The organism is Bacteroides oleiciplenus YIT 12058 (assembly GCF_000315485.1).
Lineage (GTDB): Bacteria > Bacteroidota > Bacteroidia > Bacteroidales > Bacteroidaceae > Bacteroides > Bacteroides oleiciplenus.
The window spans coordinates 461,371-576,713 of record NZ_JH992941.1; the positions used below are offsets into that span (position 1 = coordinate 461,371).

72 protein-coding genes, 1 tRNA gene and 1 pseudogene (2 of these 74 only partly in view) are annotated in these 115,343 nt (G+C 44.4%); 34 read left to right on the forward strand and 40 right to left on the reverse strand.

Going from position 1 to position 115,343, the window contains the following annotated elements; all coding sequences use genetic code 11:
- The 8 genes from HMPREF9447_RS09945 to HMPREF9447_RS28785 form a co-directional block, all read right to left on the reverse strand.
- On the reverse strand, positions 1-227 hold the 5' end (the start) of the coding sequence (locus HMPREF9447_RS09945; protein ID WP_009129591.1) for a DUF6029 family protein. The gene continues 1,354 nt to the left of window position 1, outside the view; 227 of the gene's 1,581 nt are visible here — the first part of the coding sequence; its start codon is at positions 225-227; the stop codon falls past the left edge of the window.
- Complete coding sequence (locus HMPREF9447_RS09950) at positions 224-718, reverse strand: TlpA family protein disulfide reductase (protein WP_009129592.1); 495 nt, start codon at positions 716-718, stop codon at positions 224-226. The genes HMPREF9447_RS09945 and HMPREF9447_RS09950 overlap by 4 nt, the downstream gene beginning before the upstream one ends.
- Before the next feature lie 83 nt (positions 719-801).
- The gene (locus HMPREF9447_RS09955) at positions 802-3,387 is read right to left on the reverse strand and encodes a hypothetical protein (protein WP_009129593.1); all 2,586 of its coding nucleotides are present in this window, start codon (positions 3,385-3,387) and stop codon (positions 802-804) included.
- A 1,336-nt stretch (positions 3,388-4,723) separates the two neighbouring features.
- On the reverse strand, positions 4,724-6,298 hold the full coding sequence (locus tag HMPREF9447_RS09960) for an MAC/perforin domain-containing protein (RefSeq protein ID WP_009129595.1): 1,575 nt from the start codon (positions 6,296-6,298) through the stop codon (positions 4,724-4,726).
- Between the two features lie 240 nt (positions 6,299-6,538).
- Positions 6,539-9,061, reverse strand: a complete 2,523-nt coding sequence (locus HMPREF9447_RS09965; RefSeq protein WP_009129596.1) for a TonB-dependent receptor domain-containing protein — start codon at positions 9,059-9,061, stop codon at positions 6,539-6,541.
- Positions 9,062-9,246: 185 nt separating this feature from the next.
- Positions 9,247-10,539, reverse strand: coding sequence for an MgtC/SapB family protein (locus HMPREF9447_RS09970; protein WP_044138117.1), 1,293 nt, complete (start codon positions 10,537-10,539; stop codon positions 9,247-9,249).
- Positions 10,540-10,592: 53 nt separating this feature from the next.
- The gene (locus HMPREF9447_RS09975) at positions 10,593-11,060 is read right to left on the reverse strand and encodes a CYTH domain-containing protein (RefSeq protein WP_009129598.1); all 468 of its coding nucleotides are present in this window, start codon (positions 11,058-11,060) and stop codon (positions 10,593-10,595) included.
- Positions 11,061-11,067: 7 nt separating this feature from the next.
- Positions 11,068-11,205: a hypothetical protein gene (locus HMPREF9447_RS28785; protein ID WP_007660676.1), complete on the reverse strand. Its 138-nt coding sequence runs from the start codon at positions 11,203-11,205 to the stop codon at positions 11,068-11,070.
- Positions 11,206-11,246: 41 nt separating this feature from the next.
- Between HMPREF9447_RS28785 and HMPREF9447_RS28910 the strand changes: the two genes are divergently transcribed.
- Positions 11,247-11,441: a hypothetical protein gene (locus HMPREF9447_RS28910; RefSeq protein WP_208860735.1), complete on the forward strand. Its 195-nt coding sequence runs from the start codon at positions 11,247-11,249 to the stop codon at positions 11,439-11,441.
- A 73-nt stretch (positions 11,442-11,514) separates the two neighbouring features.
- Here HMPREF9447_RS28910 and prfB read toward each other — a convergent pair whose 3' ends face one another.
- A complete protein-coding gene (prfB, locus tag HMPREF9447_RS09980) occupies positions 11,515-12,630 on the reverse strand; it encodes a peptide chain release factor 2 (RefSeq protein WP_009129599.1) in 1,116 nt (371 codons plus the stop codon).
- 113 nt (positions 12,631-12,743) lie between these two features.
- Here prfB and HMPREF9447_RS09985 point away from each other — a divergent pair, with 113 nt between their 5' ends.
- Positions 12,744-15,662 (forward strand): M16 family metallopeptidase, encoded by a 2,919-nt coding sequence (locus HMPREF9447_RS09985; RefSeq protein ID WP_009129600.1) that lies wholly within the window; start codon positions 12,744-12,746, stop codon positions 15,660-15,662.
- 214 nt (positions 15,663-15,876) lie between these two features.
- On the opposite strand, the gene xyl3A is transcribed toward HMPREF9447_RS09985, so the two are convergent.
- Both xyl3A and HMPREF9447_RS09995 read right to left on the reverse strand, forming a co-directional pair.
- Entirely contained in the window at positions 15,877-18,465 is a 2,589-nt protein-coding gene (xyl3A, locus tag HMPREF9447_RS09990) for a xylan 1,4-beta-xylosidase (protein ID WP_009129601.1), read from the reverse strand.
- A gap of 88 nt (positions 18,466-18,553) precedes the next feature.
- On the reverse strand, positions 18,554-20,359 hold the full coding sequence (locus tag HMPREF9447_RS09995) for an AMP-dependent synthetase/ligase (protein ID WP_044138118.1): 1,806 nt from the start codon (positions 20,357-20,359) through the stop codon (positions 18,554-18,556).
- Positions 20,360-20,586: 227 nt separating this feature from the next.
- On the opposite strand from HMPREF9447_RS09995, the gene HMPREF9447_RS10000 reads away from it, so the two are divergent.
- The 5 genes and pseudogenes from HMPREF9447_RS10000 to HMPREF9447_RS10020 all read left to right on the forward strand — a co-directional run.
- Positions 20,587-21,249, forward strand: a complete 663-nt coding sequence (locus HMPREF9447_RS10000) for a porin family protein (protein ID WP_009129603.1) — start codon at positions 20,587-20,589, stop codon at positions 21,247-21,249.
- A gap of 101 nt (positions 21,250-21,350) precedes the next feature.
- A complete protein-coding gene (locus HMPREF9447_RS10005; protein WP_009129604.1) occupies positions 21,351-21,953 on the forward strand; it encodes a porin family protein in 603 nt (200 codons plus the stop codon).
- A gap of 189 nt (positions 21,954-22,142) precedes the next feature.
- Complete coding sequence (locus HMPREF9447_RS10010; RefSeq protein ID WP_009129605.1) at positions 22,143-23,213, forward strand: M20 family metallo-hydrolase; 1,071 nt, start codon at positions 22,143-22,145, stop codon at positions 23,211-23,213.
- A 511-nt stretch (positions 23,214-23,724) separates the two neighbouring features.
- Positions 23,725-24,732: a TraB/GumN family protein gene (locus tag HMPREF9447_RS10015; protein ID WP_009129606.1), complete on the forward strand. Its 1,008-nt coding sequence runs from the start codon at positions 23,725-23,727 to the stop codon at positions 24,730-24,732.
- A 150-nt stretch (positions 24,733-24,882) separates the two neighbouring features.
- Positions 24,883-25,374: pseudogene (locus HMPREF9447_RS10020) on the forward strand (DUF1016 N-terminal domain-containing protein); the annotation flags it as partial.
- 209 nt (positions 25,375-25,583) lie between these two features.
- On the opposite strand, the gene HMPREF9447_RS10025 reads toward HMPREF9447_RS10020, so the two are convergent.
- The 4 genes from HMPREF9447_RS10025 to dut form a co-directional block, all read right to left on the reverse strand.
- Positions 25,584-26,897, reverse strand: coding sequence for a murein hydrolase activator EnvC family protein (locus HMPREF9447_RS10025; protein WP_009129608.1), 1,314 nt, complete (start codon positions 26,895-26,897; stop codon positions 25,584-25,586).
- Positions 26,894-27,484, reverse strand: a complete 591-nt coding sequence (locus HMPREF9447_RS10030) for a DUF4292 domain-containing protein (RefSeq protein ID WP_009129609.1) — start codon at positions 27,482-27,484, stop codon at positions 26,894-26,896. Before HMPREF9447_RS10030 ends, HMPREF9447_RS10025 begins: the two co-directional genes overlap by 4 nt.
- Positions 27,481-29,232: a tetratricopeptide repeat protein gene (locus HMPREF9447_RS10035; protein WP_009129610.1), complete on the reverse strand. Its 1,752-nt coding sequence runs from the start codon at positions 29,230-29,232 to the stop codon at positions 27,481-27,483. The genes HMPREF9447_RS10030 and HMPREF9447_RS10035 overlap by 4 nt, the downstream gene beginning before the upstream one ends.
- Before the next feature lie 113 nt (positions 29,233-29,345).
- The gene (dut, locus tag HMPREF9447_RS10040) at positions 29,346-29,777 is read right to left on the reverse strand and encodes a dUTP diphosphatase (RefSeq protein ID WP_009129611.1); all 432 of its coding nucleotides are present in this window, start codon (positions 29,775-29,777) and stop codon (positions 29,346-29,348) included.
- Positions 29,778-29,867: 90 nt separating this feature from the next.
- Here dut and HMPREF9447_RS10045 point away from each other — a divergent pair, with 90 nt between their 5' ends.
- A complete protein-coding gene (locus tag HMPREF9447_RS10045; protein WP_009129612.1) occupies positions 29,868-31,196 on the forward strand; it encodes a deoxyguanosinetriphosphate triphosphohydrolase in 1,329 nt (442 codons plus the stop codon).
- 23 nt (positions 31,197-31,219) lie between these two features.
- On the opposite strand, the gene HMPREF9447_RS10050 is transcribed toward HMPREF9447_RS10045, so the two are convergent.
- Together HMPREF9447_RS10050 and HMPREF9447_RS10055 are read right to left on the reverse strand one after the other, a co-directional pair.
- On the reverse strand, positions 31,220-32,206 hold the full coding sequence (locus HMPREF9447_RS10050; protein ID WP_009129613.1) for a GNAT family N-acetyltransferase: 987 nt from the start codon (positions 32,204-32,206) through the stop codon (positions 31,220-31,222).
- A 54-nt stretch (positions 32,207-32,260) separates the two neighbouring features.
- The gene (locus HMPREF9447_RS10055) at positions 32,261-33,079 is read right to left on the reverse strand and encodes a 1-acyl-sn-glycerol-3-phosphate acyltransferase (protein ID WP_044137975.1); all 819 of its coding nucleotides are present in this window, start codon (positions 33,077-33,079) and stop codon (positions 32,261-32,263) included.
- A 233-nt stretch (positions 33,080-33,312) separates the two neighbouring features.
- On the opposite strand from HMPREF9447_RS10055, the gene HMPREF9447_RS10060 reads away from it, so the two are divergent.
- Both HMPREF9447_RS10060 and HMPREF9447_RS10065 read left to right on the forward strand, forming a co-directional pair.
- Positions 33,313-33,816, forward strand: coding sequence for an RNA polymerase sigma factor (locus HMPREF9447_RS10060; protein WP_009129615.1), 504 nt, complete (start codon positions 33,313-33,315; stop codon positions 33,814-33,816).
- Positions 33,817-34,095: 279 nt separating this feature from the next.
- Positions 34,096-34,605: an RNA polymerase sigma factor gene (locus HMPREF9447_RS10065; protein WP_009129616.1), complete on the forward strand. Its 510-nt coding sequence runs from the start codon at positions 34,096-34,098 to the stop codon at positions 34,603-34,605.
- Between the two features lie 128 nt (positions 34,606-34,733).
- On the opposite strand, the gene HMPREF9447_RS10070 is transcribed toward HMPREF9447_RS10065, so the two are convergent.
- The 7 genes from HMPREF9447_RS10070 to HMPREF9447_RS10100 all read right to left on the reverse strand — a co-directional run bounded on the left by HMPREF9447_RS10070 (position 34,734) and on the right by HMPREF9447_RS10100 (position 51,355).
- Positions 34,734-37,154, reverse strand: coding sequence for a sulfatase-like hydrolase/transferase (locus tag HMPREF9447_RS10070; RefSeq protein ID WP_044138121.1), 2,421 nt, complete (start codon positions 37,152-37,154; stop codon positions 34,734-34,736).
- Positions 37,155-37,199: 45 nt separating this feature from the next.
- Entirely contained in the window at positions 37,200-39,071 is a 1,872-nt protein-coding gene (locus HMPREF9447_RS10075) for an alpha-L-fucosidase (RefSeq protein ID WP_009129618.1), read from the reverse strand.
- 22 nt (positions 39,072-39,093) lie between these two features.
- A complete protein-coding gene (locus HMPREF9447_RS10080; protein ID WP_009129619.1) occupies positions 39,094-42,153 on the reverse strand; it encodes a glycoside hydrolase family 2 TIM barrel-domain containing protein in 3,060 nt (1,019 codons plus the stop codon).
- Between the two features lie 85 nt (positions 42,154-42,238).
- Complete coding sequence (locus HMPREF9447_RS10085; protein WP_009129620.1) at positions 42,239-44,554, reverse strand: glycoside hydrolase family 20 protein; 2,316 nt, start codon at positions 44,552-44,554, stop codon at positions 42,239-42,241.
- A gap of 26 nt (positions 44,555-44,580) precedes the next feature.
- Positions 44,581-46,164 (reverse strand): sulfatase family protein, encoded by a 1,584-nt coding sequence (locus HMPREF9447_RS10090; RefSeq protein WP_009129621.1) that lies wholly within the window; start codon positions 46,162-46,164, stop codon positions 44,581-44,583.
- Between the two features lie 141 nt (positions 46,165-46,305).
- A complete protein-coding gene (locus tag HMPREF9447_RS10095) occupies positions 46,306-48,123 on the reverse strand; it encodes a RagB/SusD family nutrient uptake outer membrane protein (protein WP_009129622.1) in 1,818 nt (605 codons plus the stop codon).
- A 19-nt stretch (positions 48,124-48,142) separates the two neighbouring features.
- Positions 48,143-51,355 (reverse strand): SusC/RagA family TonB-linked outer membrane protein, encoded by a 3,213-nt coding sequence (locus HMPREF9447_RS10100; RefSeq protein WP_009129623.1) that lies wholly within the window; start codon positions 51,353-51,355, stop codon positions 48,143-48,145.
- 258 nt (positions 51,356-51,613) lie between these two features.
- Here HMPREF9447_RS10100 and HMPREF9447_RS10105 point away from each other — a divergent pair, with 258 nt between their 5' ends.
- A complete protein-coding gene (locus tag HMPREF9447_RS10105) occupies positions 51,614-55,522 on the forward strand; it encodes a hybrid sensor histidine kinase/response regulator transcription factor (RefSeq protein ID WP_081589767.1) in 3,909 nt (1,302 codons plus the stop codon).
- 206 nt (positions 55,523-55,728) lie between these two features.
- Here HMPREF9447_RS10105 and HMPREF9447_RS10110 read toward each other — a convergent pair whose 3' ends face one another.
- The 11 genes from HMPREF9447_RS10110 to HMPREF9447_RS10165 form a co-directional block, all read right to left on the reverse strand.
- Positions 55,729-57,267, reverse strand: coding sequence for an arylsulfatase (locus HMPREF9447_RS10110; RefSeq protein WP_009129625.1), 1,539 nt, complete (start codon positions 57,265-57,267; stop codon positions 55,729-55,731).
- A 31-nt stretch (positions 57,268-57,298) separates the two neighbouring features.
- Positions 57,299-59,977, reverse strand: a complete 2,679-nt coding sequence (locus HMPREF9447_RS10115; protein WP_009129626.1) for a glycoside hydrolase family 2 protein — start codon at positions 59,975-59,977, stop codon at positions 57,299-57,301.
- 215 nt (positions 59,978-60,192) lie between these two features.
- Positions 60,193-63,636, reverse strand: coding sequence for a beta-L-arabinofuranosidase domain-containing protein (locus tag HMPREF9447_RS27775; RefSeq protein ID WP_081589768.1), 3,444 nt, complete (start codon positions 63,634-63,636; stop codon positions 60,193-60,195).
- Positions 63,637-63,638: 2 nt separating this feature from the next.
- Complete coding sequence (locus tag HMPREF9447_RS10130; protein WP_009129628.1) at positions 63,639-65,972, reverse strand: glycoside hydrolase family 127 protein; 2,334 nt, start codon at positions 65,970-65,972, stop codon at positions 63,639-63,641.
- A gap of 22 nt (positions 65,973-65,994) precedes the next feature.
- Complete coding sequence (locus HMPREF9447_RS10135) at positions 65,995-67,998, reverse strand: hypothetical protein (RefSeq protein WP_009129629.1); 2,004 nt, start codon at positions 67,996-67,998, stop codon at positions 65,995-65,997.
- 32 nt (positions 67,999-68,030) lie between these two features.
- Positions 68,031-69,095, reverse strand: a complete 1,065-nt coding sequence (locus tag HMPREF9447_RS10140) for a glycoside hydrolase family protein (RefSeq protein ID WP_044138124.1) — start codon at positions 69,093-69,095, stop codon at positions 68,031-68,033.
- Between the two features lie 20 nt (positions 69,096-69,115).
- Positions 69,116-71,047 (reverse strand): sialate O-acetylesterase, encoded by a 1,932-nt coding sequence (locus HMPREF9447_RS10145; RefSeq protein ID WP_009129631.1) that lies wholly within the window; start codon positions 71,045-71,047, stop codon positions 69,116-69,118.
- A gap of 180 nt (positions 71,048-71,227) precedes the next feature.
- Positions 71,228-72,892 carry a RagB/SusD family nutrient uptake outer membrane protein gene (locus HMPREF9447_RS10150; RefSeq protein WP_009129632.1) on the reverse strand — a complete coding sequence of 555 codons (1,665 nt, stop codon included), beginning with the start codon at positions 72,890-72,892 and terminating at the stop codon, positions 71,228-71,230.
- Positions 72,893-72,915: 23 nt separating this feature from the next.
- Complete coding sequence (locus HMPREF9447_RS10155) at positions 72,916-75,681, reverse strand: SusC/RagA family TonB-linked outer membrane protein (RefSeq protein WP_244267600.1); 2,766 nt, start codon at positions 75,679-75,681, stop codon at positions 72,916-72,918.
- Positions 75,682-75,720: 39 nt separating this feature from the next.
- Entirely contained in the window at positions 75,721-77,541 is a 1,821-nt protein-coding gene (locus HMPREF9447_RS10160; RefSeq protein WP_009129634.1) for a RagB/SusD family nutrient uptake outer membrane protein, read from the reverse strand.
- A gap of 13 nt (positions 77,542-77,554) precedes the next feature.
- Positions 77,555-80,674 (reverse strand): SusC/RagA family TonB-linked outer membrane protein, encoded by a 3,120-nt coding sequence (locus tag HMPREF9447_RS10165; RefSeq protein WP_009129635.1) that lies wholly within the window; start codon positions 80,672-80,674, stop codon positions 77,555-77,557.
- Between the two features lie 295 nt (positions 80,675-80,969).
- Between HMPREF9447_RS10165 and HMPREF9447_RS10170 the strand changes: the two genes are divergently transcribed.
- The 16 genes from HMPREF9447_RS10170 (at position 80,970) to HMPREF9447_RS10245 (ending at position 103,205) form a co-directional block, all read left to right on the forward strand.
- Positions 80,970-85,043 (forward strand): hybrid sensor histidine kinase/response regulator, encoded by a 4,074-nt coding sequence (locus HMPREF9447_RS10170; protein WP_009129636.1) that lies wholly within the window; start codon positions 80,970-80,972, stop codon positions 85,041-85,043.
- 484 nt (positions 85,044-85,527) lie between these two features.
- Positions 85,528-86,004, forward strand: a complete 477-nt coding sequence (mraZ, locus tag HMPREF9447_RS10175) for a division/cell wall cluster transcriptional repressor MraZ (RefSeq protein ID WP_009129637.1) — start codon at positions 85,528-85,530, stop codon at positions 86,002-86,004.
- 24 nt (positions 86,005-86,028) lie between these two features.
- Positions 86,029-86,943, forward strand: a complete 915-nt coding sequence (gene rsmH, locus HMPREF9447_RS10180; protein WP_009129638.1) for a 16S rRNA (cytosine(1402)-N(4))-methyltransferase RsmH — start codon at positions 86,029-86,031, stop codon at positions 86,941-86,943.
- Between the two features lie 54 nt (positions 86,944-86,997).
- Positions 86,998-87,366 (forward strand): FtsL-like putative cell division protein, encoded by a 369-nt coding sequence (locus HMPREF9447_RS10185; RefSeq protein WP_085938325.1) that lies wholly within the window; start codon positions 86,998-87,000, stop codon positions 87,364-87,366.
- Positions 87,367-87,395: 29 nt separating this feature from the next.
- Complete coding sequence (locus tag HMPREF9447_RS10190) at positions 87,396-89,522, forward strand: penicillin-binding protein (RefSeq protein ID WP_244267601.1); 2,127 nt, start codon at positions 87,396-87,398, stop codon at positions 89,520-89,522.
- A 38-nt stretch (positions 89,523-89,560) separates the two neighbouring features.
- Positions 89,561-91,012 (forward strand): UDP-N-acetylmuramoyl-L-alanyl-D-glutamate--2,6-diaminopimelate ligase, encoded by a 1,452-nt coding sequence (locus HMPREF9447_RS10195; protein ID WP_009129641.1) that lies wholly within the window; start codon positions 89,561-89,563, stop codon positions 91,010-91,012.
- A 77-nt stretch (positions 91,013-91,089) separates the two neighbouring features.
- Positions 91,090-92,358 (forward strand): phospho-N-acetylmuramoyl-pentapeptide-transferase, encoded by a 1,269-nt coding sequence (locus HMPREF9447_RS10200; RefSeq protein WP_009129642.1) that lies wholly within the window; start codon positions 91,090-91,092, stop codon positions 92,356-92,358.
- Positions 92,359-92,491: 133 nt separating this feature from the next.
- Entirely contained in the window at positions 92,492-93,826 is a 1,335-nt protein-coding gene (gene murD, locus HMPREF9447_RS10205) for a UDP-N-acetylmuramoyl-L-alanine--D-glutamate ligase (RefSeq protein ID WP_009129643.1), read from the forward strand.
- A 33-nt stretch (positions 93,827-93,859) separates the two neighbouring features.
- Entirely contained in the window at positions 93,860-95,137 is a 1,278-nt protein-coding gene (locus HMPREF9447_RS10210; RefSeq protein ID WP_009129644.1) for an FtsW/RodA/SpoVE family cell cycle protein, read from the forward strand.
- Positions 95,138-95,147: 10 nt separating this feature from the next.
- Positions 95,148-96,305, forward strand: coding sequence for an undecaprenyldiphospho-muramoylpentapeptide beta-N-acetylglucosaminyltransferase (gene murG / locus HMPREF9447_RS10215; protein WP_009129645.1), 1,158 nt, complete (start codon positions 95,148-95,150; stop codon positions 96,303-96,305).
- Between the two features lie 69 nt (positions 96,306-96,374).
- Positions 96,375-97,754 (forward strand): UDP-N-acetylmuramate--L-alanine ligase, encoded by a 1,380-nt coding sequence (gene murC / locus HMPREF9447_RS10220; protein ID WP_009129646.1) that lies wholly within the window; start codon positions 96,375-96,377, stop codon positions 97,752-97,754.
- 25 nt (positions 97,755-97,779) lie between these two features.
- Positions 97,780-98,520 (forward strand): cell division protein FtsQ/DivIB, encoded by a 741-nt coding sequence (locus tag HMPREF9447_RS10225; RefSeq protein ID WP_009129647.1) that lies wholly within the window; start codon positions 97,780-97,782, stop codon positions 98,518-98,520.
- A gap of 18 nt (positions 98,521-98,538) precedes the next feature.
- Positions 98,539-99,963, forward strand: a complete 1,425-nt coding sequence (gene ftsA, locus HMPREF9447_RS10230; protein WP_009129648.1) for a cell division protein FtsA — start codon at positions 98,539-98,541, stop codon at positions 99,961-99,963.
- Between the two features lie 20 nt (positions 99,964-99,983).
- Positions 99,984-101,303, forward strand: coding sequence for a cell division protein FtsZ (ftsZ, locus tag HMPREF9447_RS10235; protein ID WP_009129649.1), 1,320 nt, complete (start codon positions 99,984-99,986; stop codon positions 101,301-101,303).
- A 17-nt stretch (positions 101,304-101,320) separates the two neighbouring features.
- Positions 101,321-101,770 (forward strand): GatB/YqeY domain-containing protein, encoded by a 450-nt coding sequence (locus HMPREF9447_RS10240; protein ID WP_009129650.1) that lies wholly within the window; start codon positions 101,321-101,323, stop codon positions 101,768-101,770.
- 187 nt (positions 101,771-101,957) lie between these two features.
- A complete protein-coding gene (locus tag HMPREF9447_RS10245) occupies positions 101,958-103,205 on the forward strand; it encodes an acyloxyacyl hydrolase (RefSeq protein ID WP_044137978.1) in 1,248 nt (415 codons plus the stop codon).
- Between the two features lie 286 nt (positions 103,206-103,491).
- On the opposite strand, the gene recO is transcribed toward HMPREF9447_RS10245, so the two are convergent.
- Complete coding sequence (gene recO / locus HMPREF9447_RS10250) at positions 103,492-104,226, reverse strand: DNA repair protein RecO (RefSeq protein WP_009129653.1); 735 nt, start codon at positions 104,224-104,226, stop codon at positions 103,492-103,494.
- A gap of 284 nt (positions 104,227-104,510) precedes the next feature.
- Between recO and HMPREF9447_RS10255 the strand changes: the two genes are divergently transcribed.
- Together HMPREF9447_RS10255 and rpsT are read left to right on the forward strand one after the other, a co-directional pair.
- Positions 104,511-104,582, forward strand: a tRNA-Glu gene (locus tag HMPREF9447_RS10255).
- A 40-nt stretch (positions 104,583-104,622) separates the two neighbouring features.
- Positions 104,623-104,877, forward strand: coding sequence for a 30S ribosomal protein S20 (rpsT, locus tag HMPREF9447_RS10260; protein WP_009129655.1), 255 nt, complete (start codon positions 104,623-104,625; stop codon positions 104,875-104,877).
- Between the two features lie 11 nt (positions 104,878-104,888).
- Here rpsT and HMPREF9447_RS28430 read toward each other — a convergent pair whose 3' ends face one another.
- Positions 104,889-105,035 (reverse strand): hypothetical protein, encoded by a 147-nt coding sequence (locus HMPREF9447_RS28430; RefSeq protein ID WP_009129656.1) that lies wholly within the window; start codon positions 105,033-105,035, stop codon positions 104,889-104,891.
- A gap of 54 nt (positions 105,036-105,089) precedes the next feature.
- Here HMPREF9447_RS28430 and gyrB point away from each other — a divergent pair, with 54 nt between their 5' ends.
- The gene (gene gyrB, locus HMPREF9447_RS10265) at positions 105,090-107,051 is read left to right on the forward strand and encodes a DNA topoisomerase (ATP-hydrolyzing) subunit B (RefSeq protein ID WP_009129657.1); all 1,962 of its coding nucleotides are present in this window, start codon (positions 105,090-105,092) and stop codon (positions 107,049-107,051) included.
- Positions 107,052-107,295: 244 nt separating this feature from the next.
- Here gyrB and HMPREF9447_RS10270 read toward each other — a convergent pair whose 3' ends face one another.
- Entirely contained in the window at positions 107,296-107,877 is a 582-nt protein-coding gene (locus tag HMPREF9447_RS10270) for a DUF3109 family protein (RefSeq protein WP_009129658.1), read from the reverse strand.
- 70 nt (positions 107,878-107,947) lie between these two features.
- Positions 107,948-109,462, reverse strand: a complete 1,515-nt coding sequence (gene gpmI / locus HMPREF9447_RS10275) for a 2,3-bisphosphoglycerate-independent phosphoglycerate mutase (protein ID WP_009129659.1) — start codon at positions 109,460-109,462, stop codon at positions 107,948-107,950.
- Positions 109,463-109,733: 271 nt separating this feature from the next.
- Between gpmI and HMPREF9447_RS10280 the strand changes: the two genes are divergently transcribed.
- Together HMPREF9447_RS10280 and HMPREF9447_RS10285 are read left to right on the forward strand one after the other, a co-directional pair.
- Positions 109,734-110,660: a magnesium transporter CorA family protein gene (locus HMPREF9447_RS10280; RefSeq protein ID WP_044137981.1), complete on the forward strand. Its 927-nt coding sequence runs from the start codon at positions 109,734-109,736 to the stop codon at positions 110,658-110,660.
- A 79-nt stretch (positions 110,661-110,739) separates the two neighbouring features.
- Positions 110,740-112,293: an outer membrane protein assembly factor BamB family protein gene (locus tag HMPREF9447_RS10285; protein ID WP_009129661.1), complete on the forward strand. Its 1,554-nt coding sequence runs from the start codon at positions 110,740-110,742 to the stop codon at positions 112,291-112,293.
- Here HMPREF9447_RS10285 and HMPREF9447_RS10290 read toward each other — a convergent pair whose 3' ends face one another.
- On the reverse strand, positions 112,294-112,899 hold the full coding sequence (locus HMPREF9447_RS10290; RefSeq protein WP_009129662.1) for a ribonuclease HII: 606 nt from the start codon (positions 112,897-112,899) through the stop codon (positions 112,294-112,296).
- Between the two features lie 96 nt (positions 112,900-112,995).
- Between HMPREF9447_RS10290 and HMPREF9447_RS10295 the strand changes: the two genes are divergently transcribed.
- Positions 112,996-114,618, forward strand: a complete 1,623-nt coding sequence (locus tag HMPREF9447_RS10295) for a tetratricopeptide repeat protein (protein ID WP_009129663.1) — start codon at positions 112,996-112,998, stop codon at positions 114,616-114,618.
- A gap of 218 nt (positions 114,619-114,836) precedes the next feature.
- A protein-coding gene (locus HMPREF9447_RS10300; RefSeq protein ID WP_009129664.1) for a SusC/RagA family TonB-linked outer membrane protein crosses the window boundary here: on the forward strand, positions 114,837-115,343 show its 5' portion. Its footprint extends 2,631 nt past the window's final position; 507 of the gene's 3,138 nt are visible here — the first part of the coding sequence; it begins with the start codon at positions 114,837-114,839; the stop codon falls past the right edge of the window.

Below are 115,343 nucleotides of genomic sequence, written 5' to 3' on the forward strand. Positions count from 1 at the left end.
ATACCGGCAGAGAATTTACCATAGCTATAGTCCAGTTTCAAATAGTTGTTTGAACCAAAATGATCATCAGGGTTTACGGAAGAACCGGCATCCAGACCTGTATCTTCCACATAATAGATACTGTTGCTCTCCAGGCTTCCCGTCAACTGGCCTTTATTAGATTCCTGGGCATTGAGTTGAGCCACAGAAAGACAGGCCAACATCCACATTGCATATAGTTTTCTCATTTTTTTTGCAGTTCTTTAAGCTTCTCCAGTAATTCCAGTTCGCTACCGGGAGTATAGCCTGAATGTGAATATACAATTTTACCATTCCCATCCACAATATAAGTCTGCGGAGTAAGAGATACGTTCATAGCTCGCTTCAGATTTTGGTTCTTATCGAACAAACAGATAAAATCCCACCCAAATCCCTTGGCCATAGACCGGGCACGAGCCGTAAAACGGCTATCATCAATAGATACGGCAACAATATTAAAATCTACTTCTTCACGCCATTCTTCCAATAGTTCATTCAGCGTATTGAGTTCAGTGATACAAGGCTTGCAAGTCACTCCCCAGAAAGAAAGGATGAAAGGCTTTCCGTCCACTAATATTTTTGTAGAAATTATTTCATTTCGAGTGTTTTCGACTTTTACATCAGGCAATACCTGAGCATAGGTCACAAGGGTAGAAAAAACGAAGAATACCCCTATTAAGAAACTGATTTTCTTCATCATATCAAGTATTTCTTAATTAATAACAGAAAAGGTACACCGGAATAATTCCGGTGCATCCTTTAAATAGTTTTCACAGTTTGCCGCTATTTCTTAGACATCTTGGCATGTACCTCAGCCGCTTTCTTTTGGATTTTTTCTTTTAAAGAAGCAGACTTTATAGTAGTCTCCGGCATCAACGGTAATACACCATCCTTAGTCCAAGGCAAACTGGTACGCATGAAACGGTTACCCTTACGGTTTGTATTGCCTTTTTTGCTACTGTCGGCAGCCAAATTAGTAGCCTTCACAGCAGAAGTTCCGTTCTCTTTTACACCTGTCCAACCTCTTGTCAGAGTAATTGGAGAAGTAATTTGTGAAACAAAAGTATAGTAATTAGCCATCACATAGTAAGCAGGAGAAGGATAACACAACACACCGTCAGCTTCAAGCCCACCAATAGTAATTGTGTTTTTATCCTCAGATATAGTTACCGGGAAACGACCTAGAGGAGCATTATTGAAATTAGCAGAATTATAACCTAAGAAGTTAATTTCATAAGCCTGCCATGCCGAAAGTGGAGCAACCCTGCTCTGATCAGCATTCAACTCAATCTTGTCTTTACCATTCTCATCCTTGCTCACTTCCAAAAAGAATTTCGGACCATAATCATAGAACAATTCTTCCGTATCATAGGCCGAATAATCCAGATCACAGAATAGGTCCCAGGAATTCTTATATTCATGAGCCGCATCGAAGCCTAATCCTACTAAACGATTCTGGCCTCTATACTTATCTGCATAGCGCACAGCTTCCGACTTATATTCATCAAACAACTCGGAAACTTTTGTCTTCGCGTATGCCGTAGCCTCAGTCTCTGTCTGTCCGTTATTCATAGCACTATTCTTAAAGTAATCAAAAAGAGCATTGTAATCTTCCGGTGCCATAGCACTAACAGAAGAAGGCCCCTGTTCCGGCTTACCATCAAGAGTAATCTTAAATGATATTTTCTGATCGTAATCTCCGGCATAATCCTGCCATTGAGCTTGACATGTAGCAGTCCAGTCTCCCTTCAGATCATTAAAGAGTGAGGATTCCACCCGTTCTTTATTTTTTTCTGCCAAAGATGTTGAATTACCTTCATATACTGACATCTTTTCATCTTCATTGAAAGCAGCCACCATTATCATTGACTCCATATGTTCCCAGGAAGTGAAACCTATATCATACCCCTCATTACTATTGATAGCATCAATGATTTCCGCTTCAGTAACATAGTTACCATAAGACTTCATCAATTGTTCTTTATCAGTACCGGAGTTCAGCATAGGATACCATTCTTTCATATAGTTCATCAAATACTTAATATAGGAACAGTTCTTATCCGAAGCTTTGATATTAAACCATACCATCCACGGGCTTCCGTCCGGATCTTCTTTAGGAGTAATCTCCAGTTTTGCTGCTGGCTTCGTAGATTCAAACGGAGTGAAATCTATAGTTTGCATACTTTGTATGCTATAATCTTCACTATATGTACCTATAACTATCAATTTGTATTTTCCACCCTTTTCGAAAGGAAGGGCATCAGGATTTGTAGACATAATCTGAGAACCCGTATACATTTCACTACCAGTCAACATAAATGTAGGCATACCTCTCTCACCACATAAAGTAACGTAGTATTCATACTCTTCCAACGGCATTGCATTAACAACATAAGTGACAACGTCCTCATCTGGTACAATAGTAAAAGTAGCCGTACGTTCCGTTATTTTTGTCGTTTCAATAGCAATTTTACTTTCAATCAAAGTAGAACCACCATAAAGATATTGCTTAGCATATTTTCCATTGAAAGTTGCCCCTTCATCAGAACATTTATCAGTATACCCATCTGTAAGAGGAGCAGTGGCCGACCGGGTCGTTTTCATCAAATCCCAATCATCTCCGCCACCACCATAATCATACTCACACAACACATTGCCATCCGCATCACATTCAGCTACTAATATAACATAAGGATAACCCGGCAACACTTGAATAGGCATATCTACATTCGGTTCCGGATTTTCCTCCAGATACTCACCATCAACTAAAGATATTGTTTTAGAGCCCTTATATAACTCTCCATATGACACATAGTCCCCATCAGTCATTCCAAATTGATCTTTCTGTGCCTGATACATATCACGACGCCCGAAAGTAAATTTATAATAAGTACTTTCCGGAACTTCGATATGCACTTTTATACTATAAGGTTTTGTGTCTATAATCGTTATAAGGCGTGTATAAGCAGGCGTAGTAATCGTCTGCGACTTTACAATATACTCTGCGCCCTTTTTCAATGCAAAAAATACAGTATAAGTTTTATTCCCCTCCAAGCCATATACTGTAACCTCGTTATCACCATCTTCCGCAGAAATAATCGTATTATTTTCCTGTGCTTCAGCATAAATCACTTCTCCTGCGGGTGCAGTGGCATCAGCACCTTCCACTACCTGGTAGGCAAAAGATTCCACCCCCATAGTAGCCAGTTTAAACGTAGCAGAAGTCGCATACACTTCGCTCGCTTCATCCGTACTTGTTTGTGTTATAACAACACTTTCTGTTTCGTCATCGTCGTCAGAACAACTCCACATTCCCCCAGCCAAGACAAGTGCGCTCAGCAGGAATAGACATCGATACAATTTTCTCATAATTCAAACAAATTTAATTAATAAATATACAAATCAGCAATCCATAATATTCTACAATTCGCTAAAAGAAATCCCTATATGCAATCAATAAATTCTACAATACATATAAATAAATGAAACCTATAATAAATCCATACGAAAAAGTAGTTGAATGATAAGTTCCCATTTCAAGCTGCTATAATTCCCCAAAAGATTATAAATATGCAAATCCCGAGTCGAGACATAATAGGTACTTCCAGACAAATAATTCCTATATGCCTAAATTTACAACTTGTCATTTTATCCTTTAAATAGAAGAGTAGGGAAGATTATCCTCTCTCCTTTCGAACACCTTCAAAAGGGAGGAACAGGTGATAGCATGAAATTATCATTAAAAACGGCATCATTATAGAGGATTGATACTCTGATAGTACCCTCCGACTTTGAATTATTGCAAAAGTAGCATACAAGAAATACAATGCAATAATTCACCAATGAAAGCGTTTTTTTTGCATTTGGCATATTCGTTATTTTATAATGTGAATAAGCTATTAAACATATCCTTCCAACCAGTCACATCAAAACATTTTATACAACTTCTCACTTACATTAATTTTGTAAATAAAAGCAGCATCCCAGTCTTAGAAATAGCTAGTTCAAGAAGAACATTTTTAAATGCTTTTTATCTTGTCGTTATGCTCTATAGAGACGATATTTTGATAAGTTATAAAAGGGGGTAGAAAGAAAGTGTGTCAATATAACATATAAAAGATAATTTCATTTAATAATAGCAATTTGTATGCTCTTGAATAAGATTAGACTCAAAACTAAGAATAGATAGGTAGAAAACCAGATATGGGAATAAATGAATTATATAATGAAGTCACTTTACTATAAGTATTGTCTACATTGCAAGTAATACTCTCTATTCGATAGCATTAATAGTACTAAACTGATTTATTTGATTACATTCTTCCAAAGTTCATTTTTACTACGTTAAAAAGAACATAAATGTATTGTTTTTACAAAAAAACGTATATCTTTGTAACCGTAACCTAAATGAGATTTTAAAAAGTTCATTTATCAGTTACAAGCGATAAGACGGCTTATTTCCTTTGTATATATGCACATACATATACATTTAATATAAAAAAGAAAGCCCCAAGCGCCAAGTTCTTCTTGAACTTGGTAAGTATATTTTCCTTTCAAAAACTATCTAGTATTTCCACAAATCCCTGTAGTCTTTTTAGAAACTCTTCTATATTTATATAGAAGACAAAGTTTCTTTTCAAGAAGACAGCTGACAAATATATAGCCAGTTGCCTTCAGTAAACAACATATTAATATGTAAATTATATCAGAGAGCAATAAGAGTATATTCACTCAGTTCATCAAAGGAAATATCGACAGATGGAAGAGCGTAAACTGCATTCCTGATAGCATAAGTATCCAAAAGATAATCACTATGCACAGAATAACCAACTTTATTTTCTCGATCTAAGATGTAGAGTACTCCATCTGTATCCCTATAGCAGACACTACGTTCCATGAGCGGGGCATCATAATCAAACACCTTCATATATCGCTCAACCATGTCTGAAGAACCTTTATTAGATACAATTTTCAAACGATAAAACCGACTAAGCTGTTGCGATTTAGTATTAATCCACACATCCACATCAGGAACAACCTCATGGGATAACGTAATAAACTCATGATTTCTAGTATACAAATATGCATAGCATCCTACCACCTTATCCCACCAACTATTCTTACCACATTGAAGTATGATTTGTGGCTCTTCATAATAAGGTTTTAACCCATTGCCTCCCTTCATATACAGTCCTATTCTATCCTTCATATTCTTCTCCAAAATAAATTCAGAAATAGGCACCAATCCCTCATCAGCAATATCTACAAGACTATGCGTCATTGTATCCGTAAGAGAAGCCATCCATTGAGACAAGTCAATATTCACATCTTCCAACTTCTGCGGAATAGTAAAAACAGGAAATGCCGGCGAACCTCCAACAGTTTCTATAGCCATAGATATATTTGTCACTCCACTATCTGTACTTGATCCTGACCCCGAAGAATTCTTACCAAAGCTTAAGTCTGCTGAAGCTCCCACATTTTTAAAGCTGAAACTTCCACTAATCTCATTATCCAACGCTTTTTCTTTAACAGTAGTAGTCGCCTCCTGCTTATAAAGACCTGCATATAAAGCGGTAGCCCGCCCACCGGTTATGAACTTTTTTAGAACAAAAGCACCATAATTATTATAGAACTCACTCATCGGCGTATTATACAATTCATCCTTAAAAGTCGCAGTCAGATAGTTCTCCATTATTTTCGATCTGATATTACTGCTGTACTGCATTTCATAGACGTTTTGATCTATCGCAACATTTAGTTCTCCAAATATATTTTGCGTATTATTGATTACTGTTGAACCAAAAACTTCAGTCATTTTTCTTTTATGCCCAATCTTAAATAAGCCAAGATTTATAGAGAACCCACTATTCACCTTCTTGGAAACTTGTGATTTTTCCGTATATCTATCAAAAGAGGCAAAGGAAAAGGAATTAATGACACTATGCCCTATTCTATTCACCGTACAGTAATCATTATAATCAGCCTCAAGCTTCTTAATATCAATCACCGCATGGCCCAAGTTCTCTGCATCAGCATAAGGATAGGCTGTTGCCCTGAATGAACGTCCCAAATAATCGCTAAAAGTCAGCCTCGTGGCTCTCGTTGTTGGCTCTGCAGAAGTGCATTGTCTCTGAAACAAAATGAGAGGAGAATTTGGATCCCGCTCTTTTAACACAACAACATCTTCGTTAGAATCAGAAGGAAAGTCCTCATTTTCATCAGTACATGCACCCAATGCTATCGCAACAAGTGCCAAAAACAGCAGTTTTGTTTTCATAATACCTGAATTTAAGTTTAACAATATGTGAACTTTAAAAGAATGATTTCTTTCAGCTTGCTTCAGTATACTAAGATATGTACAGAAACTGCATGTTAGCATAGACAATAGCAGCTTGTGAGTTTTATTTGTGGCTACAATTGCAAATATATACATTTTTTTTGCAAAAGCAAGAAAAACTATTAAAAAAAGGAGCTATTAAGCTCCCTTTTTTAATCTGTTGAATATGTCAGTAATGGATTATTCTCCACCGCCACCGCCTTCGCCGCCGCCACTTTTCACATCATCATTACTGATGGTACGTGCAGCTTTCTTCACGCTGGCTTTCAATTCACCGATACGATAGCTAACGCTTACACCAAAGCGCTGGCGAGTATACCGATTCCAGCTATCCTGGGTAAATCCTACACCTTCTATACTTGAAGTAGGACTCGTATATTTCTTAAAGAAGTTGCTGGCAAATGCTGACAATGTCAAACGCTTATTCAGGAATGACTTGTTCACACTCAACCCATAATCAAAGAAACTGCTACCCTTTCCTTGCAGCATAATCCAAGGTGTCTGACCATAGATATTCAAACTGATACGCCAATCATGGGGCAAAGATTGCTGCGCACCACCATAGGCAAACAGATTCCAACCGTCATTCTTCAATCCATTGGCACCTTCCATATAAGTATAGTTTCCGTAAAGGTTAGCATAAATACGAGTATTGGAAGTAGCATTCCAGTTTACATAACCACTCAGACTGGCATTTCTGCTCTTACCGATGTTCTGGTAAGTAGAATAAAGTACCTCTTTACCAGTAGGATTCTGCAAACCTTCGATTTCCGTATCCTTCACCTGCTCGGTTACTTGTTCAATACTATTGTTAGTAAAGCTGTAACGCGCCGAAAGATTGATATTGAACTTCTGAGTAAAGTTACTGTAACTCAGATTGAATGAATGGCTCTTTTCACTGTCGAGGTGAGAATTTCCCTGACTGATATTAGTAGGATTGCTATCATTCAAATAAGGATTCAGATACCAGATACCCGGACGGTAAATACGCATATTATAACCGAAACGCAGGTTAGACATATCCGTCAGCTTATAGCCGATACTTGCAGAAGGTACCACATCGTCAAAGTTCTTGTTGAAGTCATCGCCTCTGCCCAACAAGTATTTCACTTCCTGCTTGGTATGTTCATAGCGCACACCCAATCTTCCGGAGATCTTCTTCACCCTCAGCCCATAACCCATATATGCAGCCAGAATGTCGTTCTGATGCTTGTAATGTGAACTATGCTCTTCATCCAGTACATAATCTCCCGTAGTTCCTATTTGACGTTCATAACGGTCGTCTTCCGAAGAGTTGTCACGGAGAATATATTTAGCTCCGGCTTCCAGTGTATGTATCTTGCCGATAGGCGTTGTATAGTCAGCCTGGAAAGTATGCTCCGTAGTATTCTGAGAACCATCGTTATTCAAATCATACAGACGCTTCAGGAAGTCTTCCCAATCAGTAGCTGCATGCATGTCATTATAAGTGGAGTATGAATCCGAGGTCTGCGGACTGGTATTGATCTTATAAGATAAGGTAAACATACGGTCTTTCACATGGAACATACGTTGATAGTCAACGCCACCGTCGATAGAATACCATGAGCTCTTACTTCTGCCGTCTGACACATAGCGATATAACTCATTACTTGTGCCGGGTACAGTAGCCAGAGTATTGTTGATGCTGGTACTATTATTTCCACCACCCCAGAGTCCGAATGACATAGAAACCAGACGCAAGGTATCAATTTCATAACTGGCTTCCATGCTACCTGACTGGAAACTACCATGTCCCTTGCTACTACCGTCGTAGTCCAGGTCTGAAGAGCCTTCAGTAATATCACCTACCGTACGGCGATTTCCACCGGAATAACTACGTGGACGGTCATTATAATTATAATTGTAGCGTGCACTCACCGTCAGTTTACCACTCTTCACAGTACCGAACAAACCACCTCCGGCTCCCATGTTACTAACATTTCCGCTGAATGTAGCTGTATAACCTTCCAATCCGCTACCTATAGTAACGATATTCAGGATACCACCCACACCTTCAGCATCATATTTAGGTCCGGGATTAGTAATTACCTCAATATGTTTGATGGAATTAGCAGGCATACTCTTCAATACTTCCGTAGGGTTATTGCTCATCATATTGTTAGGCTTACCGTTCACATACACCTTAAAACTACTGCTACCGTTCACTTTAATATTATCTTCGCCATCTACGGTCACCAAAGGTACTTTGCGAAGCATTTCCAGTACAGAATTGGATTTAGAATCAGGATCATCCTGCACATTATACTCTATCTTGTCGATATCTGCCTTCACCAGTGGTTTTTGGGCTACCACTTCTACTTGTCCCAGTTCATTGGAGGCATCTGTAATATACAGCGTCCCAAAATCAACGACTTTTTCTCCTGCTTTCACTGTGAAATCCTTCACAATGGTATTTCTACCGATAGAAGAGATAGTCATTACAAAATTACCCGTTCCGGGAATCTTCTCCTGGAACTTACCTTTCATGTCTGTCACCAGCATCTTCAATGCATGGGCAGGTGCTTCTTTTTTTACGATTTTGATTGTGGCGTAAGGTTCTCCCTCCTGAGTCAGCGAGTCTAGCAGAACTCCCTTAATCTGGAATAGAGGTGCCGCATTCTGTGCCGCTACTAATGAGGATATTACCAACATGATGAGCAGCAAAGGGCATTTAATTTTCATTCCTGTTTTTGTTTGTTTGATGAATATTAGTTGACTGTTTTTGTATTAGACGTTACTTGTACCTATTTTGTCACAATGAATGTGGCAAAAATAGGCTGTTTTTCTTTAGCTACGAGAATTTCGGAGTTAAAAAAGCACAAAGAAAGGGGGACAATAGAGAATATTTGTAAGTATCCCGCAGAAATCTATAACAAATAGAAGAAAAGTAGCAAGCAAACGTTAACCGCAATTACACAGCCAAAACCGCGAAGCACCCACCGGCGCAACGGGCTCCGCCCACCCGCAAAGAACAGTGCATAACACATATTCACAACAATATTGCTCACAATAGCCTGCATGCAACAGGCCGTAACCACCAGCACAGCAACACCCGAACCTTGCAACAGGTTTAAGATAAATGGAGTGATGTCACTCAGCCCGGCAATGAAAGACAAGACATTCAAACCGCCTGTACCGGTATAAACCAGCGTATAATGCGTCACAATTGTAAATATCACAAACAGGACGGCAAAAATCAGTGCTACTTTAAATTCCAACGGGTTACTGCTATCTTCTTCTTCCGTCTCCTCCCCCGCTGCCGGAACCGGTTTACGCTTCCGGTGCAGATACCAGGCCACCCCTGCCGTAACCACGGACATAATGAGTAGATAAGGATAAATTGCAGCAAGAATTGCACTGCTGAATATACCTATCAATATAAGAAAACGGAGGAACATCATACTGACAGCCAACAACATTGCCGCTGCATACTCCGGTGCTTCCTGTGCAGGTGCCTTACGACTCTTACGGGCCAATACGGAAATAGTAGCCGTACTGCTATATAACCCGCCGATAATGCCGGATACCAGAATACCGGATTCTTGGAATACATACCGCCTCAGCAGGTAAGAAAGGTAGGAAATGCCGGATACCACTACCGTCGCCAGCCAAACGGTATAAGGCGTCAGATTAATATCGGGAATCAGGTTTTCATTCGGCAACATCGGAAGGATGATACCACTGATAGCCAAGAACTTGGCAAGAGTAATCATCTCATCATTCTTCATGCGCTGCGCCAGTTCCGTAAAGGTGTGCTTCAACTCCGTAAAGAGCAGAACAGTAACCACTACCATGACATAAAACCAAGATGGTTGTGTGTCTACAATAGGCGCAATACAATAAGTGATGAGTGCAATGATAATGGTAGTAACTCCGAATACATGAAACTGAGCTTGCTTGACGTAATAGTTCAGCCCAAGCAACAAACCCAGTATGGCACCACCGCCCATAAACAGACGGTATTCCACCGGATCGAGAATATAAAGCAGATACCCCAGAATACCTATGAAAGTGAACGTGCGGTCCGTACCGAACAACGTCGTTTCCCCTTCACGCTTCAAACTGATTTTCCGCTGTGAAAGACCTATTAATAAAGAAAACAGCGTCACCAATACAAAGGTAACCAGTTCTCTTGGCAGATATTCATAAAGTTGCTCCATACCTTCTTCCAAACCTATCTGATTAGCAGCCATTTGCAAGGAGAGTCAATGTCTCACCAAGCCGTATATGGACGCTTCATCAGTTGTGAATTATAATAACGGACATCGCCTGTCACTTCCTGGCCGATGAAGTCGGGTTTCTCGAAAGCCTCGTCTTCCGAAGCCAGTTCCACTTCGGCAACGACCAGTCCTTCGTTTTCACCGTAGAACTCATCGACTTCAAACGTATGTTTTCCGCTGTGCACCAGATAACGGGTTTTATCAATAACACCCGGCTCGCAGAGTTTCATCAACTCTTCGGCCTCAACAAGTGGAAGTTCTTTTTCCCACTCATAACGACTGGTGCCCGAAGCATTAGAGGCACCTTTTATCGTCAGGTATCCTTTCCCGTCACGGATACGTACCCGCACAGTCCGCCCTCTTGCACTACTGATATAACCTTGCACAATGCGGCTTTGTTCATACGCTTTTGATTTGTACTCCCCCGTCACGAGGAATTTCCGTTCTATTTCTTGCGACATCTATTCGTTATTTTCCTAAGAACGAGTATCCTATCAGCATAACCAGCACCAATATCAATGCGGATACACCGATAATCAATAACACTTTCTTAGCTTGTTCTTCTTCTTTACGGCTATGCATAACCTTTTTCTTATTCTTTCCCATGGTGTCTTTTAGTATTAAAGTTCAACTGATAACAAAGTAACATGAAATTTGGGAAGTTTCCAAAAGAAAAGAAGGAAATTTATTTGTGTTCGCTCAACATCCTCTTCGTACCCGAACCGTATCTGAGACGTACTTGCTCCGTACATTCTTCGGTCAGAAGTACCTCTGAGTGGAGAAAGTACGGAGTTGGTACGGAGCAAGTGCATCCCAGGTACGACGGAGACAGGATTGGCTAAAAAAAATAATGGGTGCCACCTTTCATTAACCAGGTGACACCCATTATACTCTATTTCAAAACAGAGATACGGTTTATCCTTCTTGTCCCGCAAACTCCATCAGATACGCCTTGATGAAACCATCCAGTTTTCCGTCCATCACTCCGTTTACGTCCGAAGTCTGGAAGTTGGTTCTGTGGTCCTTCACACGGCGGTCGTCGAATACGTAACTTCGTATCTGCGAGCCCCACTCGATTTTTTTCTTGCCTGCTTCCACTTTGGCCTGTTCCGCCATGCGGTGCTGTAATTCCTTATCGTATAAGATAGAACGCAACTGACGCATTGCATTCTCACGATTCTTGGGCTGGTCGCGCGTTTCGGTATTTTCAATCAGAATTTCTTCTTCCTCGCCGGTATATGGGTCCTTGAACTGATAGCGCAGACGAACACCAGACTCCACCTTGTTCACATTCTGACCACCAGCACCACTGGAGCGGAAAGTATCCCAAGAGATATTGGCAACATTGATGTTCACTTCAATCGTATCATCCACCAATGGGGTTACGAAAACGGAAGCAAAAGAAGTCATACGCTTGCCTTGTGCATTGTAGGGAGACACACGCACCAGACGATGCACACCGTTTTCTCCTTTCAGGTAACCATAGGCATAATCACCCGAAATCTCAATAGTACAGGTTTTGATGCCTGCCTCATCACCTTCCTGCAAGTTAGAGATAACGGCTTTATATCCGTTGGTTTCGGCATAACGCAGATACATACGCATCAACATGCTTGCCCAGTCCTGACTCTCCGTGCCGCCTGCACCGGAATTGATTTTCAATACGCAGTCCATCTGGTCAGCCTCGTCACGAAGCATGTTCTTTAGTTCAAACGCTTCAACTGCAGCAGAGGCTTTTGCAAAAGCCTCGTCTACTTCTTCTTCGGTTACAAGCTCGTCCTTGTAGAAATCGAAGGATAACTGCAGCTCTTCCGACAATGTCTTTATCTCATTATAGCCGGATATCCACTGTTGCAGACCTTTCACCTTTTTCATCTGTGCTTCAGCAGCTTTCTGGTCGTCCCAGAAGCCCGGAGCCTGGGTGCGCAACTGTTCTTCTTCCACCTGGATTTTCTTCCCTTCTATATCCAAATAGCGATAGAGTGCTTCGGTGCGCTCTTTGACGTCTTTCAGTTGTTCTATGGTAATCATAATTCCTATTTACGATTGAAATTAGCCGTTAGTTTTGAAAAAATTTACTTTTTGAGTGCAAAGGTATGAAAAAAACGCATATTTTTGCAGTTATCAATCTAATAAGTCAGCTTATGAACAAACTATTCCGACAAATTGGTTTAACGTTTATCCTACTGGTAGCGATAAGCTTAGGAAGTTGTACTTCGAAGTACAATTACGAAACAGTGCCCAATGATCCGCTAAAAGCGCGCATCTACACTCTGGACAACGGTTTAAAAGTTTACATGACCGTTAATAAGGAAACCCCGCGCATACAAACGTACATCGCCGTACGCGTAGGTGGCAAGAATGACCCTGCTGAAACCACCGGATTAGCCCACTACTTTGAACACCTGATGTTCAAAGGTACCACAAACTTCGGCACTCAGAATTATGAAATTGAAAGGCCTTTGCTCGACCAGATCGAAGAACAATTCGAAATCTATCGTAAGACTACCGACAGCCTTGAGCGCAAAGCCATTTACGCAAGAATAGACAGCATCTCTTACGAAGCTTCCAAGTATGCCATTCCCAACGAGTATGACAAGCTGATGGCTGCCATCGGTGCCAACGGTACGAATGCCTACACCAGTTTCGACGTGACCTGCTATACGGAAGATATCCCCAGCAATCAGATTGACAACTGGGCAAAGATTCAGGCAGAACGTTTTGAAAACTGCGTGATTCGCGGTTTCCATACCGAATTGGAGACGGTTTATGAAGAAAAGAACATGTCACTGACCCGCGACCCGCGTAAGGTATATGAAGCAGTACTTTCTTCCCTCTTCCCCCACCATCCCTATGGTACACAAACTGTGCTCGGCACACAAGAAGACCTAAAGAATCCTTCCATCAAGAATATCAAGGAATATTATAAGAAATGGTATGTGCCCAACAACATGGCTATCTGTCTTTCTGGTGATTTCGATCCCGACCAGATGATTGCCACTATCGACAAATACTTTGGTGGTCTGAAACCGAATCCGGACCTGCCTAAGCTGAATTTGCCGAAAGAAACGGATATCACTACACCGGTTGTGCGCGAGGTGTTCGGCCCGGACGCAGAAAGCGTAGCCTTGGCATGGCGTTTCCCCGGAGCTGCCAGCAAAGATGTAGAAACATTGCAAGTAGTTTCCCAGATACTTTATAACGGACAAGCCGGCTTGTTCGACCTTGACCTGACACAGCAGCAAAAGACTTTAAGTTCTTATTGCTATCCTATGCCTATGAGCGATTACAGCGCACTGATGATGCAGGGACGCCCCAAACAAGGACAGACTCTGGATGAAGTGAAAGACCTGATGTTGGGTGAATTGAAGAAACTCCGTGACGGCGACTTTGACGAAAAGATGCTGGAAGCCAATATCAACAACTTCAAGTTGTATCAGATGCAGCAGTTGGAAAACAATGACGCACGTGCCGATATGTTCGTTGAATCATTCGTAAACGGTAGTGACTGGGCAGATGAAGTAACTGCCCTCGACCGCATGTCCAAACTCACGAAGAATGACATTGTAGCCTTTGCCAACAAATATCTGAAAGATGACAACTATGCCATCATTTACAAGAAACAAGGTAAAGACCCGAACGAAAAGAAAATGTCGAAACCGGAAATTACTCCGATTGTGATGAATCGTGACACTGTCAGCAGCTTCCTGAAAGAGATACAGGCAAGTGTAGTGCAGCCCATCGAACCGGTATTCTTGGATTACTCCAAAGATCTTTCTCAACTGAAAGCCAAATCAGACCTCCCCGTGCTCTACAAACAGAACACCACGAATGACATCTTCCAGTTGATCTATCTCTTTGACATGGGTAGCAACAATGATAAAGCACTCGGAACCGCCGCCCAATACCTCGAATATCTCGGCACCGCCGACATGACTCCCGAAGAAGTGAAGAGCGAATTCTATCGCCTTGCTTGTTCATTCTTCGTATCACCGGGCAGCAAGCGCACTTATGTGGTACTTTCAGGTCTCAATGAGAACATGCCTGCCGCTATGGAGCTCTTCGAGAAACTGATGGCAAACGCCCAAGTGAACAAAGAGGCTTATGACAACATGGCTAAAGACGTATTGAAAGCTCGTAAAGATGCTAAACTGAACCAGATGCAGAATTTCTCACGCTTGGTAAGTTATGCTACTTACGGTCCGAAGTCTCCTGCCACCAACTTGCTGAGCGAATCAGAACTGACTTACATGAATCCGCAAGAACTCATTGACCGCATCAAAGAGTTGAACAGCTTCAAGCATCGCATTCTTTACTACGGCCCGAGCAGCCAGGATGATTTACTCGCTATCATCAATAAAGAACATCAAGTACCCGAAACTTTGAAAGAGATTCCTGCAGGAAATAATTTTGAACCGTTACTCACGCCGGAAACAAAGGTTTTCATCGCTCCTTATGATGCCAAGCAAATCTATATGTCACAGATTTCCAATAAAGGAGAGAAATTTGATCCTGCCGCCGAATCGGGACGCCAACTGTATAACGAGTACTTCGGTGGTGGCATGAATTCCATTGTATTCCAGGAAATGCGCGAAAGTCGCGGTTTGGCTTACTCTGCATGGGCAGGTATGCTGAAACCAACTTATCTGACAGATCCTTATACACTGCGTACTCAGATTGCCACGCAGAATGACAAGATGGTAGATGCCATCAATACATTCAATGACATCATCAACAACATGCCGGAATCGGAAGCTGCTTTCAAGCTGGCTAAAGATGGCATGATTGCCCGTATGCGCACTGACCGTACCATCAAGATGGATGTTATCTGGGATTACATCAGCGCTCAATATCTGGGACAGAATGTAGACAGCCGCATCCAACTGTATAACGATGTACAGAACATGACACTGAAAGATGTCATCGATTTCCAGAATAAGTGGATTAAGGGACGTACTTATACATACGCCATCCTCGGTGATAAGAAAGAGCTGGATATGGATGCTTTAAAGAAAGTAGGTCCGGTGATTGAACTGAAACAGGAAGATATATTCGGATATTAGAATCCGGAAAACAAAAAAAGTAAGGGATGGATCAGGTGGTCTATCCCTTACTTTTTTGTCAAGAAACAAATTAACCTCCCATTATAATGAAGCGGTCTTTCATTTTTTTGTAAACAGAACACAAATATGCGGATTTTACAGTTCTATGCCCTTTACTTGCATAATAATATAGAATCTGTGTAATCCGCATATTCTGTGCCTAAGAAATGTTTTCCTACCTTACTATTATTGATATCTGTTGCAGATCTCCATCTCTAGAGCTTCCACCCACCATGATATCATAGTTACCAGGGCACACCCTTACCGTATTGGACTGTTCGTCCCACCATTCCAGCTCTTTATCTTTCAGTTCAAACTCTACATTAACAGTTTGTCCGGACGGGATGGATATACGTTTAAAAGCACGCAGTGTTTTGACGGGTCCTTTTGTATCGCCCTGCTTTTTGAGATAAACCTGTACCACTTCTTCACCACCACGTTCTCCTGTATTCGTTACAGAAACAGTTAGTTTCACAGTTTGTCCGTCAGTAATCTCCCCTTTATTGAGCGACACCTTCCCATAATTGAAAGTTGTGTAACTAAGGCCATACCCAAAGGGAAACAAAGGTATATCTTGCATATATCTGTAGGTTCTCCCAGTCATATTATAATCTTCAAAATCGGGAAGTTGATATATATTGCGGTAGAAAGTAACCGGTAATCTTCCGGCCGGATTGTAAGTACCGAACAAAACTTCAGCAACCGCTGTCCCACCTTGCTGACCGGGATACCATGCCTGCAAAAGTGCTTCGCACTTCTTTGTTTCCGGTTCTAATCCGATGGGAGATCCTGAACAGTTAACCAGAATAATCTTCTTACCTGCACGATGCAGAGCATCAATCAGTTCGCGCTGAACAGCAGGAAGTTCAATATCCGTACGGTCACCTTTCTTGAAACCGGGAAGATTCACCCCCATCTCCTCCCCTTCAAGGCTGGGAGATATGCCACTTGCGAAAATAACGACATCCGCATCCTTCACCCGTTCAACAGACTTCCTGATATCCACATCTTTTTTGAATCCCAGATCGAAGTTCAGTTGCGCATCACTTCTCAGATATTCAAAATCCAGTTCTATATTATAAGATTTACCGGCTTGAACCTTCATCGTATGAGTAGTCTTTCTCGCACCATGCTTATTAGAGAAGCTTTTCACCTCTTCCCCATCTACACGAAGTTTTCCACTGCCATAGCAATAAACCTCAAGGACGATTTCACCAGATTCTTTAGGAGTAAACACACTATTATAGGTTGCAGAAAAATCCGTCAGATTGACCCCGGGAGCAAACACCGTGGCACCCGAAGTACAAAATCGGAAAGGCGTGGTGACCTGGGCAGTAGTAACCGGATCACCTTCATGTGTCAGATTATTCCAGTAACGAGCCGTAAAGCCGAGACCTTCGTCTGACTTACATTGGCTGAATGCGCTTTGAATCAAAGTTCTTTCCACCCATGGACAGCCTTGTTCATAAATCAGTTTGTCCTCAGCACCAAGTATATTCCGCACTCCGTCCAGAATGGTAACGGTATGCGGCGGCATTCCATTGTAATTTCCCCATTGCATTACCGAATCATTGGCATTCGGCCCCATTACAGCCACTGTCAGTCCGCCACGTTTCAGAGGAAGGAAATTATCTTTGTTCATCAGTAATGTCATGGATTTGCGGGCTATCTCCAGTGCCAGAGAGTCGTGAGCAGCCGAAGCCACTACCGAAAAAGGTATCTTCGTCCAGGATACTTTTTCCGGTTCATCCATTTCACCCAATTCAAAGCGGGCTTTCAGTAGGCGTTTCACGGATACATCCACAGTTTCCTCAGCAATCAATCCTTTTTTGACGCTCTCCACCAATGCCTTGTAACTGGAACCACAATCCAGATCTGTTCCACTTACCACTGCGGCGGCAGAAGCCGATTCGGCATTAGGATGAGTATGATGTCCCCGGTCATTATAGAAGTCGGCTATGGCACCGCAATCGGCTACAACAATACCATCGAAGCCCCATTCGCCACGTAATATCTGCATCAACAGACGGTCACTACCACAACAAGGTTCACCTTCAAAACGGTTGTAAGCGCACATCACTTCTTTCACTTCACCCTCTTTCACCAAAGCCTCGAAAGGAGGAAGATAGGTTTCATACAAATCACGTGGATTGATATTCTCCGCATTGAAAGAATGGCGGTTCCATTCTGGCCCCGAATGGACGGCAAAATGTTTGGCACAAGCATGCAGCTTGTCATACTTTCCATCGGCAGGTCCCTGTAAACCTTTTACCACCATTACTCCCATCCGGCTCGTCAGGTAAGGGTCTTCACCGTAGGTTTCAATACCTCTTCCCCAACGCGGATCACGGTAGATATTCACCGTAGGAGTCCACATGGTCAAGCCCTGATAGCGTTCACGGCTGTCCCGGGATGTGTAATAGGTATTCTTCGCACGTACCTCGTCCGACACTGCATTGAACACTTCATACACCATTTCAGGGTCGAACGATGCCGCCATACCTATCGGCTGGGGAAAGACCGTAGCCAGTCCGGCGCGGGCAACGCCATGCAATGCCTCATTCCACCAGTTATATGGTTTTATACCCAATCGTTCCACCGACTGGGAAGCATCCATCATGAGTCGGGCTTTCTCTTCCAAAGTGAGTTCTTTCACTAAAAGTTCCGCACGCTCTTCAGGGGATAAAGATGTGTTTTTGTACGATGCCTGCCCGCAACCGGCCAATAGCAGAAATGGTAATAGATAAAAAAGTTTTCGTTTCATACTTAAAAGCTCAATTAATAGAACTTTGCAAAAGTATGAAACGAAAACTTCAGAAAGGGGTAAATATCAATTATATTTGTGTACTTTTTTATTCTTCGTACATCTTATCTATCAATTCCTTGTAGTTCTTGGCAACCACAGGGCGTTTTAACTTCAACGTATTAGTCAGCTCTCCACGCTCCATGCTGAACGGTTCCGGCAAGAGGGTGAAACGTTTCACCTGTTCGTAGTGGGCGAATTGTTGCTGCAAGGTGTCTATGCGGGCACGGAACAAACCGAGAATTTTAGGATGCTGCAAAAGTTCCTCCATATCCTTATATTCAATGCCTTTCTCTTTGGCATATTCCTTAACGTAACCATAGACCGGGACAATAAGGGCAGACACAAACTTACGCTGGTCGGCAATAATGGCAATCTGGTCAATGTAGCGGTCGATAGCCAGCTTGGTTTCCAATGCTTGCGGACTGACGTACTTCCCGTTGGAAGTCTTGAAGAGGTCTTTGATACGTTCAGTCAGATAAAGTTGGTCGCCTTTCAGGTAACCGGCATCACCGGTATGAAACCAACCATCCTTATCAATGGCGGCAGCAGTAGCTTCAGCTTTCTTATAATAACCTTTCGTTATGGTCTTTCCACGCAGAAGAATCTCATTCTCCTCACCGATTTTCACTTCTACATCGGGCATTATTGTACCTACCGAACCTATCTCGTAGCCTGAGTTGAGGAAGCAGGAAACGGTAGCTGTTGATTCGGTCAAGCCATAGCCAACCAGCATATTGATACCTACCGAATGAACAAATTCACAGATTTCATCGGGCACGGCAGCTCCGGCAGTGGGGAAGAAATTACCGTTTTCAATACCGATAGTCTTTTTCAACAAGGCATAGACGGTCTTTTCATAGAATTTATACTTCAGATGAAGCATCAACGGCGGAGTCTTGCCTTTACGCAGATAGTCGATGTTGTGTATCTTACCGACTTTGATTGCATCCAGCATCATAGCCTTCTTCAAACCAGTTTCCTGAGCTATCTTTTCTTGTACTCCGGCATATACCTTTTCCCAGAAGCGGGGGACACTGCACATCAATGTCGGGCGTATTTCCTTAATTGTTGTTTGAATGTCTACCGGACGAAGATTGATACAAATCTGCACACCTTTGTAAATACAGAGGTATGTCCACGCTTTCTCGAATACGTGTGTCAATGGAAGAAAATTCATGGAAATATCCTGGTCGGTCATATCTACTAGACGAATATCATGAATGCGGAAAGCTTCTATATAGTTGGAATGGTGCAGCATGACGCCCTTCGGTTCGCCTGTTGTGCCCGATGTATAAAGTATATTGGCAAGGTCATCATCGGATGCACGGGAAGTGCGTTCCTCCACAATATCGTTGTTCGGCAAACCTTTACCGGTTTCCAAAAACTCATCGAAATAGATGGAAGTCATATCGCGTGGGTCGCGCACTACGGCACGGTCGAAGATAATGAGTTGCTGCAATGACTGGCAGAAACCGAATACGCTGAATGCGGCATCATATTGAAACTGCTCACCTACAAAGATATAACGTATCTGAGCATCATTAATGATATATTGCGCCTGTGCAGGTGAACTGGTAGCATACAGGGGTATGGTCACCGCACGGTTAGCAAATGCACCGAAGTCCGCATACAGACATTCGGGCTTATTCTGGGAGAATATTCCTATATTTTCTTCTTCTTGCACTCCTAACTCTACGAGTGCATTCGCAACTTGTCGTACCGTTTGTGAGAATTGATTCCAAGTGATGGGTATCCATTGCGACGTTTCGTAATCTCTATATTTCAGAGCCACTTTGTCGCCATACTTCTCTGCCCGGCGATGCACAAGGACAGATAAATGGTTATTAATCATATTATTCATTAATTGGTAAATACGGTACAAAGGTAGTGGTTTCATTTGAAACTATTTCTATATTGAGAATTAAATATTTAGTATATACTTCTGTAATATTAGTACTATCTTACTATAAAAAGAGATAGTTACTCCATATTTCCGTTCGTTTTTCTAAAGGAACTGAAATATATGTATATATTTGCAACCGATAATTTATTTAATATCAACGCAATTACTCAACTAACATGAAAAAGATTCTAGCATTAGTCGCCATATTGGCGATAGGTTTAGGGAGTGTCAACGCACAAGAGAACCTCAGATGGGGTGTTACGGCAGGTATGAACAACAGCAAGTATTCCAATGATTTTTTGAATAGCAAAACAGGCTTCCACGCAGGAGTAAAGGCAGAGTTGGCATTGCCACAAGTAGCCGAGGGAGTTTACCTTGAGTTCGGCGGATTATTGACCTTGAAAGGTGCCAAATGGGGTTACGGCTCATTGGTAGACATCAAGTTCAATCCCTATTATCTGGAAATCCCTGTACACATCGGATACAAATATGCCATCAATGAAAACTTTGCCATCTTTGGAAATGTAGGTCCTTATGCCGCTATCGGTCTATTTGGTAAAGTGAAAGCCAAAGTTGATTTATCTGGTGCCGGTGGAAATATAGATTGGGGAGAATGGGGAGAGATAGATCCCAGCAAAATAAAAGGAGAAGAATCTGAAAATATATTCGGAAGCGATGGCCTGAAACGTTTCGATTTAGGCTTAGGGCTCAAAGCAGGCATTGAGTTCAATAAGAAATACCAGGTTACCATCGGCTACGACTGGGGATTTATTGAAACGGCTGACAACAGTGACTTGAAGAACCGCAATCTGATGCTTTCTTTAGTCTATATGTTCTAAACATCCACTTAAGCTACTGATTACATCTTTTGTTTTCAATATCTTGAGCAATTTAAATATCTCTGTATTTACACTATACAAACCAATAAAAACTTAATGACATGAAAAAAGTATTAGTAATGTTCGCAGTATTGGCGATAAGCTTCGCCAGTATGAATGCACAAGAAAATCTCAAATGGGGTGCTACGCTCGGTATGAACTCCAGTAACTTTTCCAGTGATGGCTTCAGTAGTAAAATAGGTTTCCACGCTGGAGTCAAGGCCGAACTGGGATTACCACAAATTGCCGAAGGAGTATATCTTGATTTTGGGGCACTGTTGTCACTGAAAGGTGCAAAAGTAAACTATGGTTCTTACGATATCAAGTATAATCCTTGTTATTTAGAAGTTCCCGTACACATGGGTTACAAGTATGCAGTGAATGAAAATTTTGCTGTTTTCGGTAATGCGGGTCCTTATTTAGCCATTGGCCTTTTCGGTAAAGCCAAGAGTGATGGCAGCGGAAAAAATATATCTGAAAATGTTTTCGATGAAGACGGGGGCGGAATGAAGCGCTTTGACCTCGGCCTTGGCTTGAAATTCGGTGTTGAATTCTGCAAAAAATATCAGGTTGCCTTCGGGTACGATTGGGGATTAATAGACAATGCCGATCATATAGACAACAAGAATCGCAATCTAATGCTTTCTTTTAGCTATATGTTCTAAGAATATAAAATGATTTGAAAAAGAGTGCCTATCACGCCCTTTTTCTTTTCCACACTTCCCCCTTCCACACCTCCGGGCTCCTTTATTCATCGGTAGCAACGGGTGGAAGGGGTATTTTTATCCTGTCGATTTAGCAGATTTCAGTATTTATCCGTAAGTTTGCATCCCAATAATTTAACTGATTGAGATATGACTTACGATATACCCACCATGGTTTCTGAGGCAACCGGAGTTCTTAAGTCTCTGGTTGCTATCCCTTCCCTTAGTCGCGATGAAGAAAAAGCGGCGGATTATCTACAGAACTATATTGAGTTGCAAGGCATGGCAACCGGACGAAAAGGTAATAATGTATGGTGCCTTAGCCCGATGTTCGACCTGAATAAACCGACTTTATTATTGAACTCGCACATCGACACAGTGAAAGCCGTAAATGGCTGGCGAAAAGACCCGTTTACCCCGACAATGGAAAGTAACGGAAAGCTATACGGACTGGGTAGCAACGATGCAGGTGCAAGTGTAGTCAGCTTGTTGCAGGTTTTTCTGCAACTCTGCCGCACGTCACAGAAGTACAATCTCATTTATCTGGCTTCCTGCGAAGAAGAAGTTTCCGGGAAAGGTGGCATTGAGTGTGTATTGCCCGAACTACCTCCTATCAGCTTTGCCATTGTCGGCGAACCGACCGAGATGCAACCCGCCATCGCAGAAAAAGGATTAATGGTGCTGGATGTAACCGCTTATGGCAAAGCAGGACATGCCGCACGAAACGAAGGAGATAATGCTATATATAAGGTATTGGAAGACATCGCCTGGTTTCGCGACTACCAATTCGAGAAAGTTTCCCCACTGCTGGGCCCTGTAAAGATGAGCGTGACACAAATCAATGCAGGTACACAGCATAATGTCATTCCCGACCGCTGCACCTTCGTTGTAGATATTCGTAGTAACGAGTGTTATAGCAATCAGGAACTATTTGCAGAAATACAAAAACACATTTCCTGTGAAGCCAAAGCGCGTTCTTTCCGTTTAAGTTCTTCTCACGTAGAAGAGCAGCACCCGATAGTGCAACGTGCCGTTGCCATGGGACGTGTTCCTTTCGGCTCCCCCACCCTTTCGGACCAGGCTTTGATGTCATTTCCTTCTTTGAAAATGGGACCGGGAAAGAGTAGCCGCTCCCATACGGCAGATGAGTTCATCTTCATAAAGGAGATAGAAGAGGCAATCGGACTGTATCTTGAGCTGTTGGACGGAGCTACCTTATAACACTTAATCAATTATACAGAAGCCGCTTACAGTTTCCCCATACCAAGGAACGACAGTTTCTAAGGCTGGGAACGCGCGTTTCCTCTAATGGAAACGACAGTTTCCAAGCGTAGGGAACAGCAGTTTCCACGATAGGAAACGAGCGTTCCTATTAGGAGAAACCGTCGTTCCCATTAGAGGAAACGCGCGTTCCTATTAAGGGGAACCAACATGAAGTGACTTATACAGAAAACGGTTGTTGCTTTCTGTAGCTACTTACTAAATAAGTTGTCACAAATAATCATTACAGACTAAAAAGGTGGCCATACAATAAAGACAAACCGCCCTTCCACCCGCTAACTCCTATGCATAAAGGAGTGCGGGAGCGTGGAAGGGGGAGGAATTGGTAAATAAGGTACTTATCACTTGTAGCTACTCCCAAACTATTCCGTAATACTTTCCATGCGATTTTCCTGAATAATCACCTATTTTCATTACTTTTGTAAAAATCACCCCATGAACTACTACTATTATGAAAAACCAAACTTTTCTTTTATTATACATCATCCTCTCTTACTGCACAGCAGCATCAGCCCAACAGGAGAAAATATTTCATAGTTATGATTCTTCCGTAAAAACACAATCAGAAGGCGGCTGGTTATGGAAAATATCAGGCAATGGCCTCACTCACCCTGCTTATCTATTCGGAACATATCATGGCTCACCTCACATTCTTTATGGATATGTGGATAGTATTCCGGGATTTCGTCAAGCCTTCGACGCTTGCAGCCAATATGTAGGAGAAGTAGCCTATAGCAACGATTCCACCTCTTTCTTTTCCAATGCCAAGTTGCCCGTAGACACAACTTACTACGATTTACTAAATGAAGAAGATTATCAGCTCGTAGACTCAACATTACGCCACAAAATGAATGTACCGCTACATCAGATGTACCTAAAGCCAGGGCATCTGACTATGCTTTTTGGACAAATAGATGACATCATGAAGTTAAAGAAAGCAGGATATTCAGAATCACAGATAGACAGCATCCACTCTCAGCTAATGGATGCCGTATTAGAGAAGAAAGCCAAAGAAAGAGGATATACAATCAACGGGTTGGAAACGGTCTCAGAACAACTTGAAATGATAATGCCCGGAGATTTAAAAGAAAATGCAACTGCATTGGCAGAATACTGCCGGAAAGAAAAAGAGAAAGACAAAGAATATACACAATTTCAGGCTTTAACCGATACTCTTGTAGAGGTATACCGTTCACAAAGCATGAAGCGCCTAATCGAATATGAGATTCAGATGGATGCTTTCTATCTTAGCACTTCTCCCTATATACAGGAAATAGCCATACATCAACGACAAGTATTACTGAAAGCCCGGAACATGAACTGGATAGCCAAACTCACCGGACTCATAAAAGATAAGCCTACCTTTATTGCCGTCGGCGTGCGACATCTACCGGGAGAAAACGGACTAATCACTCTCTTGCAAAAGGAAGGATACAAAGTGGAGCCTGTTGATATGTGAACAGGAGTTCAAGGAGAGTATGTTAGGTTATCATCTCATACAGAGAAATACACCCGTGCAGTAGATAAGCTGAAAGAAGAAGCTATTAATAGTCTACCCGAATTAAAACTTTGATAATAAAAGTAGTAACTTTGCACAAAACGCCAAAATATGAACTTTGAATCATTAGTCAGTCATATCAGTACCATTCAGGACACACTGCAAGCGCAAGCTGCACACTCTGTCAATCTTGCATTAACCTCACGTAATTGGTTAATGGGGTGTTATATTGTTGAGTTTGAGCAGCATGGTGAAGATCGTGCCGCCTATGGCGAACAACTTTTGAAGAAGTTAGAAAAACGATTGAATATCAAAGGACTAAACGAACGCAGGTTCCGGGAGTTCAGACGCTTGTATCTTGTTTATCCACAGCTAAAAGAAGAGGTTTTAGGCTATGTCATATCGGGTTCGGAGATTCGGCACTCGTTGACTGCCGAATTCACTGCACCAATTCGGCAGATAGCATCCGCCGAATTGATAAATATGCAGAAATGGATGATACCTGCTGATAAACTATTCAACAAACTCACTTACTCTAATTTAACCTTAATCTCAGCAATTGATAATCCAGTCAAGCGTGCTTTCTATGAAATGGAAACTTTAGTAAAGTACGCTACAGCAGGATTAGACCCTAATATTTTTGTACAGAAATATATGGTTCAATTACCTAGCGAGGAAAAAATTAAGAAATTCATTTCAAAGGAGATTGAATATTAGAACAAAAGTTTAACACTTCTTCCTCCTTCAAAAAGAAGGATACAACGTGGAACCTGTTGAAGTAAAGCAATAATCTTTCAAGAGGGAATTTACAATTAGCGATTCAGCCACGGCTCCGGATTCAGTTTTTCCTTCTCCTTCCTCAACTGGAAGTGCAGCACCGTTCGTCCATTGTCCGCTCCATCCGAAAATATCTGGCCAAGGGACTGCCGAGTAGTCACCGTGTCACCCGTCTTGACAGATGCAGAAGCCAGATTACAGTAAACGGAAATATAATTTCCGTGACGGATAAGGATATTGAAAAGACCATTCAATTGGAAGACGGCAGCCACCTTTCCGTCGAATATGGCACGCGCCTGTGCACCAGGCTTACCCTGGATATCGATACCCTTATTATCCAATTTCACATTGCGAAGCCCTTCTACAGAGTATTGTCCGTAACGGCTCGTAATGATATATGGTCCAGTGATAGGCATTGGCAATTTACCACGATTGCTGACAAAGCTACCGGATAGTTCCCGGTCTGCCTTATCCATAGTATATGCTTCAAGAGGAGCTGCCTTTTGGGTAGCAGTTCCGGAAGATGCGGTGGTCGGTTTACTCTTAGTTTCTTTTGAGGCGGCTTTCTTGCGGGCAGCAGCTTCTTTACGGGCTTCTTCTGCTGCACGTTTGCGGGCTTTTTCTATTTCTTCGGCTATCAGGCGGTCGATACGGGCGTTCAGTTGGTTGGCTTCCTTACGTTTTTTGTTCAGTTCGTTCTGCAAACCGCGCTGCTTCTTCTGTAAGTTGGCAACCAATGTCTTCTTTTCCTTTTCCTGGGCTTCCAACTTTTCCTTTTCAACTTCACGCTCTTTCAGCAAACCGGCTTTAGCCTTCTTTACCTGTTGAAGTTCCGTTTTCTTTTGGTTGACTTGTTCCTGCTTTTTCAGAATATCTTCTCCTTGAAGACGTTGATAGTCGGCATATTCGCGCACATAACGCAGACGACGATAAGTTTGAGAGAGAGTCTTTGCGGAAAGAATAAACAGAAGCTTGTCCTGAACGGAACGATTCTTATATAGGTATTGGACGGAAGCTTCATACTTCCTTTTCTTATCTTTCAGGTCATTTTCGAGGCGGACCAACTGGCGCTCCAGTTTGGATAGCTCACGGTCGATGGTCTCCATGTCATTATTGATGGCAAGGATGTATCGTTTCCGCTCTTCTATCTGTCCGGTGAGAGCGGCAAGTCCGTTCAACTGACTGCCTACATCTTTCTTTGTAGTGTTCAAAAGGGTTTCCGACTCGGCTATTTGCTTTTGCAAAGCGCCCCGCTTACTTTCCAAATCCTTAATCATCTTGTTGGATTGGGCACAAAGCGGCATAGCCAGACAGAAACAACCTATGAAGATACAAAGAAACTGTTTCATAACTTCGCCAGCATCTCTAAAAGTTCAGTCCATTCTACCTTTGCATAGCGGGAAGACACTTGGGTAGGTGTCAGGGATAGCTCTTTATTCGAGAAATCCGAAAGAACGATTTTCCCTTTCTCCAATGAAGGAATACCCAGTTCTTTACCCGTCAAAGAGGTTTTCCCTCCGGGTTTGGAAGCATCAAAAAGCATCTTTTCCAAATGAGCGAAGTCCGCCTTCTTAGGCAGGATGTCTTTCAGTTCCTTGCGTGAAGCCTGCACGTAACGCTTTCCCATACGGTCTATCACCAACACATCATCAGGGGTGATTTCCAGACGGGCTATCTCGCTACGGATAATCGGCATAAGGAAAGAAAGCTGCATCCGCTCACCGCTAATAAGTTTCATGGTGCCACTCACCGTAATTGAACCATCCTTAGTAGGAATGGTCAACTGCACTTTAGACGACAAGTAACGGGATTCTCCCAGTGATGAGGTTGCTTTCCGGGACGTTTTACAACCGGAAAGCCCTACCACCAAACTCAGGAGAAGTAGGAGGGGCAGGATACGCCCCACAGTTTTGTAGTTGCAGTATAATGCTTTCATTCTGGTATATATTTCTTTTTCTCAATCTTCTTCTTCAGCATTTTGGACTTGCTACCCATTTCCAGGGCTTGCTTCCAGTACTTCAATGCACCATCCACATCACCGGTCATATAATAGATGTCACCGCAATGCTCTACAATGGTGTCGCTCTCATCGCCCTTATTCTTCATGGCATCGTCTATGTAGAGGCGGGCTTCGGCATAATTGCCTTTCTCAAACAAGATCCAGGCATAGGTATCCAGATAAGTGGAATTGCTCGGCTCGGCTTTCACCGTCTTATAGCTCATTTCCTCCGCTTTGTCCAGATCGCGACGCTCCAAAGAGAGATAGTAGGCATAATTGTTCATGGCTCCGATGTTTGCTGAATTGTAAACCAATGCAGAGTCATAGGCGGCATAGGCTTCAGCATTCATCTTTTTCGTGTGGTAAACATCACCCATAATGGCATAGAAGTCCGAGACAACCTCTTTCTTGCTGTTCTCTGTGATATTCTCCAGTGCTTTCTTGCAAACGGCAAGTGCATCGTCGGTCCGTTCTGCCTGATTATAAGCTATGGCAAGATAGAAATAGAATTCCAGCATCTCGGGATTAGACTCAACACCAGCTTCGCACAAGCGAATAACTTCTTTATAGTCTTCTTTGCTGACAGCTTCACCAAGAAGCATCATGCGGGCAGCAGTATTGGTAGGGTCAATATCCAGAACCTGTTCCAATACCGGAAGCGTTTCTTTATTCATCTTCTTAGAAAGAAGGTATTGGGCATAGAGCATTGGCATCTGCGCATCGTCCTGATCTTGTTCCAAAATACGGTCGAACAGAGTAATGACGCGGGTACTGTCTTTGCCTGCCCGTTCACTCTCTATCACAAACTGTCGCATGACGTTCAGCTTCGTGTCCGAAGGAACTTTTTTGTTCAGCAAGAGAGTGTCCAGTTGCTGTTCATAGAGTTCTTTCTGTCCGGTCTGCTCATAATAGGAAGCCAACGAATACATAGCCATGGCATTATCCGGCTCGGCTGCAAGCACTTTCTTATACAGATTATAGGCTTCTTCCTTTTTGCCGTTCTGCATATAGACATCACCCAATACCACCTGATAACGCACATCCATCGGATACTCTTCTACCAGACTCTCTATCTCACGAAAAGCGCTCTGGTTATCTTTCATCTGCAAATAGATACGGAATTTCTCCATACTGAGTTGCTCGTTCTTTCCCATCTTCTCTTCCAGACGGTTCAGAGTAGAAATCACCTTTGCATAGTCTTCCAGACTGTTGTAAATCTCAAGCAAGCTGTACAGCGGGTCCATCTTATCCGAGAAACGGGTTGCCATGCTTTCCAGCAAATCGGTAGCCTTCTGCATTTCATTCTGTTGCTGATAAAGAGTTGCCAAGCCTTGGCTATACCAGTAATTACCAGGGTCATTCTCCACAGCCTTTTCCAAAGCTGCCTGTCCCTGGGGAACCTGTTTGAGGAACATGTAGTATTGCGAGATTTCATACAGAGCCGACGAAGCGTTCGGATTAATAGTCAGGCAATGCTTCAACAAGTCGAAAGCTGCACCATAATCCTTTTGCATCTTTAAGCGGGAAGCTTCCAGAAAGAAATAATCGTATTTACGCTGTTCTTCAGGCGTAAGTACAACCTGCGCCTTGGCTCCTTTTCGCAGCTTCTTCCCTCCTTGGCGGGAAGTACCGCACGATATGAGTACCGCGCACAATACGAAAAGCGATAATATCTTAAATTTCATTTTCATTCTCATTTAATTCAGAACACAGAGACACTGAGACACAGAGCTTATTGTTCTAATTATTACTCTTCACAAAGACTCCGTGCCTTTGTGTCTCTGTGTTCAATCATTTTTTATACGCCCGTATGACCGAAACCACCGGCACCACGCACTGTTTCATCCAGCACCTCCACTTCCTGCCATGCAGCCTGTTCGTGGCGTGCTATCACCATCTGTGCAATGCGCTCCCCGTCTTCTATCACGAAAGTTTCCGACGAAAGATTTACAAGAATGATGCAAACTTCACCACGGTAATCGGCATCGATGGTTCCCGGAGAGTTCAGCACCGTGACACCTTTCTTGATAGCCAGACCACTACGCGGACGAACCTGTGCCTCGAACCCCGGAGGCAGGGCAATATATAGTCCCGTAGGTACCAGGCAACGCTGCATCGGAGCTAACGAAATAGGTTCTGAAAGATTAGCACGGATGTCCATTCCTGCGGACAGTTCGGTAGCATAAGCCGGAAGCGGATGTTTCGATTTATTAATGATTTGTACGTTCATATTCAAGTCGTTTACTATATTAACGGGCGAAAATACGGAATTTGAAGCAAAATAATGATACATTTGCAGTTAAATAATAACAAAGCAACCATGATGAATTGGAATACCCTCATATCTGCCAAACGTTTCGGACTGGAAGAGTTTCACCAGGAACGTCACGAAAACCGTTCTGAATTTCAACGTGACTATGACCGTCTTGTTTTTTCAGCCCCTTTCCGCCGTTTGCAGAACAAAACACAAGTTTTCCCCCTGCCGGGTAGCATTTTCGTACACAATCGCCTGACGCATAGCCTGGAAGTTTCCTGCGTGGGGCGCTCTTTAGGGAATGACGTAGCGAAAGCCATACTTGCCCGCCAACCCGAATTACAAAACTCATATTTGCCGGAAATAGGTTCCATCGTATCGGCAGCCTGCCTGGCGCACGATTTAGGAAATCCTCCTTTCGGACACTCTGGCGAGCGCGCTATCTCCACTTTTTTTTCTGAAGGCAAGGGCATGACACTGGAAAATCAATTGCCTGCTATGCAATGGGAGGACTTGACACACTTTGAAGGAAATGCCAATGCATTCAGATTGCTCACCCACCAGTTTGAAGGAAGGCGCAAAGGGGGCTTCGTTTTGACTTACTCCACCCTTGCCAGCATCGTAAAATACCCCTTTTCATCGAGTTTAGCAGGTAAAAAGTCAAAGTTCGGCTTCTTCACGACCGAAGAAGAAAGCTTCCGCCGGATAGCAGAGGAGCTGGGTATGAAGAAGCTGAATGATAATCCCTTGAAATATGCCCGTCACCCGCTCGTCTATTTGGTAGAAGCAGCAGACGATATCTGCTATCAGATGATGGATATTGAAGACGCTCATAAGCTAAAGATACTTACCACCCGGGAGACACAGGATTTACTTCTCTCCTATTTCCCCGAAGAGCGCAAAGCGCACATGCTCAAAACTCTGGACTTCGTAAGTGACGTCAATGAACAGATTGCCTATCTGCGTTCCTGTGTCATTGGCCTGCTGATTCAGGAATGCACCCAAGCCTTTCTAAACAATGAAGAACAGATATTGGAAGGGGAGTTTGAAGGAAGCCTCATCAAGCACATCTCCGAACTACCCGCCAACGCTTATAAGCACTGCGCAGCCATCTCTCTGGAGAAGATCTACCGTTCACGGGATGTGCTGGACATTGAACTCGCCGGTTTCCGCATCATCAGCACCTTGCTCGATCTAATGATTGATGCCGTCCGTTCACCGGAAAAGACTTACTCGCAGTTACTCATCAACCGGGTATCCAACCAATATAACATAAAAGCGCCCGTACTCTACGAAAGAATACAGGCGGTATTGGATTACATTTCCGGTATGACGGATGTCTACGCACTCGATCTTTACAGGAAGATAAATGGGAATAGTCTACCGGCGGTATAAGTAGCGCCGAAGACAGCACTTCTTTATCTACTCGGAAAGAAAACCTTATTTGCTCCGGAGGTAAGTTTGCAAGCCTCCGGTTCATTTTCTATAAACGACTGGATGTGGCGGATACGCTTTTCTGCCAGAATTTCGTCTACAGCAATCAGGATACCGGTTTCTTCCACATCACCAAAACCATAGTTAATGGCGGTGCCGAACATACGCATCGTAGGGCTCAGGCTCATATAAGCATTCACCAACGGAGGAATGTTATAACCTAACTTGCGTATCTCGCAATTCAGTATCTTATAGTCTTCCTTAAAGGTATCCTTACAGAATAAAGCAGCCAAATCTTCCTCATTAGCTTCCATTTCCAGCGGTTTCATCGGAGTAATCAGGCAATCCTTATCCTCAAAATGCTTCTTCAGAAAATAAAGAATCATGTCCCGTCCCTGACGATGATAGCTCGGATACATAGTCACCTTACCGAAATAGTACTTTACATTGGGCATCACTACCGTCAACGCACCTAAACCATCCCATAGATTATCCAACGCAAACAGTCCTTTACTACCAGCACGGGTAGACTGATATTCTACCGTAACAAACGAACGCCCTAACTCAATAGTGGTAGGAAGATACTCTTTCAGGAACTTTTCAGAGAAGTTGAACATATGGGCTGTAGCCAGTATAGGGGCACCATGTTCGTCGTACTGAACATCCGTACCAAGGATATAACGGTAACCACCTAATATTTCCTCCGCTTCCGGATTCCAGACGATCAGCTGTTTATAAGGATTCTCCATGATATCATATTCATCGATATCCAGTGGTTTCCCAGTACCGCCGCCTGCCGCACGAAAAGCAACCTCACGCAAACGTCCGATTTCTTTCATAATATTCGGAGAGTCCTGAGCTGTAATGATATAAATCTGATTATGACTCTTATTCGTCATACGCAGACGCTTTTCCTCAGTCAATTCCGCCTTCAGAAGTTCCTTGCTTATAGGTTCAATAATCTCTTCCATATTTTTTTGTTAGTAGTTCTTTAATTCACTTAATCACCTTGTCACTTTACCGCCCTATAACTTATATACGATGTCTTTTACATAAGCCGCCCATTCGGCAGCAGTCTTCGATTTATCGAAAGTCTGCCAGGGTATGGGTTTCCCTATGGTGACAGTAAACGTTTTATGGCGGTTCTTCAGCATCTCATCCGCAAGATAGAGCATGGCTATGTTAAATTTGATGCCCAGGAATTTGCAAACGTTAGCCAAATTATAAAAAAAGTTGGAATTACGACCTTCGAAATGGATGGGCACTACATCACGTTGGGCCTGCACGCTCTTTACAATGAAAGTCTTTTTCCAGTCCAAGTCGCGGATCACTCCATTCTGGCGACGGGAGCACAATCCGGCAGGGAACATAATTAACTGGTCGTTTGATGCAAAGCCGGCTTCCACCATTCTCGGAAAGTCTTTTGCCTGTTTGCCCGTCTTATTAATAGGTATACAAAGCGGAGCCAGTCCTTGCAGGTTCATCAGCAGGTCATTGACCATATACTTCACCTTACCATTGTAGAAAGACCCCAGCACATAACCCAGAGCCACACCGTCTTGGCCTCCCAACGGATGATTGGAGACAAAAGTGTATAGCCCTTCTTTCGGCAGGTTTTCTTCTCCCTTTACCACTATGTTGGCATCAAGAAATTCCAGACAAGCTTTCAAGAAATCCACGCCCATCTTATCTCTCGACTCGTACAGGAAAACATTCAGCTCTTCCTGATGAACGATTCTTTTCAGATAAGAAACTACGAACTTGGGGATATACTTATAGTACTTCGGAGCCTTTTCCCGGAGCACTTTATCAATATCAATCAAAAATAAAGAGTCGTCAGCCATTCTTTTTAAGATGAAATGATTGCGCAAAATTAACTCATCTTTTTAATTATACGCAATAAAATAGTCGAAAACTGCACCCGAAAACAAACAAAAGACGCCCAAAAACTATCAATTGATAGTTTTTGCCCTAAAGATTGCTTGAAATACGTCCGTCGGAGTGAGCTAACTTTCGTAAAATTGCAACATCAAAAGTAAAACGAATGAATAACTATAATAAAAAGGAGAGAACGATTATGAACAGTATTACATTTCAAAAAGATTTGCTCGGAGTACAAAACGACTTATTACGCTTTGCATACAAATTGACCTCCGACCGTGAAGAAGCAAACGACTTGCTCCAGGAAACCTCTATAAAGGCGTTAGATAACGAAGATAAATATGCACCCGATACTAATTTTAAAGGATGGATGTATACCATCATGCGCAATATATTCATCAACAACTACCGCAAAGTAGTTCGCGACCAGACCTTCATTGACAAGACGGATAATCTCTATCACCTGAACCTGCCACAGGACTCAGGCTTCGAAAGCACAGAAAGCGCTTATGACCTGAAAGAGATGCACCGTGTAGTAAATGCACTACCACGTGAATATAAGATTCCATTCTCCATGCACGTATCCGGATTCAAGTACCGCGAAATTGCAGAGAAGTTGGGACTGCCACTGGGAACAGTAAAGAGCCGCATCTTCTTCACACGCCAGAAGTTGCAGCAAGAGCTGAAAGATTTTAGATAACCTATTCCTTAACTATATAAATGATGTCTCTTAATTAAGACTCCAAAAGACCAGTAATTGAAATGGGGCGGGAAGCTTGAAGAAAGTTTTCCGCCTCATCTTTTATGAGTAAATAGGGTTCAGCCACCACCCGAAAACTATCAAAACACCACCCGAAAACTATCAATTGATAGTTTTCCCCCTAAAGATTACCTGAAATCCGTCTGCCAGAGTGATACAACTTTCGTAAAATTGCAAAACCAAAACAATACGAACGAATAATTAGAAAAGGAGATTGATATGAACAATAACAGTATTACATTCCAGAAAGACTTGCTCGGAGTACAAGACGATTTATTACGCTTTGCATACAAACTTACCTCCGACCGTGAAGAAGCCAATGATCTGCTCCAGGAAACCTCGTTAAAGATATTAGATAACGAAGATAAATATGCACCCGATACCAACTTTAAAGGATGGACATACACCATCATGCGCAATATCTTTATTAACAATTACCGCAAGGTGATACGTGACCAAACTTTTGTAGACCAGACGGATAATCTCTATCATCTGAATCTGCCGCAAGAATCAGGCTTCGAATGCACGGAAAGCGCTTACGACCTGAAAGAGATGCATCGCATAGTTAACGCACTTCCCCGCGAATATAAAATTCCGTTCTCCATGCACGTTTCCGGTTTCAAATACCGCGAAATCGCCGAGAAGTTAGGATTGCCGCTGGGAACAGTGAAAAGCCGCATCTTCTTCACCCGTCAGAAGCTACAACAAGAGTTGAAGGATTTTGTTTAAACAAATAAGAAATAATCTACTATTTTGTAGATTTAGCTTAGATTTTAGTTGTGTCAGAAAGGAAATGGGCAGATTGGAGTAATATCCAATCTGCCCAAATCTGTTTTTATGAAGCGAACTTTTATAAATCAATAGTATTTCACTGCCGGAGCTTTCTCTCCTTTATACTCATCATTTACGTAGACACGTATCCAATCAATATACATGGCAGGCATCGTTTCTTTCTTCCATTCGGAAGGTATGATAGCGCCGGGCCAGGCATTCGGATTCGTAGAGATACCGGTACTGAAAATCAGGAAGAAGCCCAGCGGATCACTCCAAGGCCAGTCGGTATTGCCATCAGCACCTTTACGATGTTCAAAATAGGCTTGTCCGTTGACACCTCCTACAATACGGTCGGGATACCATTCCAGCCAATAGATATTCCATTGAGACATATCGGCTAGATTGATGGAGGAAGTGACACTACCGCCACCGCCTACGACACCAGCATAGTGGTTAGCGGAATGAAGCGTGAAATGAGCACAATCATTCAATGTCTTCTTGGGATTCTCCAGAAGATCAATTTCACCATTTTTCGGCCAGGGACGGTTATTGTTCCCCATAAACCAGAGGGCATCATTGAAACCGACATAAGGAGTACGTTTAAAACGTATCTCAATACGCATATTTTCAGTAAAGTTACACCAGAACTCCTTACTACCGGGAAGTGAAGTGCGATAACAACCGTGGGAATACTTCACTTTCTTACCGAAGCGGTTGTCTATCGAGTCTTTCTCCTCTACACTCCAGATGCGCAAAACTCCATCCTCTACTTTTGAACATTTCCGGTTATCGACCTTTGCCGTTCGTGACATGTGCAAACCTCTATGCTCAATAAAGCCAAGCGGTAGTCCCTTTTTCGTATCTTTATCATTAAACTCATGTGCTGTATAAAAAGACCATCCTTTCATTTTAGGATGCATATCTCCCTTCTTCAAGTACAGTGCATCCCCCGGATTGTCATACACCAATGTTTCATCATCTTTCGGCAATTTTCTCTCTACTTCCCCTCCATCAGGGTAGGGAACAAACTTACCGGTAGTCTTCAAAACAGGCATAGTGGCGTGTTGAATTCGCAGATAATCGCTCAAAACCTTTGCCAACTCTTTCACTTTATCCGGATAGCGTGCAGACAAATCCTGCTTTTCGGAAATATCATCGTTCAAGTTGTACAGGCAACTGCTGCCGGTTTCGTAATAATGAATTAATTTCCAGTCACCTTCCACGACGGCACTTTGCGGAGCACCAATCGTCTGTACTCTTTCACCCCAATTATTCGGATAATGGAAAAATAAAGCACGTTCTTTTTCTCCTGTCTGTCCCTTCACCTGCGCCATAAAGCTATGTCCGTCAATTTGCTGTGGGGTTTGATAATCACGTACTCCAGCTATTTCCAACAAAGTCGGAAAGAAATCTTCGATAATAACCGGTGTATCATTTATAGTTGAGGAAGCCGTTACATTCGGATAATAGACGATCATCGGTTCGCGGATACCCCCTTCTTTCAAGGAACCTTTTCCTTCACTCAATGGGACATTCTTATCCGCGCGGCCTATTGTATAGCCACCATTATCCGACATGAAAATAATAACTGTATGATCTGCAATGCCTTTCCGGTCTACATAGTCCATCAAATCTCCCAAGCTCTTGTCCATGCCTTCCACCAAGGCAGCATATTGTGCCTCTTTATGCGAAAGACCCTTATCCGTATACTTCTGATAGAAACGCTTGTCTGTCCCGAAAGGCGCATGCACGGCATAATGACTCATATACAGAAAAAAAGGTTTGGACTGGTCAAGAGCTTTATCCATAAGTCCTTTTGCCTCCAACGTCAAAGCCTCAGTAAGGAAAGTATCTGTTCCATGATACTTTTCCAAATCCGGCACAGCCCATATCTCTGCCCATTCCGGTTTACCGGAAGCACCGTAACCTTCTTCCCCCAGATAGCTTCCCATAGCACCGGCGGCATGACCGGCAATATTATAATCAAAACCTATTGTCAGAGGATCGGCAGCAGGCGTGTCCATTGAGCCGAAGTGAGCTTTCCCTACCATCATAGTAGTATATCCGTTTTCACGAAGCAATTGCGGCAGGCACTTCGCATAAAAAGAATGTTCCAACCCGGGTTCAGGACACAGACCATTATAATTCCACGCCTCAAAATCCAGCGTTTCATTTTTTCGGTCGGTTGGTGTATCTTTCTTCAACGTCCAGTTCGTTACTTTGTGCTGGGTGGCGTTTGCTCCCGTAAATAAACTGACGCGCGAAGGGGAGCTGATAGAGCATGCATAAGCGTGCGTGAACCTGACACCTTTCTTTGCCAGACGCTCCATATTGGGTGTCTCATAGGTACAATTCAGTTCGGTGGTGTCTTTCCAAAACGGCAGGGATGTATCCTGCCACCCCATATCATCAACCAGAAAGAGAATGATATTAGGCTTTTGTTGGGCTGCGACATTGCCAGAAAGCAATGCCGCAGCAGCTATAGAGACAAGGGGATATTTCATCATTAGCAATAAAAAAAAGTTTTATAAATGATAATCCAGTACTTGCTATTTTGTCAGAATACCGACTTCACCGATAGTTACAACATTTTTATTATTAATCTCCGACACTGGTTCCAGTTTGAAGTAACGGGCGGGATACGTCTTGCCAAACCGTACAAAGTAAGGTACAGGGTTGTGCATGATGTTACTAAACTCACCGCTTGCCTCACATTTAGTCCACGACCGACCGTCGAGACTGACATAAAAGGCATATTTATAGATAGTTCCCGTTAAATCCTCCTCCAGAGAGGGAGCATAACTGAAGCCATTCACTTTAACTTCATGTCCCATGTCTATTACCAGAGGGGTAAGAGCAGAAGCACGCCAAACAGTTTTCCGGTCTCCGTCAATGGCCTGACGGGAATCTTCGCTGCCACCAACCACCTGCCATTCGTCCACAGGAATATCAGTGAGCTGTACTTCCTCACTCTTATCAGCAAGAGGTTCGGCATAAAACAGACCTACGGCAGAAACATTAGCCATGCCACGAGCGGAACGGATTGTCACACGGATACGCTCCGGACAAGTATCGGAGAAACGGACAAGACGTTTATACCCTACTGTAGTACCTTCGGCAACATGAATCCAGGAGCCATCTTTGTAAGCTTCGACGAGGAAGCTCTCAATACGTTGGCCTTTGGAAATATCTTCCTGAATCATGAAAGTATTCACCAATGCATCTTTCTGCACATCATACTGACGGACTGTACCGGAAGTTCCATGCCACGCTTCGTTTCCCTTTACTACATAGTTGCGGGCAAAAGTCTTCTTCAAATAAGCGGAAAACTCTTTCAACCGCTGCACATCGCTCTCATTAATCAGCCCACGAAGGTCAGGCGGAATATTCAATAAAAGGACGGAATTATAGCCTACTGATTTGAAATAAATATCCGTCAGATGATTTAAAGACTTCACCTGCTTATCCTGATCAGCATGATAAAACCAGCCCGGACGGATAGAAACATCCACTTCCGAAGGATACCAGAACAGTTCGGTAGCACGAGCCACGATATCACGTCCTCCCAAGTCCTTAGCCTTTCCGTAGATGCCTAGTTTTTTGTTCTGTTCACCGGAACGGGGATAGATGCCCGGAGTCAGAGCCGTGGCGCTCCACTCGGTTTCACGACCAATGCCTTTTTCATTACCTACCCAGCGGACATCGTCACCCATAATGGCAGTGACGGCTTTGGGTTGCAGACGGCGGATGGTTTTCAGTATAGCGTCCCAATCGTAGATTTGCTTCTTCCCATTGGGACCTTCGCCATTGGCACCATCAAACCAGACTTCGTGCACTTCACCGTAATTGGTCAGTAACTCGGTGAGTTGTTCAATAAAGAACTGGTTGTAGGCGGGCGAGTCACCGTAACAGTCGGCATTGCGATCCCAGGGGGAAAGGTAGACACCGAACTTGACACCATACTTCTTGCAGGCATCACGCAGTTCGCGAACAACGTCGCCTTTTCCGTTCTTCCAAGGAGAAGAGACTACGGAGTGACGGGTGGTCTTCGTAGGCCAAAGGCAGAAGCCATCGTGATGCTTCGCCGTGATGAGAGCCATCTTGAAACCGGCTTCTTTGAGTGTGCGCACCCATTGCTCGCAATCCAATGCCGTAGGATTAAAAATGGCGGGATCTTCTGTTCCATCACCCCATTCACGACCGGTGAAAGTATTCACGCCGAAGTGCAGGAAAGCAGTCAGTTCCATTTGTTGCCACTCCAACTGCTGGGGAGTGGGAACCAAACGGGAGGCTATATCCAGCTTTTCTCCGGCAGTGGCATTGGCGGGAAAAGCGACATGCTTTTCATAATAAGTTTCCTGCGCGTGCAATCCAGTGAGGGATGCAAGGGCGAATAAAAAGGGTAGTGCAAGCTGTTTCATAGTCGTTATTATTATTTTGGTATTACTTCAATGGGCGGATTGCAAACCGGAATGCGTATTCCTGCACAGGCACCCGATACTGAGGCAGTACGCCGGGACCGCAAGTAGCCGTACCCACACCTGCCTGCATAGCATCCAGATGCACGGTCACAACTCCTTCACGCCGCAACTGATTGATATGTGTCGCCGCATCCAGACATTCATCCGTGAAAGGAATGACACTGAACTGGAATGGAGTGTCGGAATGGAAAGCCAGCCCCTCGCCCGCTTCATCGGCAAGTTGCATCCAGCGAACATCCGTACGGTTTCCCGTGGCCTGTGGACGGACATAATAATGGAACATGCGCTCTACATCCGTATGATAAATGCCGATGCGCCCCGATTCATTACGGTCGATATACGTTTCATGCTCCCCGCGTCCCAGATAGGTAACCCGGCTATAGGTATCAGGCATCTCAAAAGCAAGCCCAACGCGTGCCAACGAGGTAATAACATCAGTATCAGGAACAAAATGTGTCTGCACCTCCAGCATGCCGTCTTTCTTCATTGTATAAATGAAGGAGGCAATACCTACTTTCTCACCACGGGCATTCAGCAATTCTACTTCACTGCGTCCACCACGGACGGAAGTCTTGACGGAAAGGGCGTGTTGTGTCAGTTTATCCAGTCCGGCTTTCTTCCAAGCTTTGGCACCACCCACCTTTTCACGATTGTCATTATCCGTCACCGGACGGTAAAGGCTCAGCACAACGGGGGAAGCCAGCATTTCTTCACCTTTATAGATATAGGAGCGTAACGCTCCCGTTTCCGGATCAATATCCATCTCCACTTTACCGGAGAGTTTTGCCTCGGGGGCACGGTAGTTCCGGTTTCCAGTAAGAACGAACTGGTCATAAGCCACTTCATAATCCGTGCCAATGAACGGAGCAGCCTCAGCGGGTGTCCAACTCAGATTGAGCCAGGCTTCGCGGACATCGGAAGGGAGATGCACGGCACCCAGTGTCACTTCCACCGTAGCATGCGGGGCAGCCTCTACCTGACGCGTGCCGTCGGCAATCACTTTACCATTGTCGCCAACCACCTGCCAATGCAGCGTGTAAACGTTGAGGTTGGTGAAGTCGTACCAGTTCTTGATACTTAGGGTTAGTTTTTTACTATCTACCAAGTTCGCTTTAATATATTGATAGGCTTTCTTCACTTCAAGCAAATGCGGATGCGGTTCACGAACAGCATTCACCAATCCATTGCAGCAGAAGTTGCCGAAGCTGGGGATGTTCTTGGGACCGTAATCGCCGCCATAGGTCCAGTACCAGCGACCATCGGCATCTATTTCGCGGAAAGACTGATCTACCCAATCCCAGATGCAACCGCCCTGAACGATGGGTTCCGTTTCGAAGACTTCCATGTATTCGCGCAAGCCGCCACAACTATTGCCCATAGCGTGCAGGTACTCAGTCATGATGAAAGGGCGATATACTTTCGGTTCTGTCTGGCGGACATAAGCAAGGAGTTCTTCTACGCTGCGGTACATACGGCAGTAGATATCAGTGTTGTAGTTCTGCTCGGCACGCTCGTACTGGATGGGGCGAGTGGTTTCGATGGATTTCATATAGTCATACGTCCGTTCGAAGTTGATTCCGTTGCCCGCTTCGTTGCCCAATGACCAAATGACGATGGCGGGATGATTCTTGGCACGCTCGTACATGCGCCTGGTGCGGTCCATGTGGGCAGGCAGCCAAGTGCTGTCCTTTGCCAATGATGCAGGGCCATATCCCATACCGTGCGATTCGATGTTTGCTTCATCTATCACATAAAGTCCGTAGCGGTCGCAAAGCTGATACCAATACGGGTGGGTGGGATAATGCGAATTGCGCACTGTATTCAGGTTATGTTGTTTCATCAGACGGATATCTTCTTCCATCAATTCTTTACTGACTGTACGTCCCAACTGGGAGTGTTCGTGGCGGTTGGCACCTTTCACCAACACGGGCACACCGTTGATACAGAAGCGTCCGTCCTTAATTTCGGAAGTGCGGAAGCCGACGTTACACCCTGTCAGATGCGTCACTTGCCCGGCGTCGTTCTTCAAGGCTAATGTCAGTGAGTAAAGGTCGGGATGCTCTGCACTCCAACGTTTCACGTCCGGAAGAGTCTGTTCGTCAAAAGTAATAAAATTACTCAAACCACGGTTCTTTATCGGCGTTTCTTTTTTCAATATAGTTTTTCCGGAAGCATCTTCCAGCGTATATTCCAAAGTGGATGCACCGTTTGCCGCCCCCTCAATAGTGGCTTCAAGAGCAAAAATTCCTTCTTTATACGTCTGTTTATCCAGAGAAGAAATCACTTTATAATCGGAGATGAACTGGCGGGGAGTACTGTAAAGATAGACATCGCGCTCAATACCGCTCAACCGCCACATATCCTGACATTCCAGATAGGAACCGGCACTCCAGCGATACACTTCGAGCGCCACAGTGTTCTCACCCTCTTTGACATAGTCGGTGATGTCCCACTCGGCAGGAGTCTTTGAGCCCTGGTTGTAACCTAACTGATGACCGTTCACCCAGATGTAGTAGAAAGAGATAACACCTTCGCAGCAAATCACTATGCGACGGTCTTTCCAGTCGGCAGGCAGGGTGAAGGTGCGACGATAGGAGCCTACTTCATTCGCTTCGTAAGGAACCAACGGCGGATTCTTCTTGAAGTTGAATAGGGGATCGTCGAATTCATAGGTTTCGTTCACGTAGATAGCCGTACCATATCCCTGACGTTCCCAGTTTCCGGGCACTTCGATGTCCGCCCAACCACCGGTATAGAAGGAGGGTTTATAGAAGTCTTTCGGTCGGCGGTCGGGATTCTTCACCCAATTGAATTTCCACTTGCCGTTCAGGCTCATATAAAAAGGTGATTGTTCATAGTTGCCACTACGCAGGGCATCCGTCGTTTCGTAGGGCCATACGTAGGCGTGCGGTGCCAGTTTATTCTTTCCGATGGCGTACTGACTCTGCCACTCCGGCTGCGCCATCATGGCAACAGAAAAGGAACAGATGGCTATCAAACTCAAAAGTATATTCTTTATCATATCTGCGTTTCTATTAAGATACTACTGCTTTATTGAACTGCGTTTCTATTAGTAATGCGTTCTATTCTTATAGCTTTGCCGGTCCTTATTCCACTATGACTTCGTCGAAATAGATACGGGCTTCCTGCCCCGGACGTACATGGGTGAAAGGACAATCACCTGCCCCGTACGCCACGATGCGGATGTAGCGTGCCTTCTCTCCTATCTCAAACGGAATATCCTCGCGGAAAGTACCTTCGCGGAAGATTGCATTCTTCGTATAGGTTTGTTCCCCTACCTTGTGGTAGTCTTTATTATCTACCGAAATCAGCACTTCTATCTTTGCAGGTTTATGTGCCGCCATACCGTAATTGGTGATGGAACCCAACGTCAGTCGGTTCACAGCTTCGGGCTTCTTCAGGTCGAGGGTGAAGGAAACGGTATCGTTCTTCATCCACGAGCACCATTCGGAGTCGGTATATTTCAGACTTCCACGCACGCCGTTTACCAGCAAACCGATGTTGTCGGCGCCTACACTCTTTATCGTTTTTGCCGTTGCCGGATTCCACACAACAGGCAGTTCCAGCGTCTGCCCCATTTGCTTTCCGGCGGCAAAAGTGGCGGCTTTAATTGTTTTCGTAGCTGTGAGCATCAATGGCTTGGTATAGAGGGTAGATTGTGCCGTCGGCAGACTGCCATCCATCGTGTAGCGCACTTCCACATCCGGACGGATGCAATCCAACTTCACTTCAAGACGCCCGTTCTTCGGTGTCACCGTCTGCTGGATGTTGTACATGGAACGGGCATAAACAATGCCTTTCGCAGCCAGATGTTCGTTGAAACGATCCATAGCTGTCAGATAAGACTTCCAATTTTTACGCTCCGGCTTCGTCCAAGCCACTTCGGCCAATGCGGACAAGCGGGGGAAGAGCAGATAATCCACATCCTCAGGAGCGTTGCAAAACTCCGTCCACATGCAGGCCTGCACGCCCATCAGCAGGGAAACAGTATGCTGCGACCAGTCTTTTTGTACCGGTTCGTAGTCGTACACGTCTTTCAAAGTATTGTTTCCGAAATACGTCAACGGCTCAAACCATTGAGGCCCTTGGTAGCGGATAAGATACATGATCCGCGCAGGTGTCATGATGAAACGATGGCCCAGTTCGGCAGCCTTCACCGCAGCCTCGCCATACTTCTGCCAACCCAAGATGATGAAATCATCGGGAATAGTAGCGTTGGTCAGTTCGTCCCAACCTATCACCTCACGGCCTTTGCTCTGCACATAGCGAGCCACGCGGCCCATGAAGTAGCCTTGCAGTTCTTCTTCATTTGCCAGTTTCTCCTGCTCCATCCGCGCCTGACACAACGGACACACTTCCCAGTGTGTCTTCCGCGCCTCATCGCCACCCAAATGGATATACTTTGAAGGGAAAAGTTCGAGCACTTCATCCAGTACATCTTGTAGGAAAGTGAACACACTGTCATTTCCGGCACAGAAGATGACATCAGCATTCTCTCCGCCCAGACCGGGCAGCACGCCGATATACTTATTCACCACCGGGCATGCCAGTAAGGGATAGGCAGCCAGTGCGGCATTGCTGTGTGCGGGCATTTCTATTTCAGGAATCACTTCGATGTGGCGTTCCTGCGCATAGGCCACTATCTCACGAATCTCATCCTGTGTATAGTATCCCTTTTCTACCGTAGGTTCACCCTGACGAGGATTGCGACGGTCGGGGAAACTCTTTCCGGGACGGTCCACACGGCGGGAACCTATCTCCGTAAGTTCGGGATATTTCTTGATTTCAATACGCCAGCCGTTATCATCCGTCAGATGGAAATGCAGCTTATTCAGTTTCAGCATTGCCATGCAGTCGATGATACGCAACAGGTTTTCCTTAGGGGAGAAGAACCGTGCCACATCCACCAACAATCCACGATAACCGAAACGGGGCTGGTCGGTGATGGTGACTGCCGGAACTATCCAGTCGATGTCTGCCACCACTTGTCCGCCTTCGATGGCGGCGGGCAGCAATTGACGGATGCTTTGCAAAGCATAGAAGAAGCCTTGCACGTCGGCAGCATGGATTGTGATTCTTTTGGATGTAATCTCCAGTTTATAGGATTCATTCTTCAAAGTGGTATCCGTCACCAGGCAGATATCTCCTTTCTTATTCCCCACCTTTATTCGGGGAGTAAATCCTGCCGCACGGGCGAAAAGTGCTGTAAGCTGACGCACTTCTGCCGCCTGTGCTTCATTCTCCACAGCAAAGGTTGTCTTTGCAGAAAAATGAAAGTTACCCGTGCCCGGCACTATACTGACCGGGCAGGGAACTAAAGAAACGGGTTGTGTCAAGTTATCAGCCTGAATGCCGGTCACTGCCAAAAGCAGGCAACATACCAGTGTATAAATATATCTCATAAGATCTTTTCATTAACTATTAAAATTCACTCTTTGTCTCTCTCGGGCGAAAAGCGTACAGGGTCATTGTATTGCTCTTGCAATGCACTCAGTTGTACTTTCAGTTCTTTGGTTATATCTTCCGTTCCCGGTTGTCCGTAAATGTTGCGCATCTCGGTGGGGTCGGCTTGCAAGTCATACAGTTCCCATACATCAATATCATTATAAAAATGAATCAGTTTATAACGGTCGGTGCGCACTCCGTAATGTCGTTTCACCATATGCTCGGCAGGATATTCATAGAAGTGATAGTACAAAGCCTTCCGCCAGTCGGCTGGTTTTTCGCCTTTCAGCAGTGGCACTAGGGAAACGCCCTGAATATCTTCCGGCACTTCCACTCCGGCAAGTTCCAGGAAGGTGGGTGCGTAGTCAATGTTCTGTACCATTTCATCAATATCTCCCTTGCGCTGGAAATCTTTCGGCAGGCGCATAATCAACGGGGTACGCATGGACTCTTCGTACATGAAGCGCTTGTCGAACCAGCCATGTTCGCCCATATAGAAGCCCTGATCGGAGGTGTAAACCACGAGCGTATTGTCTTCCAGTCCTTTTTCTTTCAGATAATCCAGCACACGGCCTACGTTGTCGTCCAAAGATTTCACGGTTTTCATATAGTCGCGTATATAGCGCTGGAACTTCCAGTTGGCAAGTTCTTTGCCTTGCGGATTCTTCTTATAGAAATCATCAATGATAGGCCCATAGAATTTATCCCATGCGGCACGCTGTCCTTCGTCCATGCGGCCGATGTATTTCTCGTACATGGACTTCAACCGGCTTTGCTTGTCCGGGCGCAGCATCTTGAGGTCGTAAATCATATCCATATCTTTCACGATGCTCATCTCCTGTGCCGCAGCAGCAGGACGTCCTTCATAATCGTCAAAGAAGTTGTCCGGCAACGGGAAAGTTTTATCCTCATAAAGTGCCAGATTGCAGGTATCTGCCAACCAGTTGCGATGGATGGCCTTGTGATGAATCAGGATACAGAATGGTTTGTCCTTATCCCGCTGATTTTCCATCCAGTTGATGGCATCATCGGTGATGAGGTTCGTTACATAACCATGTTTCTGTATCGTATCATTATTCTGGGTAATGAAGTCCGGGTTGTAGTAGTCGCCCTGCCCGGGGACAATCTCCCAATAGTTGAAACCAGTAGGTAGGCTTTCGAGATGCCATTTGCCAATGAGGGCTGTTTCGTAACCGGCTTTCTGCAACAGTTTGGGGAATGTTTGCTGTGAAGCGTCGAACACGCAAGTGGTATTGTCATAGAATTTATTGGCACAACTGTGCTTGCCGGTAATCATGCAGGCACGGCTGGGTCCGCTCAGTGAGTTGGCAACAAAACTGTTTGTAAAGCGCACTCCATCGGCAGCAATGCGATCCAGGTTCGGTGTTTCCATATAACGGTGATCATAACAGCTCATCATCTGGGCTGTGTGGTCATCCGTCATGATGTATACGATGTTATATTGTTTCTGTTCTTCAGCCTTCTTCTGGGAAGAACAGGATGACAGGGATGCCACAGCAGCGGCACCGGTCAGGGAATAAAGCAATCCTGATTGTAAGTTCTTCATGGTCGGAAATCTTTAGTAGTTTATTTACCCGATTAAAAACAGCAAAGACAAAGCCGGAAGCAGAACAGACAATATGTACCGTCTGCTTCCGGAATGTCAGCTTATATCAGCCTATTGAAAAAGGTCGTAAGCCTACAGCTATTAATAGCCGAAGTTATTATCGCTATTGGAAAGTCCTGGATTCGCATCGATTTCACTGGTAGGAATCGGCAGTAGTAGATTCTTTCTCAGGAAATCATCTGTCAGGTTGCCACCGTTCAGCAGACGATCGGCAAAGTTATTCACGCTGGTAGTATAGTTCTGCTCTCCCTGTATGGTCAGTTCATGCGTAGTGTTCAGTTCCAAGAATTTTTTAAAGTATTCCGTACCACGGATGCGCACCATATCATAGATGTTAGGTTCACCGCAAAGTTCAATGATACGTTCAAAATACAACTTCTCCGTAACCTGCTCTTTAGTGAGAGACGATGACCAGTCTGCCGGCTGTGTAGAAGACATGACTCCGGACTTACGTGCACGGGCAAGCACTTCATTGGCCAGACTGATAGCTTTTGGAGTATCACCCAATTCATTATAAACATCCGCCATCAACAGTAGCATTTCAGCGTAGCGATATACCATCAAGTTCTTGTGAGCCATTGTTCCTGTCTGTCCCTGATCGTACAATTTGCCAAAGTAGGGCCATTTCTCACCGTTACCCACCTTCGTAAAGTCACTGGCTGCCTTAGCAACTGTTGAATTATATGGAGATGCCCCATGTGTGGCCTCATAGTTTTCAAGAACGCTGATACTTGGGTTTTTCGGATTGGTAAAGTCTGCATAAGGCAACTTTGCCATAATCTCCAAATTGACATTATTCGATCCAGGTACCGTCACATCCGTAAATTTAATCTTCCAGTAAGGATATGTATACATAGAGTCGTTGGCACACAGTGCGGAACCTACCTGTGGTTTCGGGTTTGTCTGATTGTTACCATTGCGGGCTCTCCATTTCGTCAAGAAGTTAACATCAATACGGGGATCTCCCGGATAAGTGCCTTCGTGCATGTCATAAGCAAACTTAGCCACACGATACGTACTCCAGTTGATACCACTGGTAGAAGCCTGCGGGGCAAAGCGGTTACTGCCACGGTTGTAACATCCACTTGCATTCCCCGTTGAATAGTTCATCTGGAAGATGGACTCCTTAGAGTTGGACACATACTCACCGAATAAGTTCGCAAACTTAGGTTCCAATTCATAAACATGGCTTCCATACACTGCATCAAACATACCTTTAGCATTCTGCCAATTGGCAGCAGCATCCATACCCAAAGCAGCCATTTTATAATATACCTTACCCAGGAAAGCCTTTACAGCCCAGGAATTGGCACGTCCCACTGACGATTTTTCGGAGATAGATAAGGCATCCTTCAAATCTTGTACGATTTGTGCAAATACCTCTTCACGGGGTGAACGGGCAATAGAAATACCTTCAGATGAGGAAGCAACCGTTTTCAAAGGTACATCGCCAAACGTGGAAACCAGATTATAATAAGCCAGTGCTCTCAGAAATTTGGCTTCACCACCCTTTTGGATTTTAACGCCTTCGTTCAAACCACTCTTATCAATACTTTCCAGAAAAGCATTGATTTCGGCTATCACCTTATACATACCTCCCCAAGCAGAGGAAATCAAACCATTGGCAGCCAACGTATTCAGTGAGTTCAAGTCCTCAGGACGTTGTGCCCAGGCAAGTCCCGAAGCTACAATGGGAACTTCCTGCCACATCTGCCCATAAGCGTTTCCAGATGACATATAACCGTAACATCCCAGCAAAGCCAATTCTGCATTATCCTCGGTTTGAAAAACAATATTACTATTTTGAGAGTATAAAGGATCTTCGTCAAGCAAAGCATCGCAGGCAGAGAAGCTGCATAGTGCAACCAAAGACAATATATAGTATTTATATCTTTTCATATTCTTCATGTTTTAAATATTAGAAAGTCAAGTTTAAGCCGAATATAAACGAACGCGGCGTCGGATAAGAACTCATATCTACACCTGGACGAAGTCCGTCGAAAGCAAAGAAGTTCACATCAGGGTCATAACCGCTGTAGTTGGTTATAGTGAATGCATTTTTAACGGAAGCATAGACAGAAGCATTCTGGAAGCCAATCTTCTTCATCCACACCTTTGGTAATATATAGCTTAAAGTAATGTCGGCACAACGCAGATAACTAGCATCTTCTACATAGCGATCCATCACGAAGTTCTGCACAACATATGTAGAACTCGGATACAAATTGGAATGGTTGGCTTCAGTCCACATATTCTGGTAGGCTTTCCGGGTCAGGTTATTGGATCTGGTTCCCGGAGTATTGATGTAACGGTTATTCGTATTCAAAATATCCCTGCCCTGTACACCAGTAAATGCAGCCGACAAGCTGAGGTCTTTCCAGGAAATGCTCGTAGAGAAACCATATGTAAAGTCTGGATTCGGGTCACCGATAATATCGCGGTCATTTACATTCACATCACCATCACCGTCGCTATCTACAAATTTAATATCACCAGCTACCGGAGCAACCTTATTAAAGGTTTTATAGTATCCCACCGTACCATCTTTTTTGGTATATTTCACACCTTGGTCCGTGATGTCTTCCGGCTGTACAATGCCCTGTGTCACATATCCGAAGAACAATCCCGGTGCTTTACCTTCCAGAAAGATGTGTCCCACACCAAAGTGGTCACCTAACGAGTTACCATAGTATCCTACATTTTCTCCCAAGAAACCAAAGTCAGATGGCAAAAGTCCCAATTCGGCAATCTTGCTTTTATTGAAGCCGATGTTACCACTCAAACTCCACTTCCAGTCTTTCTTATCCACAATCTGTGCGTTCAGAGAGAGTTCGACACCATTATTCTTCATTGATCCCTGATTGTAATAAGTAGAACCAAAGCCTGCTGAACCCGGCAGAGTTCTGGAAATCAATAAATCAGTAGTCTTCTTCTGATATACATCAAGAGTACCGCTCAGGCGTGAATTAAACAAGCCAAAGTCCAAACCACCATTCCAGGAAGCCGTCTTTTCCCACTTCAAGCTGTTGTTTGACAGGTTAGTTACTGTAAAAGCTGTCTGGGCATTGCCCGAGCCATCAGCATAATAAAGGTTGGAGTTAGAACCATACATAGAGAAAGTGGAATACGGGTCGATACTTTGGTTACCGGTAACACCATAGCTCACACGAATCTTCAACTGACTCAACCAAGAGATATTTTTCATAAATTCTTCCTGTTCCATACGCCATGCCAGTGATGCAGAAGGGAAGTATCCCCAACGGCTACCCTCAGCAAATTTACTGGAACCGTCGGCACGAAGAGAAGCGGTAATCAGATACTTATCGAGAATGGAAAGATTGGCGCGCCCCAGATAGGAAACCAACTGATAGTCTTTCTGGATAGGTTGAGCATTATTTACGTTACCTGCCATATGAAGACCGTTTTCGCGCATTTCAAAGAAAGTGAAGTTGTTGCCGGTAGTGTTTTTACTCAAAAAGTTATAATCTTCATAAGTAACACCGACCGTAGCATCCAAAGTAGCGAAGGACTTGAGCTTTGTACTGTAATTCAATATATTCTCAACGGAAACATTATTTTTGTTTAAGTCGGTCAATGCTAACAAACCTTGGTTATTCATTCCTTGATAAAGTTGCATACCATACCAGCGTTTGCGCTCATTGATGTTCAGATTACCACCGGTACGAAGATTATAACGGAAGAATTTGTTAATCTTCCATGTCAGATCCAGACTGGCTTTAAAAGTTTTGTCATCTGTTACGTCCACATAGTCATTCAACCAACTGAAGACGGTCGTCTTATTCTCATTATTGAAGTTCGGGTCACCTTCCGGCATTTCAAACGGAGCATAATCCAGTGCCGTACGTGAGATAGCCCCGGTAGAGCCACCCAATGTGTTACCTCCTGCCATCATGTCGTTTTGACGAAGCGCACCACTCAAAGACAAGTCTATCTTTACAGCCTTTGATATTTCAGCGCTCAGATTAGCACGCAGATCACCCTGCTTCATAGAAGTTTGTTTTACCGTACCGTTAATGTCCTTGAAATTGGCAGATATATAATAGGTAACCTTATCCGAACCACCATTCAGAGACAAAGAATAGTTTTGTGAGAATGCCGAAGTATAAATTTCCTTCTGCCAATTACGGTAGTTCACAATGTTATAAGTTTCGGGATTATTAGGGTCGTACTTATCATATGAACCATTAAATACATATCTCACTTGGTCGCCCACAATATGGAATGGCACTGCATCATCCTGAATTCTGCTGTTTGCATAGTTGGCATACTCTTCCAAGTTGATCATATTCATCAGGTTTGTAGTATTAGCGATAGTAAACGTAGCCGAAGCATTGACTTTGGCTTTTCCTGACTTACCTTTCTTGGTAGTAATCAAGATAACACCATTGGCACCACGCGAACCGTAGATAGCAGTTGAAGAAGCATCCTTCAGAATAGTAATATCCTCAATATCGGCAGGATTCAAAGATGATAGTGGATCCTGATTAATCTGAAAATCACCGCTGATACCAGAAGAGGAGAACTCACCGGTGGAAGCCTGCGGCACATTATCTATCACATACAGCGGTTGGTTGTCTCCACGAAGTGAACTGGCACCACGAATAGTAACCGAAGAAGCGGAACCAACAGCCGAAGAAGTTGAATTAACCACCAGACCCGCTACTTTACCTGATAATAAATTATCAAGAGAATTAGCCTTAGCCGCATCATTCGGGTCGGGACGTAAGCTGGTTAATGCCCCGGTAACGTCACCTTTACGAGCCGAACCATAGCCCACAACCACCACTTCATCCAACAACTGCGTGTCATCCTTCATCGTCACATTTATCACCGTCTTGTTACCGACCGCAACCTCTTGCTTCTCATAACCGATGAAAGAAAAAACTAATACTGATTTAGAGTTGGGGACATCTATCTTATAATTACCGTCAATATCGGTAATCGTCCCAAGCGATCCTCCTTTTACTTGTACATTGACACCGGGTACACCTTCATTGGTGTTGTCAATCACTTTACCTGTTACTTTGACAGTTTGCTGTGCAAGAGCGGCAGCAGTAGTTGTCAAGCAGAGCAGACATGTTAGAAATACATTAAATAGCTTCTGTCTCATAGAATTAAATTTAAATTAGTAAAGACTATTGTTAACATTGATTTCGATGCAAATGTAAAGCGAAACAGAAGGAGCACCGGTACAATAATCACTATTACTAAATCCAAATTTGACTAACCACAGCCTCCCTGTAAGGGTATAGTCAATTTTGGAGCTAAAAATAGACAAAATTGGAGTCTTTTCCCATCAGATTCCTGCCTTTTGTTTTGTGTGGCTCGATACAAAAGCCTATTTTTGTTCCAATCTTTGCACAGCACCATGAGAAAAACCATGTTAACCACACTGATATTGTTCCTATTGTTACTCTTTCCGGATAAAGCAGTCGGCAATAAACAATACGCTTTTCAGCAGATAAGTACGCAAAACGGTCTGTCTTCTTCAGTCCGTTGTCTGGTTGTGAGCCAAAAGAAAGGGTACGTATGGATGGGCACGAGGTTGGGGATCGGACGCTTTGACGGCTACGAACTGAGAAAATATCTACTCGGAAACATCACACACATCTTTGAAGATAAGGAACATACTATCTGGGCTATCAGCCCCAAAGGGCTTTTCCGTTACGATTATCAGGAAGATGAATTCCTGCAGGCACGTGACGAAGACAATAATCCCGTAACGGCCTCCTCCATCTGCCAGTGGAACGACGGTGTGCTGTTCGGTGGCAACGGCAGAATATATAAATATGATTATGCCAGCCACAAAATCAAATTCTTATATCCGCTGACACCTAATAATAAATACAATATTACCAACTTACAGAAATGGGATGAACGAACCCTGATATGCAGCAACCGTTGGAACCACGCATTACTCATTGATGTACCTACCGGTCAGACGCGGCCTGTACCTTTTGAGAGTAACGAACTAATCTCTATTCTTATAGACAAGGATGGAAATATATGGATAGCTCCTTATCATCAAGGGGTGAAGTGCTACGACCGGAATGGCAAACTTCTGCACTCCTACCACAGCGGGAACTCCCCTTTGCAAACCAACGTCGTGCTCTCACTGGCCGAGAATGACGGGAAAATCTGGATTGGAACAGATGGTGCAGGTATTTATATCTTAAATCCGGAAGACGACACAATGTCCGTCCTGTCCCATACCCCCGGCGATCCTTACTCCTTTCCGGTCAATTCCATTCTTTATCTGTACGCTGACGCTAACAATAGTATGTGGGCAGGCAGCGTGCGCGGAGGATTGATTAGCATTAAGGAAGTAGGGATGAAGATTTACTCGGACGCCTTGCCCGGTACGGAATACGGATTAAGTGAGAAATCAACCTTATGCATCTATCAAGACAAAGACGATGAAATCTGGATTGGAACAGATGGCGGTGGAATCAATCGCTTACATCCCGCAACCAAGAAATTCCATCATATCATGTCTACGTGGGGAGATAAAGTATCTTCTATCGCAGGAGTGGATAAAGAACGTTTATTAGTATCCTTATTCAGCAAAGGCATCTTCTTCTTCGACAGGAAAAAAGGAAACTATCAACCGCTTATTATCGTGAACGATAGCATCAACGAACTTATGTGCAAACGTGGAAAAACCGTAAATGTATTCCAAAATACACCGGAAACCATATTACTGCTATCCGAATCGCCTTACAGTTATCACATAAGCAAGAAGGAATTCACTCCTATCCCACTGGATAAACATACTAAAGAAATAGTCGGCACCATGTTGCCGATAGAAAGCAAAGGTCCCATTTCCTACCTGCACGACTTTAAACATATCTACCGGATAGATTCACGGAAAAATGAATTGGAAACCATATTCGAGTGTAAAGGAGATACGATATTCAACTCCATATCCATCGATGAAAGCGGCATTTTCTGGATAGGAAGCAATTACGGGCTCAGCCGCTACTCCATCGAAAAGCACGAGCATACTGACATTCCCAACAATCTGATTAATGAAATCAACTCGCTGATTTGCGATAAGCGGGGACGCGTATGGCTGGGAGCCGACGGAAAGCTGTTTGCCCACCTTATTCATGAAGGAGAGTTTATCCTCTATGGAGAATCAGACGGAGTGGTTCTGAATGAGTATCTGGAAAAGCCACGACTATTGTCCGCTCAAGGTGATATTTATATGGGTGGTGTCAATGGCTTACTTTGCATCAACAAGCAACTCCCCGATGAACCAACAACTCCGCCAACTCTGGAACTGGCCGACGTATCGGTGGGCGGCGAACGCATGAACGCCCTGATTAACACCAGACAGAGTCTGAGAGTACAGGAACAAAGCAAACCTATATCCATAAAGATTATTGCCCACGATAAGGACATCTTCCGCAAGCCCATGTACCGCTACACCCTGCAAGGGATGGAAGGGCAAGTCATCTACTCTTATCAGCCGGAACTGACACTCAGCGGTTTGTCGGCAAGGACGTACCAAGTGCTGGCAGCGTGCAGCACCCGCGGTGGCGGATGGACAGAAGATTACCAGATTCTGGAACTGATAGTGCTTCCGCCCTGGTATAAATCCGGATGGTTCACAACCGGTTGCATTCTGTTGGTATTCTCTGGCATTGTATTGGGGTTCTTCTCACTGCTACGCCGCAAAGAAAACAAGCTGAAATGGGCAATGAAAGAGCACGAACAACAGGTATACGAAGAAAAAGTACGCTTTCTTATCAATATCAATCATGAGTTGCGCACTCCGTTGACCCTGATACATGCTCCACTAAAGCAACTCTTGGCAACCTTATCGCCGGAAGATGAGAAATATCCCATCATACAAAGTATCAGCAAGCAGTCAGGACGCATGAAAGCACTTCTGAACATGGTGCTGAATGTGCGGAAAATGGAAGTGGGACAAAGCACACTGAATGTGGAGAACGTAGAATTGAACCCGTGGGTTGAACAACTCATTGATGACTTCCGGCCGGAAGCAACAATGAAAGGGATTTCCATTGTTTACTGTCCGGACAAGGAAGTAAACACCCTTTGCTTTGATAAAGAGAAATGCACCACCATCCTGACGAATTTGCTTATCAACGCACTGAAATACAGTCCGGAGAATGGACAAATCAGTGTATCTGTAAGCTTGTCGGAGGACGGGAACGGTGTACGCATCTCTGTTGCCGATGAGGGTCCCGGCTTAAAAGACATAGATATAAACAATCTCTTCACCCGGTTCTATCAAGGCAACAACAGTCGCCCAGGCACAGGTATCGGTCTTTCTTATTCCAAGATTCTTGCCGAACAACACGGCGGAAGCATCGGTGCTTATGACCACGGAAGTGTGTCCGGAGCTACCTTCTGGTTCGAGTTACCCCGCAACGTACAGCCCGGAAAAGTAACCCTGCAACCCCAGCCTTACCTGAATGAACTGTTAGCTCCCACCCAGGAAGTAGAAAGTATTCCGGAAGAAACATCTACCAAAGAAGAAACCATGAACGACACCCTACTCATAGTAGATGACAATAAGGACTTGACAGATTACCTGTCCGAAGCCCTTAAAACCAAGTTCAAGAAGATATGGGTGGCTTACGATGGCGAAGAAGCACTGCGCATCTGCCGGGAATCATATCCGGATATAGTTGTCAGCGACATACAGATGCCCCGCATGAATGGATATGAGCTATGCAAGCATATCAAAGAAGACTTGGAAATCAGCCATATCCCTATCATCCTGCTCACTGCCCGCAATGATGAAGAAAGTCAGATTTTCGGTTACAAGAATGGAGCCGATGCCTATCTGACAAAGCCTTTCGAGGTCAGCATACTTTACACCATCATTCAAAGCCAGCTGAAGAATCGCGAACGGATGCGGACACGCTATGCGGAAGCTGGACCATTGCCTCAGCCACAAGAAAGCACGTTCAGTCCGGCAGACGAAAAGTTCCTGAAACGACTGAATAAATCAATCTCCGAGAATCTGGACAATCCACAGATGGGAGTTCCTTTCCTGTGTACGGAACTGGGCATCAGCCGCGCTTCGCTCTACAATAAGTTGAAAGCAGTGACAGGCATGGGAGCCAACGATTACATAACCAAACTCCGGGTGGAACGAGCAGCGTGGCTACTTACGCATAGCGCCCTCAGCATAAATGAAATAGCGGACCAGACAGGCTTTTCTACATCGCGCTATTTCAGTACGGTGTTCAAACAATATATGGGATGCTCGCCGACGCAATACAAAGAGGAACATTCTTGAAAGGCTTTGGGACAATTATGATATCACCATATCCTTATCCTTGCCATTGCAGTGGCAAGACTTTGCCATAGGCTTGGCAAAACTTTGCCACTGCGATGGCAAAAGTTTGCCAACACGGTGGCAAAATATTGGCAAAGTAATAGCAGTAATTACATCACTCATTAATCAGGTTTTCAGATAGTTATAAAGGCACTACAATTTCCGTGTTAATATGAGGCATACTCCGGCAATGTAACTGGAAACATATCATTGGGTCTGTGTTCCTGCCGGATAACATTGAGCATCTGTTTCACAATATCCGGATGTTGCGTCGCTATATCGTTATCTTCGTGAATATCCTTTGCAAGGTCGTACAGATGAGGCTTACCTTTCTTAACTACCAATTTCCAGTCCCCCATACGAACAGCCATCTGGTCGGTTTCGTGGAATTCCCAATATAGGAAATCATGTTTCTGCTGTTTGCCGGCATTGCCTAATAAGGTAGGGGCAAAAGAGAGGCCATCGAAACAATCCCCCTCTAATTTCTTATTGATATACTTCTTCGGGAATCCCTTGTCACCCATTAATTCGCAGAATGTAGGCATGACATCATAGAATGCTAACTGGTGGTCGTTTACCGAACCAGCGGAGATACGTTCCGGCCAGCGCACAATGAAAGGAATCCGGATGCCACCTTCATAACACTGTCGTTTCAGACCACGCAGTTTTCCATCCCGTCCGAAGAATTCCGGGTCTGCTCCGCCCTCTTCGTGAGGTCCGTTGTCGCTGCTGAAAATGACGATGGTGTTCTTGTCCAGTCCTTTTTCTTTTAATTTTTCCATAACTTCGCCCACGTAATAATCCAAACGGGTAATCATACCGGCAAACTGTGCATGGGTATGTTCTGTGGCATTATAGCGACCACCTTCAACCCCTCCCCAGGTTTTATCTCTAAAGAACTTTTTCTTATAACCTTTCAAGATGGAATCATTCGGCTGTACAAGTTCTGCATGCGGCAAGGTATAGGTGAAGAAGCCATAGAAAGGTTGGTTGCCATCCTGTTCGTCCAGCCACTCCAGCGCTTTACGGTGAATCAGGTCGGCCGAATATTGTGTACGTTTCCTGTAATCATCGCCAAACATCGGATAGTTGATATTATCCTCCAACAGAATACGTACAACTCCTGTATCTCCTTCCTGCGTACTGTATCTGTTCAGAAAGTTAGGGTAATATAAATGAGCTTGAAACTGGCATATATAGCCATAGAATTCATCAATCCCCCGATTATCCGGCGTGGAACAAGAGCCTTCATAGCCACCTGCCCATTTGCCGAATACTCCCGTTGTATAACCGTTCTTTTTCATAATCTCAGGAAGAATGATATGATTTGCATCGTATGGTTCCTGACCGACAACGGTAAATTCATCATTAATTCCATACTTTACAGTAGGAACTCCCTTCCAATACTCTTTGTTTCCACGCACATGAGTGTGCCCTGTATGTTGCCCCGTCATCAGCGAAGCACGGGAGGGAGCACTCACCGGACTACCGGCATAAGCCTGAGTAAACAGCATGCCTTCGGCTGCCATACGGTCTATATTAGGTGTTTGGATATATTTCTGTCCGTAACATCCTAAATCCCCGTATCCCATGTCATCGCAGAGAATGAAGATTATGTTAGGTTTGGAATTCTCGTTTGCCGCATTACCACACAAAGAAACAGCAGCCAACAGGCCTGTTCCTAATGTCATACCTATATATTTCATGTTTAATATGTTTTCTAAATTAATTATTCAGTCACTTACTCTTCTCACCGAAATCCTCTTGTTGCTGCTCCACCTCCTTCAGTCTTTGAGCATTCTGCTCTTTCAGAAGCTGTTCCTGTTCCAACTCCGCAGCCGATTTTGCAGATATTCCGGTAGATTGCAAAGAAGATGAACCGGCGATCAGCGCTGCATCTTTCTCCGAATAAACCAACGGATGGGCGGCAGAATAGCTTTCCAACTCCAAAACAGCACTTACAGGCATTTGCGAACCTTCGAACAACACGCTCGCCGTTATCTTTATCTTCCCCGGCTTCAAAGTGGACTGTATCAGCACCGGAGCCGTCCCCCACCTTACCGGAGCGGGATTTGCCAATATTCCGGCATCACCCAGAATACGCCCTTCACCTTCCACATGGAACTTCACATAGTAGTTGTTCAGGCGTTTGATATTTCCGTTCTTATCGGCTATGGCAGCTACTACAGTGACAAAATCGGAGCCATCAGCTTTCAGGTTCACATTCTCATTGTCAACCCAAAGCAATACTTTTTCCGGACGACGGGCGGGATGCACTTCGTGCGTAGCAACCACTTTACCGTCTATCAAGCCTTCTGCCCGCAGGAATACTTCATCCTGCTTTTTCTTACGTGACATTGCTTTATCAGTCATGAAATCGTAGACATCGGGGAAAGTGATAACAGGCGAAGGCATACCTTCTTTAACTACCGGTTTATTATAAGTATAAGTCTTTCCATCCTTCAGGAAAGTGAGGCGCACTTCGTCACAATTAAAGTAAACAGTCACATCCTTACTGGAGAATGGTGTCATCTCATGAGCAATATAAACCATCGGGCCGGTTTCAAAAAGCCGTTCCTCTTTCTGGGGCGAACGCTGGGCCTTGAACATATAGTAAGAATACTTGGGCTGGCGAAATACATCCATCAGCCCGCCATAAAATGGATCGGGATGATAGCCACGCTGATGGTCGAACGAATGCCACAGACAGCCGCCCACATGTTGGCGGGGAGTACGATAAAGAGCATCGTAACAGGTGAATGTATAAGTAGGGTTTGCATAATGTTGTGCCTGGATAAGCATAGGTTGTTCGCCCCAATTGCGGGCTACGCGGCTGGGAGAGTTATGCGAACTCCAGTCGTCTACATTATCACCCCATTCACGGGTGAAATAGGTTATCTTTGGGTCAGCATCCTTATCCCCCCACGACTTGCCATCGTAAGAGGGATGAGTGAAAAGTATAGGAAAATGTTCGCGCCCGCGTGCACCGCTATCGCAACCGGAATAGCAATATGGGTAAGGATATTCCTGGTCTACAATATCACGGGTGTTCTTGGCGAAGTCTTCCGGATACCAGGTTTCATTGAGGATAGGTTCCCACATCCACACACAAGCATGGTTACGGTCGCGCCGCACAAGATTACGGATATCGCTATATACACGTTGCGCAAATTCGGGAGCGTCATTCCAAAACTGCCAGCCCGGCGTATTGACAATTACAAACAGCCCAAGCTCGTCGCATGCATCCATAAATGCCGGGTCTTGCGGACAATGGGCGTTACGGATTACTTTCATTCCGGCATCACGCAGTTTCTTCGCATCACGCCAATGAATACTGTTAGCAACGGCATTGCCTACCACCGCAAAATCCTGATGGCGGTTAGCACCGATCAACGGGCTTTCATAAGGTTTGCCATTCAGCCAGAAACCATCCTTGCCCTTAAACTCTACGCTACGGATACCGATACGGCGGCGATAACCGTCCACCACATTGCCTTCGCGGTCGCGGATGCGTACTATCAGATTATATAAGGTGGGAGTTTCCGGACTCCACAGCATCGGGTTCTTCACCGTGATTTTATCTTTCGAGGTAAAGGCTTTCCCCGGACGTACCTGTATCTTATCATTCAGAAACGCAACCTGTGTACCATCCGGCTGCTGCAACTCATATTCCACAACGCCCGTAAAGGCTTTGCGGCTGTCATTGCGCACATGCGCTTTCAGTAACACTTCGGCTGAGGCATCCGACACCTTATCATAGGCCACAAACAAGCCACCGCCTGCTACTTCGTTCTCAAAGTTCGGGTCAGTGATAAAGACCGGATTATGTGCTATCAACCAGCAATCACGATAGATACCGCCGAAATAGGTAAAGTCGAGCACATCCTGCGCCTTTCCGGGGGGATAGGTCTTATCATCGCTGTTATCCGCCCACACGGCTATCACATTGTCCTCTCCCCAGTTCAATACGTCAGAGATATCGACCACCACAGGCAGATAACCGCCAAAGTGTTCGGTCAGCAACTTCCCGTTGACAAATACCTTACTCTTTCCCATGATGGCTTCGAAGTGCAGGAAGAGTTTCTTCCCTTTCAAAGCATCTGCGGGGGTGAAGTGCTTGCGATACCAGACTTCTCCCTGATAGTTGATGCAGCCACTGGCTTCCGTAGGCAGATATTCAATGCCATTGGGAAGGGAGACTACCGTCCATTCCGCATCATCAAAGTTCGTGGCCTCAGCACCCTCAACCGCTCCTTTGTAAAAGCGCCAAGCAGGATTCATGGAAAACACTTCACGCCCGGAATTGGGCAGTTGGAAGAAACCGGCAGTAGAAAACTCGGGTTGATGAGATGCCTGCACAACACAGCTGGGAATTAGCAATAAGGAGATTAGGATAAAATGAATGATTCTCTTCATAAGGATAGTATTATTTTTAGGTTTACATAACTCGATGCAATGACAACAGCCCTCGACATCCGATGCAAAAATAGGGCAAAACAGAAAAACACGATTACAATAATCGCTATTTTTAATCCAATTTTATCCAATTATCATTTAGAAATACAATAAATGCTACCCAAACAGTTATATCAGACAGATCACATTCCACCTGATATAACTCTAACGACAAATTATTCTGTTTTTACAATTCGGACACCAAAGATTCTTCCTATCATCTTTTCCTTATGAGATTGAAAAGAAACACTGACCTTGTCTTTTTCCGAAGTATATTCAAGAGGAATATCTATTTTCATATCATAAAGCTCTTCCGAACGCTGAGCTTTCAAAGTGATTGTTTTCAGAAGCCTGCCGTCCACATAAATGTCAAAAGAGCAAGATTCCCCATCACTTCCGCAATAGGTTGAGACCAATTGCAAAGGAGTATTATCTATGACCTTCATATCGAAAGCAAACCAACCGTTATTCCAGCTGAGCCGGAATTTACGTCCTATAAGCTCACCCACAGCCGTATCTTTTCCCCGCAGGTTATGTTCCCTTTCCGGTTCCATTTCACCTAACTGTATGAAGTCAACCGTTCTCTTCTTCAACTCTTCCTGTTCCCGAAGATAGTTCCGGTATGCCTGTTTCCTTTTCTCCCAACCTGCTGTATCAAAAACATCGAAATATACGATATATCGTTCGTTATACAAAGTATAAAAAGGAGCTAAAGTAATATCAGACAATTCTCCTATATTCTGAGTTCTGAACAAGACACTGTCCTGAGAGATTCTGCTTACCCACTCGTTCACCGGCTTATCATCAACAATCAAAACCGGTATATCTTTCACCGGATCTATCTTTTTGTTTCCCAATTTACCAGCCAGTACCAAAGGACCATACTTTATTGCCAACCTATTCGGGTTATCGGGAGTAGGTTCAGTGTATACAGGCATATCAAAATGGATTTCAATGATGTCGTTTTTCTTCCATTCTCCGGTAATCTCAAGATACATTCCCGGAATGACCGGATTATCAATCTTTCTTCCATTTACTTTCACTTCCGTTTTCGCGGTTGTCCAGTAAGGCATTCTAAAAAACAAAGATGCCTTCTTAGGCTTGGATGAGTTTATTGTAAACTTTACCTTCCCGTTTTTCTCATAAGCTCCCTCCTGCCTGATGGTTATCCCAGTTTCTTCCCATGTCAAGGCTGACGGTATATAGAGATTCACCAGCAAATTGTTTTTCCGTCCCTTAAAGTAAATAGCTTCTCCATAGCGGGCATGGTTCTCAAAACCCGTTCCCACGCAACAGGTAAATGTTTCGAATGCACTGCTATACCCCTTCTTACCACCTGCCACCAGCGGAACATAGTAAGTAGTCATTCCGGTTTCCGGGTTTTGCGATGCCAGAATGTGATTATACAAAGCTTTCTCATAATAATCCCCGTATTTCGTATCGCCCGTTTCAGCGAGAAGCATCTTGGTCAGCTTCAGCATATTATAAGTGTTACATGTTTCCGCAGTCCTGTCACTCAACCGATTGGACAGTATTCCTTTAGGCCCGAAGTGTTCACCATCTCCATTTCCACCTATGCAGTAAGTATGATTCTTCACTACAGTCTCCCAAAAGAAGTGGGATTTGACTTTGTCTTCTTCACTATGAGTAAGCTGATGTCTCCTTTCCAACCCTACGACCTTCGGAATCTGAGTATTGGCATGTAAACCAGCCAAAGAATCCACTTGATGAGAAAGGGGAGAGAAAAATTGCTTATGGTCGAACCAATGGCTCATATCAAGATACTTCTTATCACCAACAATAGAATAAACATTAGCCAATACCTCCAGCATCCCGCCATGTTCGCAAGCCAGCATTTTCTGCCATTGCTCATCGTTCAGATTTCCGAACTGGCGATATGCCCAGTCGCACAAATTCACAAGAACGGTCTTTGCCTTCTCATTTCCCGTATAGATATAGATGTCATAAAGTCCCGCAAATAACTTATGGAGAATAAACCAAGGCACTATTCCCCCGTTCAGGTCAAATCCGGTAGAACGGATATCTCCCCTGCCGACTTGTGTCCAAATGCTATCCTCAACACTGCCAATATAACCGGTTCCTCTTGCTTTCTGACATCTTTCCAGCTCGTTGATAACATAGTCTGTCCGTTGTTTGAACTCTGGTTCCCCCGTCGATGCCCACATCATGGCGCATGCAGACATATAATGCCCTAAGCCTCTTCCACCTCCCCTATGTTCTTCCCAGCCGCCATAATTTTCTCCTTTAGGCGGTAACCCCGCATTCTTATGAAACCTATGCAACAAACGGTCAGGGTCAAGGCTTAACAGCCATTTGGCATCTAATTGCTGAGCATGTTTAAAAGGGCTTGGAAGCAGTCTGACCTGACTCAACCGAAAAGGTTCCAATTGATCCGGGATATGACTCTTATACGAACTATGAATTGCCGGTTTCCTCTTCAAAGCACGAAAATCATGAATACGATGGAAAGTCAGGTAATTGGCATCATGTTGTCTCGGTGGATTTCCCGTTTTATCCCTCCACGCCGTGCGGGAGACGAAAATGATATCCTCTCCATCAAATTGCCAGTCAACATATTGAAAGCCATACAGCTCCGGATGTCCGCACGTCAGTAAAGTATCTTTAATGCACCATTCCTTCAGGTCGTTTGAGTACATCAGCACCTGTGTATTACGTATCCCTCCATTGTCTGCCCCGGAACGATCTTTCTGTAATACAAAGTTAGATAACGTCCAGTACTTCCTGCTTTTCTTATCGTAACGAATGGTGAACTTCTTTGAAGCACCCGGCAATCTTATAAAGTCTGTTAGAGGATCAAATGTCATCGTCCTCCCGTCTGCTGAAACCGAAACCATCGCAGCCAAATCATCCGGGTTATAAGCTACCCGCAGAATATCCTTCACTTCCCCTTTGGGAGTGACTACGGCATTGCCTTCCAGCCATGCCGTAGCCCCTTCTTTCCAGGAAGAATCATACTTGATTTCATTACTAAAAACCCACTGTGCCGCATCCAGCAAGTCAGCCTTGCAGGAGATAGAAGTCATCAACGCAGAAAAAGGTCCCCACCCCCAGGCCTGTCCCATATTCTCCATCGCACGCCAGTACTTCCCTTTATGACGAACCACCGGAACGGGTGCGCAATGATAAAAGCCACGGCGAATAAGACCGGACTTTTCGTCTTTGGGGTCTGTCCATGTACGCCCGTAATCCAATGACTTACGGACTACAAAGTCACCGTATCCGATCGTTTCCCTGGGCTTGATACCTATCAGATATAATTCTTCGCCACGGTTAAACAACGTAGCCCAGGTCAGGAGTTTTAGCTCCGCTATCCGTTCCCAGGTGTTTCCATGGTCTTTGGATATATAGACATACGTATCTGACAGTTTTTTACCAAAGTAATCATGCGAAGCTATATAAGTGCCGTCCGGCATAATAACGATACTCGGTGAGCCGACATATTCATGGGTGATTGCCGGTGCATTGTGTATCACCACTCCGGGCGGGTTTATATCATATTCCTGAGCCATACCCGCAGAGCATCTCCACACAAGCAACAAGCTGATTATGATAACTTCCTTCAATCCTTTCATTCTCATAATTACTCACATTTCGCAACACGTGCATTATAAACCGCCCCTGTCCAGTTACCGGGTACACCTTTAAAACGAATGGTTATCTTCTCCTTATCTTTCCAGAAATCTTCGGGTAACGGATATACCGCTTCAAAGAATTGACCGGGTTTGTTCCGATAAAGATGTTGCCTTGCCAGAACCTTACCATCTACATAGATATCAAACTCTAAATGTGCCGTTTCATCCCCCCAATAAGTGACACGTAAGTCCTGAGGAACATCCGGCAAAACTTTCATGTCGAACTCAAACCAACCGCCAATCCAGGCAGCCCGCCACTTCTTGCGATGTGAGATTCCGGTACCTATGTCCTTTCCACGCAGGTTATGATCCCTTTCTGGCTGCATTTCACCCAATACGACATAATCAACCGTTAGCTTATCCAAATCCTGTAACCGCTTCAATTCATTCTTGTAAGCCTCCTGCATATCTTTCCACTCTTCTGTGGTAAACAAATCCCAATAAACCACATAGTGCTGATGATGCATCGCATAGAAAGGAATCAATGACACATCTTTCGGTTCTCCTACACCTTTTGTCTCGAAGCGCAGAGGAGAATCGGACACTTTCTTCAGCCATTCACTGACCGGTTTATTATTATTCACCAACACGGGAATATCTTTCTCCATATCAGGCTCTTCCTGTCCTAACTCGCCTGCCAGTAAAACAGGTCCGTAGAAAAGCCCCACCCGCTTCTCATTATCGGGCATTGCAACCGTATAGAACTTAATCCCGAAAGTTATTTCCAGCTTGTCGTTATCTTTCCACTCCCGCTCTATAGAAACATAATTATTGCCGGAAGCCTTCAACGAAACAGATTTCCCGTTGACTTTAAGGGACATTGATTCCGCCCATTCGGGATAGCGCAAGCGGAATACGACGGACTGTGGCATTTCTGTCTTTACCGTCAGAACTGTTTTATTGGAAGAAGGTATATCCGTATCCTGCGTAACAATCAGATCACGGGCAGTCCAGGTCAGCCGGGAAGGGATGAACAGATTCACAAAAAGACTGGAATCACTTCCTTCGGAATAGATAAAGTCACCATACTTCACATGGTTTTCCATACCGGAACCACTGCAACAACAGAATGACTGGAAAGGAGACAAATAACCTTTCTTACCTCCGGATATTAAGGGAGTATAATAGGTACACATTCCATCATCAGGATTCTGGGAAGCCAGAATGTGATTGAACACAGCTCTCTCATAATAGGCACTATATTCGGGCAGTGACTGCCAGGAAAACAAATGCCGGGTCAGTTTCAGCATATTATAGGTATTACAGGTTTCCGTATTGGAGGTACTCAACCGTTCATTCAGCTTCCGGGGAGTTCCAAAGTGTTCACCATCACTGTTTCCACCATTCACATAAGAATGGTTATCCACTACAGTATGCCAGAAAAAAGAAGCTATCGAAGAATCGCGTTTACTTCCGGTCAGTTCATACAGGCGTGCCGCTCCAATCATTTTAGGAACCTGGGTATTGGCATGTTTTCCTTCCAGGTCGTCAACTCCTATCGCCAAAGAGTCCATAATGGCTTTATGATTGTCAAAACGCTGTGCCAGGAGCAGGAACTTATCATTCTTTGTGTATGCATATAAGTTAGCCAATGCCTCATTCATCCCCCCGAATTCACAAGCCAGCACTTTCTGCATTTGATCTTCGGTAAGATGGTAGAATGTGCCATACATCCAGTCAGCCAACTTCTCAGCTATGCGTAATGCCTGTTCACTCCGGGCATACTGATAAGCGTCAATCAACCCGGCCAGCACTTTATGCATCACATACAGAGGCACCCATCCACCATTCAGGTCGAAACCTTGCGAGTAGATATTTCCGGCTGAAACTTCCGCAAAGATTTTCTTTCCACCCGGTGTCGCTGCAAGGTAGCCATTACCGTTCGCCTGTTGACAACTATCCAGTTCATTAATAATATATTCCAATTTCTGCAAAAAACGCTCGTCTCCCGAAGTGGCATAGTACATGGCACAGGCTGACATATAATGTCCCAGCGTCTGTCCGGCTACTCCCAGACTTTCCCATCCCTCATATTTGGGAGCTTTAGGAACCAGCCCGGCTTCCGACCGGAAACCACTAAGAAAGCGGTCCGGTTCCAGTTCCAGCAAATATGTAGCTTCCTTTTCTTCTGCGTGTTTAAAAGGCCCCTTAGTTATGACGACCTCATTCATTTTAAATGGCTTTGTCGACAAAACCGGAGTATCTACCTGTCTTGCCACTTGCTGACAAGACAGAAACAGGCATAAAACAAGTCCGCCACAAAAGTATTTCTTGATATTCATGATATTACATTAGTTAGTTGGTTTATTTACTGCGAAGCTCATACATTGTTTCTCCTACCGAACGTGCCGCACGTACCAATTCCCAGTTGGGGGCATCATATACATTGATAAAGCCTATCTGATAATTCTCCCCATCTCCGCGTCCGGTCACAGCCTGGTCATTATACTGGAACCAGTGTGTTCCTACCAGATAAGGATTGGTCACGGCATCCTGCACATAGTGTTTATACAAGTCTGCCCTGTTCTCCTGATTTCCCCCATAACGCAAGCCGCCATGCAGCAGTCCACGGTCCAGTCCGCCAAAGTGGAACTCTCCGATTATCATCGGGAAATCGAGATTCCTGGAGGGGTGAAGGGAATAGGCTGAATAGGTATATCTGTTGAAGCTCACGATATCACAGTATTTGGAGGCGATATCCACAATCCATTGCTGCACCGGATTACCGGCAAAATCTCCATAGTTGAAACGACATCCCAAATACAATTTGTCGGGTGCTTTAGCCTTCAATGCATTCTTGATACAACGGAAATAAGCATTGGCAACATGAGCGGTGAAATCCACCAGGTCTTCTTTGGCTCCTGCATAGCAAGAGTCACTCTTCATCCAGTCATCCCAAGTAGCAAAGTCACTTCCCCAAGTACGGTTCAGTTCCGCCAACGACGCATATTTCTCAACCAGCCGGTTTTTAAATTCTTCTTTTGCATAAGGATATCTGCCTTGTAATGTCAAAGTAGCCAGATACGTATTATCTCCCCAACCAAGTTCATTATCCACAAAATACCCTATACACCATTCATCTTTGGCAGCGGATGAGTGGCCCAAAGTCTTTTCAACCCCTTTCTGGAATTCCGGTGAGAAGGGATCCTGAATGAAATGTCCGTACTGCGTATGGATTACTGCCGTGTAGGGAGTTTTTTGGGTACGGATAACGTCCTCATTCGACCAGTTGGCAATGGTATTGATATTCCAACTTCTCAAACGGCGGTTTGCCTTATCAATCATCTTTGTCTTATAGTCAGCTCCCCATTTCCGGTACATATTCAGTTTCCAATAAGAAAGTTCTTTCCTGCCATCCCGTTCGGAGACAAAAAGGGAGGAATCAACATCGGCAGGAAGATTTAAAGAACGATAAAACTTCTCACGTCCCCTGATATTCGTTTCATCACCACCGGCCACACAGGTGATGCCATGAGACCAGAACAAATGCCCCAGCGGATCAACCAGCCACCATTTGCCCTGATACTTTTCTATGCGGAAATGTCCGGTGGCTGTCAGTTTGGGACCGTCGGCCCAACCACCATATATATCCCAATTTTTATTACCCGGATGTTTCTTCATATCCAGTTCTTCTTTCTTATCCGCTTTTATGATATCGTTCACACCGGATATCTTTCCCGGATAACGGGCCGGAATATATTGACCGAATTCGTCTACGAACGGAAGCAAGGCTTCATACTCTTTGCCCGAATATTCTTTGTAAGGCATAGCCAGCGTGATGTTTCGGATTATCACCTGATCACCCGGCTGTATGCGCGGAAAGTCCAATGAGAACTTATAAATAGACTCAGGACGGTAACCGCACCACAATCTTGCGGCTCCACCGGGTAAGCCATTCATCTTGGGAAACAGTTCTAACTGCTGTTTGGAATATTCCTTGCGTAAAATCAGGGTTTCAACTTTCCGTGTACTTTTAGCCGGAACGTACGCTGCTCCCGTACTCCAATAATCACCATCCAGATGGCATTCCACAAACAACTCGTGGTCTGCCAGATTCTGAACTTCACAAACCAGATGCACAAAAGGAGAAAAGTCCCAGGTTTCCTTTCCCGAAAGGAAAACCACACCCGCACCTTTCTGCGTAGCCGTCCAGTGCAACGCCTTTCCCAGAGATGACTTTTCAAGTCCATAAGTTTCCACAGTGCCTTTATTCAGTATCTCTGTAAGTAATTTCCCGTCGCTCCGTTCGCCTGCCCATATTATTGAACAGGTCAGAAGAATAGCTATCGATAAAAAGAATGTTTTCATATTTATTATTTAAATAGTTGCTTCAGATTAGTTTAGTTTGACGCATTGGGCAGATAGAAATCAAAAGGAGTATCTCTATCACAAGTCATCACTCCCGCCCCGTTCACCTTCAACTCGGCTACTTGTATGGAAGAGCGGCGATAGATATAAGGCAATACCCCGGCCTCGTCCAGTTTACCCGTTTCATCACCCCATCCACCTTCTTTCTCCCAGCCCGGATGGGTGAAGTAGAATACATAAGCTTTATCTCCGGCGACTACGACTCCCGGATGACTGGCCCGGACATTATCATCCTTACGTTCCCCTTTCTTACCCAAAATGACGCTTTGCTTTTCCCACTTCTCCGCATCTGCAGAACGGTATACCCCGAAGCCATTCCATTGGTCAATCAACATCCAGTAATATTGTTTGTAATAGAAAACAAACGGAGCTTCATGCGGAACGTCACCGATAGTAATGCCGGAGACATTCTTCCAATGATACAAGTCATCGCTCACAGCCTCTACCGTATAGCCTATACGGGAGTTTTTATACCACATTCCCCACTTTCCGTCAGGTTTCTTATAAACCGTGGCATCCAGCAACGCATCATTATTCGCCAGAGGAATCAGTCCGCAAAGTTTCCAGTCCCATAGGTTTTTACTTGTATAATGGGCTATCTTGCCAATGCCCGACCAAGACTCGTGTATGCCTCTGATATAAGTGACAAACAAATGGTATACTCCTTTATCGTACACTACATGGGGAGCCCAGAACGTATTTTTCCCACGTTCAAACTCCAGATCCAATGCACCAACATATTCCCAGTTCTTCCCGTTGTCCGTACTGGCCGCCACACCGATACTGGTACCATAACACCAATTTGTTCCTTGCGTAGAAACGTTGGCACGACGATTGGTATAAAACATATACCATGCTTTCTCCTGTTCATTATATATCACCATCGGATCTGCCGCTCCGTCATGAATCGGATCTCTGAACAGAGGGGCTTTAGGTATTCTCAATACTTCCTTTGCGGCCGATTGGGCTTCTGCATCTGCTATGATACCCAAAGTCAGTCCGCATCCTATCATGAGCATCAACAATAATCGTTTCATCTTCATATCGTATATCTTAGTTATTCCTTATGAGTTCTAAAAGAGGTTGCCGGCAATCCTTCCTTATTATACAAGTTCACGGCAGGATTAGAATCCCATGCATGCCTTGCCGACAATGGCTTCAAGACAGTATCACTCCATACAAGGACATCATCGCCATCAATAATTGCTTTTGCAGGAACATACTTATGGTCTTCACCGGCTACTTCAAACGTACGCAGTTCCTTGCCATCCTTACTCATCAAGCCACTTCCCGTACTTCTGAATTTCAAGCGTATCTTATTCCCTTCTATTTGATAAGAGTCATAGACCGGTCCCTGGAAGACGCCGACACTATCTTTATAAACCAGCTCTTTGGCACGCAGATACAAACGTTCGCCCACCGGCTTCTTATTGTTCGGATGAATATCATAAGGATCACCCACATCTATCGAAACAGCCATCCCGACATTAGGCAATTCGAGAGACTCGGCCTGAGCTTCACGGAAATATTGGCAACTGCCGCCACTGATATTAGGCAACTGCACAAACAGGAACGGGAGATAACCTTGCTCAAAACGTATGCGCCAGTCGGTAATCATTGTCGGCTGCAACTGCTTATACAACTCCGGCTGACCGGAATTTCCTTCTCCCTGATACCAAAGGAAACCACGAATGCCGTATGGCAAAAGAGGTGAAATCTTGGTATTGTACATACAGGTTACATTATTGGAATATCCTCTTCCCACAGGCAACTTCGGTTCGATTTCACCATTGTACTTCCACTGACCTTTCAGGGAAATACGCACCCGGTTATCAGCCGAATGCAAATAGGGATCACTCGCCTCATCACCCAAACGCCCATTACCCCATTCCGACAACAGCCTTACAGCAATCACATTCTTACCTTTACGAAGCAATCGGGCAGGAACACGGTAACTTCGCACCCCGTCCCATCTCTCACGTCCCACTTCTACTCCATTGAAGTAAGTGACATCACCGGTCATAACCTTTCCCAAATGCAGAATCAAATCCTCGCCCGTCGCTTCCTTGGGAAGCGTGATTTCTTTTCGCAACCAAAGTAACTGGTATCCTCCCAAACCTACCCGGGGCGGATATACAGGATATGCTTCTTCCTTCCAACTTTTATCGTTGAAAGAGAGTTTATGAGCACCCTGTTTCAAGCCTGCTTGCGTAGTCTGAACTATATTTTCACGCTCCTTATCTTTCTCAACCCCCAACTGATGGAGAGCAGCCCAGTCTTCATCACTCTTATAAACCTCTTCAATCACCCTGTTCTTAAAAGCCGGAATCGTATAGAGCATCTCGGCACTAATCCACGCCTCGCAGATCGTACCACTCCAGGAAGTATGTATGATGCCTACAGGTACTTTCTTATCTAAATGTAAAGCACGTGCAAAGAAATAAGCCACGGCTGAGAAGCCTTTTACTGTTTCCGGCGTGCAAACCTTCCATTCACCTCCGGTCAAGTCGTCATGCGGAGTCCTGCTTACAACCTCAGGAGTGCAAAATTCACGGATATCAGGATAGTTGGCATCCTTAATCACCTCTCCGGCAGACAGGACGGCACCTACTCTGTAATTCATATTCGATTGTCCGGAAGCCAACCATACTTCACCCACCATCACATTGCCGTATTCCTTTTTATGTCCGTCGCAACTCACGCTCAATGTATAAGGGCCGCCCACCTGCATCGGCTCCATCCTGACCAACCATTTACCTGTTTTATCTGCCACAGTAGTATACTCTTTCCCACCAATCCCGATCCTGACCTGCACACCGGGAGGTGCCCATCCCCAAACAGGAGCATAGATGCCCTGTTGAAGCACCATATTGTCTGAGAATATACGGGCTACTCTCATCGAAGACTCTTGTCCGCTTGCATGCTGGCAAAGCATCGACAACAACATCATCGAAAAGAATAAAACCGAACTAATACGTTTGTATGTCATAATCCTATATTTTACTTATTATACCTATCTTGCTTCCTAAAAAAGAATCCGAAGAGGCCCTCTTTTTACCTCGTATCTACTGAGTTCCTGAATCCTTTGGATTATAAATCCGGCAGAAGTGTTCCTTTTTGTAACTCTTATCCCGTACTTATCCTGCATTAGAGGCCTCTCCGGAGACTATTACTTCCAACCGGGATTCTGAACCAGTTTAGAGTTTTTGTATATCTCAGCTTGTGGAATCGGGTAGAAATACATACTATCATCCCAAGTACGGTCCGCAGTCACGCTGTACTCAAAAGAGAGTCCTTCACCGGCCTTGCTGATAGAGACGCGTTTAATCTTCGTTGTCTCCTGACCTATTTTCCATCTGCGGATATCCCAGAACCGATGATCTTCGAAAGCCAGCTCGGCCATTCGTTCCTTCCGCAAAGCCAGACGGAACGCTGTCTTCGACGGAACATCTTCTACGGTCAGCGCAGCAATTTCCAAACCGGTTCTGCCACGTACCATATTGATGGCAGTCCGGGCTGAAATATTCAGTTCTTCCGTAACTCCTTCCGGACCATAGGCTTCATTCATAGCCTCAGCATAAATCAACAATACCTCGGCGTATCTGAACAATGGCATAGAATGGCGGGCAGTAGTCGTATTATTGGCCGTCAGGCTCACATTGATATTGACAAACTTACTCAGATAATAACCGGTCTTTGTTGCTCCCTCCTGCGGCAAGCCGTTGAGACCATTCGGCAACACATCCACTTGTTTGCCATAAGCTGTATTTCCACCATGATAAAGTACGGTATAGGCCAGCCGCGGGTCTCTGTTGGCGTATGGATTCGCCTCGTCCATTTCCTGTCCTTCTTTCATATCATACGCGTCTACCAGGTTCTGTGTAGGACAGTTACCACTCTTTCCGCCTTCCAAGCCAATGGGGAAGTTCAGTTTCTCCAGTTCGTTGGTATCACCTATTCTTTTAACCAGAATCATCTCTGCGGACTTGAAGTTGTCGGTGCCCAACAATTGGTTGAATGGAACCAAAGATAAGTTCCAACTGCCGGAAGCATCCATAATCTTCTTGGCGGCTTTTGCAGCCTCTATCCATTTATCCGGGCTGGTTTCAGCATTCGGATTGTTCAATGGGCTTGCAGCATACAATAATGCCCTTGCTTTCAGCGCCAATGCAAAGATTTTGGACACACGGCCGGTTTCATTATCATAGTCAGCATTATAGATGGCAGGCAGTCTTCCATCTTCGGCTACTTCGTCACACTCTCTGACTATAAAATCGATGACAGTCTGGTAATCAACCGGCTCCTGATTGTTCACTTCCTCTTCCGTCAGGACTTTAGTTATCAGCGGGATTCTGTTATAGCGCTTCACCAGTTCGAAATAGTAATAAGCACGCAGGGCTTTCACTTCCCATTCCAGGTTCCTGTATTTGCGCATCATTTTGGCATAGTCCTTTTTAAATTCAAACTCTTTCCAGTCCTTACCTGTCCCATGCTCCAGGTAATCATTACAGGCACGGATAGCTTTGTAATAATGTCCCCATTTATCATCTACAGCACGCAGGGCACTCCAACTTCCGTCATAATAGCGGTGAATGGCCGAAGTGGGCCACACGTATTCCGCTTCATCACATCCTGCCGAACGCAAGGCTCCGTCTACATCGTTTAAAGCCCCCGGAAGATAGGCATAGATGCCCGTTACGAAGTCTGTATTGGACCAGGTTGTATTGAATAGTTTATTCTGGTCATAGTCCGAATTCTCATTATAATCCAGAAAGTCACCGCATGAGGAGAACAACAACATCAGAACTCCTGCAAGAAATATATGCTTTTTCATAATCTATCTATCTTTTAATTACATTAAAAACCTACCGAGAAGCCAACCTGAATAGATGCCGGAATAGGATGGGAGGTTCCCATTGCCTCAGGATCACACACATCTACGTGGTCAAACAAGATAAAATCGGAAGCCCTGACGTAGAGTTTCGCTGATTGCAAAGGCGTAGAAGCCAGTAACTTTTTAGAGAACTTATAATATAACTCGGCATGACGCAACTTCAGGAAAGATTTATTGGTCAACCACACCGTATTGTCATTGAAGTTATTGGCATTTGTTCCCTGTGATAATCTTGGGAATTTAGCATTCGGCGTTTCGGGCGTCCAACGGTTGTTGTAATAATACTCTGAGATAGAAGTATTACCCGTCAGAGGGCGGAACAAGCTCGACGTAGAAGCTATGGCAGAATAGTTGCCTGTTCCCTGCACCAATGCGTCGATACCGATTCCCTTATATTCTATCCCAAGATTGATGGAGTAATAAATTTCAGGAACCTGACTACTATAACCGATAGCTTTCTTATCAAATTCATCAATAATCTTATCACCATTCAGATCCCTGAACTTAATATCACCCGGCTTCACAGTCGACATGTTCTGCTTAGGACTGTCGGCAATGTCCTGTTCATCCTTAAAGAAACCGATTGCTTCGTAACCGAAGATTTGTCCGACCGGCCGTCCTGTAGCTTTCATCCATTCATAAGGAGCATACTCCTCACCCATTTCAATAATCTTATTGCGATTAAAAGTGAAATTGCCACCTACATTAAACCGGAAATCCTTTATCTCTTTATGATAGTTCGCCGCAATTTCAACACCCTTATTCTCTACTTTTCCTATATTCTGAAAAGCGTTGGTGGCACCCAACACAGCCGAAACATCACCGGGAGTAACCAGCATATCCGTTCTCTTCTCTTTGAACAGTTCAACGGTCAGGTCGAAAGACTTGAGAAAAGACATATCCAATCCCAGATTAGCCTTGGCAACCTTCTCATACAACATGTTCGTAGTCGGCAGACGTCCTTCTCCCAATCCGCTGGCACCATTGTATTCACCCCCCAGAATGTATCCGTTAGCCCAACCATACTTGCGATTCCACATCAAAGACTCCGGCATGATATCCGTACCGGTCAGTCCCCAGGAAGCACGGACTTTCAGAAGATCCAGAAAAGCGACGTCTTTCAGGAAATCCTCATTAGAGGCTACCCATGCAGCCGAAACAGCCGGGAAATTCCCAAAGCGATGGGCAGGAGCCAACAAGTTGGAGCCGTTACGCGAAAAGGCAACGTCTGCAATGTATTTATCAGCATACACATAATGTACATGTCCCAACAGGTTGATACGGTTACGGGTGTTATGCTGCCCGTTCAGAATGGTCTGCTCGCGCGAAGCGGCAAGTGTCACATCCAGTTTATGATTATTCCAGGCATTGGCATAGTTCACCCTCCCCCATAGATTGAAGCGACTCCACTGATTACCGAGGGAAGAGCTGAACGAAGCAGCCGTACTTTCACCCTTCAAAGTGTAGTCTTCCGAAGAAGACGGATTGGAAACATTAGGTACGGAATACGCATAGTTCATACCATAATTATCCCAATAGTCGCAAAAGTTATCGTATGCAATGCGCGCATCTACCGAAAGACCTTTCAGGAACATACCCAAGTCTTGTCTGATAGACATATCGGCAAACAGAAGGCGCTGGTGGCTTCTGGCGTATCCTTTCGCTGCGATTTCCGCCACCGGATTCTTTGTCCAGACATTACTTCCACCCCACTCGCCATAAGGGGTCTTAATTGGGAAAGCCGCCGCCGGAGTATTGTAAATCATACTCATAATATCCCCCGTCAAAGGGTTCGGCCGGTTATGTTCTGCCAACATACCGCTCATCTTGAATGAAAGCAAGGTCGATTTAGTCAGATCTACATCGATATTGGTTCTTATACTCAACTTTGAATACTTAAGCTGTGACGAATATTCGTCAACGATATTCTCCGGTTTGATGAAGCCTTTATAGGACAAATAGTCTATAGAAGAGAAGTATCTGGCCACTTTTCCTCCACCACTCAAAGTAACGAAAACATTGTCGGTAGAACCGGATTTGTTCAGAACTTCATCCATCCAGTCCACATTGCCGTAATGAGGATCGTTGTTCTTGATCCCGTTCAACTGTGTTTGGTCATACATCGGGCTCAAGCCGTCATTCTTCAGCGCTTCATTCATTGCCTGCGCATAAGTATATCCATCGGCAAACTTCGGCAAACGGTTCAGCATATTAAAGTGGTGTTCGTAATTGACATGGATATCGATCTTCTTCCTCGAACCCGTCTTGGTTGTCACCAACATCACTCCATTGGCACCACGCAAGCCATACAATGCGGTAGCCGCCGCATCCTTCAGTATCTGGACGCTTTCTATCTCTTCCTTTGTAATCATACTCAAGTCTCTTTCAAAACCATCTATTATCACCAGGATAGAGTTATCACGTGTAGAGTTCAGGCCACGAATTATGGTGGTCGGCACACTTTCCCAAACCGTACCACCTTTTTGCAGTACCGTAAGTCCCAATCCTTTACCATACAGGGCGTTCAAAGGATTCGTCGCAGCACTTTTCATGATTTCATCTCCGGTAACTTCCGATATTGCAGCCGAGGATTCTTTAGCCTTTACCGTCACGCCATAGCCTAAATTCAGAAGTCTTTCCCCCTTAGCAACAATTGCACTATCTTGTTGTGCATATGCACTCAGACAAGAGAACATTAACGCACACGATAATTTATATATATTTCTCATAATCTTTAAATTCTTTTATTGTGATTAACAAGCTGCTGACTACCATCCTGGATTCTGAGTAAGATATCCCTTATTCATTTCCACAAACGGGAAAGGAGACAGATACCATTTGGGAGTAAAGAATACAGTTCCGTTCTCACCATCCTGAATAAATCTCTTCTTTACAGAGAACTTCTCATAAGAATATGTATTATTATCTCCACGACGAATGCGAAGTCCGTGTAGAATCTTACGGAAGTCCTTAGCCTGTTTCCATCTGATCATATCATAGTAGCGCACTTCTTCAGCACCAAATTCCCTGGCACGTTCGTCCAGAATTTCCTGACGCATCTCCTCTTGGGTTAGTCCCGGATTCAATCCGGACAGGTTAACGCGTGAACGCACGTAATTCACATATTGATAAGCATCGCTTGTACGCCCCACTTCATTCAAAGCCTCAGCATAGCTCAGGTAAATCTCGGGTAAACGTAAATAAGGCCATTGATCTTGTTTGCCAGCCATATGCTCTTTGTCCAAGATATACTTGTAAATGGCAAATCCGGTAAATGCCGCACCATCACTGGCCAGATCATTGGCTGGTCCTTCGCGACCGCCAATCCACATCTCCGCCACATGGTCCAAACCGAATTCGGCATTGTTCACCAGACAGTTCTCATACAAACGGGGATCCCTGTTGGCAAAAGGGTCTTCCGCAATATAGTTGTCCTTACTTTGCCTATCCCAAAAAGAAGCATCGAACGGAGTACCATCCGCATAAGGGAAAAGATTCACATATTCCAGTGTAGGAGTCATTGCTCCATACGAGCCGTAAGATTGCAGATAATAACAGTCACCGTCCCAATACCAAGACACTGTGGCACGGGCACGTGTATCAATCAACAACTCACCATTCGCTCTCCTGTAATATGCATCCTGATATGCTTGGCGGGGATTAGAAGCATTACGAACCAAGTCCCAGGGTTTGCCTTCCTGCTGATTGCGCGTCATAAACAAATCACAGGCATCAACTACATCATCCCAAAGCGACATATCTTTTCCACCAAACCAGGCATGCTGTTCCGCTACCGATGGAGTTGAGGCTTCTTCCGGATAATAAGGTTCATTATCATTGAACAAGGGACTTGCACCGAACAGCAAGACTCTAATTTTCAGTCCGAGAGCGGCAGCGGCAGTAAAGCGTCCCGCCCATTGCTCCTGTTCATTAGATTGCAAAGCCCAGGGTAATACGGCATAAGCCTGATCACAAAGGTCGGCAATGAACTCCATCGTTCCGCGGGCAGTGGCTCGCGGCAATTTAAAATCATCATTCGGATCAAATGCTTTGGTTACTAAAGGAAGACCACCATAGTTTCTGAACATATCAGCATAGTGACAAGCTATGATCATCTTAGCTTCACCCTTCAAACGTTCTTTCTCTTTATCGTCTATATTGGGAGTCTGACCGATGTTCTCAATAAATAACCAGGCCTTACGGATACCAGTCCATTGATCTTCACCGTTAGAATAAGAATAAACGGCAGCTGAATAATCGGAAGTAGCATTGAACTGGCCGGAATAATACAGACCGCTTACACCATCCCAGCTCAAACCGCTGGTAAAACAATCGGTCAGTGCATCAACGGCTCCCATATTCATTCTGTTTCCTTTCGCACTCCAGTTCAGGGGACGCCCATAATATAAGGAAGTATAAGCATTCCACAAGAATGCACGGGCATAGTTCGCATCATTGAATACTACGTCTTTATCCACATCCACACTCGGAGCTTTTTCCAGAAAAGCATCACCCACTTTCAAGTCATCGACGCAAGAGCCCAATGTTATCAATAGAATAAGGATTAATCCATTTAATATCTTTTTCATGTCAGTCGTTGTTTTAGAAGCTTACATTTAAACCAAAATTGATTACACGCATCACCGGATATTGCGGCACACCACTGGACATTGACTCCGGGTCTGATATTTTCAGCTTATCAAAGGTCAGCAGATTATAACCGGTCATAAATACACGCATTTTCTCCATACCTATTTTCGGCATAAACGGAAGGCGGAAATTATAGCCGATTTCAATATTCTTCAAGCGTAAGTAACTTGCATCTTTCACCCATAATTCAGAATCCCGGTAGTTATTCTTCACACCGTCAATCGTAGCACGCGGTAGTTTTGCAGTAGCAGCCGTTTCAGGTGTCCAACGGTCTTCAAACTGGTGAAGCATCAACGATCTGTCATTAGTTTCTCCAAGAGGTTTACGGAAAGTTTCTTGCAGAACGCGGGAAGTTTTGGTTGCGCCCACCCATAACATGCTAAAGTCAAATCCCTTATACTCGAATCCTAATGTGAGCCCTGCATTCAATAACGGGTAACTCGGATATCCAAGTGCAGTCTTATCATTATCATCAATCTTACCGTCATTATTCAAATCTTCGTAAACCACATCACCTTCTTTCAAGACATAACTGTGGTCTGCTATATTCTCCATTCCTTCATAATAAAATCCTCTCACCTTCAAACCGAAAGGTTGTCCCACCGGATGGCCGGTCTTCAAAGTATATTCATATTCCGAAGGAACTTCATCCTGATAAACAATCTTATTCTTGGCATAAGAGACATTCAGATTTGCCCAGTATCTGAGTTTCTCCAATTTATGATTCCATTTCAAGTTCAGTTCAACTCCTTTATTAGAAACAATACCTAAGTTCAATACCGGCAGACTCATTGCGTGGATAATCGGGTCGGTCGAGGCTTTTGCCAGAATGTCTTCGCGCCTTTCATAGAAGTAATCAATACTACCACTCAGTTTCTGCCCAAACAAAGAGAAGTCGATACCATAATTTTGCTTGGCAGATTTCTCCCAACTCAGTCCCGAATTACCAAAACTCTTTTCATAAGCACCCGGTGTCCAACTCGTACCTGTACCAAACTGATAACCGCCTCCGATAAAATAGCTGTTAGGCAAGTATAAGAAACGATCCATGAAATTATTGCCGTACGGATGGTATCTGTCATTACCTACCACACCATAAGAAGCACGTATTTTTAAGAAATCAACCACCGGATTATCTTTCAGGAACTCTTCCTGGGTAAGTACCCATCCACCTGAGACTGCGGGAAACAAACCATAACGGTTGCCGGGAGCAAAATTCTCAGAACCATTATACCCCACGTTACCTTCAATCAGATATTTATTGTCATAATCATAAGTGACACGGCCCACCAATCCTACATATCCCCTTGGTATGCCCGGATAATCACTGTCAGGATAATAGGCCTTACTCTGATTATAGAGAACCAATGCAGAAAGGTGATGCAAATCAAAATCGCGCTTCCAGTCGAAACTTGCCTCAGCATACCAGTCACGTGACTTACCGAAACTTTCACCATAACCAATCAGACCGGCCTCACCATCCTGAATATAAACGACTTCGTTCGGATCAGAGCTTGCCGGATGCTCCATCCAGGTAACATCTTTTCTATACCAAGGCTGATAGCTTTCAATAGAAGTAGCACGCTCTTTCACATGGTCATATCCGCTATTATAGGCAAACTTTATCTTGAACTGCAATCCTTTGGTGACAAAATCCAGTTTCTGACTTAAAGCCAAATCCAGATTGATGACATTCGTAGTTTTAGCGCTATAACCACGTCCATAAATATTGCCTAAACCATCCGACAAGCCTACCGGTAGATACTGGCTATTACCTTTAATCCACTTTCCATCCACAATTCCGGGACCGGAAAACGGAGTAGCCCAATAAATTCTGCGGAACAATTCATTTATATTATCGCCCGAACGTGGAGAATTCCTCTTTTCCACACGCCCGCCCATATTAACAGTCACAAGCGTTGTCTTTGTAAAATCAACATCCAGGTTTGCACGATAGTTATAACGGTTGAAGTTGAAGTTAGCATCATAACGGGTATCATGGTTTTTAAAGAATCCTTTCTGATTCAGCATACCCATAGAGACAAAATAACGAACTCGCTCCGTACCGCCTGAGATGTTTACGTTACCTTGTGTTTGGGGAGCAGACGACTTGAATAGCATATCCATCCAGTCCGTATCCGGATATATGATAGGATTGGAATGGGTACGGAAAGCCTCTACCGCTTCCGGGGTAAACTTAGGGTCTTTGCCATCATTCGCATAAGCCTCATTCATGAAAGTGGCATATTCATAGCTGTTCACAAATTCCGGCATGCGCGTCGGAGCCTGGATGCCGTATGAGAAAGAAGCGTTAATCTTAGCCTTACCTTCTTTACCACGTTTCGTGGTAACAATAATGACGCCATTCGCACCGCGTACACCGAATACCGCCGTCGAAGAAGCATCTTTCAGGATTGTGATGCTTTCCACTTCATTAGGATCTATCTGAAAAAAACTCCGTTCCACACCATCCACCAGGTATAGCGGTTTGGCATTCATTGTGTTCAAAGTACTGATACCACGGATAAAGACATCCGGGTCATCTCCACCAGGCTGACCTGATGACTGCACGGAAGAAACTCCCGAAAGCACACCGGACAACATATTACCAATACTGGCTGTAGGCACTTTCAACAGCTCATCCGTATTTATAGAGCTGATCGAACCGGTCAAAGTCACTTTCTTCTGGGCACCATAGGCAACTACTTGCACTTCGTCCAGCAAAGTATTGGAGGTTTTCAATACAATATTGAAAACAGACTTCCCTTTCATCGGAATTTCCTGAGTCTCCATACCTACAAAAGATACGACCAAAGTTCCTTTCAGGTCATCGGCCCGAAATGAGAAATGTCCTTCAACATCCGTTATGGTTCCTGATGTGGTTCCCTTTACAAGAACACCTGCCCCAATCACAGGTTCTCCCGTATCATCCTTCACAACACCCGATACTGTTGCATTCTGACCGAAAGTAGCAGTGAACGAACATATACACAATAACCCTACTATTAATTTCCGGACTAACCAGGATTTAGCAGTGTTATTCATTTCTTCTAAATGCTTTTCATGTCCCATACTTTTTCTATTAAATTAAAATTAAAAAGGTTTTTATTTATATCTGTTGCAACACTGCAAAAGTGATTAAAAAGAAGTTCATCGCTGTCGGGAATTCATTCATTCATGTCGAGAAATCATTCATGCCCTGTTCCAAATGGCAAAAGAATGATGCGTCAGACCATATTGACTGATTTTTCTACCTACTTATTTTTATATTTACTTCTATTTGCAAGCGTCTTTACAATTCCTCTGTTTTATGTATTATCTTGAGTTTAATTTAGTATTTTTGCGAATAGCATCTAAAGACAAATATATGAAAGACATTTGGAAATCATATCTGATCTTTTTTCTAATCACTCTAATTTCCGGGAACACGCAGGGGCAAGAATATAAGAGTGAGTTCAAGAGTCTTCCCCCTTACATCAATATCCCGACTGATGTTCAGCAGATATATCAGGATAGAGAAGGTTTTATCTGGTTTGCCACCCGCAACGGAGTATGCCGTTTCGATGGGTATGAGTTGGAAACCTTCAAATCTAATCTATATACTCCCAATGCTTTATCCAGCAACGACATTCTGGTCATACAAGAGGATTATCAAAACAGACTGTGGATAGGTACCAGTTATGGTCTGAATATGCTCGACAAAAAGACGGGAAAAATTCAAAAGGATTTTGGTGTTTTGAATAATGAAAGAGTTCAATCCCTATTAATAACAAAGGACAGTACCATCTGGATAGGAACCGGCAGCTGGCTATATAAAAACGATAAAAAGCCCAACCAGCCAAATACCGCCGAAAACTTTATCAAAGTCAAACAAATGGATGTAAAATCTCTTATAGAAGCACCCAACAATCAGATATGGATAGGTACATGGAGCAATGGGCTGCACCGTTACATTGTCTCCACAGACAGCCTAATAACTTATCCGGCCTTCAATCCTTTAAATTCTGCCTATTTCCTGTTTCAGGACAGCAAAGAGCAAATCTGGATCGGGACATGGGGATACGGACTATATAAGCTTCATCATCCCTACGATACAGAAAAAGCTTATTTCGAGAAATTCGTACACGAAAAAGGAAATAATAACAGTCTTATACATAACCTAATATATTCCATATCCGAAGACCTAAGTACCGGTACCTTATGGATAGGAACACTGGAAGGTTTGAGTTGCTTTAATGGTAAAAACTTTGTAAACTATGCCCCTAATATCCCTTCCAGCGGACTACCCTACAATGAAATCATAACGATCTTCAGGGATCGGACAGGAACCATGTGGCTGGGTTTTCTCGGAGGAAGAGTCTATTGGGTAAAGCCACAAAATCTGCAATTCAACCGCCATCAACCCACTTATGCCTCCAATCAGACCGCCTGTAACAATATTCAAGGACTGACTATCTATAAAGATGATTTATGGATCGGTCTGGAAAAGCATAGTTTCATCATCCATGACCGCACCACACACTCCAATAGTAAAAGGGAAAAGGCTTTTAGCCCAACCATCCTCAACTCTGAAGATACATACTATAGCTTTCTGAAGCCACAGAACAGAGATGAACTATGGTTAGGCAGTTTCGGCAATGGGCTTTACATATACCGCCCGGAAGACCATAGACAGCCTTTGTCAAACATGAGTTCAACCACAGTTCCCCAATTCCCGAATTTCATATTTTGTATGTTTGAAGATAATCGACAGAATGTTTATCTGGGTTCCACTACCGGATTAAGTATTCTGACAAAAGAAGGACAGTTTTACCACTACAATAATCTGCTCTCCCCGCAAATGCAATATTCGCATAACATTTATTCCATAACCCAAGACAGCCTCAACAATATATGGATAGGAACGGATCACAGTGGAATATTCCGTATGCCACCTCCACAAGATTACGGGAAGTGTACATTTTTCTCTTATTCCATCAACAACCAAAAGATTAATTCAAATGAAATACAGTGTATCTTCGTAAATAAAGAAGGTAACATTCTGACAGGTACAGATGGCGGAGGACTGAATCTTTATGATCCCCAACAAGATTCTTTCATTTCCATCCATACCCAATACAATATCCCCGGCGATATGATATGCAGTATTTTGGAAGACAAACAACAAAATCTGTGGATGGGAAGCAACGTCGGATTGATAAAACTAAATCTGAAAGATTCTATTGCAGAAAGCAAATGCCGCCTCTATACCACTTCCGATGGATTGCAGGATAATAAATTCGCGAGAGGGGCTGCCTGTCAGGCGGAAGATGGAGAAATGTTTTTTGGCGGTCCTCAAGGATATAACTCTTTTTATCCTGAGAAACTGACTGCCGACGAATCACAACCGGAGATTTTTATTACTGATATACAAATACAAAACCAATCACTGAAGAATCTTCCGGCAACGGAGAGAGCCGCGATTTCTGACTTTGCTCCCGGATACACCCGGACTCTTCGCCTGAATTATAAGCAAAATGATTTCAGTTGTAAACTATCTGTACTAAACTTCTATAATCCGGAAAAGAATGAGTATGCCTACAAGTTAGAAGGTCTGGACCATACTTGGCAGTACACTTCCAACAGAAGCAACATTATATCCTACAGTAATCTGGAAAGTGGTACCTATACACTATATATAAAAGGAAGCAATGGAAATGGAAAATGGAGTGAGGTAAAAGAAGCCATTACCATTACTGTAACCCCTCCTTGGTGGAGTAGCTCCTGGGCGTATTTCTTTTACTCTATATTCATTGTCAGCCTCATAGCCAATGCAATACGTATCGGAAGAAAAAAAATCAGGCAAAAAAATGCCCTCCGGATAAAAGAGCTGGAACAGAAGAAACAAGAGGAATTAAATCGTGCCAAACTACAATTCTTTACAAATATCACACACGAGTTACTTACTCCGTTAACCGTTATTTCTGTTACACTAAATGAAATCAAAAGTTACGCTCCAAGTGATTATTATTCCATAATGGATAATAATATCAATCGACTGAAGCGTCTGTTACAACAAATTCTGGAATTCAGAAAAGCAGAATCCGGTAATTTGAAGCTGAAAGTGTCACAAGGTAACATCACATCTTTCATCATGAACAGCGTCAACAGTTTCCTGCCTTTAGTAAAGAAGAAAAAGATGCAACTGGAAATATCTGTTGAGCAGGAAGATATAATAGGATATTTTGATCCGGATAAGATAGACAAGATACTCTATAATCTGCTTTCTAACGCGTTCAAATATAACAAAGAGGGTAAGAAAATCCATATCAATATTTCTTACAGTACATCATCCAAAGAGATTATCATTGCCGTAAGTGATAATGGAGAAGGAATTTCAGAAGAGAATCTCTCTAAATTATTCAACCGGTTCTATGAAGGAGATTACCGGAAATACCACACAACAGGACATGGAATAGGTCTGTCCCTGACCAAAGACCTTGTAACCCTGCATCACGGAACTATTGAAGTTAAAAGCAAACTTGGGCAAGGCACTACATTCAGTGTTACACTCCCCATTACGGAAGACGCATTCTCCGAAGAAGAAATTGACAGAAGTATTCTATCACTACCGGAGACAGCAGAAAACGACAGCACAGACAATGAGAGTAATAAAGCTGCATCCCATATAGAAACGTTTGAAGAAGTAGACAGAAAAACATTGCTGTTAGTTGAAGACAACGAAGATTTGCTTAATGTCATGTCTCACTCATTAGCCCGGGAATATCATATCCTTAAAGCCACCAATGGTAAAGAGGCCATAGCACAACTGGAAAAAGAGAAAGATATCAAAATTGTCATTTCAGATGTTATGATGCCCGTAATGAATGGCATAGAACTTTGCCATTACGTAAAGAAACAAGAAGAGTTATTACATATTCCTATCATCCTTCTGACAGCTAAGAATAGCGAATCAGACATCATTGAGGGATACGAAGCCGGAGCTGATGATTATATAACCAAACCATTTCAGTTGACTCTGCTTTTAGCCAAAATAAAGAGTCTACTGAAAAATAAAGAGAATCTTTTCAAGGATTACTCGGATGCCATTTATTTCAAAATGCAGAAACCTGATATAGATTCTACCGACAAAGTATTCCTGCAAGAGGCTATCAACTGTGTATACGAGCATCTGGATAACGTCGAGTTCGACCAACAGGCATTTGCCGATGCCATGAAAGTAAGCAAATCAACTCTTTACAGGAGAATAAAAAAATTATCAGGTGAATCACCTTCTGTTTTCATCTCAGATATACGTTTGCAAACAGCCCACAAAATCATCTCGGATAATCCTAATATCCGGATTTCTGATTTGGCTTATACCGTAGGCTATAATGACCCCAAATATTTTAGTAGTTGCTTTAAAAAGAAATTTAATATTATTCCCAGCGAAATATCATAAATGATAATTTACTGAAAGCTATTCGAAATAAACCGGCAATATAGGCGTACCCCCCAAAAAGAAGAGTACGGATAGACTAACATTGTATCTGTCAGTACCCTCTATTGACTTACCTCATCATCGCGTAAAACGATATCTCCTTCAGAGAGCACCAACCTCATACCAACCTCGCAGCAAAATCGCACTTACTCCATACTTGCTCCGTAGCAAATTCGGTTAGAGGTACCTTTAACCGAATTTGCTACGGAGTTGGTACGGAGCAAGTACATCTCAGGTACGGTCCGAATACAAAACCGGGACCATAAAACCACACGAATCCTACACTGATTCCCCACTGATAAAGCCTTTCAGCACAGAGTTCATTATCAACGAAATAAACAATGAACAGGGTGTTGAAAACTTCTCAAAAAGTTTTTAGTTAAAACTTGTGGGGAATTGTGGGGAAATGTGTACTTTTACCGTCGCTTATTATAATAAGGTAACGATGATACGTTTTTTGGGCAATATAGAAGCGAAAACCGACGCTAAGGGACGTGTATTTATCCCCGCCGGCTTTCGGAGGCAACTGCAATCTGCTTCCGAAGAGAAACTCGTGCTGCGCAAAGACGTATTCCAAGACTGTCTGGTACTCTATCCAGAAAGCGTTTGGTTCAAGACGCAAAACCAACTACGGAAGCGCCTGAACAAGTGGAACGCAAAACACCAAGAAATTTTCCGGCAATTTGTGAGCGATGCGGAAATCATGGTTCCCGACGGGAACGGACGCATCTTGCTGCCCAAACGTTACCTGCAAATGGCCGGCATACAGAGCGATGTACGTTTCATCGGTGTGGACAATACGATAGAAATCTGGGCAAAAGAGAAAACTGAACAACCGTTCATGAACCCGGAAGAGTTTAGCGAAGCTTTGCAGGATATTCTGGGAGACGAAGACGATTGGAAGGAAGACGAGGATGAGTGATTAACGATTAGCGATTAGTGATGAATGGGAAATGAAGAATTGACATATCATGTACCGGTGCTGTTGATGCCGAGTGTAGACGGAATGGAAATCCAACCGGATGGGACGTATGTGGACGTAACCTTTGGTGGTGGTGGCCATTCACGGGAAATACTGTCACGACTGGGAGACGGCGGACGGTTGCTGGGATTCGACCAGGACGAGGATGCGGAACGAAACATTGTAGATAATCCGCACTTCATCTTTGTACGGAGCAACTTCCGGTATTTGCACAATTTCCTGCGCTATCACGACATTGAAGAGGTAGATGCAATACTTGCCGACCTGGGAGTATCGTCCCATCACTTCGATGACAGCGAACGGGGATTCTCATTCCGCTTTGACGGTGCACTGGATATGCGCATGAACAAGCGTGCGGGGGATACTGCGGCAGATATCATAAACAACTATGATGAAGAGCGGCTGGCAGACATTTTCTACCTGTATGGCGAGTTAAAGAACAGTCGCAAACTGGCATCCGTACTTGTAAAGACACGTGCCGGACAGAAGATTACAACTATCGGAGAGTTCCTGGAAGTCATTAAACCGCTTTTCGGCCGGGAACGGGAGAAGAAGGAACTGGCTAAAGTTTTTCAGGCACTGCGCATCGAAGTGAACCAGGAAATGGAAGCACTGAAAGAAATGCTATATGCGGCAACTGAAGCTCTGAAACCGGGCGGACGACTGGTGGTGATTACTTACCATTCATTGGAAGACCGGATGGTGAAGAATATGATGAAGACCGGAAACGTAGAGGGCAAGATGGAAAAAGATTTCTTTGGAAATGTGCAGACACCCTTCCGGTTGGTAAACAATAAAGTAATTGTACCGGACGAAGCGGAGATAGAACGTAATCCGAGGTCGAGAAGTGCCAAACTGAGAATTGCAGAGAAAAAGTGATGCATAGTGATTAGCGTTAAGTGATTAGTGATAAGTGATGGAGCGATGAAAGAAATGGAAGAGAAACAGGTAAATGAAAAAACGGAGAAAGCGGAAAAGGCAACGAAGGCTAAAAACCGTACATCCCTGAAAAATATCATTGGTGGCGACATTCTGGCAACGGACTTTTTCCGCCGTCAGACTAAATTGCTTGTGTTGATAATGGTGCTGATTCTGTTCTACATACACAACCGCTATGCTTGCCAGCAACAGATGATAGAGATAGATAAATTGAAAAAAGAACTGATTGATATTAAATACGACGCCCTGACCCGCAGTTCGGAGTTGATGGAGCGGAGCCGCCAGTCGCGCATCGAGGAATACATTGCAACCAAGGAGAGTGACTTGCAGACTTCGACTAATCCACCGTATTTGATTAAATAAGAAATAGGGAGACAACTTTAGAAAAGAGAATGGCAGTAAATAAGAAAAATATCATGACCCGCTACTTCTTCGTAGTCCTTGTAATGGGATTGCTGGGGATAGCTATTGTCGTAAAAGGCACAATCATCATGTTTGCCGAACGACAGTACTGGCAGGATGTAGCCGACCGTTTTGTAAAAGAGAACGTGACGGTAAAGCCTAATCGTGGTAATATTCTTTCATCCGACGGCAAACTGATGGCAAGTTCCCTGCCCGAATATCGTATATATATGGACTTTATGGCGGGTGGATACACCAAAGACACCATGCTGGTGAATCATATGAATGAGATTTGTGAAGGACTACATAAGATATTTCCCGATAAAAGCACCGCCGAATTCAAGTCGCACTTGCAGAAAGGACGTAAAAAAGGTAGCCGCAACTATCTGATTTACCCGAGACGCATCTCATACATCCAATATAAGGAAGCAAAGCGTCTGCCTGTATTTAATCTGAACAAGTACAAAGGCGGGTTCCACGAACAAGTATACAACCAACGCAAGAAGCCATTCGGTTCACTGGCCGCCCGTACATTAGGCGATCTTTACGCCGACACCGCACAAGGAGCAAAGAACGGTATCGAGCTATCATTCGACACATTATTGAAAGGGCGTGACGGTATCACCCACCGCCAGAAGGTGATGAACAAATACTTGAACATCGTGGATATAGCTCCCGTGGATGGTTGCGACATCATCTCCACCCTTGATGTAGGCATGCAGGACATTTGTGAGAAAGCACTGGTGGACAAACTGAAAGAAATCAATGCTACCGTAGGTGTAGCCGTACTGATGGAAGTGGAAACCGGTGAAGTGAAAGCCATCGTCAATATGATGAAAGCGGGTGACGGCAACTATTACGAAATGCGGAATAACGCCATCAGTGACATGATGGAACCGGGCTCTACATTCAAGACCGCCTCTATCATGGTGGCCCTCGAAGACGGTAAAATTACCCCGGAAACGGAAGTAGACACCGGAAACGGTATCATGAATATGTACGGCAGTAAAATGAGAGACCACAACTGGCATCGTGGAGGATATGGAAAGATCAATGTAACGCGTATCCTGGAAGTTTCGTCCAACGTAGGTGTTTCTTACCTCATCGACAAGCATTACAAAGATAATCCGCAGAAGTATGTGGACGGATTGAAGCGTATGAGCATCGACCAGCCGTTGCATTTACAGATTTCCGGTGAAGGAGAGCCGAATATAAAAGGTCCGAAAGAAAGATATTTTGCCAAGACTACCTTGCCTTGGATGAGTATCGGATATGAAACGCAAGTTCCGCCGCTCAACATACTGACTTTTTATAATGCGATTGCCAACAATGGCGTAATGGTACGCCCCAAGTTTGTAAAAGCTGCCGTAAAAGACGGTGAAGTTGTGGAAGAATACCCAACGGAGGTGATTAACCCCAAGATATGCTCCGACCGTACTCTGACACAGATACGCGATATTCTGGAGAAAGTCGTATCACAAGGATTGGCAAAACCAGCCGGAAGCAAACAGTTCTCTGTGGCAGGTAAAACAGGTACGGCACAAGTATCTCAAGGCACAGCAGGTTACAAAAGCGGGCGGGTTAATTATCTGGTAAGTTTCTGCGGTTACTTCCCGGCAGAGGCACCGAAATATAGTTGCATTGTCTCTATTCAAAAGCCGGGACTTCCCGCTTCGGGCGGCTTGATGGCAGGCAGCGTATTCGGAAAGATTGCCGAAAGAGTATATGCGAAAAACCTGCGGTTTGACATACGCAGTGCGATAGACAGTACAAGTAATGTCATTCCTCCTGTAAAAGCCGGAGAAATGAACGAGGCATTACTGGTATTGAACAATCTGAAAGTACCGGTACAGAAACAATTCTCTCCCCAAAAAGGGAAAGAAACATGGGGACATACGCAAGAGTCACCCAATGCTGTTATTCTGCAGGGTAAAGAAGAATCTGGCTCAAATACCGTTCCCAGTGTTATCGGAATGGGAGCAAAAGATGCAGTCTATTTGTTGGAAAGCAAAGGACTAAAGGTCAGACTGAACGGTGTAGGTAGGGTGAAGAACCAATCGATACCGGGCGGAAACCGTGTAGTGAAGGGGCAAACGATAGCATTGACACTTCATTAAGTTTATCAAAATAGAATATACATTATATATAATAAGGTATGGTATTAAGTGAATTACTGAAAACAATACAACCGATACAAATTATCGGAAGTACGGAGACAGAAATAACGGGAGTAAATATAGACTCCCGCCTGGTGCAAGCCGGACATCTGTTCATGGCTATGCGCGGCACCCAAACAGACGGGCATGCCTACATTGCCGTGGCCATTGAAAAAGGCGCCGTGGCCGTGCTTTGCGAAGACGTGCCTGAGGAGCGGAAAGAGGGTATTACTTATATTCAGGTGAAGGACAGCGAAGATGCTGTAGGCAAGGTAGCCACTACTTTTTATGATGACCCGACTTCCAAGATAGAGCTGGTAGGCGTGACTGGAACGAACGGGAAAACCACTATTGCCACCTTATTATATGATACATTCCGTTACTTCGGTTACAAGGTGGGATTGATTTCTACCGTTTGCAACTATATAGACGATAAGGCCGTACCTACCGAGCATACAACCCCCGACCCCATCACCCTGAACCAACTATTAGGGCAGATGGCAGATTCCGGATGCAAGTATGTTTTCATGGAGGTGAGTTCACACTCCATCGCCCAGAAACGCATCAGCGGTCTGCGTTTTGCAGGTGGCATCTTCACCAACCTGACGCGCGACCATCTGGATTATCATAAAACGGTGGAGAATTATCTGAAAGCCAAGAAGAAATTCTTCGATGATATGCCCAAGAATGCATTCAGTCTAACGAATCTGGATGACAAGAACGGCCTCGTCATGACGCAGAACACGCGCTCCAAAGTATATACTTACTCCTTGCGCAGCCTCTGCGACTTCAAAGGCAAAATCTTGGAATCGCATTTCGAAGGTATGTTGCTCGACTTCAACAACCACGAACTGGCAGTGCGTTTCATTGGTCGTTTCAATGCCTCAAACTTGCTGGCGGTGTTTGGTGCAGCTGTGTTGCTTGGCAAGAAGGAGGAAGATGTACTGGTTGCCCTCAGCACCTTGCATCCGGTAGCCGGACGTTTTGATGCCGTCCGTTCACCTAAAGGCTACACCGCCATCGTGGACTATGCACATACCCCGGATGCGCTCATCAATGTATTGAATGCCATTCATGGTGTACTCGAAGGCAAAGGAAAAGTCATCACTGTGGTAGGTGCAGGCGGTAATCGCGACAAGGGTAAACGCCCCATCATGGCAAAGGAAGCTGCCAAAGCAAGCGACCGCGTCATTATCACCTCGGACAATCCGCGTTTTGAAGAGCCGCAAGACATCATCAACGACATGCTTGCAGGTCTGGACAAAGATGATATGCAAAAGACCATCAGCATTGCCGACCGCCGCGAAGCTATCAAAACGGCTTGCATGCTGGCACAGCCGGGTGATGTAATTCTCGTAGCCGGAAAAGGCCATGAGAACTACCAGGAGACAAAAGGAGTGAAACATCACTTTGACGATAAAGAAGAATTAAATAGAGTGTTTAACGGTTAGTGATAAGTGATTAGCGGCTGCGCTGTCATACCGCAAGGCACTAATCACTTATCACTAAAAAACTTATCACTAACAACATGTTATATTACTTATTTCAATGGTTAGATAAATATGACATTCCCGGTGCGGGTATGTTCGGGTATACATCCTTCCGGGCGCTGATAGCAATTCTTCTGGCATTGCTCATTTCAAGCATCTGGGGTGACCGTTTCATTAACTTACTGAAACGGAAACAAATTACGGAGACACAGCGTGACGCCAGCATCGACCCGTTCGGAGTGGACAAAGTAGGTGTGCCGAGTATGGGTGGTGTCATTATTATTGTGGCAATTCTCATTCCATGTCTGTTGCTGGGTAAACTGAGCAACATCTATATGATATTAATGCTGATTACCACGGTATGGCTGGGTTCGCTGGGATTCGCCGATGACTATATCAAAATTTTCAAGAAAGACAAAGAAGGCTTGCACGGAAAGTTCAAGATTATCGGACAGGTAGGTTTGGGACTAATTGTAGGTCTGACACTTTACCTCAGCCCGCAAGCCGTTATCCGTGAAAACATTGAAGTGCAGAAGCCCGGTCAGGAAATGGAAGTAATCCATGCCGGACAGGACATCAAGTCTACACAGACTACTATTCCGTTCTTCAAGAGCAATAACCTGGATTATGCCGACATTGTAGGTTTCATGGGTAAACATGCACAGACGGCAGGCTGGGTGTTATTTGTAATCATCACCATTTTCGTAGTAACTGCCGTCAGCAACGGAGCTAACCTGAATGATGGAATGGACGGAATGGCGGCCGGGAACTCGGCAATCATCGGACTGGCATTGGGAATACTGGCTTATGTATCGAGCCATATCGAGTATGCCGGTTACCTGAATATCATGTATATTCCAGGGTCGGAAGAACTGGTAATCTTCATCTGTGCTTTCATCGGTGCCATGATTGGTTTCCTGTGGTACAATGCGTTTCCAGCACAGGTGTTTATGGGTGATACAGGTAGTTTAACGATTGGCGGTATCATTGCTGTGTTCGCCATCATCATACACAAAGAATTGCTGATACCCATTCTTTGCGGTGTATTTCTGGTGGAGAATTTATCGGTTATCCTGCAACGCTTCTATTATAAAGCCGGAAAACGGAAGGGAGTGAAACAAAGATTGTTCAAGCGAACACCTATTCATGACCATTTCCGCACTTCCATGAGCCTGATAGAACCGGGTTGCACGGTGAAGTTTACAAAACCGACGAAGCTGTTCCACGAATCAAAAATTACTGTCCGCTTCTGGATTGTAACGATTGTACTGGCAGCGATAACGATTATAACATTAAAAATCAGATAATAGAGCTACCAGTGACGAGCTACAAGCTACAAGTGCTCGCTACTGGTCGCTAATAAGAAACAAACTTGTAGCAACTACCAACTCCAGCCACTACTGGTAGGCTCGTAGCTGGTAGCCCGTAACTAAAGAAAACATGAGTAGAATTGTAGTATTAGGAGCCGGAGAGAGCGGTGCAGGTGCTGCCGTACTCGCCAAAGTGCAGGGGTTCGACACGTTCGTTTCCGACATGTCCGCCATTAAAGACAAATACAAGGTATTACTGGGCAAATACAACATTGCCTGGGAGGAAGGACAGCACACGGAAGAGTTGATTTTGAATGCCGATGAAGTAGTGAAAAGCCCCGGTATCCCCAACGACGCTCCGATGATACTGAAACTGAAAGAGCAAGGAACGCCTGTCATCTCTGAGATAGAGTTTGCGGGACGCTATACCCATGCTAAAATGATATGTATTACCGGTTCAAACGGTAAGACCACCACCACCTCACTCATTTACCATATCTTCAAGAGTGCAGGGTTGAATGTAGGTCTGGCCGGTAATATCGGCAACAGCCTCGCCTTGCAGGTAGCAACGGAACAACATGATTATTATGTGATTGAACTTAGTTCTTTCCAACTGGACAACATGTATAACTTCCGCGCCAACATCGCCGTGTTGATGAATATCACACCCGACCATCTGGACCGCTACGACCATTGCATGCAGAAGTACGTGGACGCCAAGTTCCGTATTACACAGAACCAGACCCCGGAAGACGCTTTCATCTTCTGGAACGATGATCCCATCATCAAACGCGAACTGGACAAACACGGGCTGCGCGCTCACCTTTATCCATTCTCTGCCGTGAAAGAAGACGGAGCCATCGCTTATGTAGAAGACGGCGAAGTGGAAATCAATGAACCCATCGCCTTTAACATGGAACAGGAGAAGCTGGCCTTGCAGGGTACTCATAACTTATATAACTCTCTTGCTGCCGGCATCTCCGCCAACCTTGCCGGAATAGAGAAAGAATATATCCGCCGGGCATTGTCCGACTTCAAGGGGGTGGAACATCGTCTGGAAAAGGTGGCAACCGTGCGCGGCGTGGAATTTATCAATGACTCGAAAGCAACAAACGTGAATTCTTGTTGGTATGCTTTGCAAAGCATGAAGACTAAAACCGTACTTATCCTGGGCGGAAAGGATAAGGGCAATGATTATACGGAAATTGAAGATTTGGTACGCGATAAGTGCTCTGCGCTGGTTTATCTGGGATTGCACAATGAAAAGTTGCACGATTTCTTCGACCGCATGGGATTGCCCGTTGCTGATGTACAAACCGGCATGAAAGATGCGGTAGACGCTGCTTTCCGTCTGGCAAAAAAGGGCGAAACAGTGCTACTGAGTCCTTGCTGCGCAAGCTTCGACCTCTTCAAGAGTTACGAAGACCGTGGCGACCAGTTTAAGGAGTGTGTGAGAGCTCTTTAATTTTTTAATTATTAATTTTTAATTTGCAAAGCATTGGACTTATTAAGAAGCATATTCAAGGGCGACAAGGTAATCTGGATAATCTTCCTCTTCCTTTGTCTCATTTCCATCACGGAAGTGTTCAGTGCTGCGTCTACACTGACGTACAAGAGCGGTGACCACTGGGGACCGATTACACAGCACAGCATTATTCTGATGGTGGGTGTCGTGGTAGTGGTGTTTATGCATAACATCCCTTATAAGTGGTTTCAGGTATTCCCGGTCTTCCTACTCCCCTTGTCGGTGGTATTGCTGGGACTCGTCATGCTGATGGAGCGCGTCAACGGAGCAGCACGCTGGATGACCTTTATGGGTATTCAGTTCCAACCTTCGGAGATTGCAAAGATGGCTGTCATCATCGTCACTGCATTCATCCTTTCGAAAGGACAGGACGAAGACGGGGCCAGCCCGAAAGCATTCAAGCGCATCATGATTATTACGGGAGTGATCTGCCTGCTGATTGCACCGGAAAACCTCTCCACAGCAGCATTGCTTTTCGGAGTTGTCTTCCTGATGATGTTCATCGGACGGGTGGCCATGAAGAAACTGCTGATACTGGCAGGTGGATTGGCAGGAGTCGCAATCATAGGCGTCACCTTTCTGGTATTGACAAAGAACAGTGATTTACCATTCCTCCATCGCTTTGACACCTGGCGTGCCCGTATTGAGAAGTTTACGGACGACAAGCAAGTGCCCGCAGCTAAATTCGATATAGACAAAGATGCACAGATAGCCCATGCCCGCATTGCCGTAGCTACGAGCCACGTCGTGGGAAAAGGGCCGGGCAACTCGGTGCAACGTGACTTCCTGAGCCAAGCATTCTCCGACTTTATCTTTGCTATCATTGTAGAAGAACTGGGGCTGATAGGAGGAGCCTTTGTGGTATTCCTCTACATCTGCCTATTGATACGAGTCGGGCGTATAGCGAAGAAGTGTGACCGAACATTTCCAGCCTTCCTCATTATAGGGATTGCACTGTTGCTCGTGTCGCAGGCCGTCTTCAATATGATGGTGGCAGTGGGGTTGGCACCAGTCACCGGACAACCGCTTCCACTCATCAGTAAAGGAGGTACTTCTACGCTTATCAACTGTGCGTACGTCGGTATGATACTGAGTGTGAGCCGTTACACAGCCAGGCTGGAAGAATTGCAAGAACATGATGCACAGATACCTATGCAAATAGAAGCTCCTATTGAAGAAGGGAACAGTGATGCACAGACAGCTGCTGATCCGACAGCAAAGGTCTTAAACAGTGATGCAGAATTTGAATAATAACAAGAATATGGAAACAAAAAATAACGGGCCGCGCGTCATTATCAGCGGTGGAGGTACAGGGGGACATATTTTCCCCGCAGTATCTATCGCCAACGCCATTAAGGAACTCCGCCCTGATGCAGAAATCCTCTTTGTAGGTGCAGAAGGACGAATGGAGATGCAACGTGTGCCCGACGCAGGATACAAAATCATCGGTTTACCAGTAGCCGGGTTCGACCGCAAACGCTTATGGAAGAACTTCGCAGTAATTGTGAAGTTGCTACGAAGCCAGTGGAAAGCGCGCCGGATAGTAAAGGAATTTCAGCCGCAAGTAGCAGTAGGAGTAGGCGGATATGCCAGTGGTCCGACTTTGAAAGTGGCAGGCATGATGGGAGTACCGACTTTAATACAAGAGCAGAATTCTTATGCAGGCGTAACGAATAAACTGCTTGCACAAAAGGCATGCAAGATTTGCGTGGCATATGACGGCATGGAGAAATTCTTCCCCGCAGACAAGATTATTATGACGGGAAATCCGGTACGCCAGAATTTGGTGGCAAATAAACCGGGGCGCGAAGAAGCTGTAGCTTCATTCGGCTTCAATCCGGAGAAGAAAACGATATTGATATTGGGCGGAAGCCTCGGTGCCCGCACCATCAACCAAACGCTGATTGCTGCGCTGGATACAATTAAGGCACATAGTGATATTCAGTTTATCTGGCAGACAGGGAAAATATATATCCAGCAAATCAAAGATGCCATTACTACTGCTACGGGTGAAGCCGTACGCAATCCGCGCATCCCTGCTATACCGAATCTGTATGTGACGGATTTCATCAAGGATATGGCAAGCGCATATGCGGCTGCCGACCTGGTTATTTCACGTGCAGGAGCCGGTTCTATTTCGGAGTTCTGCCTGCTGAACAAGCCGGTTATCCTGGTGCCTTCGCCCAATGTGGCAGAAGATCATCAGACTAAAAATGCACTGGCATTGGTAAATAAGGAAGCAGCTATCTATGTGAAAGATGTGGATGCAATGGAACAACTCGTTCCTGTGGCACTTGAAACTGTTATTGATGACAAAAAGCTGAAAGTACTGAGTGAAAACATTGCCACGCTGGCTTTACCTGACTCAGCGACTATTATTGCAAAAGAAGTATTGAAACTGATAGATAACGATAAGTGATAAGTGTTTAGTGATTAACCCCGTACACAGTGCTAATCACTAATCACTAACCGCTAAACACTAAAATACATGAATATAGAAAACATCAAATCCGTATATTTCGTTGGTGCCGGCGGCATCGGCATGAGCGCCTTGATACGTTATTTCCTATCCAAAGGAAAGCTCGTTGCCGGCTACGACCGTACTCCGAGCGAACTGACCGAGCACCTCATAGCAGAAGGTGCACAGATACACTATGAAGAAAACGTGAATCTTATTCCCGAAGCCTGCAAGGATAAGGAAGCTACTTTAGTGATATATACCCCGGCCGTTCCGCAAGAGCACGCCGAATTGGCGTACTTCCGCAATAACGGTTTTGAGATACAGAAGCGTGCCCAGGTTTTGGGAACCATCACCCATAGCAGCAAAGGTTTGTGTGTTGCCGGAACACATGGGAAGACTACTACCAGCACAATGGCTGCCCACCTGCTTCATCAATCGCACGTAGGTTGCACCGCTTTTCTCGGAGGCATCTCCAAAAATTACGAAACGAACCTGTTGTTGTCACAATCCAGCCCTTACACAGTTATAGAGGCTGACGAATTTGACCGTTCGTTCCATTGGTTATCACCTTATATGAGTGTGATTACTGCTACCGACCCCGACCATCTGGATATCTACGGCACAGAAGAGGCTTATCTGGAAAGTTTCCGTCACTACACTACCCTTATTCAACCGGGCGGTGCATTGATTATACATAAGGATATTACCCTGAAACCTGATGTACAATCCGGCGTAAAGGTCTATACCTACGCCCGCACCGAAGGTGATTTCCATGCCGAGAATATCCGTATCGGAAACGGTGAGATATTCATCGACTTCGTGGCGCCCGATACACGTATCAACGATATTCAGTTAGGTGTCCCCGTCAGCATCAATATTGAGAACGGCGTGGCAGCTATGGCACTCGCCCACCTCAGCGGCGCTACCGACGAAGAAATCAAACGTGGCATGGCGAGTTTCCGGGGTGTGGACCGTCGCTTCGACTTCAAAATAAAGAATGACAAGGTCGTATTCCTGAGTGACTATGCCCACCATCCTGCCGAAATTGCACAAAGTGTAAAGTCTATCCGTGATTTGTATCAGGACAAGAAGATTACAGCTATCTTCCAGCCGCATCTCTATACCCGCACCCGCGACTTCTACAAGGAATTTGCCGCTAGCCTGTCATTGCTCGACGAAGTTATCCTTGTGGACATTTATCCGGCACGTGAGCAACCCATTCCCGGCGTCACCAGCCAATTGATATATGACAATCTGCGTCCGGGTATCGAGAAATGCATGTGCAAAAAAGAAGAGATACTAAACCTGCTCTCTCAGAAGCAAATTGAAGTGTTGATTACATTAGGTGCCGGAGATATAGACAACTACGTCCCTGAAATCACAAAGCAACTGAGTATTGAAAATTAAGAATAATGTAAATTATAAATAGCCCATGTTCAAACGAATTCTATTGTCCATCGTCCTGCTGCTCATCATCGCCTATCTGGTGGTGGCTATCACGGCTTTCAACCGGAAGCCTGCCGGTCAGGTGTGTCATGACATGGAATTGGTTATCAAAGATACAGTTTATGCCGGCTTTATCACCAAGAAGGAAGTGACGGACATATTGGAAAAAAAAGGTATCTACCCCGTCGGCAAACCAATGGACCGTATTCGCAGCAAAACACTGGAAAAGGAACTTGCCAAACATCCGCTCATCGACGAAGTGGAATGTTATAAGACCCCCAGCGGAAAACTTTGCGTGGAAGTCAGCCAGCGAATCCCCATCCTGCGAGTGATGAGTGCTAATGGCGAAAACTACTATCTGGACAACAAAGGAACGGTGATGCCGCCCGATGCAAAGTGCGTCGCCCACCTCGCCATCGTGACCGGAAGAGTAGAAAAGTCGTTTGCCATGAGGGATTTATATAAGTTTGGTGTATTTTTGCAGAATAATAAGTTCTGGGACGCACAGGTTGAGCAGATACATGTGCTGTCCGACAGGAATGTTGAATTAGTGCCGCGCGTAGGCGACCATATCATCTACCTCGGCAAACTGGATGGCTTCGAGCGTAAGCTCGACCGGGTGAAGGCCTTCTACGAAAGAGGATTAAATAAGGTAGGATGGAACAAATATTCCCGCATCAGCGTTGAATTTAGTAACCAGATTATCTGTACAAAACGAGAAAAATAAATAAATAGGAATATATCTATGGCAACAACAGAATTTATCGCCGCTATTGAGTTGAGTTCTTCCAAGATTTCCGGCATTGCAGGAAAGAAGAACAGTGACGGAAGCATACAAGTGCTGGCTTATGCGCGTGAGGATGCCGCTTCTTTTATCCACAAAGGCGTCATCTATAACATTGATAAGACCGCACAGGCATTGACTTCCATCATCAACAAGCTGGAAAGTCAGTTGAACAACTCCATTGCCAAAGTATATGTAGGCATCGGCGGACAGTCATTGCGCACAGTAAAGAATGCGGTAAGCCGTGTGCTCGAAGAAGAAGGGATTATCTCGCAAGAGTTGGTAGACGCAATCAGTGACGAAAACCTCGAAGTTCCCTTGATGGATATGAGCGTGCTGGATGTCGCCCCGCAAGAATATAAGATAGACAATAATCTCCAGGCTGACCCTGTAGGAGTGGCAGGTAAACGTATTACGGGAAACTTCCTGAACATCGTGGCGCGTGCCTCCCTCAAGAAGAACCTGGAACACAGCTTTGAACAGGCCAAAGTGGAAATAGCCGATTTGCTCATCGCCCCGATAGCCCTGGCAAACGCCGTACTGACAGAAAGCGAGATGCGCTCGGGTTGTGCATTGGTTGACTTCGGTGCAGATACCACTACTATTTCGGTATACAAGAACAATATACTCCGCTTCCTTAGTGTACTGCCATTGGGTGGAAATAACATCACCCGTGACATCACTTCCCTGCAAATGGAAGAATCGGAAGCCGAGCAGTTGAAACTGAAATACGGCGATATGCTTTATGAGGAAGAAGAGACTGAAACTCCTGCCGTTTGCTTGCTGGAAGACGGCCGTAGCATCGAGCTCAGCGTATTGAACGACATCATCGATGCCCGTGCCGAAGAAATCCTTGCCAACGTATGGAATCAATTGCAACTTTCAGGATACGAAGACAAGCTATTGTCCGGTGTCATCTTCACCGGTGGCGGCGCCAACCTGAAGAATCTGGAAGAAGCATTCCGCAAACGCAGCAAAGCCGAAAAGGTGAAAACGACGAAGTTCATCCATAACACCATATATGGCTTTGGCGATGTATTGAAGAAAGACGGAATACAAAACACTTTACTCGGACTACTTGCCTCAGGAAGTGAGAATTGCTGCCTGCAAGAAGTGAAACCTACGCCTGTAGTTCCCCCTACTCCTCCCAAGCCTGCTGATATGTTCGGCAACGACGAAGCCCTGAAAGAACAGGAAGCTGCCGCCCGTGCCGCCAAAGCCCAGCGCGATAGAGAAGAGAAGGAACGCCGCGAACGGGAACGCAAAGAAAAAGAACGTAAAGAAAAAGAAGAGAAGAAGAAAAAGAAGAAAGAAGGTCCCGGTTGGTTTGAAAAGACCTTCAACAAACTTTCCAATGAAATCTTCTCGGATGACGATTTGAAATAAACTTAATAAAATAAGGAACTATGGACGATATAGTACAATTCGATTTCCCGACAGACTCACCGAAAATCATCAAAGTGATTGGTGTAGGTGGTGGTGGTGGTAACGCTGTGAACCACATGTACCGGGAAGGCATACACGACGTGACGTTCGTTCTGTGCAACACAGACAACCAAGCGTTGAAAGAGTCTCCCGTCCCCGTGAAACTACAACTGGGGCGTTCTATCACCGAGGGACTGGGTGCCGGAAACCGTCCCGAACGTGCCCGCGAAGCCGCCGAAGAAAGCAACGAAGAAATCAAAGCACTGCTGAACGACGGTACGAAAATGGTATTTATCACCGCCGGAATGGGTGGCGGAACAGGTACGGGAGCCGCTCCTGTCATTGCCCGCATCGCCAAGGAGATGGACATCCTCACGGTTGGTATCGTCACCATACCTTTCATCTTCGAAGGTGAAAAGAAGATTATTCAGGCACTGGACGGCGTGGAACGTATCGCCCAGCACGTGGATGCCTTACTGGTTATCAACAACGAACGCCTGCGCGAAATATATTCCGACCTTACATTTATGAATGCTTTCGGCAAGGCCGATGACACCTTATCCATCGCTGCCAAGAGTATTGCCGAAATCATCACCATGCGCGGAACGGTGAATCTGGACTTTGCCGATGTGAAGACCATCCTCAAAGATGGTGGCGTAGCTATCATGAGTACCGGCTTCGGCGAAGGTGAAAGCCGTGTGACGAAGGCTATAGACGATGCCCTGCACTCCCCGTTGCTGAACAACAACGACATCTTCAATGCCAAGAAGGTGATGCTGAACGTTTCGTTCTGCGAAAGCTCGGAACTGATGATGGAGGAAATGAACGAAATCCACGAATTCATGAGCAAGTTCCGCGAGGGCGTAGAAGTTATCTGGGGTGTGGCTATGGACAATACACTGGAAGGTAAAGTGAAAATTACCGTACTTGCCACCGGCTTCGGTGTGGAAGACGTTCCAGGTATGGACAGCGTACTTGAGAAACGCAGCCAGGAAGAAGAAGAACGCCAGCTTCAACTCGAAGAAGAAAAAGAAAAGAACAAAGAACGTATCCGCAAAGCATACGGCGAAAGCGCCAGCGGCATCGGAAGCAAGAATATCCGCAAGCGCCGCCACATCTACATCTTCAATCCTGAAGACTTGGACAATGCCGACATCATCAGCATGGTGGAAAGCTCACCTACATATCTGCGTGATAAGAGTACTCTGAGCACCATCAAAACCAAAGCTACCGCTGAGGGACAGATGGCCACGGAAGAAGCACAAGGAGGCGAAGACTTAGGAGGCGTAATCACTTTTTAAATTGAAAATTGAGAAATATGGATTTATTTGAAAGAGTCAGCGAAGACATTAAAACCGCAATGAAAGCCAAAGATAAAGTGGCTCTCAGCACATTGAGAAACATCAAGAAAGTATTCCTGGAAGCAAAGACTGCTCCGGGAGCCAATGATACCCTGACCGACGACGCTGCATTGAAAATTATGCAGAAGTTGATGAAGCAAGGCAAAGATGCTGCCGAAATCTATATACAGCAAGGCCGCCAGGACTTGGCAGACGAAGAACTGGAGCAGGTGAAAGTTATCGAGGTTTATCTGCCGAAGCAGATGTCAGCCGAAGAGCTGGAAGCCGCCCTAAAAGAAATCATTGCTGAAACCGGTGCTACCGGTGGTAAGGATATGGGCAAAGTAATGGGCGTTGCTTCCAAGAAACTTGCCGGACTTGCCGAAGGGCGTGCCATCTCTGCAAAAGTAAAAGAATTACTGGGATAACTCCCTGTTTTTATTCTTATTGCAAGCCGTGTTTACACAGGAATAACCAAATTCCTGTGAAAACACGGCTTCTTTTCGTATTTTCTTGAGTATCATAATTTCTTTTTCAAATACTATCATTATATTTGCCACGCATTTTAAGGGAATATCCCTCATAATAATAAAACTAGAACTCTGGCACAATAATATGAAAAGCAATATAAAGATATGGAAACTGATGGCTCTCGCAGGAGTAATGCTTTTCTTGTCTAACGTTGCTAACGCAAAAAGCCGGATACAAGACAACGTGCCGGGCTATAATCCGGACACAGCTTCCTTCGCAAAACGTTTCATCCACAGACTTGGTGTAGAATACCGCCCCGGGTACATTTTCCAAACCAGTTCTTTCCTGGCAGGAGACAATGCCCAATGGAAACCTTTCGAATGGGGTTATTCCGCCCATCTGAAATATTCATTCCAGTTCAAGCCCAATACCTGCGCCGACCGCATTTACGGCAGCGCCTATCAAGGCATAGGCGTAGGATACTATGACTTCGGCAGCAAAGAAGAACTGGGAACCCCACTTGCCATCTATCTCTACCAAGGTGCACGCATTGCCCGCATCACCTCACGGTTATCACTCAATTATGAGTGGAACTTCGGTCTGTCCCTTGGCTGGAAACCTTATGATGAATACGAAAACATGCACAATAGCGTCATCGGTTCAAAAGCCAATGCCTATATCAATGCCGGATTGCAACTGAACTGGATGGTTGCGCGGGAAATCGACCTGATTGCCGGAGTGACAGGTACCCACTTTTCCAATGGTAACACGAAATTTCCGAATGCAGGCCTGAATACCATAGGATTGAAAGTAGGAGTTGTCTACAACTTCAACAGGCCAAAAGAGGCGCTCACCAAACCCATATATTGGACTCCCGTACCCAAATTTCCGCGCCACGTCAGCTATGACCTGACCCTATTCGGTTCGTGGAGGCGAAAAGGCGTATGGGTGGGTAGCGGACAAATCGCTTCACCTGACGCTTATACAGTGCTTGGTTTCAACTTTGCCCCTATGTATAATATCGGATATAAGTTCCGCACCGGAGTATCACTGGACGGCGTTTACGATGCAAGTTCCAATGTTTATACTATTCCCGGAAACGGCAATGAGTGCTATAAACCTGCTTTCCACAAGCAGTTAGCTTTGGGAATCTCCGGACGCGCCGAATACGTGATGCCATACTTTACGGTAGGTGTAGGCATCGGCGCCAACATTCTGCACGGTGGTGGCGACCTCAAAGGTATCTATCAGGTACTGTCTCTCAAAGTTGAGTTGACCCGCAGTTCCTATCTGCACGTGGGTTATAATTTGAAAAATTTCAGTGATCCAAACTATCTGATGTTGGGTATCGGCTTCCGTTTCAACAACAAGTACCCTACTTTCCATCGCTGATAAGAAGCTCTTCAGAGAGTGCAAAGTCCCAACAATATCTTATCCCATATCATTAACAAACAGCACCTTACAGTTTCCCACTGGTAGGAAACGACAGTTTCAAGCCTTGGGAACGCAAGTTTCCGGGTGCAGGAAACGACAGTTCCCCCTAATAGGAACGACAGTTTCCTCTTACGGAAACGCGAGTTTCCCTTAATGGGAACTGCAGTGTCTCCTAATGGGAACTGTAATTTCCCCTGATGGGAACCACCTCAACCTCGTATAGCGGAGTTACGCTTCATGGATATCAATCAGCATCAAAGAGTTCCTTTAATACTTCAAGAGACTTTAGTACAGGAAAATCGGGCAAGTGGAGACGATAATACTCATTCATAATTGTCAGGCAACGTGTGCGTTCCGCACGGTTCATGGCAAAAAGATGCATCGTTTCATAATTCATGCGCATCAGCATTGTCAATCGCGAAGATTCCTCAGGAAGCACATAGGAAGAGTGAAGTTGCGGACGCAAAGGGGTGAAGCAAGCATTCAGCAAATCGAAGTAATCACCTGTTTGATAATCGTCCAGATTAGGATATAGCCCCAGGAAGCGGGAAAGACGCATCAGGAACACCAGATGGAAATTAGCGAAACTATCACGACACTCGTCCAGCCAGATAATGGAATGCTGCAGATAAGCAAATAGCGGACGGTTTTCCGCCTCCTCACGCACCGCACGGTAAAGGAACTCAGCCAGAAACAACGCAATGGCAGATTTATACGGATCGTAAGGAATCGTAGAGAACGGATAGAAAGACTTTGCCTCCTTTATCTTATATAGAGTTGCATTCGGAGGGAAATCCGCCTCCATCTCCACCAAAGCCAACGGCTGAAACAACACCGATTTCACCGTAGCTTTCCGCGAACGTGGTATCTTTACAATGAACGAAGCACGTCCGGCAACCTCCGTATAGATGTCGGCTATAAGAGACGTATCGTTATATTTTAGGGTGCGCAACACAATCCCCAGCGTTTTCTGTAACATCCGCGTTTACTGTTTTAGTTTCAATCCGGTAACAAAACTACGAAAAAAGGCGGAAAGAGCGAGAACAAAACAAGGAGAAATAAAAAAAAGCAGGTAGTAGAAGAAAAAATGAAAGCTTTTATCAGACTGATATTCAGATAATAAACAGTAAAAACAGAAAGAATCGCTAGTAATCCCTTCATTTTTTTCTTGTGATTATTTTGTCAATTCAAAAATAGTCCCTACATTTGCAACCGCAAACGAGAGATAATCTCTCTGCAAGAGCAGAAATGCTCACTAAGGATGGCCCGTTCGTCTATCGGTTAGGACGCAAGATTTTCATTCTTGAAAGGGGGGTTCGATTCCCCCACGGGCTACAATTAAAAAAATAAACGAATTAAAAAAAGATTAGTCGAGATGGCAAATCACAAATCATCACTGAAAAGAATCAGACAAGAAGAGACAAGAAGACTTCACAACAGATATTATGGTAAAACCATGAGAAACGCTGTTAGAAAGCTTCGCTCTACAACCGACAAAGCAGAAGCTACTGCAATGTATCCGGGCGTAACTAAAATGTTGGATAAATTGGCTAAGACCAATGTAATCCACAAAAATAAGGCTAACAACTTAAAGTCTAAGTTGGCTCTCTACATTAATAAGCTAGGATAAGCTAATTAATATTACACACAAAGATATACCGAAAGGTTGGACTTTTCAGTCCAGCCTTTCTGCATTTCCACCCCTCTGTCCCACCCTGATTCCAGCACCTTTCGAAAGAAGCTAAAAAGCTGTAAACGAATGAAATTTATGACTTGGTTTAGTTTCATATCTCACGATTTTTCACTATATTTGCTCTGTTATTTGAATAAGGAAATTATATTATGACTGAAGAACAGATTAACTCCAATAACGGGAACTATTCTGCCGAAAACATCCAGGTTCTGGAAGGTTTGGAAGCCGTTAGAAAGCGTCCCGCGATGTATATTGGTGACATTAGTACAAAAGGACTTCACCACCTGGTTTATGAAGTTGTGGATAACTCTATCGACGAAGCGCTCGCCGGCTATTGCGACCACATTGAAGTAACTATCAACGAAGACAACTCCATCACTGTACAAGATAATGGCCGTGGTATTCCGGTTGACTTCCACGAAAAGGAACAAAAGTCAGCACTGGAAGTTGTTATGACCGTATTGCATGCCGGTGGTAAGTTCGATAAAGGTTCTTACAAAGTATCCGGTGGTCTTCACGGCGTAGGTGTATCTTGTGTGAACGCCTTGTCCACCCACATGACTACGCAGGTTTTCCGTAACGGAAAAATCTATCAGCAGGAATATGAATGCGGTCACCCGCAATATCCGGTAAAAGAAATCGGCACAAGTGACATCACAGGTACACGCCAACAGTTCTGGCCGGACAATACTATCTTCACGGAAACCGTTTACAACTACGAAATCCTCGCTTCCCGTATGCGCGAGTTGGCCTATCTGAATGCCGGCATCAAGATTACGTTAACTGATCTTCGTGTAAAAGACGAAGAAGGAAACGCTAAGATGGAAATGTTCTATTCGGAAGAAGGCTTGAAGGAATTTGTTCGCTACATCGACTCTTCCCGCGAACACCTGGTGAACGATGTAATTTACATCAACACAGAAAAGCAGGGTACGCCGGTGGAAGTAGCTATCATGTACAATACGTCTTATAACGAAAATATCCACTCCTACGTAAACAACATCAATACCATCGAAGGTGGTACGCATCTTGCAGGTTTCCGCCGCGCACTGACCCGTACGCTGAAGAAATATGCCGAAGATAACAAGATGTTGGAAAAAGCTAAAGTAGAAATTGCAGGTGATGACTTCCGCGAAGGTCTGACCGCCGTTATTTCTATTAAGGTGCAGGAACCGCAGTTTGAAGGCCAAACAAAGACGAAGCTCGGCAACAGTGAAGTTATGGGAGCCGTAGACCAAGCTGTGGGCGAAGCTCTGAACTATTACTTGGAAGAGCATCCGAAAGAAGCGAAACTAGTGGTGGACAAAGTGATTCTGGCCGCACAGGCACGTGTTGCCGCACGTAAAGCGCGTGAGTCTGTACAACGTAAATCACCGATGTCCGGTGGTGGTATGCCAGGTAAACTGGCCGACTGTTCAAGCAAGGACCCGGAAGAATGCGAATTGTTCCTCGTCGAGGGTGACTCGGCAGGTGGTTCGGCCAAACAAGGCCGTGACCGTAGATTCCAGGCCATCCTGCCACTTCGCGGTAAGATTTTGAATGTGGAAAAAGCCATGTGGCACAAGGCATTCGAAAGCGATGAGGTAAACAACATCATCCAGGCACTGGGTATACGTTTCGGTGTGGACGGAGAAGACAGCAAAGAAGCGAACATAGATAAGTTGCGTTACAAGAAGGTGATTATCATGACCGATGCCGACGTCGATGGTTCTCACATCGACACGCTGATCATGACACTTTTCTTCCGCTACTTCCCGCAGGTGATTCGTAATGGATATCTGTATATCGCTACTCCACCCCTCTACCTCTGCAAAAAGGGTAAAGTGGAAGAATATTGCTGGACAGACCAACAACGTCAGAAGTTCATCGACACTTATGGTGGTGGTTCAGAAAATGCCGTGCATACACAACGTTACAAAGGTTTGGGTGAAATGAACCCGGAACAGTTGTGGAGTACAACCATGAATCCGGATAACCGTATGTTGAAGCAGATAAGCATTGAAAATGCCGCCGAAGTGGATTATGTGTTCTCCATGCTGATGGGTGAAGACGTAGGACCACGCCGCGAATTTATTGAGAAGAATGCAACGTATGCAAATATTGATGCGTAAAGAAATCAGTGATTAATGATTAACGATTAGTGATTAGTCACTGAATAACTCGTTTTTATTAACCAACCTCACATCTTACAACGAAGAAGCGCCGGACGGACAGGAGAATCCTGTTGACCGGCGCTTTTCTTTTTGTCTCATGAGATAGAAAAATCCGTCACACGGGACAGATTTTTTCATCCCACGGAACGGATTTTTTCAGCTCACGAGATGATTTTTTTCGTCTCATGGAACGGATGCTGTGTTACAACATATTCTGCTTCTTCATTTCCTCTGCCACCAGTTCCAGTTCCGCATACCAATCTTCACCAAACTTGCGTATCAACGGCTCTTTCAGGAATTTATATACCGGAAGGTTCTCTTTCTGTCCCAATAAGACAGCCGCTTTGCAGACATCCCAACGGCTATAGTTCACAGCTTTATAAACTCCGTAGTTTCCTACTCTTATCGGATACAAATGACAGGAAACAGGTTTATAAAAATCTGTTTTACTTTCCCGATAAGCCTTTTCAATAGCACAGTAACAGCAACCCTTCTCATCATAACAAGTAAAGACACAATCCTTATTATTAACAATAGAAGTAACCAGATCGCCTTCGCAATCCGTATAAACAACTCCTTGCTTTTCTAATACGGTACGTGCCTCAGGCGAAAGTTCATCCCAGATTATCGGAAGTACTTCTTCCAGTTTCGCTATCTCATCCAACTCTACAGGAGCACCGGCATCCCCTTCAATGCAACAGGCGCCCTTACATGCACCCAAATCGCAAAGAAACTTCTCACGCAGCACATCAAAACTCACCACTACATCACCTATCTGTATCATCGCTCATTCAAAGATTAGAAAAGAGAAAGGCGGAGTAATCCCCCGCCTCTGCCCGTATAGTTATAACAGTTTACTTAATTAAATCTTTACCTGTAATCTCAGCCGGCTGCGCCATGCCAAGAATATGCAGGATAGAGGGAGCAACATCTGCCAAAACACCATCTTCAACTTTAGTAGCCTTGTTCTCCGTTACATAAACAAACGGAACAGGATTCAGAGAGTGAGCTGTGTTCGGAGTGCCATCTTCATTCAAAGCGTGGTCGGCATTACCGTGGTCGGCAATAATGATGACTTCATAATCGTTAGCTTTAGCAGCTTCCACTGTATCTTTCACGCATTCGTCGATAGCTTTTACTGCTTTTTCAATGGCGCTATAGATACCGGTATGGCCTACCATATCACCATTAGCATAGTTCACGACAATGAAATCGAACTTCTGAGTATTGATAGCTTCTACCAATTTATCTTTTACTTCATAAGCACTCATCTCCGGCTTCAAGTCGTATGTAGCAACTTTGGGAGATGGAACCAAGATACGCTCTTCTGCATCATACGGAGCTTCGCGGCCACCGTTGAAGAAGAAAGTAACATGTGCATACTTCTCTGTTTCAGCGATGTGCAACTGAGTCTTGCCCTGAGCAGCCAGATATTCACCCAACGTATTCTGAACATTTTCTTTATCGAAAAGGATATGAACACCCTTGAATGAAGAATCATAAGGAGTCATGCAGTAATACTGCAAACCCGGAATAGTATGCATACCTTGTTCCGGCATATCTTGCTGTGTTAATACAACAGTCAATTCTTTAGCACGGTCGTTACGATAGTTGAAGAAAATAACAACGTCACCTTCCTTGATAGTACCATCTACGTTACCATTTACAATCGGTTTGATGAACTCGTCCGTTACACCTTCATCATAAGATTCCTGCATGGCCTGAACCATATCCTTAGCGACTTTACCTTCGCCGTTTACCAACAAATCATAAGCCACTTTCACACGCTCCCAACGTTTATCGCGGTCCATAGCATAAAAACGACCTACAATAGAAGCAATCTTGCCGGCAGATTTAGCGCAATATGCAGAAAGCTCTTCGATAAAGCCTTTACCACTCCTTGGGTCAGTATCACGACCGTCCATGAAGCAGTGGATAAATGTATTCTCTATTCCATATTCTTTAGAGATGTCGCACAATTTAAACAGATGATCCATAGAACTGTGTACACCACCATTGGAAGTCAATCCCATGAAATGAATGTTCTTGCCGTTTTCTTTGGCATAAGAGAAAGCAGAAACGACTTCCGGATTCTTCATAATACTATTGTCGGCGCAAGCACGGTTAATCTTCACCAAGTCCTGATACACGATACGTCCAGCACCGATATTGAGGTGTCCCACTTCTGAGTTACCCATTTGTCCGTCGGGCAGACCTACATTTTCGCCGCTTGCCTGAAGCTGTGAGTGAGGATATGTTGCCAACAGACTGTCCCAGTACGGAGTGGGCGTATTGAAAATCACATCATCTTTGCCTTGATCACCGATACCCCAGCCATCAAGAATCATTAAAAGGGCTTTCTTACTCATAATATTAATTGATTTTAATTGTACAATCCTTAACCTTAGGAAAAATGTTCTCTTTAGAGAAGAATGAATTTTCCGGGTGCAAAGGTACGAAAAAGCACGGTTAATGCGTACTCTTTCAAATGATTTATGTACTTTTGTCCCGCTTTAAAAAACAAAAAAGAAGAAATATGGACGATTCAAACCCACGAACGTGCAATAGTATTTACAATTAAAGCGAACTGAGACGTTGCTCGCAATGCCTCTATTCGTACTAAAGAAAGGAGGCAATAAGATGAGAACGTATCTTTATTGTGAGGCCGGCTTTGTGGAAAAGCCGCAATGGATGCCCAATAGCTGGGTAAACGTTGAATGCCCTGATGACAATGATTTCGATTTCCTTACCCAAGAACTGAAAGTTCCCGAATCATTTCTGGAAGACATCGCCGATGCGGACGAACGTCCGCGTACAGAAACAGAAGGCAACTGGTTGCTCACTATTCTGCGTATCCCGATGCAGAGCAGTCAGCATGGCATCCCTTTTATCACCGTACCCATCGGCATCATCACCAATAACGAGATTATCGTATCGGTATGTTACCATAAAACGGAGCTTATCTCGGATTTCATCCAGCATACGCGCCGCAAAGGCATCGTAGTGAACAATAAACTGGATTTGATTCTGCGGATGATCTACTCCTCTGCCGTCTGGTTCCTGAAATACCTGAAGCAAATCAACAATGATGTTGCCAACGCGGAAAAGGAATTGGAGAAGAGTATCCGAAATGAGGACTTGCTCCGCCTGATGAAGTTGCAAAAAACCCTCGTTTATTTCAATACTTCCATCCGTGGAAACGAAGTGATGATCGGCCGTTTGAAGAATATCTTCCAGGACACCAATTATCTGGATATGGAGCTATTGGAAGATGTCATTATCGAACTGAAACAGGCATACAACACAGTGAATATCTACAGTGATATCCTTACGGGCACAATGGACGCCTTTGCCTCCATTATTTCCAATAACGTCAATGCCATCATGAAACGTATGACGAGTCTTTCTATCACGCTCATGATACCGACACTGATAGCCAGTTTCTATGGTATGAACGTGGATATTCATCTGGAAGGTTTTCCGTATGCGTTCATATTTATCATTCTGATTTCTGTTATTTTATCAGCCGGAACATTTATCTGGTTCAGGAAAATCAGATGGTTCTAACAGCCTCTTAGTATTTTCATCACATTTTGGCCGGATTTCGCAAATAATATATATTTTTGCTCCAAATAAGTCAATGAACATGAAAATACACAGGATTCTAACGCTTGTATGCCTGACCCTCGCGGCATCAGTATCTTATGCGCAATCTGCAACCATCGTCGTAGGAAAAAAGACAGACGGAACAGATCTGAAAGCACAGTGTTACACTTTCCCGCAACGGGTAGAAACCTTTTCCATGAGTGGTAAGGGAGATTATCTCTGTGTCAGCTTCCGGGAAACGACCAAAAGTGGCAAGTATCTGAAAAACAAAGGAGAAATTGGATTTTATGATACCAAGAGCAGCCAGTTGCTATGGAAACAGCCGATTAACTTTGGCAGAGCAAGCATAGCCTGTCTCTCAGAAGGAGTATTAATAACCGAAATTGGAAGTAAGATTTCATTGCTCAGCAAAGAAACAGGGGAAAAGAGATGGGAGGCAGACTTGTTTCCGGTATATACAGACGATTCGTTGGGCTTGGTACTGGGATATAACTTTTCCGCCTCCAACAAACTCCGCGCTGTCAGCCTGAAGTTCGGGAACACCCTATGGGAAAACAAGATACCCCACCAGTACGGTTGGAATGAGGTTCTTGAACTCGAACAGAACAAGCGAATGATTGTAGCGGATGAACTGCACAAACTGGACTTCATGACCGGAGAGCTGCTGACCTTTCCGGGAAAGCCGGGAGCCCACGACACCAAAGCGGCACTGCTACAAGGACTGGTAGCCGTGGCTGGGGCAGCAGTTGGCGCAGCAGCAAGCGGCGGTGGATATTACTACAGCTACGTTCCCATCGCCAGCAATACAATCACGGGACTCACTTCCAATATACTGTCTCAGGACTCACTTTATTATTGGGCGGACCGTCAACAGATTTCATGTATGGACACAGCCTTCAACGTTGTGTGGCAGAAGGAATTCCCTGATGTAAAGGCCTCCCGTTCCCAACTTTTCGTACAAGACGGAAAGTTGTTCATGCTTAATTACGGTTACGGTCTGCGCGAAGGTGCAAGCCGTAAGAAATACGGTCGTCCGTTCATAGCCTGCTATGGTCTGGACGGAGAAGAAATTTTCTTCAACCAACTCAGCGTGAAGAAAGATATGATTGAAGATGCCCTGCGGACTGATAATGCACTATTTATGTTATTCGACGATGGGCTGGCTTATCAGGAACTGACGGATTCGGTCGTAAATATTGTACCTTGGGATACCAAACAATACGGAAAACTGGAAGCCATACTACCCACTACGCTCTACATGGCAAACAAAGATACGACGGTTTTTCAGTCGCTTGCTTTCGACGGAGAACACTGCTTGGTATATAATGACCAAGGAATAATCTACGAGGTAGACAAGGATTTAAATATCAGAAATACCTATGAACGGGAATATATCTATAGTCCCAGTATCCGGCTGAAAGATTATCTGTGCATCGGCAATCGTGGAGACTACTGGTTTATCCACGAAATGGGAATGCCTGTAGCCCATCTGGAAACAAATTTCAAAAAGGGGCGGGTGATTGATAACAAACTTCTGTTACTAAATGACAAGAACCAATTCCTGTTTATTGATTTGGACGAAGCGATAAAATAATTATCCGAAGTCCAGTGCCAACTGCCCGTCACTCAGCAGATTGAACGTCATGCGGTGGTAGGGCGTAGTTCCGTGTTCGGCAATGGCGGCACGATGTTTTTTGGTGGGATAACCTTTGTTGTGATCCCAGTCGTAATAAGGAAATTCTTCGTGCAGGCGGTTCATGTAGTCATCACGGTAGGTTTTGGCAAGAACAGAAGCAGCAGCGATAGAAAGATATTTGCCATCACCTTTGATTACCGTTGTATGCGGCAGGTCCTGATATTTCTTGAAGCGGTTACCGTCAATCAGAAGATGCTCCGGACGCATCTTCAACTGGTCTACCGCACGATGCATGGCGAGGAAAGAGGCGTTCAGGATATTTATTTTATCAATCTCTTCAGGGGATACAATGCCGACAGCCCAGGCCAATGCTTCTTTTTCTATCACTTCACGCAAGGCATAACGCTGGTGCTCCGTCAGTTGCTTGGAGTCGTTCAGCAGTTCGTTCTTAAAATCTTTGGGAAGAATAACGGCAGCGGCATACACAGCTCCTGCCAGACAACCACGCCCGGCCTCATCACAACCGGCTTCTATGAGGTCTTTATTTAAGTAAGGTAACAGCATCAATTATTAATTTAGAGATACAAAGATAAATCTTTTTGAAGTCAAACCTGACTTTTAGAAGGAAAATAATTACATTTGCAGAAATAAGACTATACCATGAAGAAAGCTCTGTATCTAATACTTGCAGTTCTCTCGCTAACTGTGCCACCTTTACAAGCCCAAGATATAAAACAAGCCAAGACTTTACTTGAACAAGCTCGGAATGCTTTGTTCAGTAATCCTAAGCAAGCCTCTTATTATGCAAGTCAGGCTGCCGCCCTGTTTCCCGAAGACCAACCTAATGAGATTCGTACTCAAGCCATGATTCTGCACAGTCAGGCTGAACAATTGCTGGGCAACTTCGACCTGAGTATCAAGAATCTATACGATACACAAAGATATATCAGCCCCGCCAACAAACTACAGACGGCTCAACTCTATTCTCTCATGGGGCGCGTTTATAGCAAGCTGGGCGATTATAACAAAGGCATCGAACTGAATGACAAAGCCACTTCCATCTTCAAATCTTTAGGAGATTCGGCTTCGGTGGCCGGATGCTATAATGAGCGTGGAGTCATGCACTACTTACTTGATGAATTTGTGGTAGCTGAAAGATTTCTTCAACGAGCACTGACAATCAACCGTGCCCAACGAAACTTAAAAGAAATAGCTACCAATCTGAATAATTTATGCCTATATCAAGGGGATACGGAAAAGAAACTCTCCCTTATTCAAGAAGCAATCGCCATTAACAAGAATTTGGATGCGCAATGGTCCTTGGGTGAGAACTATAATAATATGGGCAAACAGTATTATTTCAGCGAACAATACTCCAAGGCCCTGGATGCTTTGCAGAAAGCCTATGAGTACGCCCATAACATCGGTGCCAAAGAGTTGATTTGCGATAATTATGAATACTCATCGTGGGTACATGCCGCCATAGGCGACTATAAACAGGCCTACACCCGCCTCAGCCAGATGTATGCTTTAAGTAAAGAACTGCAAAGCAGTAACAAGCTGCGCAACATTGAGCAGGAAATCTCCTATAAGAGATACCAAGACCAGAAATATGCTACCGAGATGCAGGAGCAAACCTATAAGATAGAACTACTAAAACGCAATTTATGGCTTCTGGGCAGCATACTTGTTCTTGGATTAGCTTTCAGCATCTTCTTATATAAATGGTATAAGCGCAGAAAAGGCCTTCAACTGATAGAAACCCGTTATCAACTGGAACTTTCTCAACGCGAATTATCCGAACTGAAACTGCACCAACAAGAGTTGGAACTACAGAATATACAGAATGCATTGGATAGTAGCCAGCAAGAAGTAACCAGCTTCGCCGTCTTCCTGAGAAGCCGCAATGAATTACTGGACAAAATACGCGAAATGATTAAGGAAGGGTACAAAATGGATAACCAAGCACTTATTCCCCATCTGAAAAAAGTGAATGCCTATATCAGTCAATACCAAAGCGGAGACAAAACCAATAATGCGTTACTGTTGAATATCGAAGAAAAAAGTAAAGAATTCATTAAAAGGCTAACAAAAGAACACCCGAACCTGACACAAGGAGAAAAATATCTGGCAACCATGCTGCGCGTCAATCTTTCAACGAAAGAAATCTCAATGATTAGCGGCAACAGTCCCAAAACAATCAATATGAATCGCTACAGATTGCGTAAGTCTTTGAACTTACCAACAGAAAAAGACCTGGTGGAATACTTGCAGAGCTTCTAAAACACCTATTAGAATAAACAGCCTGTTTGTAGATATGCGTCATCAGCATATAGCATTATATTACAAGCATTTACAATTATCATTGTAGATCAAAAAGTCAGTAATTTCACCACCTTTGTAGATATTTTACAGACCATTCTTCATAGGAATACCCCAAATTATATCTCTTTCTTTGCCATGTGAGAAACAAATGTTATTAACCTTAAAAACTATCACACATGGGTAAAATTAAAAAGTATTCCTTAATACAAAGAGCCGCTTTGTTGTCCTTGCTCTTTGTATGTTTGGTACCGCTAAGTTCTTTAGCACAAACCATCCAATTAACCGGTACAGTAACTGATACCAAAGGAGAAACCCTCATTGGCGCCAGTGTTTTGGAAAAAGGTACAACCAATGGTTGCATTACCGACATCGACGGTAACTTTGCACTGACTGTTGCACCCAATGCGACAATGGTAATCTCTTATGTGGGCTATGTGCCGCAGGAAATTCCTTTGAAAGGACAGAAAACATTAACAGTAACTCTGAAAGATGATACTGAGATGCTGGATGAAGTAGTAGTAGTAGGTTATGGTACTATGAAGAAAAGCGATATGACCGGAGCCATTTCTTCGGTAAAATCGGAAGATTTGATGAAACGTGCCACTACCAGCGCCACCGAAGCACTGCAAGGTAAAATTGCCGGTGTAAGCGTATTGAAATCCGGTGGTAATGCAGGTGCAAGT

Excerpts from the sequence above, each read along its gene's own strand:
- HMPREF9447_RS10085 (WP_009129620.1), bottom strand. The coding sequence starts at position 44,554 with ATGAGATATATTTATACACTGGTATGTTGCCTGCTTTTGGCAGTGACC.
- HMPREF9447_RS10010 (WP_009129605.1), top strand. The coding sequence starts at position 22,143 with ATGACTTACGATATACCCACCATGGTTTCTGAGGCAACCGGAGTTCTT.
- HMPREF9447_RS09950 (WP_009129592.1), bottom strand. The coding sequence starts at position 718 with ATGATGAAGAAAATCAGTTTCTTAATAGGGGTATTCTTCGTTTTTTCT.
- HMPREF9447_RS09995 (WP_044138118.1), bottom strand. The coding sequence starts at position 20,359 with ATGATTAATAACCATTTATCTGTCCTTGTGCATCGCCGGGCAGAGAAG.
- gpmI (WP_009129659.1), bottom strand. The coding sequence starts at position 109,462 with ATGAGTAAGAAAGCCCTTTTAATGATTCTTGATGGCTGGGGTATCGGT.
- HMPREF9447_RS10285 (WP_009129661.1), top strand. The coding sequence starts at position 110,740 with ATGAAAATACACAGGATTCTAACGCTTGTATGCCTGACCCTCGCGGCA.
- HMPREF9447_RS09955 (WP_009129593.1), bottom strand. The coding sequence starts at position 3,387 with ATGAGAAAATTGTATCGATGTCTATTCCTGCTGAGCGCACTTGTCTTG.
- HMPREF9447_RS10145 (WP_009129631.1), bottom strand. The coding sequence starts at position 71,047 with ATGACATACAAACGTATTAGTTCGGTTTTATTCTTTTCGATGATGTTG.
- HMPREF9447_RS28430 (WP_009129656.1), bottom strand. The coding sequence starts at position 105,035 with ATGAAACTAAACCAAGTCATAAATTTCATTCGTTTACAGCTTTTTAGC.
- HMPREF9447_RS10140 (WP_044138124.1), bottom strand. The coding sequence starts at position 69,095 with ATGAAACGATTATTGTTGATGCTCATGATAGGATGCGGACTGACTTTG.
- HMPREF9447_RS10050 (WP_009129613.1), bottom strand. The coding sequence starts at position 32,206 with ATGGAAGAGATTATTGAACCTATAAGCAAGGAACTTCTGAAGGCGGAA.
- HMPREF9447_RS10170 (WP_009129636.1), top strand. The coding sequence starts at position 80,970 with ATGAAAGACATTTGGAAATCATATCTGATCTTTTTTCTAATCACTCTA.
- dut (WP_009129611.1), bottom strand. The coding sequence starts at position 29,777 with ATGAACGTACAAATCATTAATAAATCGAAACATCCGCTTCCGGCTTAT.
- HMPREF9447_RS10135 (WP_009129629.1), bottom strand. The coding sequence starts at position 67,998 with ATGAAAACATTCTTTTTATCGATAGCTATTCTTCTGACCTGTTCAATA.
- HMPREF9447_RS10270 (WP_009129658.1), bottom strand. The coding sequence starts at position 107,877 with ATGATACAGATAGGTGATGTAGTGGTGAGTTTTGATGTGCTGCGTGAG.
- HMPREF9447_RS10150 (WP_009129632.1), bottom strand. The coding sequence starts at position 72,892 with ATGAAAAAGCATATATTTCTTGCAGGAGTTCTGATGTTGTTGTTCTCC.
- HMPREF9447_RS10090 (WP_009129621.1), bottom strand. The coding sequence starts at position 46,164 with ATGAAGAACTTACAATCAGGATTGCTTTATTCCCTGACCGGTGCCGCT.
- murC (WP_009129646.1), top strand. The coding sequence starts at position 96,375 with ATGAATATAGAAAACATCAAATCCGTATATTTCGTTGGTGCCGGCGGC.
- xyl3A (WP_009129601.1), bottom strand. The coding sequence starts at position 18,465 with ATGAAACGAAAACTTTTTTATCTATTACCATTTCTGCTATTGGCCGGT.
- HMPREF9447_RS09985 (WP_009129600.1), top strand. The coding sequence starts at position 12,744 with ATGAACAAACTATTCCGACAAATTGGTTTAACGTTTATCCTACTGGTA.
- HMPREF9447_RS28785 (WP_007660676.1), bottom strand. The coding sequence starts at position 11,205 with ATGGGAAAGAATAAGAAAAAGGTTATGCATAGCCGTAAAGAAGAAGAA.
- HMPREF9447_RS10110 (WP_009129625.1), bottom strand. The coding sequence starts at position 57,267 with ATGAAATATATAGGTATGACATTAGGAACAGGCCTGTTGGCTGCTGTT.
- HMPREF9447_RS10045 (WP_009129612.1), top strand. The coding sequence starts at position 29,868 with ATGATGAATTGGAATACCCTCATATCTGCCAAACGTTTCGGACTGGAA.
- HMPREF9447_RS09965 (WP_009129596.1), bottom strand. The coding sequence starts at position 9,061 with ATGAAAATTAAATGCCCTTTGCTGCTCATCATGTTGGTAATATCCTCA.
- murD (WP_009129643.1), top strand. The coding sequence starts at position 92,492 with ATGAGTAGAATTGTAGTATTAGGAGCCGGAGAGAGCGGTGCAGGTGCT.
- HMPREF9447_RS09970 (WP_044138117.1), bottom strand. The coding sequence starts at position 10,539 with ATGGAGCAACTTTATGAATATCTGCCAAGAGAACTGGTTACCTTTGTA.
- HMPREF9447_RS10160 (WP_009129634.1), bottom strand. The coding sequence starts at position 77,541 with ATGAAAAAGATATTAAATGGATTAATCCTTATTCTATTGATAACATTG.
- HMPREF9447_RS10005 (WP_009129604.1), top strand. The coding sequence starts at position 21,351 with ATGAAAAAAGTATTAGTAATGTTCGCAGTATTGGCGATAAGCTTCGCC.
- HMPREF9447_RS28910 (WP_208860735.1), top strand. The coding sequence starts at position 11,247 with ATGAAATTTGGGAAGTTTCCAAAAGAAAAGAAGGAAATTTATTTGTGT.
- HMPREF9447_RS10280 (WP_044137981.1), top strand. The coding sequence starts at position 109,734 with ATGAGAACGTATCTTTATTGTGAGGCCGGCTTTGTGGAAAAGCCGCAA.
- gyrB (WP_009129657.1), top strand. The coding sequence starts at position 105,090 with ATGACTGAAGAACAGATTAACTCCAATAACGGGAACTATTCTGCCGAA.
- HMPREF9447_RS10165 (WP_009129635.1), bottom strand. The coding sequence starts at position 80,674 with ATGGGACATGAAAAGCATTTAGAAGAAATGAATAACACTGCTAAATCC.
- HMPREF9447_RS10190 (WP_244267601.1), top strand. The coding sequence starts at position 87,396 with ATGGCAGTAAATAAGAAAAATATCATGACCCGCTACTTCTTCGTAGTC.
- prfB (WP_009129599.1), bottom strand. The coding sequence starts at position 12,630 with ATGATTACCATAGAACAACTGAAAGACGTCAAAGAGCGCACCGAAGCA.
- HMPREF9447_RS10200 (WP_009129642.1), top strand. The coding sequence starts at position 91,090 with ATGTTATATTACTTATTTCAATGGTTAGATAAATATGACATTCCCGGT.
- HMPREF9447_RS10075 (WP_009129618.1), bottom strand. The coding sequence starts at position 39,071 with ATGAAACAGCTTGCACTACCCTTTTTATTCGCCCTTGCATCCCTCACT.
- HMPREF9447_RS10025 (WP_009129608.1), bottom strand. The coding sequence starts at position 26,897 with ATGAAACAGTTTCTTTGTATCTTCATAGGTTGTTTCTGTCTGGCTATG.
- HMPREF9447_RS10070 (WP_044138121.1), bottom strand. The coding sequence starts at position 37,154 with ATGAAATATCCCCTTGTCTCTATAGCTGCTGCGGCATTGCTTTCTGGC.
- rsmH (WP_009129638.1), top strand. The coding sequence starts at position 86,029 with ATGGGAAATGAAGAATTGACATATCATGTACCGGTGCTGTTGATGCCG.
- HMPREF9447_RS10115 (WP_009129626.1), bottom strand. The coding sequence starts at position 59,977 with ATGAAGAGAATCATTCATTTTATCCTAATCTCCTTATTGCTAATTCCC.
- HMPREF9447_RS09975 (WP_009129598.1), bottom strand. The coding sequence starts at position 11,060 with ATGTCGCAAGAAATAGAACGGAAATTCCTCGTGACGGGGGAGTACAAA.
- HMPREF9447_RS10105 (WP_081589767.1), top strand. The coding sequence starts at position 51,614 with ATGAGAAAAACCATGTTAACCACACTGATATTGTTCCTATTGTTACTC.
- murG (WP_009129645.1), top strand. The coding sequence starts at position 95,148 with ATGGAAACAAAAAATAACGGGCCGCGCGTCATTATCAGCGGTGGAGGT.
- HMPREF9447_RS10100 (WP_009129623.1), bottom strand. The coding sequence starts at position 51,355 with ATGAGACAGAAGCTATTTAATGTATTTCTAACATGTCTGCTCTGCTTG.
- HMPREF9447_RS10000 (WP_009129603.1), top strand. The coding sequence starts at position 20,587 with ATGAAAAAGATTCTAGCATTAGTCGCCATATTGGCGATAGGTTTAGGG.
- HMPREF9447_RS10060 (WP_009129615.1), top strand. The coding sequence starts at position 33,313 with ATGAACAGTATTACATTTCAAAAAGATTTGCTCGGAGTACAAAACGAC.
- ftsA (WP_009129648.1), top strand. The coding sequence starts at position 98,539 with ATGGCAACAACAGAATTTATCGCCGCTATTGAGTTGAGTTCTTCCAAG.
- HMPREF9447_RS10065 (WP_009129616.1), top strand. The coding sequence starts at position 34,096 with ATGAACAATAACAGTATTACATTCCAGAAAGACTTGCTCGGAGTACAA.
- mraZ (WP_009129637.1), top strand. The coding sequence starts at position 85,528 with ATGATACGTTTTTTGGGCAATATAGAAGCGAAAACCGACGCTAAGGGA.
- HMPREF9447_RS10155 (WP_244267600.1), bottom strand. The coding sequence starts at position 75,681 with ATGAGAAATATATATAAATTATCGTGTGCGTTAATGTTCTCTTGTCTG.
- HMPREF9447_RS10035 (WP_009129610.1), bottom strand. The coding sequence starts at position 29,232 with ATGAAATTTAAGATATTATCGCTTTTCGTATTGTGCGCGGTACTCATA.
- HMPREF9447_RS27775 (WP_081589768.1), bottom strand. The coding sequence starts at position 63,636 with ATGAGAATGAAAGGATTGAAGGAAGTTATCATAATCAGCTTGTTGCTT.
- HMPREF9447_RS09960 (WP_009129595.1), bottom strand. The coding sequence starts at position 6,298 with ATGAAAACAAAACTGCTGTTTTTGGCACTTGTTGCGATAGCATTGGGT.
- HMPREF9447_RS10240 (WP_009129650.1), top strand. The coding sequence starts at position 101,321 with ATGGATTTATTTGAAAGAGTCAGCGAAGACATTAAAACCGCAATGAAA.
- HMPREF9447_RS10095 (WP_009129622.1), bottom strand. The coding sequence starts at position 48,123 with ATGAAAAGATATAAATACTATATATTGTCTTTGGTTGCACTATGCAGC.
- HMPREF9447_RS10185 (WP_085938325.1), top strand. The coding sequence starts at position 86,998 with ATGGAAGAGAAACAGGTAAATGAAAAAACGGAGAAAGCGGAAAAGGCA.
- HMPREF9447_RS10295 (WP_009129663.1), top strand. The coding sequence starts at position 112,996 with ATGAAGAAAGCTCTGTATCTAATACTTGCAGTTCTCTCGCTAACTGTG.
- ftsZ (WP_009129649.1), top strand. The coding sequence starts at position 99,984 with ATGGACGATATAGTACAATTCGATTTCCCGACAGACTCACCGAAAATC.
- HMPREF9447_RS10245 (WP_044137978.1), top strand. The coding sequence starts at position 101,958 with ATGAAAAGCAATATAAAGATATGGAAACTGATGGCTCTCGCAGGAGTA.
- HMPREF9447_RS10055 (WP_044137975.1), bottom strand. The coding sequence starts at position 33,079 with ATGGCTGACGACTCTTTATTTTTGATTGATATTGATAAAGTGCTCCGG.
- HMPREF9447_RS10080 (WP_009129619.1), bottom strand. The coding sequence starts at position 42,153 with ATGATAAAGAATATACTTTTGAGTTTGATAGCCATCTGTTCCTTTTCT.
- HMPREF9447_RS10030 (WP_009129609.1), bottom strand. The coding sequence starts at position 27,484 with ATGAAAGCATTATACTGCAACTACAAAACTGTGGGGCGTATCCTGCCC.
- HMPREF9447_RS10130 (WP_009129628.1), bottom strand. The coding sequence starts at position 65,972 with ATGAATATCAAGAAATACTTTTGTGGCGGACTTGTTTTATGCCTGTTT.
- HMPREF9447_RS10225 (WP_009129647.1), top strand. The coding sequence starts at position 97,780 with ATGTTCAAACGAATTCTATTGTCCATCGTCCTGCTGCTCATCATCGCC.
- rpsT (WP_009129655.1), top strand. The coding sequence starts at position 104,623 with ATGGCAAATCACAAATCATCACTGAAAAGAATCAGACAAGAAGAGACA.
- HMPREF9447_RS10195 (WP_009129641.1), top strand. The coding sequence starts at position 89,561 with ATGGTATTAAGTGAATTACTGAAAACAATACAACCGATACAAATTATC.
- HMPREF9447_RS10015 (WP_009129606.1), top strand. The coding sequence starts at position 23,725 with ATGAAAAACCAAACTTTTCTTTTATTATACATCATCCTCTCTTACTGC.
- recO (WP_009129653.1), bottom strand. The coding sequence starts at position 104,226 with ATGTTACAGAAAACGCTGGGGATTGTGTTGCGCACCCTAAAATATAAC.
- HMPREF9447_RS10290 (WP_009129662.1), bottom strand. The coding sequence starts at position 112,899 with ATGCTGTTACCTTACTTAAATAAAGACCTCATAGAAGCCGGTTGTGAT.